Here is a 115343-nt window from a genome sequence, read left to right on the forward strand (position 1 = left end):
ATGGATAATGAAGCTTTAATAGATTCTTTTTCAGATTTTAAATATGAAAAAAATATAGATAGAGTAAGTCTTATGGCTATTTTAGAAGAATCTATCCGATGCGTTTTAAGAAAAAAATATGATTCATCTAAAAATTACGATATTATTGTAAATCCAGATCAAGGAGATTTAGAGATATGGAGAAACCGCATAGTAGTGCGAGATGGAGAAGTCAAAGATATAAATAAAGAAATAGAATTATCTACAGCTCGTAAAATAGAACCTGATTTTGAAATAGGAGAAGAAGTAACAGAAAAAGTAGAATTACAATCTTTGGGACGAAGAGCTGTTTTATCTTTAAGACAAAATTTGTTTTCAAAAATCAACGAATACGATAATACAAATACTTACAAGAAATTTAAAAACAAAATAGGAGAAATCATTAATGTTGAAGTATATCATATTTTATCTAAGCAAATAATCATGAGAGATGAAGAACAAAACGAAATGGTTTTACCTAAACAAGAACAAATTCCAAGTGATTTTTTTAGAAAAGGAGATCCAGTTAGAGCATTGGTTAAACGAGTCGATTGGAAAGACAATAGGCCTTTTGCTATTCTTACTAGAAAAGATGATGCTTTTTTGGAAGAACTTTTTAAGCTAGAAATACCAGAAGTGTCTGATGGTTTAATTACAGTAAAGAAAGTAGCACGTATACCAGGGGAAAAAGCTAAAGTTTCTGTAGAATCCTATGATGATCGGATAGATCCAGTTGGGGCTTGTGTAGGAATGAAAGGATCTAGAATTCATCCTATTGTAAGAGAACTGAAAAATGAAAATATAGATGTTATAAATTATACTTCTAATACACAATTGTATATTACAAGAGCCCTAAGTCCTGCTAAAGTTTCTATGATGGAAGTGAATGAAGAACACAAGTATGTTAACGTCTATGTAAAACTTGAAGAAATATCAAAAGCAATTGGAAAAGGAGGGCAGAACATAAGATTAGCTAGTCAATTAACTGGATACAAAATCCATATATTTAGAGATTTTCCTTATGAAGATGATGTCGAATTAACAGAATTTTCTGATGAAATAGAACCAGAAGTCTTAGAAAAATTTCATAAAGTAGGTTTAAACACGGCTAAATCTGTTTTAAATTACAGAAAAAATGACCTCAGCAAACGGACCAATCTTGAAGAAAAAATAATAACCAAAGTGGTTTCTATATTAAAAAAAGAATTTGAGGAAGAATTTAATATAAATACATAAGTTTTTTAGAGTTAATTTTTATTTTTGTTCTTATATATATTTATATGACTGATAAAATCAGATTAAAAACAGTATTAACCCAATTCAATATTTCTTTACAAAGAGTAGTTAGTTTTTTACAAAAAAAGGGAATTGAAATAGAACATAATCCTAATGCAAAAATAGAAGAAAAAGTCTACAAATTTCTTGTTCGAGAATTTCAAACTTATAAAGAAATACGAGATGAGTCTGAGAAAGTTTTTTTGCAAAAAAGGATGGAAAAAGAAAAAATAAAAGAAGAATTGTTAAAATCAAAGCATATTCATGATCCTCAAATTATACGTGCTAAGTCAGAAAATTTAATTGGATTTAAGAAAATAGGAAAAATCAATATTGATACATTAGACAAAAAATATGACACTAAATCTAAAGAAGAAAAAAAAAATCAATTGCATAAAAAAGTAGAAAATAAATTTAAGGAGAATAAACCTGAACACATCGATACTATCTATCAGAAATTAGATGGGGTTATGTTAACAGGAGATAGAATTGATTTATCTCAATTTGAAAAAAAAAGAACGAAACAAGAAAATCACATTAAAAAAAAACGAAAAAGAATTAAAAAAGAAATTTTTATTGATGAAATGAAAAATATTCCTGTCAAAAAAAAACAGGATAAAGAAAAAGAAAGAAAACCTTATTTTAAAAATTTTTCTGAAAAGAAAATAGATAAGTCTAAGAATAAAAAAAATTCCCAAAAATCAGGAGTTACTGATGAACAAATAGAGAAGCAAATCAAAGAAACTTTAGAAAAGTTATCATCTAAAGGAATAAAATCAAAAGCTTCAAAAATTAGAAAAGAAAAACGTCTGTACAAAAAAGAAAAAAGACTATTGCAAAATGAGATAGAAAATGAAAAAAAAGAAAAAATACTAAAAGTAGCAGAGTTTACAACAGTTAATGAGTTAGCATCCATGATGAAAGTGAATGCAACTGATGTCATTGTTTCTTGTATGTCCTTAGGAATAATGGTTACTATGAATCAAAGATTGGATGCAGAGATATTAACTTTAGTAGCAGATGAATTTGGATATAATGTAGAATTTGTTGGGTTAGATTTAGAAGAAGCCGTTCAAGATGATAAGGATTTAGAGGAAAATTTAAAACGAAGACCTCCTATTATCACTGTCATGGGACATGTAGATCATGGAAAAACATCTTTATTAGATTATATTAGAAATACTAACGTTATTGCTGGAGAAGCTGGAGGAATTACTCAACATATAGCTGCTTACAGTGTAAAATGTTCTTATAATCAGAGTGTTACTTTTTTAGACACTCCAGGACATGAAGCGTTTACTGCTATGCGTGCAAGAGGAGCTCAAATAACAGATATTGCAATTATAGTTATTGCATCAGATGATCAAGTAATGCCACAAACTAAAGAAGCTATAAGTCATGCTCAAGCAGCTAACGTCCCCATTATTTTTGTATTTAATAAAATAGATAAACCCAATGCAAATACTGATAAAATTAGAGAGCAATTAGCGAATTTAAATTTTTTAGTAGAAGAATGGGGTGGAAAATATCCTTCTCAAGAAATATCAGCAAAATTGGGGACTGGAGTGGATAAATTGTTAGAAAAAGTTCTTTTAGTAGCTGAATTATTAGATTTAAAAGCTAACCCAAATAAACCAGCAATAGGAACAGTAATAGAAGCTTCTTTAGATAAAGGAAGAGGATATATCACGACTTTACTTTTACAAGGAGGAACATTAAAGGTTGGTGATTATGTATTAGCCGGAAGTCATCATGGAAAAGTCAAAAGTATTTTAGATGAGCGTGGAAAATCCATTCTTTCTGCGGATCCATCAAAACCTATTACTATATTAGGATTGAATGGAGCTCCTACTGCAGGAGATAAATTTAAAGTTTTTCAAGATGAAAAAGAAGCAAAACAACTTGCATCTAGAAGAGAACAATTACAAAGAGAACAGAATATACGAGCTCAAAAACATCTTACATTAGATGAGATAGGAAGACGTATTGCACTAGGAGATTTCAAAGAATTAAAAATAATTCTTAAAGGAGATGTAGATGGTTCAGTAGAAGCTATTGCTGATGCTCTTCAAAAATTATCTACGGATACTATCATGGTAAGTATTATTTACAAAGGGGTTGGTCAAATAACAGAATCTGATGTCTTATTAGCAAGCGCTTCAGACGCAATCATAATAGGATTTAATGTTCGTCCTAATATTGGAGCTAAGAATATAGCAAAAAAAGAAAATATAGAAATAAGAACTTACTCAATTATATATGATGTGACTAATGATATTCAAGAAGCTATGGATGGAATGCTTTCTCCTGAAATAAGAGAAAAAATATTAGGAAATGCTGAAATAAGAGAAATTTTTAAAATACCAAAGATAGGAACTATAGCTGGATGTATGGTAGTAGAAGGAAAACTATATCGTCAAGCAAAAGTAAGATTGATTCGAGAAGGAATTGTTATACATAATGGAGTTTTTACTTCTTTAAAACGTTTTAAAGAAGATGTTAAAGAAGTTTCTAAGGGATATGAGTGTGGTTTGGGAATAAAGAATTATAATAATATAAGACCTGGAGATATTGTAGAGGTTTATGAAGAATTATCTACAGAAAAAAAAGTTAAATAAATGTATAGAACACATAATTGTGGTGAATTGTGCGAAAAAGATATTGGGAAAGAAGTAATCTTATCCGGATGGATTCAAAAAAAAAGAAATTTTGGATCTCTATGTTTTATAGACATTAGAGATTATTTTGGGATCACACAACTTATTTTTTCTAGAAAATTAGTAGATAAAAAATTTTTTTTAGGAAAAGAATTTTTAATTAAAATTAAAGGAAAAGTAGTTGAAAGATCATCCAAAAATAACAAGATTCCTACAGGAAAAATAGAAATTTTAGTATCTCAGATAGAAATCTTGAATTCTTCTCTTCCTCCCCCTTTTTCTATTGAAAATAAGACTGATGGAAACGAAAAAATTAGAATGACATACAGATATCTTGATATAAGAAGAAATCCTATAAAAAATAATTTGATTATTCGTCATAATCTTGCTTTAGAAATACGAAATTTTCTTTCTAAAAATGGTTTTTTAGAAATAGAAACTCCTATATTGATAAATTATACACCAGAAGGTGCTAGAAGTTTTGTAGTTCCATCTAGAACACATGTTGGAAAATTTTATACGTTAGCTCAATCTCCTCAACTATTTAAACAATTATTAATGATAGGTGGAGTAGATAAATATTTTCAAATTGTGAAATGTTTTAGGGATGAAGATGCCCGTTCTGATAGACAAATTGAATTTACACAAATAGATTGTGAAATGTCTTTTGTAGGGGTAACCGACGTATTAACTTTTTTTGAATATTTTATTAAACATTTATTTAAAAAAATGAAAAATATTCAATTAGAACCTTTTCCTTGCATTTCTTATTCTGATGCAATGAAAATGTATGGAACGGATAGTCCTGATATTCGTTTTGGCATGTCTTTTATGGAATTAAATAATTTAATTAAAAGAAAAAATATTTCTTTCTTAAAAGAACAAGAATTAGTAATAGGAATCAAAGTAACAAAATGTCATAATGATCATGATCAGATTAATTTTTTTCTAAAAAAAATAGAAAATAAAAATATTTTTTGGATACAATATTTACCGGATAAAACGTTTCTTTCTTCTAATTCAGATTTTATGAATGAAGAAATTATGAGAATTTTTATTAATCATTTTCAAGTAACCCCTGGTGATTTTTTATTCATTTCTTACGGGAAAAAAAGAAAAGCCAGAGAAACACTCGGAAAAATTCGTTTAGAAATAGCGAATCTTTTTAATTTAAAAAAAACCAAAATTTTTAAGCCTTTATGGATTACAGACTTACCTCTTTTTGAATGGAATGAAAAATATAAAAGATATAAATCTGTACATCATCCATTTACAAGTCCAAAAGAAGAAGATATTCATTTGTTAGAAAAACATCCAGAAAGTATTCGTTCTAAATCTTACGATTTGATTATAAATGGAATAGAAATTGGAAGTGGATCTATACGTATTCACAATCAAAATATACAAAATTTGATTTTTAAACATTTAGGATTTTCTGTAAAAGAAATAGAATCTAAATTCGGATTTTTTATCAAAGCTTTTGAATATGGAACTCCTCCTCATGGAGGAATAGCTTTTGGGTTAGATAGGCTAATTAATCTTTTAGAAGAAGATGATGACATAAAGAATTTTATTGCTTTTCCAAAAAACAATTATGGAAAAGATATAATGATCAAAGCTCCATCTTTTTTGAAAAAGGAAAAATTGAAAGAATTACATTTTCGTTAAATGATTTTTATATCGTAAACAAGATTGTTCATATACAAAAATAGCTTTATCTTGATTTTTCCAATTTCCTATTTTCACTTTTTTGTTTTCTAGATCTTTATATACTAAAAAAAAATGTTCTATCTCTTTTTTAGTATGTAAGGAAATTTCATCAATACTATTTATTGTATTATAATTTGGATCTGCAATAGGTACACAAATAATCTTTTCATCTTCTCCTTTTTCATCTGTCATAAAAAAAATTCCAATAGGTTTTACTTGTATTAAACAACCCGGAATTGTAGGTTCTGTCAAAAAAACTAATGCATCTAATGGATCTCCATCCATAGAAAGTGTTTTTGGAATAAACCCATAATCTGTTGGATAACTCATAGGAGAGTATAAAACTCTATCTAATCGAATTAGATTATTTTTTTTATCAAATTCATACTTATTTCTACTTCCTTTTGGAATTTCAATAAGTACATCAAAATTGACTTTCATATTTTTATATTTTAGTATAACAATTAAATTTTTCCAAATATAAAGCAACTTTTTTAGCAAAACCTCCACCTAAAACTCCATCTATTACACGATGATCATAAGAATGTGACAAATAAATTTTGTGTCTAATTCCTATAAAATCACCTTCTGGAGTTTCTATAATAGATAATTTCTTTTGTATTAAACCTATAGCCATAATAGCAACCTGAGGTTGATGTATAATTGGAGTTCCAAAAAGATTTCCAAAACTCCCAATATTGCTAATTGTATAGGTTCCACCTTGAGTTTCTTCAGGTTTTAATTGATTAGATTTGGCTCTTTTAATTAAGTCATTAATAATTTTGATTAATCCTCCTAAATTATAAGAATCTGCGTGCTTTATAACAGGAACAATCAAATTACCATTAGGTAATGCTGTAGCTAATCCTATATGAATATTTCTTTTTTTTATTATGTTTGTTCCATTAACAGAAATATTGATCATAGGAAGATCCTTAATAGCTTTGACTACACATTCCACAAAAACAGACATCAAGGTAAGTTTTTCTCCTGTATTCTTTTGAAAAGAGTCTTTCATTTTCTCTCTCCATTTCACAATATTTGTTACATCTGCTTCAACAAAAGAAGTAACGTGTGCAGATATGTTTTTGCTATTTATCATATGTTCTGCAGTGATTTTACGAATTCTATCCATTTCTACAGTTTCTTCACTCTCTACCATATTGTTTTTATGATTATTACACGATAAAAATATATCACTGTATTTAGACCTAATCATTTTATTTTTTTGAATATATTTTAATATGTCTTTTTTAGTGACTCGACCTTTTTCTCCAGTTCCTTCTATTGTTTCTAATTCGTAAAAACTAACTCTTTCTTTATGGGCAATAGTACGTACAAGAGGAGAATAAAAACGTTTTTTATTTTCTTCCATTGTTTCATCTTTTTCATCTTCTACAGGGATTTTCTTTAATTTTTCTTCCGTTTCTAAAATTGCTATCGTATTTCCTACCTTAGCCACTTCATTAGGAGAAAATAATTTCTTTTTCAATATCCCATTGACTGGAGAAGAAATTTCAGAATCTACTTTATCTGTAGCTATTTCTACCAAAAGGTCATCTTTTTTTATAGAATCTCCTTCTTTTTTTAACCAACGAATGATAGTAGCCTCAGCTATACTTTCACCCATGGCTGGAAGGGGCAAATTATACTCGGCCATCTAGATTAATCGTTTTATATTTGCAGATACTAATCAGATTTTACAATCTAATACTAATGAAAATAGAAAACTTACAAGACCAAAAATAATAAATTCATTTTAAAAAATGAAAATTCTTTCTTTAAATCAAATCAGAAGTGCTGATCAATACTGTATTGATTACGAATCTATTTCTTCTCTTGAATTAATGAATAGAGCAGCTAAAAGCTGTTTTAATTGGATTCTAAAAAATAGACGCTTTCAAGTTAGAAAAGTTCCATTTATAGTTTTATCAGGAAACGGAAATAATGGAGGAGATGGACTTTCTTTGGCTAAAATGTTATATTTTTACGGAGCTAAAATTTCCGTATACATTGTGAATATTTCTAACCAATTTTCAAATGAATTTCTAATCAATAAGGAAAAAATATTAAGATATGGAATTCCTTTACAAGTTATTTGTGAAGGAGATAAATTTCCTTTATTGGATAAGGAAAGTTATTTAATTGATGCTATTTTTGGAATAGGATTTAATCGATTGATCAACAAATATTGGAAGTCTTTTTTTCATTACATCAATGAAAAAAAGTTTCAGTCCGTTCTATCTATAGACATCCCTTCTGGTCTTTTTATGGAAAAAAATCACGATGATTTTACAGGAATAATTAAGGCTACTCATACTTTAACTTTTCAAGTTCCAAAATTACCTTTTTTCTTTCCAAGTTATGAAAATTATGTTGGAAAGTGGGAAATATTGAACATTGGATGGAAAAGTGATTTCCTTCAAAAAATGCAAACAAAAAACTTTTATATAGATGATCAATGCATTTATGCTATAAAAAAAACAAGAAAAAAATTTTCCCATAAAGGAGATTATGGACATGGAATTATTATAGGAGGAAATCATGGTATGATGGGATCTGTTATCCTTTCTGCAAAAGCAAGTTTACGAACTGGAATAGGAAAATTAAGCGTATATGTCCCTTATTGTGGATATGAAATTATACAGAATGCTCTTCCGGAGGTTATTGTAAAAACAGATATGAAAAAACATTGGATAAGTGATATTGTTATCCCCGCTGATATAAATGCAATAGGAATAGGAGTAGGAATGGGGAAACATCCTAAAACTGAATATGCTTTTGCATCTTTTCTATTAAAAGTGAAATACAAAAATATATCTATGATAGTTGATGCAGACGCCTTAAATATATTATCAAATCAATTGGAATTATTAAATCTTCTTCCAAAGAATACTATTCTTACTCCACATCCAAAAGAATTTTATAGATTGGTTGGCCCATGGAAAAATGATTATCAAAAATTAGATCTTTTAAAGAAAATGTCTATGACATATAAAACATTTGTTGTATTAAAAGGGGCTCATACCATTATTTCTACTCCCTGTGGAGATCTGTATTTTAATAGTACTGGAAATCCAGGAATGTCAAAAGCTGGAAGTGGAGATGTTCTGACTGGAATGATAATGAGTTTATTATCTCAAGGTTATTCTCCAAAAAAATCATGTATAATGGGTGTTTATTTACATGGATTAGCAGGAGATATTGCTTCAAAAAAATTAAGCGAAGAATCAATCATTTCTAGTGATATTATTAATCACATAGGATCTGCTTTTCAGAAAATTACAATTTAAGCATATATCTATTATAGATAGCAGCGCATGACAAATATAATAAAATTATTATCATTGTTGCTAAAGCAATTTTAAAAATAAAATCTCCATATTTTATATAAAACGTTTTCTGATCATTGAGGTATATTTTATCATACAAAACTCCTTCTTTTCCATAAGGAATATGTGATTTTATCTCTCCTTTTTCGTTAATGAAACAAGAAATTCCTGTATTAGCAGATCTAGCTATCCATTTTCTATTTTCAATAGCTCTGAGACGTGCGTAATACATATGTTGTTTGTGTCCTTGAGAAGGACCCCACCAACCATCATTAGTAATGATAACCATCAATTCTGCATTTTTTTTAAAAAAATTAGAAACATATTCTCCAAATACAGACTCATAACAAATAATAGGAGCTATTTTTACTCCTAAATGAGGATGCTTAAAAATTGAAGGATCATTTTCTTTTCCAAGTTCCATTACAGTTCCTCCAAAATTGAGTAATAAATTTCCTAATATAGGATAAAAAATTTTTTTATAAGGAAAAGTTTCTACTGCTGGTACTAGTTTAGATTTATGATGATACTCTATATTTTCATTAATTCCTATCTGAATAACTGAATTAAAAACATCTAACCATTGTATATTTTTTTTTGAATTTTCTAAGAAAATCGGAAAAGAAGTTGAACTTATTTTTTCTTGATATAAAGAAAATAATTCTACTCCTGTTATAAATACTGTGTTTGGAGATTTTTTTTTCAAATAATCTCTAAACACAGAGATTATTTGATTGTTGTTTATCTTATTTATTGGAATTTTATTTCCATTTCCAGGAAATGTAGTTTCAGGAGCCAATATAATCATGGTATTTTTAGATATTTTGTGATCCATTAATTTCTTGAATTTTAAAATCAGTTTTTTTTTTGAAATATGATATTTTTGACTGTATGGATCAATATTAGGTTGTAAAATCAACGTATCTACAGATCTTCTATATTTTTTTTCTTCATATCTTGTATATATAAGATGTGATATAAAAATCATTAAAAATATTTTTCCTATATTGAAAAAGATTCTTTTATATAAAAAAAGTATATTTTTATTTTTTTCATACTTTAGAATCGATTCTGTCAATCCAATATTTACTGTCCATATCCATACAGACCCTCCTAAAGTTCCAGTATATTCGTACCATTGAATCCAATCTATCTGATTAGAGAAGCCATTCCCCAAATTTAACCATGGCCAAGATAATTCCCATTCTAAATGCATCTTTTCAAATGAAATCCATAAGCAAACTAAAAACACATTTCCTATTTTTTTACTTACTGCATGTTTTTTAATCCATGAAGACAAAGTAAAAACAATTGACATAAAAAAAGAATTCAATAATACAGGAATTAAATAAGCTTCTACAGAAAAAGTTCCATTAATTCTTTTTGAATAAGATAACCACCATGTAGAAATAGCATTCCATATTAAAAAAGTAACAAAAGAAAGAAAAAAAATATAAGAATTTTTCAAGTAGTTTTCTACATATAACAAAGGAATGAAAGCGATGAATAAATACATAGGATTTCCATTAGTAGGCCATCCTAAACTCAATAAAATTCCTGAAAAAATACTGTATAAAAAAAATTTAATCTTTCTTATCTCATATGAAATTTGATATAAAATAAATGGAGCTGGCGGGATTTGAACCCGCGTCCAAACAAGTAGCATAAAAGTTTTCTACATACTTATCCAAAAAATATTTTTTCGTATTTATTCAAGTTTTGGATCCAAAATAAAAACTAAGATTCAAAATTTTTTTTCGGAAAACTTAAGAATCATCTGTCTTCCTATCCTTAATATTTTTTTGTACCTCTATATCAGAAATCATAAGGAAACAATCTCTGAGAGATATTTTGCTTCTGTATTTTTTATTCAGATTAAGCTACAATGAATTAATTTCCATTAAGCAGCAAAAGCGTATTGTTTTTCGCCGTTTATTGTTATTTGTAACGGTTTATTTACGTGTAATACCTTACGTAACACGGTATGCTTTCTTTTATCACTAATCTTGCTGTCAAATCCAAAATCAGCCCCTATACTATATACACATACTACTAGATAAATCTATTCTGATCTGAAACGTCCATCCTTACAAAGATAAACAATAAAATAGTAAAAGACCAAAGAGATGATCCACCATAACTGAAAAAAGGTAAAACAATTCCTATTGTAGGAAAAAGCCCCATAACCATTCCTAAATTGATGACAAAATGAGTCAAAATGATATTTCCAACTGAATATCCAAAAATTCTTCCAAAAACATCTTTTTGTCTTTCAGATAAAAAATAAATACGACTAATAAAAAATAAATAAAATATAATTAAAATAACACTTCCTATAAAACCCCATTCTTCTCCTACAGTACAAAAAATATAATCAGTATGTTGTTCAGGAACAAATTTTCCTTTTGTAACAGTTCCTTTTTGATATCCTTTTCCAAAAAATTTTCCAGAACCAATAGCTGTTTTTGAATATAATAAATTGTATCCTACATTATCTCTATATTTTCTATCAAATTCATTTTTGAATAGAATATTAATTCTATCTCTATGATGTTGTTTCAAAAATTTTTGAGAAAAAAATGGAGAAAAAATGGAAATAGCAGAAAAGCTTACAAATAAAAATATATAAAAAAAGAAATTAATAAATGATATATTTTTTTTTACAATGAAGATAAAAATAAAAATTATAAACAAAAATGAAACTACTATCCAAGGTAATATATTTAATGAAATCAAAAATAATAAAATAGAAAATAAAAAATAAAGTATAAAAGAAATAGATAATCCTTCTCTATATAAAGTTAGAAGAAAAGAAGAAAAAACAATAGAAGAACCTGGATCAGGTTGTAAAAATATTAAAAAAGCAGGCAATATCAAGATAATACATGTATAGAAAAATACTTTTTTATTTTTAATATTATCTTGACTCACCAAATGTGCTAACATTAAAGATGTAGATATTTTAGCTAATTCAGAAGGTTGAAAACTAATAGGGCCAAAAAAGTACCAAGATTTTGATCCATTCACGTTTTTTCCAAAAAAAAATACTCCAACCAAAAGAAATAACGTAAATAAAAAGAAAAAAGGTGTAAAATATTTATAGTGAATGGGTTTAAACAAAAAAACAAAAAATATGAAAACAAAACTTAACAAAATCCATATTAATTGTTTTTCTGCTTTTTCAGGAGAAACAGAATACAAATTCATACATCCAAAAAAAATCATAAAAATATAAATTGTTACAATTCCCCAGTCTATATTTTTTAGTAATATTTTATTTCTTTTTATCAAAAGAACTTTTTGTATAAAAATTATTGAATCTTTTCATTTTTGCTATAGTATCGTATACTTTCTGCAATCCTGAAGTCAGGATTTTTTTTTCAAGATTTTTTCTATGCACATTATTATTTATGTATTTTTCCGCAATAAGACTAGCAATAGGACCAGCCCAACGAGATCCAAATCCTCCATTTTCTATTATAACAGAAATAGCTATTTTAGGATCCTCTACAGGAGCAAATAATATGAAAATAGAATGATCAGGTAAAGAAACTATTTTCTGTTTATTGATTTTAAGAAAATTCTGAGCAGTTCCTGTTTTTCCAGCCATTCTAATATCAGATGATTTAAAACTCTTTCCTGTTCCAATTATAAAAACTTTTTCCATTCCATTAATAATTAAATCAAAATATTTCCTTTTTACTTTAGTATGTTTAGCTATAGTATAATTCGGATTAGATATAGGTTGATGATTTATGCGTTTCACAATATGGGGAGTATAGAAAAATCCTTTATTCGCTATAGCACAAACCATATTAGCCAATTGAATAGCTGTTACATTGATCTCTCCTTGTCCTATACTATTGGAAATAATAGTAATAGCATTCCATTTTGTAGTTCCATATTTTTTATTGTAATAATCTCCTGAAGGAATGACTCCTTTTTCTCCTGTGGCTAAATCATTATACAAATAATTTCCAAACCCAAAACTTTTAATAATATTACTCCATTCATTAACTCCTTTTGTTAAATTTTTAGGATATTTTTCAATCACACGTTTATAAACTTGTGCAAAATAATTATTACAAGAAACAGCAACAGCTGTTTCTACTCCTATAGGTAATCCATGAATTCCAGAATGGCAATGAATTCTTTTTTTTCCATATTTAAATCCTTTATAACATATGAATGTAGTATTGGAATCCACTACTCCCATTTGAAGACCAACTAATTCTGTAAGTAATTTAAATGGAGAAGCTGGAGGATAACGAGCTTGTGTTGTTCTATCAAATAAAGGATTATCTATAGTATCTTTCATTAATTTTTTAAATTCTTTAGAACGATTTATTCCTACAAATAAATTAGGATTATTAATAGGACTAGACACCATTGATAAAATTTCCCCATTTTTAGGATTAATAGCGACTATTCCTCCTTTTTTTTGATACATAAGTTCTTCTGCGTATTTTTGTAAATTCCAATCAATAGTTAAAGAAATATCATTTCCACTAACTGCTTTAATATCATTTTTTTTGTTGTTATAATTCCCTATGGTACACCCTTTTCTATCTCTAATCCAATATTTTATACCCTTTTTTCCTCTTAGTATTTTTTCATAAGATTTTTCCACTCCAGCCCAACCAATAAAATCTCCTATTTGATAATAATTAGATTCTTTTTTAATATCTTTTTGAGTTACTTCTCCTATATATCCCAAAATATTAGCTGAACTTTCTACTTTGTAATCTCTAAGAGAACGTTTTGTCCAATCAAATCCTTTGTATTTATAAAGTTTTTCTTGTATAGTCGCAAATTTTTCTTTTGATATAAAAGGAAGGAAAACAGATGGTAAATATTTAGAATAATCCTTTGCTTTTTCTAAATTTTTAGAAAAAGTTTTTTTTTCAATTCCTACAAGATTACAAAATTCTATAATATTAAAATGTTCATCTATAAGAATCGGAATAACTATTAATTCATAAATAGATTTATTAAAAACTAATAAATTTTCATTTCTATCAAAAATGGATCCTCTTTCAGGAATAATTATTTCTTGTTTTATAGAAGTATTAAAAGCATTCAAAATATACTTCTCCGTATATATTTGTATAAAAAATAATCTAATTATGAAAATAAAGCCTATAGAACTTAATAAAATGTAAAAATTATATAATTTTTTCAATGTTTAATTTTTCTGAAAAAAAAATATATAATACATAAAATAGTTGTAAAACTACTGCTGAATATTGCTCTAAATAAAAGAACTTTACTCAAAGTTGTTCCCTTTAGTATTTCTAATATTAACAAAGAAAAATGATGTGTAATAACTAATGAAAATATATAAAGAATTTTTCTAATAAAAGATAATTCATAAATAGAAAAATCATTTCTGTTTATGAAATTTTTTCCATCAAAAAACTGTAGATAATTTAATCTTAAAAAAGCAGATAAAGTAGAAGAAAAAGCATGAATTCCTCCAGAATTCATACAATGATCTATAATCCATCCAATTAAAAAAGATAAAAATAAGAATAAAAATTTATTTCTATTGTATGGATAGACCAATATAAAAAGTATATATGAATAGAATCCTAAAAATAATGTATTTAATATTGATATTTGAATTAAACAAAGAATAAAAATGAAGAAAACGGAAACAATAAAACTTCTAATGAAACTCATTATTTTATTTATTTTCAACTTTATAAAGTTGAACATCATTCCACTCTTTTTTAAATAAATTTTTTACAACATAAGCGTTTTCTATAGTAGAAAAATTCGCCATCAATTTTACTTTTATAATATAATTAGCATGTTCTTCATCAAATTTATAGGAGGAGACTTTCCCAAGTTCTATTCCTTCAGGAAAAGTAGATGATTTTCCATCTGTTTCCACTATATCTCCTTTATGTATTGTAGAGTGTCTAGGAATATCATACAATACTACATATTCATGATCCAGGCCATCCCAACTTAGAGTTCCAAAATATTTATTTTTTTTCAGTCTAGCATTTACTTTAATTTTTGGATTTAAAAGAGAAATAGCGATACTAAAATGTGGAGATGTTTTTATAATAATTCCAGCAATCCCGTCAGATAATATAATTCCCATATCAGGTTTTATTCCATCTATACTTCCTTTATTTATAGTTATGTAATTTTCCTGCTCATGAATACTGTTATTTATAATTTTTACAGGAGTAAAAGTATATTGTTGTAAATAGTTAAGATCTTCTTCTTTGAAATCTTTAGATATTTTTATTATTTTGGAAAATATGTGTGCATTGCGTAATTTTTTGTTTTCATTTAACAATTTTTTATTTTCAATTTCTAATAAAAAATAACTGCGTAATTTGTAAATAGTTTCATAAATCTTTCCAATCATGAAATTAGAAGAGCCAGCATAAATATATTGATGAAGTTTAGAATTTGAAAAAGAAAGAAAAATAGCCGCACATTCTAGTAGAAAAAATAAAATAAAAAAACGCCATTTAAAAAGAAAATTAAAAAATTCACGCATAAGATTTATCTATCCTATTTCATTAAGAATGTAAATTTATCAATATTTTTCAATGCAACACCTGTTCCTTTAACTACAGCTCTTAAAGGATCATCTACTAAAGAGACAGAAAGGCCCGTTTTTTTAGATATTCTTTTATCCAATCCTCTCAAAAGAGATCCTCCTCCAGCCATATAGATTCCTGTTTTATAAACATCTGCGGCAAGTTCTGGTGGCGTTTTTGAAAGAGTTTCCATCACAGCATCTTCTATTCGTAAAATTGATTTATCAAGAGCTGGAATAGTTTCTTTATAAGAAAGGTTCATTTCTTTTGGTTTTCCTGTAGAAAGATCTCTGCCTTGTATATGAATATCATCAGGAGGATTTTCAATTGATTCCATTGCAGCCCCTATATCTATTTTTATTTTTTCGGCAGTCCTTTCTCCAATATACAAGTTGTATTTGGTACGAAGAAAATAAGATATATCATTGGTAAAAACATCTCCAGCTGTTTTTATGGATTTTTGACAAACAATTCCTCCTAGAGCTATGACTCCACATTCTGTAGTTCCTCCTCCTATATCAATAATCATATTTCCTTCTGCTTTGGTGACTGAAATTCCAGAACCTATAGCAGCGGCCATAGGTTCTTCAATAAGATAAACTTCTTTGGCATTTAGGTGTTGAGCAGAATCTTTGACTGCTCTTTTTTCTACTTCTGTAATACCGGATGGAATGCAAATAACCATTGTTAATGATGGAGTAAAAAATTTATTATTTATACCTGGGACTTTCTTAATAAATTCTCTTATCATAAGTTCAGCTACTTGATAATCCGCAATAACTCCATCTTTTAATGGTTTATATATTTTAATGTTTTCATGTGTTTTTCCTTGCATTTGTTTTGCTTCTTCACCTACAGCTAACACTTTTTTTGTTCTTACATCTATAGCTATAATTGAAGGTAAATCCACTATAACTTTATTATTGTGCATAATAAGCGTATTTGCTGTTCCTAAATCTATGGCTATCTCTTGATTAAAGAGGTTTTTCATAAAATCTATTATTAATCCCATTAATATTTATTCATGAAAATATTCACCTAATTTAAATAAAAAATACAGTTTTTCAGTATATTAAACTTTTTATATAAATTTTTTCTTTTGAAGGAACATCATGTCTTTTTGTTACAAGGCAGTAATAAAAAAAATCGGAAAGAATATTTGGATCAATCTTTAATTTTGATATCTCAAAAAATTGGAAAAATTCTTAAAAAATCTTCATATTTTGAAAGCGAAGCATGGAATATGAAAAACTCCCCCCCTTTTTATAATAGAGCTTTATATGTAAAGACGAGTCATTCTCCCATTAGTCTTTTAGAAAATATTTTGAATATAGAATTCCTGATAGGAAGAATAGGAATAAAAAAAAATCATAATCATTATACAGAAGAATATGAAGATAGAGAAATAGATATAGATATTTTATTTTATGATCATATCATTATACATAGTTCTATTTTAACTGTCCCACATCCTCTATTGCATATGAGAAGATTTGTTTTAGAACCTATGTGTGAAATTATCCCAAATAAAATTCATCCTATATTTAATTTGACCCTTTTAGATATATTAGGAGTATGCACAGATAAGTTAAATGTAAAAAAATTACTGAACTAAGTTATTTCACCATATTAAACAAAAATAATTTGTTTCATAAAAGAACTCCGTTTTCTATTTTCATTATGATGTTATTCGTTTCTATTTTTGTTTATGCAAACGAAAAAAAAGAAAATAACGATTATCAAATAAATAATTTTTTTAAAGATTTTGAAAACGTTATAAAATACAAATCAAATATACAAGAACATAATATAAAAGAAGGAAAATCCTTTCTAAAAGGAAAGGCTTCTATAGAATATGATGATATAAAAATTCAAGCAGATTGTATTGAATTTAATTGGAACAATGGAGATTTGCACGCAATTCAAAAAGAAAAATTTATTCTTTTTCAACAAGGAAATCATCAATACACTTTTAGTGATTTTCACATTAATTTGAAGAGTAAAAAAATAGAAGCAAAAGATTTTCATATAAAAAGTAAAAATCACATGATTATAGCAAGTAGTATTGAAAAAAAAGATCAGAATACAAGTTTGATGAAAAAAATTACATATATATCAGATCCTTTTTTTCTAAAAAAGAAAGACAATGATCCTGATTTTTATTTGAAAACAAGTTTCTTGAAATATTTTCATTTTAAGAAATATATTTTTTCTGGTCCCGTTTTTTTTTATTGGTATCAAGTTCCAATGCCTATATTTTTTCCTTTTTTATATATCCCTGTAAAAGAATTAAATAAAAATTTTTATGAAATGATATATCCAAAAATTGGAATTCAAAATAAAAGGATTTATGTAGAGGATATGGGGTTATTTTTACCAATTTCCAATTTATTGAATTTTAAAATATTAAGTTCAATATATAACACAGATAAATGGAATTTGAAAACAAGAATGGAATATAAATTGAAATATTCCTATAATGGGTTTTTTGATTTCAATTATCAATCTATATCAAATAAACAACATGATTATCAATTTCAGTGGAAACATAATCAAGATTATAAGTCAGATTCTGATACAAAATTTAATGCAAACATTAATTATAATAAAAATATACTATCAGACAACAATGACAACGAATCTCTTTCATATTTAAGTATGAAAAAAAAATTTTCTAATTATTTATTGTTTCTGGATGCTTATATGGTAAAAAAAAACAACAATAATAAAGGAAAAATAAAATTTATAATTCCAGAATTAATTTTTCATATGAAAAATATGTTTTTCAATAATCAAAAAAACTTTTTTTTACATCATACAAGCATAGAAAATAAAATATTGATTCATAATTCTGTGGAATCTTGTGAAAAAAAAGTATCCTTTTATACTGGATTCAATCACAAAATGAATATTTCTACTTATTTTTCTTTTTTCGATTCTTATTTGAAAATTTCACCTAAATTTTTTTATGAGGAATTTTATATATGGAAATTTCCTTACACCTGCATTTCAAATTTGCAAAAAATAGATTTTTTAACAGACCTGATATCTATCCCATTCAATAGGACTTTAGAAATCAAAAAAAATGTTTTTTTATTGAAACATCAAATAGAACCTGTGTTATCTTTCTATGTAAGATACTTTCCTCCTGTTTTTCATCATGAAAAAAATTATTTTGAAAAAAAAATAAACTTTATATTAAATAATGATTTGGATGTTCAAATAAAAAACAAATTTAATGAATATCAAAAAATAAAAATGCTTAAGAATTTGAGTTCTTCATTTCTTGTTGATCAAAATACTATAAAATTGGACAATTTACATATTGTAGGTCATGCTGATTTTACAAAAAATTTAGGTTTAAAATATAAAGGTGGAATAAATTTTGTTGGAAAAAAGAAGAAAATGAACAAAGTAATGTATTTTGATTTTTCTTTTTTTTGTAATTATGATACCAATTTTTTTTCTGATAAAAATGAATATAGAAAAAAAGGAAAAAATCGTTATGATTATTTTCTTTTTGATAAAGAAAATTATGCAAAATATTCAATTCCATTCTCTTTCAAAATTGATTTTCATTATAATTATGAAAACTATATCAATCAAAAGAAACTTTTTAATGCTTTTTTAGGTATAAATGGATCTGTAAATATTACAAAATATTGGAAAATTGATATTCATACGGATTATGATCTATTTAAAAAAAAGATAATCTTTACTAATATTATTTTTTATAGAGATTTAAGAAGTTTTAAGATGAGTTTTAATTGGATTCCTATGAAAAATCCTTCTTGGCATTTTTTTATTGGAATTAAAGATCCAAATTTGAGTAACATCATACAGTATAATGAAAAAAACTAAAATAAATTAAATATGATCCACAAAAAATTTTCAATAGAAAAAATTCCATCTTATGGAGCATATAGCACATGTGTTCTTGTGGGGAATTTGTTATTTGTTTCTGGACAAATAGGTGTAGATCCAAAAACTGGAAAATTAATTTCTGATTCTATAGAAATGGAAACAAAGAAAATAATGGAAAATCTGAAAATTATTCTTTCAGAAAATGGAATAGGGTTTCAAAATGTTATCAAGACTTCTATTTTTATAAGAAATATGAGTCATTTTTCTAAAATAAATGATGTATACTCTAAATTTTTTCATGAAGGGAATTATCCAGCTAGAGAAACTATTCAAGTTTCTGGATTGCCGAAAAATGCTAGTATAGAAATATCTTTGATTGCATGTAAAAATTAGATCTTTAGATATATTGTCAAATCAATTGTGAAATATTGCTTTTTATTCTTTTTTTTATTACTGAATCAAGCATATTCTGAAAATGTCCAGATTTTTCATGCTGACTTAATACAAAAAAATGATCATAATAATTCTATTTCTTTAATAGGAAATGTTCATTTTAAATATAAAAAATACCATCTTTTTTGTGATGAAGCTATTTATCATAAAAAAAACAATAGATTGTATGGTCACGGAAATGTACAATTAGAATCAGAAAAAAATAAAATAATTTCTAAAAAAATATATATAGAAGATAATTTTTCTCATTTCAAACTATCAGGTGGAGTGGTTTTATCTGTAGGAAAGATAAAACTAATAGCAGATACAATCAACTATGATTTAAGAAAAAAATTACTTAAAGCTGTTAATAATGTAGTTGTTTTTTTTAAAAAATTGAAGTTAACCACAAATATGTTAGAATATGATTTCAATCGAAAAAAAATTTTTTATAAGATGAATAGTATCATTTATTATGATGATTATGTAGTACATAGTAAAGAAGGTTTTTTTTCACCTGATGAAGAAAAGGCAGAATTAAAAAATGGAATAAAATTGATCAGTAAGAATTATACTGTATACGCCGACATTTTGGAATATTTTTTTAAGAAAAACAAAATAAATTTCAATGATTCTGCTCTTATCACACAAAATGATAATTCAGATAACTTTATCTATGTTAAAAAAGCGTTGTTTTTTATTCAAAAAAAAATATTTCTATTAGAAAAGTATATTAGTATTCATTATAATGAAAAAATTATAAAAGGAAAATATCTGTTTTTTGATGAGAAAAAAAAATATGGATTTATTAGAAATTTTTTATTAGAAGATTTAAAAAAAAAATATTTTTTGATGGGTGGATATGGAAAGTTTGATTTTAATAATAATTCTTTGATTTTAAAAAAAAATCCAAAAATAGTAAGAATTTCGAAGAAAAATTCTTTTCTTATTTATTCAGATATTTTAAAGATGAATTTTAAAAAAAATTCTTCATATTTAATTCAAGCTTTTTCTGTTGAAAGTTTTTTTTTGAATGAATCTATTCAAGGAAAATCTAGTGTTTTAAATTATGAATCTTCAAATGATTACATTCAATTTGATGGAAATCCTATTTTTTGGTTTCAGAACCAACAAATAACTGGTAAATCCATCTATATTTCTTTTCAAGAAAAAGATGAATATTTTTTGAAAACCATAAAAATTATAAAAAATGCTTTTTATATAGAAAAAATAAATTCAAAAGAATTTAATCAAGTAGAAGGAGATCTCATGATTGGTTTTTTTAATGAAAAAAATATTTTGGAAAAAATTTCCATTCAAGGAAATATTAATAGCATTATTTTTCTTTCTTCTAAAGAAAATAAGTTAATGAATAAATCTTCTTGTGGAATGCTCTCATTATATTTAGATATAGAAAAAAAAATAAGAAATATTTCTTGTGCAGAACAGGCCTATTCAGAATTAATTCCTATATCTGAAAAAACTCCCAATGAATTTCTTTTTCTTTCCAAATTCTATTGGAAAGAAAAAGAAAAGCCCAATGCATATAAAAATTTTCTTGTGGACAAAGAAATAGAGAAATACAGAAAAGAAAATCATTTAGAACAAGAAGAAATCGAAAAAATAAAACAAAATAAAACTAAATTCTTATGAAAGAATTAGAAAAGGATTTTTTTCAATATCAAACTCAAATCACTCCTTCTCCCATGAAAATTATGGTAGATTATGCTGATGGAAACTATATTTATGGAAATAATGGAAAAAAATATTTAGATTTTGTGGCAGGTGTTTCCGTAAATATTTTAGGACACGGAAATAAAATAATAAAAGAAGCTATAAAAAAACAAGTAGATAAATATTTACATACTATGGTTTATGGAGAATTTATACAAAACCCTTGTGTAAAACTTTGCAAAGAAATAGCAAAAAATACTCCAAATCCACTTACTACTACTTATTTAGTTAATTCTGGAACAGAAGCAGTAGAAGGTGCTTTAAAATTAGCTAAATGTTATACTGGAAGAGAAGAGATTATTTCTTGCAAATGGGCTTACCATGGTAGTACTCATGGATCTATGAGTATTATGGGAAATGAAGAAAATAAAAGACCTTTTAGACCATTGCTTCCTTTAGTTAAATTTATAACATTTAATCATATAGAAGAACTGGTTTCTTCTATATCAGAAAAAACAGCTTGTATCATTTTAGAAACAATTCAGTGTTCCAATGGAATTGTATTGCCTGATGATTCTTTTTTAAAAAAAGTAAGAGAAGAGTGTAATAAAAAAAAGACTTTAATGATTCTTGATGAAGTCCAAACTGGATTTGGAAGAACAGGAAAACTTTTCGCTTTTGAACATTATGGAATAGTTCCTGATATTTTAATAATGGGAAAAGGAATGGGAGGAGGGATGCCTATTAGTGGGTTTATTTCATCTGATAAAATTATGAAGACTTTTTGTGACACTTATCCCTTAGGACATTTAACTACTTTTGGAGGAAATGCTGTTTCTGCTTCAGCTTCTTTAGCTACTTTAGATCAATTAATAAATTCTAATATAATGGAACAAGTGTCTATGAAAGAAAAGTGGTTTAGAAAATATTTAGTTCATGATGAAATAGAAAGTATTAATGGAAAAGGGCTTATTTTGTCTTTTGAATTAAGAGATAAAAATTCAGTGGAAAAATTATTACAAAATTGTATCAATAAAGGATTAATTTTATTTCGTTTTTTATTTCACAGTCATTCATTACGTATATCTCCTCCATTGACTGTCACAAAAAAAGAAATTGAAAAAGGATGTTCTATTATTATTGAAAGTTTAAATCAACTTAAAAAAAAATAATGTAATTGAGATTTTTCATTGAATTAGCTTATAATGGTAAATATTTTTATGGATGGCAAATCCAAAAAAAAGGAAGTACAGTAGAGGGAAATTTAGAATATTGTTTATCTAAATTGTTAAAAAAGTCTATCAATGTCATAGGTGCTGGAAGAACAGATAAAGGAGTACATGCTAAGCAAATGTTTGCGCATTTTGATTATGAAGGAAAAATTACTAATAACTTAATAGAAAAATTAAATATTTTTCTACCAAAATCTATTAAAGTATTAAATATTTTTCCAGTAAAAGAAAATATTCATGCAAGATTTAATGCTATAAAACGAACGTATAAATATTATTTAACACGTAAAAAAAACCCATTTTTTCAAGATTTTTCTTGGTATTGTTTTTATCCATTAAATATTCATCGAATGAATATAGCTTCTAAGGAATTAATGCGATATAAAGATTTTAGTTCTTTTTGCAAAAAAAAAACTTCTGAAACGGGAAATAATATATGTAAAATCAGTCATGCCTGTTGGTCTATTGATAATGATCTCTTCTGTTTTACTATTGAATCTAATAGATTTTTAAGATCTATGGTTAGATGCATTATTGGTACACTTATTGATGTTGGAAGAAACAAAATTAGCATTAGTGAATTTGTCAAAATCATAGAATCTAAAAATTCTAATTATTGTAGATCAATAGTTCCTGCATGCGGACTATTTCTTACCAGAATTATTTATCCAGAAGATATTTTTTTATGAAAGAAAATTTAAAAATGAAAGGATCTTACTTGAAACAGCTTATCAAAATTAGTTTAGATTATAAATTAATATTGATAGCAACAATTATTACTTCTGTATTAATATCTTTTATTTCTGCTTATCGTCCCAAGTTAATCCAAAAAGCTATAGATATTCATATCCTTTATAAGGATTTCTTTGGACTGAAAAATATATTGATGTTGATTCTTCTCCTTCTTTTCTTAGAAAGCATATTTCATTTTATTTTATTATATCTCTCGAATGTATTAGCTCAAAATGTTATTGAAAAAATAAGAATTCTTTTATTTGAAAAACTGTTGCATTTTAAAAATTCTTTCTTTAATAAAACTCCAATAGGAAAACTAGTATCTTATTCCATATCAGATATAGAAACTATAACTGTCATATTTAATGATGGAATTTTACTTGTTTCTGGAGACGTTTTAAGAATTGTTATGATTATAATAATAATGTTTACAGTACATAAAAAATTATCTTTCATTGTTTTTTTTACTATTCCTTTTATGTATATCCTCACTCGATTTTTTCAAAAAACACTAAAAAAAACTTTTCATGAAGAACGAGTACAAACTTCACGTTTGAATAGTTTTTTGCAAGAAAACATTATAGGAATGTCTGTTATTCAACTTTTTCATAAAGAAAAAGAAGAATACTTAAAATTTAAGTCTATCAATTGTGAATTGATGAATGCTCATTTTAAGACTATTTTTTACTTTTCTATTTTTTTTCCTATCGTAGAACTTGTTTCTGCAGTGACAATAAGTATTGTTATATTTTATGGAGGATTTCATGCAATTGAAAAAGGAAATGTAAAACCAGGGCAAATTATTGCTTTTATTTTTTTTATCTATCTTCTTTTTCGTCCTATGCGACAAATAGCAGATCGATTTAATATTATACAAAGAGGAATTGCCGGGATAGAAAGAATATTTTCTATATTAAATTCTGATGAAATCATCATTAATAAGGGGAACTTGCGTTTAAGAAACCTAAAAGGACATATTGTATTTAATAATGTTCATTTTTCATATATTGAAAACGAAATGGTTTTAAATGGAATTTCTTTTGAAATTCAACCTGGAGAAAAGGTCTCTATAGTAGGAGCTACAGGATCCGGAAAATCTACGATTACTCATTTAATTTCTAGATTATATGAAATTAATAAAGGGAATATTTGGATTGATGGACATTCTATTCAAGATATAGAATTAGAAAATTTAAGATCTCATATAAAGGTAGTTACACAAGATACATTTTTATTTAATGATTCTATTATAAATAATATTACACTAGGTGATCCTTCAATTAGTATTGATAAAATAGAAAATATGGCAAAAAAGATAGGAATTCATAATTTTATTACATCATTTCCTGATGGTTATCAATATATCGTAAAAGAAAGAGGAGGTTTTTTATCACTTGGAGAAAAACAATTAATTTCTTTTTTAAGAGTTCAAATGCATCCTTATTCTATTCTTATATTAGATGAAGCTACAGCTTCTTTAAATAAGGAGTTAGAAAAAAAAATTTATCATGCTACAGATTTTCTAACCAAACATAAAACTTCGATCATTATTACGCACCGTCTTTCTACATTAGAAAATTCTGATAAAATATTAGCCCTAGATAAGGGATGTATCGTAGAAAAAGGAACTCATCAAGAGTTGATTCAACTTAATGGATATTATGCAGAATTATATAAAGAATCTTTTCAAAAAGAAAATTAAGGACACTTAATATAAGTTTTTTTTAATGTTTTTTTTGCCCAATTTTTTATTATATCTTTTTTTTTCATGTCTTTTACAAGGGTTTTTAACCTTGTATAATCTGTTTCAAAAGAAATAGGATGAGAAGGAATGCTATCTAATAATTTGACTATAAAAAATGCTTCTTTTCCGTTTACAATTTCTTGATAAGGATTAGAAATTTTTCCTTTTTTTAAAATATCTAATGTTTTTTTCATGTTTTTTGATAGTTGATTTTCTTCAACCCAAATATTATTCCATATTGAATAATTCACAATTTGATTGTCTTTTTCTTTGTTCATCAAATTTTCAAAATTTAGATTTTCAATTCTTTTTTTAATCGAATCTACAAATGATTTTGTTTCTCTCAATTCATCTTTCGTATATTTAGGTTTAATTAAAATATGTCTTATATCAACTTCATCATTTCTTTTTTTATTCAATTTAATTAAATGAAACCCTAAGTCAGTTTCAAAAGGTTCAGATATTTCCTCTTCTGATAAAGAGAGAACTACACGTTTAAATTCTTTTGAAAGACGATTTATTTTAATTCCTTGAATTAACCCTCCATTCCATGCTGAATAATTCTCTTCAGAGAACAAAATAGCTTGAATAGAAAAATCCATATCAGAATGGATTTCTTTTTTAATTTTTTTTAAAGAGTCGGTAATTTTTTTTCTATTAATTTGACTTAATTTTGGATAAAAAACTATATAAGAAATATACATTTTTTTGGGAACGAAAGGAATTTTATTCTTGTTTTTAGTAAAAAAATATTTCACTTCTTGAGGAGATATCTCTATATTATCCGTTATTTTTTGATAAAATTTTTCTATATATTGATGATTTTTGACTGTTTCTGTTAATTTTTGAATAAAGTTTTTTTTCCTAAATTGTATTAAAAATTCTTCTTGATCTGCATATTTATTACTCATTTCTGAAAATAATTCTTGGGTTTTCAATTCTAATTCTTGATCTATGATTTGTATACTTGAATCTTTTTTTGCATGGTAAAGCATTAGTTTTTCAATCAAAAGATCATCTAAACAGTTTTTTTGGTTCTTAGTTTTTATTTCTGAATCTAAAATAATCTCATCTCCTATTATGGCATAAATTCCTCCTAATTTTTCAAAAGAATAAGAAAAATGATTCCTATATATTATGAATATGAAGAAAAAGAAGAAAAATAAAGAATATTTTTTGAGACTTTTTTTCATCAGATTAATTTTTTATTCCAATAACTAATAATACAAAAAAATTATAATATTATGACTTTAATGGCTAAAAATCTATATAAAAAATATAAAAAAAAATATGTAGTTAAAAATGTTTCTTTTAAATTAAATAAAGGGGAAATAGTAGGATTAATTGGGCCCAATGGAGCCGGAAAAACAACTTCTTTTTATATGATAGTAGGACTTATAAAGCCGGATCAAGGAAAAATTTTTCTTTGTGAAGAAAATATTACAGAAAAACCAATGTATCAACGTTCTAAAAAAGGAATTGGATATTTGTCGCAAGAACCTTCTATATTTAGAAAGTTATCTGTAGAAGACAATATTTTGTGCATATTAGAAATGCAAAAAAAATTTTATAAAGAAAGAAGAAAAATAACAGAAAAACTAATTGAAGAACTGGGGTTACAACATATAAAAACTCATCGAGGGGATCTTCTTTCTGGAGGGGAAAGAAGACGTACCGAAATAGCCAGATGTCTGTCTACAAATCCTCAGTTTATTCTTTTAGATGAACCTTTTTCTGGAATAGATCCAATAGCTATAGAAGAGTTGCAAAGAATTATTATTTCTCTGAAGAAAAAAAATATAGGAATATTAATTACAGATCATAACGTGCAAGAAATTTTTACGATAACAGATAGAATTTATTTAATGTTTGAAGGTGAGATTTTAAAACATGGATTAACTATGGAAATAATGCAAGATTCTTTGGTAAAAAAAGTTTATTTAGGAAATCGTAAATCGTTTTATAAAAATGAATCATCGTTTTAAAAATCCAGAAGTAGGACTATTTCTGAATGGAGAGCCTCCTCCTTTTTTATGGAAAAATTTTTCTTTTTATAAAAAAATATTTGCTGTTGATGGGGCTTTTTATTACTTAAATAAATCAGGAATTTCAGTGGATTACATCATCGGAGATTTTGACTCTCTTTTAAAAAAAAATATTCCTTTAGGGAACAATTTTTTGACTGCTTATGATCAAAAATACACTGATTTTGAAAAAGCTCTAAATATAATTTATCAGAAAGGATTTTTGAATATCAATGTTTGGGGCGCTAGTGGAAGAGAGCAAGATCATTTTTTGGGAAATTTATCTACGGCTTTAAAATATAAAAAAAAATTGTCTATTATATTTCATGACAAATATCATTCTTATTTTTTTTCTGATAAAAAAACTTTTTTTTATCAGAAAAAAAATAAGAAGGTCTCTTTGTTTCCATTTCCTGAAGTAGAAGGGTTACAAACTCATGGTCTTAAGTATCCTATCAAAAAAGGTTTTTTAAAAATAGGGAAAAATATAGGTATCAGAAACGAATCTGATGGAGAAAGAATAGAAATAAATTACAGAAAAGGAGAATTGCTAGTATTTATAGAAAAATAAAAATTTTTTCTAATTTCTACATTTTTTGAAAATCTAAAAATATTTCAATCTATCTATCATTTTTTTTACATGATTAGCAGACTGAGTTAAAAGATTTTTTTCTTTTTCATTTAATTGCAATTCTATAATTTTTTCTATTCCAGATTTTCCTAAAATAACTGGAACTCCCAAATATATATTTTTTAAATTATACTCTCCTTTCAAAAAAGCTGAGCATGAAAAAATACGTTTAGAATCTTTTAAAATAGCTTCTACCATTTGTACAACAGAGGCCCCAGGAGCCATCCAAGCAGATGTGCCTAATAAATTGACTACTTCCTCTCCTCCTTTTTTTGTTTTTTCAACAATAACGTTATTTTCTTCTTCTGATATAAATTCTTGTATGGGGATTCCAGATATAGAAGTGTATCTATATAAAGGGACCATTGTATCTCCATGTCCTCCTAATAATAAGGATTGTATATCGTGAGATGATAATTTTAATTTCTTCGATAAAAAATAACGATATCTTGTAGAGTCTAATATTCCAGCCATTCCAATTACACGAGATGAATCAATTTTAGCAGTAATATAACTAACGTATGCCATGACATCTAATGGATTTGATACAATGATAAATTTAGCTTTTGGAGAAAAAAAAATAGATTTTTTCGTAACAGTACGAATAATTTCTGCATTAGTCTGAACAAGATTGTCTCTACTCATTCCAGGTTTTCTAGGAAGACCACAAGTGATAACAACTATTTCAGAATTTTCTGATTTTGAATAATCATTAGTAATTCCAATTACTTGAGTATTTGATCTTACAAGAGTAAGCATTTGAGAAATGTCCAAACTTTTTCCTTCAGTAAATTTTTCTCTAATATCTAATAAAACAATTTTTTTAACTATATCTTTTTGAGCTAATAGACTAGCACAAGAGGCTCCTACGTTTCCTGCTCCAATAATAGTAACTTTCATGTTCTTTTTTTTACTTTGTATGTTATTAATTTTAGGTTAGCTTAAATATTTACCTAAATTTGTAATCTTTAAAGATAAACACAATTTCTATTTTTATGAAAGAGGATTACGTCAGAAAAAAAAAATTCTATCACAGACATATAGGACCGTCTTGTTATGAAATTAACGAGATGTTGAAAGAATTGCAATGTTCCTCTATTAAGGATTTTATCAAAAAAACTATACCTAAAGAAATACGTTTAAAAAAGAAATTAAATCTACCAAATTCTATTTCTGAATATCAATATTTAAAACACATTGATAAAATCAGTAAAAAAAATAAAATTTACCGTTCCTATATAGGATTAGGATACCGGAATACTATTACTCCAAGCGTTATTCAAAGAAATATTTTAGAAAATCCAAGTTGGTATACTCCTTATACTCCTTATCAATCAGAAATATCTCAAGGACGTTTAGAAGCTTTGATCAATTTTCAAACTATGATTTCTGATCTTACTGGAATGAAAATAAGTAATGCATCCATGTTAGATGAATCTACAGCTGCTGCAGATGCAATGTTTATGATTTTTCAAGAAAAAATAAAAAGGAAACAGATCAATAATAACTATTCATTTTTTGTTTCAGACGAAATTCTTCCACAAACTTTTGCAGTTTTAAAAACAAGATGTTTTGGTTTAGGAATACACATTATAAGAGATAGTCATAAGAATTTTCTGAAAAATAAATATAAAGTGGAAAATATATTTGGATTGATTATTTCTTATCCTTCTTGTTTAGGTGAAATATATGATTATGGTGAAACAATTGAATATGCAAAAAAAAACAATATATCAGTAATTGTTTCTGCAGATATTTTATCTTTATCCTTATTGAAACCTCCTGGAGAATGGGGGGCTGATGTTGTTGTAGGATCTAGCCAATCTTTTGGGGTTCCTATGGGATATGGTGGACCTCACGCTGCTTTTTTTTCTACTCATGAAAAATATAAACGTTTTATTCCTGGTAGAATAATTGGAATGTCTATAGATAGGCAAAACAGAAAAGCATTTCGCATGGCTTTACAAACTAGAGAACAACATATAAAAAGAGAAAAAGCAACTTCAAATATTTGTACATCACAAGTTTTGCCTGCTATAATGGCTTCTATGTATGCTTTATATCATGGAAAAGAAGGATTAATAGAAATAGCTAAAAGCATTCATGAATATGCTAAAAAATTAGAATTTTTATTGGTTAATAATATAAATAATCTTTATCAAGTAAACAAATTTTATTTTGATACTATTAGAATAAAAACTGATTTTATAGAGAAACTAAAAAAAGTTTCAGATCGGAAAAAAACCAATTTTAGGTATGTAGATAGAAATCATATAACCATTACTTTAGATGAAACCACATGTAAAGAAGATATAGATCATATTTTATCCATATTTCATGAAGTTTCTATTTATAAAAAAAGAAAAAAATATGATGATATAAAAAAAATTCATGAAAAACATAAAATTCCTAGTTCTTTAAAAAGAACTTCTGATTTTTTGAAACATGAAATTTTTCATAAATTTTATTCAGAAAATGAATTGATGCGTTATATAAAACGACTAGAAAGAAAAGATCTTTCTTTAAATCATTCTATGATTCCGCTTGGTTCATGCACTATGAAACTGAATGCTTCTACGGAATTATTTTCTTTAAGCCAACATGAATGGAGGAATGTTCATCCTTTTGTTCCTGATCAACAAGCAATGGGATATCACTTTGTCATTCATAATTTAAAAAAATATTTAAAAGAAATAACTGGATTTTCTGGAGTCTCTTTACAACCTAATTCAGGTGCTCAGGGAGAATATGCTGGACTTATGGTTATAAAATCTTATCATCATTCATTACAAGAGTCAAAAAGGAATATAGCATTAATTCCTTCTTCTTCTCATGGAACGAATCCGGCTTCAGCAAACATGGCAGGAATGAAAGTTATTTTAATTTCTACAAAAAATGATGGGTCTATTGATAGAAATGATTTATTCAAAAAAGTGAAAGAATATAAAAATTTTTTATCTGTTTTAATGATCACTTATCCTTCTACTCACGGTGTATATGAAATAAATATTCAGGAAATCATAGATATCATTCATGAAAATGGAGGGCAAGTATACATGGATGGAGCAAATATGAATGCTCAAGTTGGTTTAATAAAACCAGCACATTTGGGAGTGGATGTTTGTCATCTAAATCTTCATAAAACTTTTGCTATTCCTCATGGTGGAGGAGGCCCTGGAATGGGTCCTATTTGTGTCTCTTCACATTTGAAGCCTTTTCTTCCTGATCATCCTTTTTTTGAAAAAGGAGAAAAAGATAAATTGACGATATCCTCTTCTCCATATGGATCCTCTTTGATTCTTACAATTTCCTATGCTTATATTCGTTTATTAGGTCCAGATGGACTTAGAAAGTGTACAGAAATATCTATACTGAATGCAAATTATATAAAAGAAAAATTAAAAAGATTTTATAACATATTATATGTAGGAAAAAACAATGCAGTGGCACACGAATTAATTATAGATTGTAGGATGTTCAAATCTCTAGGAATAGAGATTGTAGATATAGCAAAAAGAATGATGGATTACGGATATCATGCTCCTACTATATCTTTTCCTGTAGAAGGATGTATGATGATAGAACCTACGGAAAGTGAATCTAAAGAAGAATTAGATCGTTTTATTGAAACACTTATCAATATACGAAAAGAAATTCAAGAAATCGAAGATGGTAAATTTTCTAAAAAAGAAAATGTATTCAAAAACGCTCCGCACAGTATAGAATTGCTAACTAATAATGATTGGAAATATTCTTATAGTAGAGAAAAAGCTGCATATCCATTATTTTGGGTTAGAAAAAGGAAATTTTGGCCATCAGTTTGTCGTGTTGATGATGGATACGGAGATAGAAATTTGATATGTACATGTACTTAGTACATGTATATATTTTTAAAATGTTTTAAATTTAGAATATGGAGAAACATGAATCGAATCAAATAAATTTTTTTCATATTTTAATAGTCCTGTAATAGCTATCATCGCTCCATTGTCCGTGGTATATTTTTTCTTTGGAATAAAGATTTCACATTTTTTGTTTTCTTTTGCAAAAGATATAAACATTCGTCTAATTTCACAATTTGCGGAGACCCCACCTGCTAAAACTATTCTATAAATTCCAGTTTTTAAAGTTGCTTTTTGAACTTTTTCTAAAAGAATTTCTGCTATTATTCTCTGGATAGAAGCACAAATATCAGATATATTTTGTTTTATAAACAATGGATTTTTTTTTAATTTTTTTTTGAAAAATTGTAAAACATTACTTTGGAATCCACTAAAACTGAAATTTAACCCATTTACTGATGGTTTTGAAAAAACAAATTTATTACAATTTCCATTTTTAGAAAAAAGTTCTATCATAGGGCCTCCAGGATAATGAAAACCCAATATTCTAGCTACTTTATCCAAAGTATTCCCTATAGAATCATCTAAAGTAGATCCTAATATTTCCATTTGAAAAAAATCATTCACTTTCACAAGTTGAGTATGTCCTCCACTTATGACTAAACCTAAAAATGGAAATTTAGGATAAGAATTGTTCATATTAGCATTTTTTATGAAATGAGCAAGTATATGGGCTTGTACATGATTTACAGTTAATAAAGGAATCTCTAACCCCATTGAAAAAGACTTTGCAAAAGAAGCCCCTACTAATAAAGATCCTATCAATCCTGGTCCTAAAGTAAAGGAAACAGCATCAATTTGATTTTTTTTAATTCTTGCTGAATCTATTGACTGATTTACAGCTGTAATAATATTTTTTTCATGTAGTCTTGAAGCTAATTCTGGAACTACACCTCCATATTTTTTATGGATATCTTGATGAATGATAATATTAGATAAGACATCTCTATTTTTAATAATAGAAACAGCCGTTTCATCACATGATGATTCTATCCCGATAATAATAGGTTTTTTTTTCATAATAAAATAACAATATCTTTGAAAATGAACAATGCTTTTTTGTATAAATTTTTTACCAGAAAAAAAATAATAATTTTTTTGATTTTTTCATTGGCATTATTGATTATAAATATTTATGATCAAAAAAAAGTACAAGAAAAAGTATCAACGTTTTTTTTGAAAAAAGTAAGAGAAAAATTAGGAAATGAAATTTCAATAAAACACATTTCATTTAATTTTTTTGAAAAAGAACTTATTTTTTATGATGTCAAAATTAGAGATCATCATCATTTTTCTTTTATTCATTTATCTCAATGTAAAATATCCATTAATAATTTATTTCGTTTTATTTTTATCAATTCTAGATATTTAAATATAAAAAATTTAATTATTGACAATTCTTCTTTTTTTATCAGAAAATATTTCAAAGAAAAAGAAAATAATATCCTTTTTTTTATCAGAAATATTTTTCTGAATCAAGAATCAAATAAAATGAATATCAAAATAATTACTTGTTCTAAGCTAAGGATAAATAAATCTCATTTGATCTATATAGATTCCAAAAAAAAATTCAATCATTTCTTTTCTAGTTATATAAAAAATATTCAAATCAAAAATCGAAAAATAAAAGCTTCTATTTTTTCTTTTCAATCTCAAGAATTTATAAATAAAAAAAAATTTTGCATAAAAAACTTGTTTTGCAATTTAACATATGATTATCCTGCAAAATTAGAAATTCGTGACTTTTTTATAAAAACATCCAATAGTTTTCTAAAAGGATCCTTTTCTATTTTCAATGACGATAAATATGAATATGAAAAAAATAAAGAATTTTTTTCCAAAAAAAGCATACGATGTGAAATTTTTAAAGGATCAAAATTAGGACCTGATTTAGGAATATTTTTTTCCAAAAAATGGTCTTCTAATTTTAGATTATTTATTCAAGGAAATATAAACGGAAAATTTAATGGTCTGAATAAAAGACTTTTTCTTTCTAATATTTTTATAAAGGATTTACAAGAAAATAGATTGTTTGCAAAGAGTATTTATATTTCTTTAAATCAAGAATGGAAAGAGATTAAATTTTTTAAATCTTTTATTCAATTTTATCCTCATCAAATAAGTCAAATAATTCCATACAACTTCCATTCAAAATTAAATTTTATAAAAGAAGTTAATTTGAATTTAAAAAAATGGATATACAAAGGGAATTTAATTTTTAGAGAAAAAATTGGAGAAGGGAAAAAAAGTTTAAAAATAGAAGGAATTATTCAAAATCATTTTTTGGCAGCTAAAGTATCAACTTATATTAATTTTATGAGTCATAATCATGATGTTAAATATGTAAGTAAAATTACAATCGAAAAAAAATATCTTCTTTTTTTATTCAAAGTTTTATTCAAAGACAAGAAAAAAAGTTTTTTTTTAATTCCATCAGGTATTCCTCTTTTTATAAATAAATATTTATTATCTGATTTTTGGATTTTTATTAATTTAAAAGGAAATCTATCAAAATTTTTTTTAAATCTGTTTCTCTCTCATTCAGGATATCAAATTAATTTAAAAGGAAAAATTCATTCACACTTCAATAAAATCTATTTAAGAATAGATGACTATAAAAATCGAGTTCACAAAGGAATTAAAGTAATGTTAATCAATAATCAAAAATTTAAAAAAATTAGTATCAATATATATGATATGATAATTGGTCAGATTTATGGACATTTTAAATGGGAACATTTATTAACTATTATCCCAAAAGATATTTTTGAATTAAAAAATTCCTGCAAAAAAGAGATAGAATACGTGAATTTTAATTTTCTGATAAAAAAATCCTTTTTCAATTTCATAAAACAGAAAAAAGATAGAAATACTTTTTCTGATATTCGAATTTCAGGAAAAAAAGAGAAGAACGTATTTAAAACAATTTTTTTTACAGAATCAGTCCAATGGAATGGAATTTATTTTGAAAAACTATTTATAATAGTTAATTCTTCTTCTTTTAGAAAATGGATAAAAATTGATACAGAAAAAATTACTTACAAAGATTTTTTTTCAAAGAAAATAAATGTATCTATTTTGAGTCTAGAAAATTTTTGGATGATTAATTCTAAATTTTTATTAAAGTTAAAAAAACAAAAATACAAAGAACAAATATTGAATTTCATTTGTAAGAATAAAAAAAATTTATTCATTTTTTTCCCTTTACTTTCTAAATTAAGCATCAATGGATATGATTGGAAGATTAATAATAATTTGGGAATAATAAAAATAGACCTCATTAAAAGAAGATATACCATAAAAAATATTATTTTATCTTCAGAAAAACAAGAAATTATTGTGAACGCGGATTTTATTGAAAAAAAAGAAAAAACATTTCAATTTTATTTCAAAGACGTGCAGTTAAAAAAAATAATATTTAAAAATAATATAGATGGTTTCTTAAACGGTTTTTTTTCCTATAAAAGAAAATATAATCAAATTGAACCTAATTTACATGTAAAAATTTCCGATTTTTCAATTGGAAAAAAAATTTTAGGAAACTTTTATGTTCATTCCTTTCATAAGGATAAAAATTATAAGATTAATGGAGTTCTTAAAAAAAATACTCATGACATATTGAAAATAAATGGAAATATTAACAACGAATCAAAAAATCAATCCATACTCGATTTAAATATCAATGTTAAAAACTTAAAAATGGATAATTTTTCCTTTTTTTGGAAAAAAATGAATAGTGAAGCAAGAGGTTTTTTGACAGGAAAAATAAAAATATTTGGAAATATAGACAATCCTCATTATTTTGGAAGATTAGAACTTAAAAAGTTTGGAATCAAAATAAATTCTATAAATACAGATTATGAAATCACAAGTAAATCTTATGTAAATATCGTTTCTGAATCCTGTATTTCATTATCTTCTTCTTATTTTAAGGATACTAAATATAATACTCAAGGATATATAAATGGATGTTTTTTACACAAAAATTTTATCAAATGGAATTTTGAATTATCTATAAACACAAAAAATTTACTTGTTTTAGATACATATGGAGAACGAGATCGTTTTTTATTTGGAAAAATATTGACTCATGGAAAAATTCAAATAACGAAAAAAGAAAATAAAGTTCACGTTTCTATGAAAAATGGAAAAATTTTAAGTTCTTCTCATTTATACATTAATCCAAAAGGTCAAAAATTTCAAAATCAAAAAAATCAAAACCGAAATCACAAGGGAGATAATGATTTTTTATTAATAGACATTAAAACAAATGTAAAAAGAAACACAAAAGTATCAATATTTTTAGACGAAAATTTAGAAAATTTTATTGAATTAAAAGGAGAAGGTTCTCTTTCTTTAAGAAAAACATATAAAAAAAATGTTGAAACCAGTGGAAAATATTTTGTAATAGATGGATTATATCATTTTTCTATCCGAGAAAAAATACCAATTCTAAAATTGGAAAAAGAATTTAAAATAAAACCAGGAGGTTTTATTACTTGGAAAAATAATTTTGATCAATCCAATATCAATTTAATTGCTTATGAGACCAAGTCTGTCTCAAAAATTTCTGAGTATATAAATTTTACAGAATCTGAAAAACCTCATAAGGGAATGATATTTGCAGAATTAAGAATCAATATTTATGGAAAAATACAAAAACCTAATATTAATATGGAAATTTTATTTCCTAAAAGTAATGAAGAAACTCAAAAAAAATTATTTAGTAAACTGAACTCTTTTGAAGAAAAAACAATACAATTTTTATCCATTCTAATATTAGGAAAATTTTTTCTAAAAAATGAGACCATAAAAAATTTTTTATACTTTTCTGTTCTCGAATTTTTTTTAAAAAAACTAAAGAAAATATTATTAGATTCATATATCAATCAATCTTTAAATTTTAATTTCTTTCAAAAAAAAGAAACGTTCAATTATTTTTTTTCTTTATATCATAAGAACAAAAATCTATCGAATGATAAAAATATAAGATTACTTATTGAAAAACAAGAACCTATTTCTTCAAAAGAAAGTTTTGTATCTTGGTATTTTTAATACCTTTATTCAAAAAAAATAAAAAAATGATTCTAAGATATAATACAGATGAAATAGACAATACCATTGTCAGAAAATTAAATATAAATGCTAGAACCCCATATACAGAAATCAGTAAACAGATTAGTAAAGAAATCAAGCCACTATCCGTTGGAACTGTTCATGTCAGAGTAAAAAAATTAGAAGATGCAGGTATTATAAAGGGAAGTACTTTGATTATTGGATATGAATCTTTGGGTTTTCATTTAATAGCTTTTGTTGGAATTTTATCAGATTCACGAGAATCTAAATTAGTAAAAGAAGAATTAAAAAAAATTCCTAATGTAGTCCAATTATATATCACATCAGGAAAATACAATCTTTTTTGCAGAATTATTGCTAGAGATCCTTCAGATGCTAGAGATGTTATTTCTAAAATTGGAGAGATAAAAGGGGTTCTTAGAACGGAATCTACTATTTGTTTGGAAGAAAGTATTAATGATGAAAACAGATTATTATCCAATATTTTACAAAAAAATCAATCATCTTATAAAAAAAAACATAATGATATTATCATAACATAATTGATAATTATTATAATTGTTTGATACTTCTTCTTAAAATCAGAATTTCATCCTTCCGAAAAAATTGCATAGTTTCAATTTTTTAGGCAATGGCTAGCTTCTTAAAGTTTTATACATATAAAAATATTGCAGATAAGATTTTAATCCCAATTATTGTAGTCTTATCATTGACATTTTTTTTCCCAAAAAAAGATATTTTTCAATATGAATTTTCAAAGGGAAAAAATTGGACTTATAGAGATTTATTTTCTCCATTTGGCTTTGTTGTTCAAAAAAATAGTCAAGATTTAGACTTAGAAATAAAAAAATTGAGAGAAGATCAGAAACTATTTTTTGTTCAAAACAAAAAAATAGTTAAAAACATAAAAAAAAAGCTAAAAAAAATTAAATTTCTAAAAAAAAGTAAATATTATTCCAGAATTGTTTATAAAACAGTAAATACTGTGTATAAATATGGATATATAGATTTTATTCCGGAACAGAATAAGATTTCTATAATTTTTTTTCAAAAAAACAAAAAATGGATTCCAATTTTATGCAAAAAAATTTATACTTACAAAAAGGTAAATAATATTATTGAGAAAAATTTATTGAATAATAATAGTTATCGTGCAAAAATTATAAAAAGAATTTTAAAAAAAATTATTGTTCCAAATTTTTTTTATAACCAAAATTATACTGAATTTTTTTATCATGAAAAAATTAAATCTATCAGTAAAATAAAATATTCTTTTGCAAAAGGAGATAAAATTATCAGAAATAATGAAATAATAGATGAAAATCAATTTCAAGTTCTATCTTCTTTCAAAAAAGAATATGAAAATAAAGTATGGAATAAAAAAAAAGATTATTGTCTTCTTATAGGATATTTTTTCATAATTAGTATGATCTTCACTCTATTTATATTATATATTTTTTATTTTCAAAATAAGATATTTCATAATAATAGAGAGATGAATTTTTTAATTATTAATATATTTCTTATCTCATTGATTACTATTATAATTTTAAAATATAATTCCAAAATATTATATTTAATCCCTTTTTGTGTACTTCCTATAAGCATTCGCGCTTTTTTCAATTTTCACTTAAGCATTATTATTCACTTAACAAGTATTTTATTGTTGTCCTTAATTACACCAAATAGTTTTGAATTTACTTTCCTTCAAGTCACTACAGGTTTTTTAGTCTTGTTAACAAAAAAAAACATTTATAAAATGGCGAACCTTTTTATTGCTGTGGGAAAAATAACTATTACTTATATAATTACTTTTAGTTCACTTACTTTAATTAGTGAAGGGTCTTTAGAAAAAATTTCTTTGCATACTTTTTCATTATTCTTTTTTAATGGAGTTTTAACTTTATTTGTTCATCCATTAATATTCCTTTTCGAAAAATTATTAAATCTTACTTCTGATATTTCATTATTAGAATTATCGGACACGAACACTCCTATATTAAGATTATTATCTCAAAAAGCACCAGGAACTTTACAACATGTTTTAACAGTAGCAAATCTTGCAGAAGAAGCAGCTGTTTCTATTGGAGCACATTCATTATTGGTAAGAATAGGATCTATTTATCATGATATAGGAAAAATAAAAAAATCAAAATTTTTTATTGAAAATCAACATGATATAATTAACCCACATGAAAGATTAAGTCCAAAAGAAAGTGCAAAAATTATTTTAGAACATGTTCCAATTGGAATTGATCTAGCAAAAAAATATTATTTGCCTGATTCTGTAACTGATTTTATACGTACACATCATGGAAATAGTATTATTCATTATTTTTACGAAAAACAAAAAGAAAAATTTCCAAATATAAAAGTGGATAAAAAACAATTCCAATATTCTGGTCCTAAGCCTTTTTCCAAAGAAACGGCTATTGTTATGATAGCAGACTCTGTAGAAGCAGCTTCGAAAAGTATTAAAAATCCATCTTCTAAAGATTTGGAAAACTTGGTAGAAAATGTTATTAATAAACAAAAAAAAGAAAATCAGTTTTCTAACGCGGACATCACTTTAAAAGAAATAGAAAAAATAAAAAAAGTTCTTAAAAAAAAACTAATAAATATTTACCATACTAGAATAGAATATCCTAACCCCTAATTATTTGTTTATTTAATAGATCTACTTTAGATTTGTATTTTTTAGGGAGAGTTGCCGGAGTGGTTAACGGAACAGTTTGCTAAACTGTCGGTATATAAAATACCGCGTGGGTTCGAATCCCACATTCTCCGCAAAAACGGGGTATAGCGTAGTTTGGTTATCGCGCCTGGTTTGGGACCAGGAGATCGTAGGTTCAAATCCTGCTACCCCGATCTGCAATTAGATCACGTGGCTCAAATGGATAGAGCAACTGCCTTCTAAGCAGTAGGTTACAGGTTCGAGTCCTGTCGTGATCATTTCTTTCCTTCTAGAACTTCATCTATCATTCCGTATTCTTTAGCTTCTTTAGAAGTCATCCAATAATCTCTATCTGAGTCTCTTTCTATTTTCTCAATAGAGACTTCCGAATGTTTCGATAGAATTTCGTAAAGTTCTTTTTTCAACTTTAAAATTTCACGAACTGTAATTTCAATATCTGAAGCTTGTCCTTGTGTTCCTCCTATAGGTTGATGGATCATGATTCTTGAATGTTTTAATGCAGATCTTTTATTTTTTACTCCTGCGCAAAGTAAAACAGCAGCCATAGATGCAGCCATCCCAGTACAAATGGTAGCTACATCGGGTTCTACAATTTGCATTGTATCATATATGCCTAATCCTGCATAAACATCTCCTCCTGGAGAATTAATATAAATTTGGATGTCTTTCACAGAATCTACAGACTGTAAAAACAATAACTGAGCTTGTACTATATTAGCTACTTGGTCTTCTATAGGAGTTCCTAAAAAAATAACTCGATCCATCATTAAACGAGAAAAAACATCCATTTGTGCTACATTGAGCTTCCTTTCTTCAACAATATAAGGTGTAATTGATTGAATAATATATTCATCTATCGTTAAACTATTAATTTTTTTATGCTTAGTTGCATACAGCATAAATTCTTTTGAATTTTTTCGATAATCCATTTTCTTATGTTGAAAACTTTGATCAAAGTTACTCATAATTAATCTCTATTTCTATGCAAAATTTTGCAAAAAAAATTTATACATACATAAAAAATACAGAAATTAGGAACTTTTAATTTTAAAAGAAGCATTGAATTTGTACAAAAAACTAGCAAAACAAACAATTATCTATTCTATAGGATCAATTTTACCAAAAATTATTAATTATGCTTTTTTAAAATTTTTTACTGTTTCTTTAAAAAGAGAAGAATTTTCTCTTTATACAGATATGTATGCTTTATCTTTTCTAGTTATAGGGTTTCTTTCTTTTGGATTAGAAAATACTTATTTTAGATTTTTATATAAAAAAAATTATAACCAAGAAACTATTTTTTCAACGGGTGTTATAATACAATTATTAATTACTTCTTTTTTTTTAATTATTTCTGTTAATTCAATCAAATATTTAATTTATATCGCTGGATATCAAAATCATCCAGAATATTTTTTTATGTTTTTCTTAATCATATTTTTTGATACGATTTGTATTCTTCCTATGGCTTGGCTTCGTGCGAATGAAAAACCATTCAAACATACCATTATAAATATAATAAATATACTCATCCAATCGCTTTTAATAATATATATGTTTTTTTGTTCTAACAATTTTTACATCAAAGGGTCTTGTTTCTCTTTTATTTTTGAATGGATAAATTCGTTCACAGATAGAACTGGTTATATATTTTTTGCAAATATGATATCATCCTTAACTAATTTATTTTTAGTCCTTCCTATTCTTTTCAAAAAAGTAATTATAAAAAAATTTAACAAAATTATTGCCAAAGAAATGTTAAATTATGGAATTCCTATTATGTTAGGAACTATTGCTTTTTCCATTAATGAAAATCTTGATAAAATTTTGATCAAAAGATGGGTTTCAGATGAAATTAACGGATCTTATTCTGCCTGTTATAAAATAGCATCTTTTATGAGTTTGTATATCAGAGTTTTTCGATTGGGAATCGAACCTTTTTTTTTTAAAAAATCCGGAGATTCTGATGCAAAATATTATTATGAAGAAATTAATTATATGTTTATTCTTTTCGGATTAATTTTTTATGTATTAATATGTGGAAATATCCCCATGTTTGTGGGATTTTTTATTGATCAAAAATATCACTTTGCAATGTCCATTATTCCTATAATAATGATGGGAAATTTATTTTTAGGAGTTTATACGAATCTATCCATATTTTATAAGATAATAGATAAACCTATTGTAGGGACCTATATCTCCTTAATAGGAGTATTAATCACTTTTTTATTTAACATGATTTTTATTTTAATTCCTAATAATAATTTTATGATTCCCGCTTGGGGGACTTTAGCATCGTATGGATGCATGTTAATCATGTTGTACATTTGGGGGAAAAAAAATTTTTTTAAATTTTGTAAAAAAATAAGAAATATCATAATTCATTTTTTATTTGCAATTTTTTTAGTTCTTGTGATCAATAAAAAGAAAGAAATGATGTTTAGATTTTTTTTTCAATTCCTGTATTTGATAATTATTTTATTTTTTGAAAAAAAAAGATTGATTAATTTAATCAAATATTAAAAGTAGATCTCCGTGTGATAAAAAATGGATACCAATTAACTTTAATTGCCAATATAGAAAAATCTATTTCTATTAATTTTCTAGAAAGAAAATTGATATCAACAGGCATTTTTATTCAATTTCCTAAAACAATTAAGTATCATTTTTTTTTGAAAAAAAAATTTATTGAAGCAATTTGCGTCATTCATATTACAAAAAATAAAAAAAAAACGGTTTTATGTCAAGAAATTAAAATGATTATAACAAACGTTTTTTTTGAAACTATGAAAATTAGATCCAATGAAAAACTAGCTGTATTAAACATATTTCAAGGGCCCCAAATAAAATGGAAAAAATGTTCTATTTTAAATACAAGTATGAGAGGATGCAATAGTTTTGGAAGTACTGGTATATGAAAAAATAATAAAAAATGATGTGATATGAAAATTATAATTCCTATGGCTGGAAAAGGATTGCGTTTGCATCCGCACACTTTAAGTACTCCGAAACCATTAATTCATATAGCAGGAAAAACAGTTTTGAGAAGATTATTGGAAAGTTTATCCGAAGTTATAAAAATCTTTTCTGTGAAAGAAATTGTTTTCATTATAGGAAATTACGGAGAAAATATTGAAAAAAAATTAATCAAATTAGCTAATGAAATAGGAGTTCGTCCTATAATCTATTATCAAATCACTCCACTGGGGACGGCAGACGCCTTGTTAAGGGCTAAAAATTCATTGAATGGAGGTCCGATAATCATTGTTTTTTCCGATACTTTATTTTATAACACTTCTTTAGAAAAGGAAATTACTAACAAAGTCGATAACATTATATGGACAAAAAAAGTTAAAAATCCTCATTTATTTGGAGTGGTAAAATGTGATTCTTCGGAAATTATTACTCATTTTATAGAAAAGCCCAATAATTATGTTTCTAATCTAGCAATCATCGGTCTTTATTATTTTAGAGATAGTCTTTTTTTAAGAAAAGAACTACAATTTTTAGATAAAAAAATCAGAAATGAACAAGAATACCAATTAACATCTGTTTTAGAAAACATGAGAAAAAAGGGAGAAAAATTTATTAGCAAACAAGTTCAAGAATGGATGGATTTTGGAAATAAAAAAAGGACTATTTCTTCTAATTCAAAAATTTTGTCTATAGAACATAAACATTCACAATTGATTCATGAAAAAGCAATCATAAGAGATAGTTTAATTATAAAACCTTGTTCAATCGGAAAAAATACAAGCATTGAGAATAGCATCATAGGCCCTTATGTTTCAATCGGAAAAAATACAAAAATAAAAAATAGTAATATAAGAAGATCTTTGATTCAAGACGATACAAAAATACAATATGCAAATTTGCATAATTCCATGATAGGAAATCACATCTATTATATCGGAAAAGCAAAAGAAGTAAGTTTAGGAGATTATTCTGTTTTCAATTAATAAGATCAAAATTCATAATTTTTTTTATATTTGATAAAAAATCCCGTTGAATGGATTTCATTTCTATTTTTTTAATACTACTTGGAACTTTTGGAACCACAGAAATCGTGGTGATTGTCATTCTTGCACTTTTACTTTTCGGTGGTAAAAAAATACCGGAACTAATGAAAGGATTAGGGACAGGATTGAAAGAATTCAAAAAGGCTTCTGAAGGAAAAGATTCAGAATCTGAAGAAGAATAAAAAAATTTATTTCACTTTACGTTTGTTCATTCGTACTTTTTTTCTACAATTTGAGATAATGGCAACGATAACGATAAGAAATATTATGTTTTTTATGCTCATATTAAAAAGTTTGATTGTTCAATCTACATTAAAGCCCTTTTGGGGACAAAAAAATGTAGTAAACTTTCATAAAGATTTTTTTGATAAAAAATTAGATTTAAATAACATTTATACAGAAAAATTGTGGAAAAAAATGCTTGCAGGAAAAAAAAAATCTTTATCTGGTAAAAAACTATCTCATAAAAAAAATATTGTTATTACTAATATAGATTCTGAAGAACTTCAATTAAGATTAAATTTTTTGAATCAAAGATCTAAAACTAAGATGTTTAAATACAACAGCATAGTGCATGCTTCTGTAGAAAGTTATCTTCGTATGGATAAATATATAGGAAAAATTATTTCATTGTCAGATTTTTATTTTCCTATGTTTGAAGAAAAACTAGAAAACTATCGTCTTCCAAAAGAATTAAAATATTTAGCTATTATAGAATCAAATTTAAATCCTGTTATCACCTCCAAAGCAGGAGCTCAAGGAATTTGGCAATTTATGCCTGAAACTGGAAGAATATATAATCTCAACATTAATAATATTTATGATGAAAGAAATGATCCTGTTAAATCAACAGAAGCAGCTTGCCGTTATTTAAAATTTCTGTATAAAAAAATAGGAAATTGGGAATTAGTCTTAGCAGCTTATAATGCTGGGCCAGGAACTGTAGATAAAATATTGCAACATCATCATAACAGAAAAGATTTTTGGGAGTTATGGGAATTTTTTCCAAAAGAAACTCAAAATTATGTTCCTAAATTTATTGCCATTAATTATGTCATGAATTACTATAAGGAACACAATATCTACAAATATAGATTCTCTCCCTACAAATATAAATATAAAGAAACACTCCTAATTCCTATTAAAGAAACAATTTCTTTGAAATTTTTTGCCTATAGTTTAAATATGTCTCATAAAGATTTAATTCTTCTAAATCCACAATATCTTGTGGATCTTATTCCTCCTGGAAATAAATTTTTTTTGAGATTACCAAAAAACAAAGTTTACTTTTTAAAAAAAAATAGAAAAACATAATATATGTTATAACTAAAGTTCCCTTAACTTTTTCAAAATTATGAACGAAAAAATTGAACAAAAAAGAAAATCCTTAGAACTTGTTCTAGAAAAAATGGATAAAATATATGGGAAAGGAACTGTTATGCGAATGGGAGATTCTCATATAGGAAATTTAGAAATTGTTTCTTCTGGATCGTTAAGCTTAGATATAGCTTTGGGAATAAAAGGATTCCCAAAAGGTCGTATTATTGAAATATTTGGACCGGAATCTTCAGGAAAAACAACTTTAGCATTACATGCAATAAATCAATCTCAAAAATTAGGAGGTTTTGCTAGCTTTATTGATGCTGAACATGCTTTTGATTGTCTTTATGCTCAAAAAATAGGAGTTAACATCAAAGAGTTAATAATATCTCAACCAGATAATGGAGAACAAGCGCTTGAAATAGTAGATAATTTAATTAGATCTGGTGTTATTGATATGATTGTGGTTGATTCTGTGGCCGCTTTAACTCCTAGAAGTGAAATAGAAGGAGAAATGGGAGATTCTAAAATAGGATTACAAGCTAGATTAATGTCTCAAGCTTTGAGAAAGCTAACCTCTAGTATAGGTAAATCAAAAAGCATACTGATATTTATTAATCAATTAAGAGAGAGAATCGGGGTTTATGGAAATCCGGAAGTTACAACAGGCGGAAATGCCTTGAAATTTTATTCATCAATTCGATTAGACATACGAAAAGGAAATCAAATTAAGAATGGAGAAAAAATATTAGGAAATAGAACAAAAGTAAAAGTAGTGAAAAATAAACTTTCTCCTCCTTTTAAAACTGCTGAATTTGATATAATGTATGGTGAAGGAATTTCAAAAATAGGTGAAATCCTGGATTTAGGAGTTGATTTAGGAGTTATTAAAAAAAATGCATCTTGGTTTAGTTATGGAGACATGAAATTAGGTCAAGGAAGAGATTCTGTAAAAGAATTTTTAAAAGAAAAAAAAAACATTATAAATGAAATACAAAAAAATATAATAAATCAATATATTCAAAAATAGAATATGAAAATTACTTTTTTAGGAACTGGAACCTCTCAAGGTGTTCCTATTATTGGATCCAAACATCCAGTATGTTTTTCTAAAAATCCAAAAGATAAGAGACTTAGAAGTTCGGTTTTAATTGAGAAAAATAAAAAATGTTTTTTAATCGATTGTGGTCCAGATTTTCGTTATCAAATGTTGCGAAACGATCATGAAAGATTGGATGCTATTTTTATTACACATGAACATCATGATCATATAGGGGGGTTAGATGATATAAGACCTTTTTATTTTAATATGAACAAACCCATCCCTGTTTATGGATTACGTAGAGTTTTAGAGGATTTAAAAAAAAGATTTTTTTATTTCTTTTCAGAAAATCAGAAATCGAATATATCAAAAATATCCATGCATGAGTTAGATACTTATAAAGATTTCTTTATTGTAGAAGATTTTAAAGTTTTTCCTTTATCCATATGGCATGGAGATCTTTCTATTTTAGGTTTTCGTATAGAAAATTTTGCATACATTACAGACGCAAGCAGTATTCCTCTTCAAACAATTCAACAATTAAAAGAATTAGACATTCTAGTTTTAAATGTTTTAAGAAAAACCCCAAAAGATCCTTCTCACTTTACGCTATCCAAATCTTTGGATGTCATTCAAAAAATTCGTCCAAAAAAAACTTATCTAACACACATTAGTCATATGATTGGGTTTCATGAAAAAATCGAAACACAATTACCAAAAAACGTCTACCTGGCTTATGATGGATTAATCATATATGAAACATAAAATATTATTTCATATAATTTATTTAAATACAATTTATTTACTGTTAATTTATTTCGAATAAATCGTTTTTATATTTATTAAATACAATTAAAATAATATGCAAACGTTAAAAAAAATTTTTTTTTCCACAAAAATAACTTCTTTTTTATTTTTATTATTGGCTATATCTATGGCTATAGCTACTTTTTTGGAAAAGAAATATTCTACTGATGTAGCCAAAATATTTATTTATGAATCTACTTGGTTTGAAATAACAATGTTATTAATTACAATCAATCTGATAGGAAATATATGTAAATATAAATTATGGAATTATGACAAATTTCCTCTTTTTATTTTTCATTTATCATTTTTATTTCTCTTTATAGGAGCAATTTTTTCTAGATATTATAGTTTTGAAGGAATTATGTCTATAAGAGAAGGAGAAATTAATAGAAAAATCATTTCTAGAAAAAATTACATAAAATTAAAAATTAATCAAGGAAACTATACTAGATTTTATCATGATCCTTATATTCTTTCTTCTTATCATAAAAAATATAAAAGAAAATTTCTTTTTAAGGATAATCCTTTAAAAATAAAAATTATAGATTATATTCCATGCGCTAAAGTTATTTTAGAGAAAAAAAAACCAGAAGAAAAAATTATAAAGATTATTTCAAACAATCAAAAAGGAAGAACGGAAAATTTTCTTAAAAATGGGAATATAACGAAAATAAATGGGGTTATATTTTCTTTAAATAAAAAAATTCCTTTAGGAATACAAATTGTTGAAAAACATAATAAATTGTTTATAAAATCTTCTTTTTCAGGAGAATGTATAAACATGATTCATAAAAAAACTTCTTTTTTACTCAAAAATACTTTTGATTTTTTAAAAATCAAACATTTATATAGAATCAAAACAGATCATGGGATAATGCAATGGGTTATTCCTGAAAGGATTATGAAAGGAAAATTAGAGTATATCAAATCATGTGAAAAAGAAGAAAATAATGATTTATTAAGTGCTATTACGGCAGTAATATCTTTTCGAGATCAATCAAAATTAATTACTTTTTTAGGAGGAAAAAATACAACAAAAATGAGTGATTCTTTATCATTTAAGGATTGTCAAATATCCATTGGATATGGGTCTATATTTTGGAATCTTCCTTTTTTATTGCGATTAAACAATTTTAAAATAGAAAATTATCCAGGGTCTGAATTTCCTTCATCTTTTATGAGTAATATCACACTTATAGATAAAAAAAAGAAAATAAATCATTTGATTTACATGAACAATGTTCTCAACTATAAGGGATATAGATTTTTTCAATCTGGATATGATCCTGATGGAAAAGGGACACATTTTTCTGTCAATAATGATTATTTAGGAACCTATTTTTCCTATGTAGGTTACATTTTTATGAGTATAGGAATGTTTTTTACTTTATTTTGGAAAGGAACTAGATTTAATTATTTGAAAAATAAATTGAAAAATTTATATTCTAAAAATCATTCAATACTATTTTTCATATTATTTCTATTATTAGGAAATAATTATGTTTCTTTTACTCAAACATACAATCAAATACATGAATTTAAAAAAATTCCTTTAGAAAATGTTTCTGACGCTATTCATATTCCTAAAAAACATAGTGAAAATTTTGGACGTTTATTAGTACAAGATCATAAAGGAAGAATAAAACCTGTCAATACTATAGCTATTGAACTTATTAGAAAAATACATAAAAGAAATTCTATAGAAAATATAGATGCTAATCAATGGTTTATTTCTATACATCAAGACAATATTTTTTGGACAAAAGTCCCTTTTATTCAAGTAGATAAAAGAGGAGGTTCTAAATTTTTAAATAAAGTAAAAGCAAATCAAGAATACTATGTTTCTCTGATTGATCTTTATATTTTAGATCAAAAAACATCAAGATTAAAATTTGTCCTTAAAGAAGACTATGAAAAAGCTTTTTCTAAAAATCCTATGCAAAGAGACGAATATGATAAAGCGGTACTCAGTCTTAGTGAACGTGTAGGAATTATTCATGAGATTTTTCAAGGAAAATATATTCGCATTTTTCCTATTCCCAATGATATGAATCATACTTGGTCTAGTTGGATTCTATCAGAATCAAACAGATTAAATCCTTCAGGTTTTTCTATGTTTAATAATTACCTAAAATCTTTATTTGATGCTCAAAATGAAAAAAATTGGAGAATTGCAGATAATGAAATCGAAAAAATACGACGGTATCAAATAAAACATGCTAAATCAATTTTGCCTTCGGAAAAAAAAATATCCATAGAAATTATTTATAATAAACTCAATATATTTTATTTTTTATCTTTTTTATATGCGATTTTGGGAATAATTATTATTATTAATTCTTTTTTGAGAATTTTTTTTCAAAAAAAATATATGGTTTTTTTTTCAAAAGTGTTTTCATTCATTTTATCTGTTTTATTTCTTTCAAATTTTTTAGGTTTAATTTTTAGATGGTATATTTCTGAACATGCTCCATGGACTAATGGATACGAATCTGCTATTTTTATTAGTTTTTGCTTAGTTGGAATAGGTTTTTTATTTTATAAAAATCAATTTGTTTCAGGGATGACAACCTTAATAGCATCTATTTTATTAATGATAGCACATGGAAATGCAATGGATCCAGAAATAACAAATTTAGTACCAGTTTTAAAATCTCATTGGTTGATTATACATGTGGCAACAATAACAACCAGTTATGGTTTTTTTTTCACAGGATCCTGTTTAGGATTTTTTGTGTTGCTCTTATATATATTAAAAGCATATTTTCATTATTATAGTAAAATAATTCGAATTCATATTGAAAAATTAACTATTATTAATGAAATGTGTCTTACCATAGGACTTTTTTTATTAACAATAGGAACTTTTTTAGGTTCTGTTTGGGCAAATAATAGTTGGGGACGTTATTGGAGTTGGGATCCAAAAGAAACTTGGGCTCTAATTAGTATTATGATTTATGCTTTTGTATTACATATACGATTGATTCCATGTATGAAAAGTATATTCGCTTTTAATTTTTACAGCATATTGTCAATAAGTTCTATCATTATGACTTATTTTGGAGTCAATTATTATTTGTCTGGATTACATTCTTATGCTAAAGGAGATCCTGTTTCTGTTCCTTTTTGGATATATTATAGTTTATTAATTTTGTTTATTATCACAAGTTGGGCTTATTATTCTGCGAAATTTCCGAAATTTCATAACATTACAAAAATAGATAAAAATAAACAGTGAATTTTCATTCATCTTTTTTTAAGAAAACAAAAAAGAAACATTTGAAAAAAAAAGAAAGCACTCTATTCAGAGATGCATTTGGAAATTTACATTTTATAAAACGTTTTTTAATTTTCACTTTTGGTTGCATTTCTTATAATCGATATAATGGATTCAATCAATTACAATTAAAAGGAACGGAATATCTTAGAGATCTTCCTGAAAAAAGAGTTTTATTTGTTTCAAATCATCAAACTTATTTTGCAGATGTTTTTGCTATGTTTCATGTATTTTGTAGTGTAAAAAATGGATTTATAAATAGCATTAAGAATCCTATTTATCTTTTGAATCCAAAAGTGAATCTGTACTATGTCGCTGCTCAAGAAACCATGGATCAAGGTTTTTTAACAAAATTATTTGCTTATTCTGGAGGAATTACTGTGAAAAGAACATGGAAAGAAGGAGATAAAATAGTAAATCGTTCTGTAAATCATTCTGATATAACTCGCATGGGAATAGCTCTGAATGATGGATGGTTAATTACTTTTCCACAAGGAACAACCCAAGCGTTTGCACCTGGACGAAGAGGAATTGTTCATGTGATCAGAAAATATAATCCCATTGTTGTTCCTATTGTCATTGATGGGTTTCAAAAAGCTTATGATAAAAAAGGTATTCGAATTAAGAAAAAGGGAGTATTACAGAAAATGAAATTTAAAGAACCTATTCAATTAGATTTAAAAAAAGAAACCACTGAAAATATTATGGAAAAAATCATGGATGCTATAGAACAGTCTCCAAAATATTATAAAAAAAAGAATAATGATGTATTATGAAATACAAATTGGTAAGAGATACTTTTCTTGATTTTTTTCAAAATAAGAAACATAAAGTTCTTTCTTCTTTTCCTATTTATTCAAAAAATGACCCTACACTTTTTTTTATCAATGCGGGGATGAATCCTTTTAAAGATTATTTTTTAGGACATGTCAAACCGGATTATTCAAGAATAGTTAATATTCAAAAATGTCTTCGAGTAACTGGAAAACACAATGATTTGGAAAATGTGGGATATGATAATTATCATCACACTATGTTTGAGATGTTAGGGAATTGGTCTTTTGGAGATTATTCCAGAAAAGAAACAATAGAATGGGCTTGGGAGTTATTGATTGAAGTATATAATATACCAAAAAAAAATATTTACATATCTGTTTTTATTGGAGATGAAGAAGAAGGATTATCCATGGATCATGAAACTTTAAAATATTGGAAAACTTTAATAAACAAAGATAATATTCTTTTTTTTGGAAAAAAAGAAAATTTTTGGGAAATGGGATTGACAGGACCTTGTGGTCCTTCTTCAGAGATTCATATAGACTTACGCAATGAAAAAGAAAAAAAAATACTACCTGGAAAATATCTTATTAACAAAAAACATCCAAAGGTTATAGAAATTTGGAATCTTGTTTTTATAGAATTCTTACGTAAATCAGATGGAACATTAGAAAAACTTCCTATAAAACATGTTGACACTGGAATGGGGTTGGAAAGATTATGTATGGTCTTGCAAGGAAAATTTTCTAACTATGAAACTGATATTTTTTTTCCAATTATTCAGAATATAAAAGAATCTTTGGGGAATATTTATAAAAAAGATTTTCATCAGAAAGTATCCATACATATAATAGCAGATCATTTGAGGGCCATTGTTTTCTCTATTTCAGATGGTCAATTGCCATCAAATAATGGAGCTGGTTATGTTATAAGACGAATTTTAAGAAGAGCCGTAATTTATGTGATCCGTTTTTTATATAAAAAGGAACCTTTTATTTATCAATTTGTAGATTCTTTAGTGAGAGAAATGAAAAGTTCTTTTCCAGAATTGGAAAAAAAAATAAAATACATAAAAAATGTGATTTATGAAGAAGAATTATCTTTTTTAAGGGTTATTGAAAAAGGAAGTCATAAAATTCAATATATCATGGAACAAACTAAAGAAAAAAAAGAAAAGATTATTGATGGAGAAACCATTTTTCAATTATATGATACTTATGGTTTTCCTATACAGTTATCTAAAATGTTAGTTGAAAAAAATAATTTATCAATTGATGAAGATTTGTTTCATAAAAAATTGTTAGAACAAAAAAATAGATCCAAAAAAGAAAATAATACAATCGAAAAAAAAGATTGGATAAAAGTACATAATCATCAATTTATTCATGAAAACGCAAATTTTGTAGGATATGATATGATAGAATGTGATGTCTCAATTTTAAAATACAGAAAAATAGAAAATAAATTAGAGAAAACTTATTATTATGAGTTAGTTTTTTCAAAAACTCCTTTTTATCCTGAAGGAGGGGGTCAGTTGGGAGATACTGGATTAATAAAAAGTAAAACTGATGAAATTATTATTTTCAATACTAAAAAAGAAAATTCCATTATCATACATTATGCTCAAAAATTGCCTTCAGATATTTATTCTTCTTTTAAAGCCATAGTTGATAAAAATAGAAGATCAGAAATTGAAAAAAATCATACTTCTACTCATTTGTTACATTTTTCTTTAAAACAAGTATTAGGAAATCATATTCAACAAAAAGGGTCTTATGTGGGAGATGATTATTTACGATTTGACTTTTCTCATTATCAAAAAATAACTATTGAAGAATTGCATAAAATAGAGAATATAGTTCAAGAATTTATTTTCTCTGATCTTATTCTAAAAGAAGAAAAGTTTACTTCCCTGCAAGAAGCCAAAATAAAAACTTCTTTTTATAAGAGTGAAAGATTTGAAAATAAATATAAACAAGAAGTGCGGGTGATCACTTTTGGGAATTCTTCTGAATTATGTATTGGAACACATGTCAAACATACTGGATTAATTCAAATTTTTAAAATCATATCGGAATCTTCTGTATCATATGGAATTCGAAGAATTAAGGCTATAACTTCAAAAAAAGCAATACAATACTTGAAATCTATTCATGATCAATATCAATCTTTAAAAAAGATGATGAAAAACTCGGAATCTCCTTTAAAAAATTTTATCATTTTACAAAATGTAAATAAAAAATTAAAAAAAGAAATATCAGGAATACGTTTTCAGCAAATTAAAGCACTCAAAAAAGAATATTCTTTAAAAGCTATTCAACTTTCTTCAATTAACTATATATGTGATATTGATCCAATTCAAGAAAAAGAATTGAATATGAATCTTATTAAGAAAATTGTTTTGGATTTAAGACATGAAATATCTAATTTATTTATGATTGTAGGATTTCTAAAAGATAAAAAACCAGTTATTTTTATATCTATTTCCGATTCTGTCATTCGAAGCAAAAATATTCATGCTCATAAAATAATATGTAAAATGGCATCTTATATACATGGAAAATATTGGGGAAAGTCTTTTTTTGCTACAGCTATAGGAACTGAAATAAGTGGATTGAAATTGATTTTAAAAGACATAATAACTATAAAAAATCATTTCAAATAAACTTTGATAGATGTTTAAAATGTTTAAATTTGAAGTAAAAATAGTATATGAGTGATAGATATTCTTTTTTAAATACCATTCATTTTAAAGATTTAGAATTTCTATATAACAAGTATAAAAAAGATCCTAATTCAATAGAGCCAAGTTGGAGTGCTTTTTTTCATGGATTTGATTTTGGAGAAAAAAATTATAAAGCCGTTAGTCAATCAATCAATACAAAAAATCATAAAAAATTTTTTAATATTGAGAATAAGAATGAAAACGGCATTATCCAAAAGGAATTTTTAGTATCTAATTTGATTCATGCTTATAGAAAAAGAGGTCATTTTTTTACTCACACAAATCCTATACGAGAAAGAAGAAAATATTTTCCTTCTTTGGATTTAAAAAATTTCGGATTATCGGAAAAAGAACTTGACGTATTTTTTGAATCTGGTCAATTAATAGGTCTTGGAAAGACTTCATTAAGAAATATAATCAATTATCTCAAAAATATTTATTGTGGATCTATAGGAATAGAATACATGTATATTTCTGATCTCAAAAAAATTCAATGGATTGAAGAATGGTTTCAAAAAGAAAAATTGCGATTTTCTGCAGAAGAGAAAAAGTTTTTTTTGAAGAAATTAAATGAAGCAGTTGCATTTGAAAATTTTATTCACAAGAAATTTGTAGGACAAAAAAGGTTTTCTATAGAAGGAAATGAATCAGTATTACCTGCATTAGAAGAAATTATAGAATATACATCCAGAAAATATTTAACAGAAGATTTTATAATTGGAATGTCACATAGGGGACGTTTAAATCTTCTTTCTAATTTTTTTCAAAAAAATTATTCCCAAATATTTAGTGAATTTCAAGGAAAAGAGTATAAAGAAAAGTCTTTTTCTGGAGATGTAAAATATCACCTAGGGTTTTCTAAAATTAGAAAAACTCGTCAAGGACGATGCATTAAAATGAATTTGATTCCTAATCCTTCACATTTAGAATCTGTAGATGCCATTGTAGAAGGATTTGCACGTGCAAAAATAGATATTATTTATAATAAAAATAGTAATTCAGAAAAAATTATTCCTATTTTAATTCATGGAGATGCAGCGTTATCAGGTCAGGGAATTGTATATGAAGTCATACAATTATCTAAATTAAAAGGATACAAAACTGGAGGAACAATTCATATTGTACTTAATAACCAAATAGGTTTTACCACAAATTATACTGAAGGACGTTCTAGTATCTATTGCACTGATGTAGCAAAAGTAGTACTTTCTCCAGTATTACATGTTAACGCAGATGATGTAGAATCTGTTATACGAGCAATTCATTTTGCTGTAGATTTTAGAATGCAATATCATGAAGATGTTTTTATAGATTTACTTGGATATAGAAAATATGGACACAATGAGGGGGATGAACCCAGATTCACTCAACCATCCTTGTACAAAGCTATTTCTAAACATCCAAATTCTTATAACCTGTATAAAAAAAGATTAGAAAAAAAAGGAATCATTAATAAAAATGATATAATCAATATGGAAAAAGAATATGAACAGATTCTGAATAGAGGATATCATGAAGCAAGAAATATCAAATGGAATGTGTTAAATTCTTTTTTAGAAGAAGAGTGGAAAAATTTTCCTATAGTATCTAATGATGAAGATCTTTTTAAAAAAGTAGATACAAAAATTTCAACGAAAAAAATTATAAACATATCCAATAAAATTTTTTCTCTTCCCAATAATAAAAAATTTTTTAAAAAAACTGAATCCATTTTTCAACAAAGATTAGAAATGATCTCAAAAAAATTAGTGGATTGGAGCATGTCAGAATTATTGGCTTATGGAACACTTTTGGATGAAGGAGTTCATATTCGTTTATCAGGTGAGGATGTGGCAAGAGGAACATTTTCTCAGCGTCATGCTATTGTAAAAACAGAAGAAGAAGAAGAAATTATTCTTCTAAATCATATACGTATGAAACAAGGAAAAATTCAGGTATATAATTCTCCTCTTTCAGAATATGGAGTATTGGGTTTTGATTATGGATATGCTATGTATTCTCCTCATGTTTTAACTTTATGGGAAGCTCAATTTGGTGATTTCGGAAATGGTGGTCAAATTATAATAGATCAATATATTTCCTCCGGAGAAAATAAATGGAAAATTAGTAATGGTATTGTATTGTTACTTCCCCATGGATATGAAGGACAAGGTCCGGAACATTCCTCCGCACGGGTAGAACGTTATTTGCAACTTTGTGCTAATAACAATTTGTTTGTGGTTAATTGCACTACACCTGCTAATTTTTATCATCTTTTAAGAAGACAAATGAAATTAAAATATCGAAAACCTCTTATAGTTTTCACTCCCAAAAGTTTACTTAGAAATGCAAAATGCTTGTCTACAATAGAAGATCTTTCTGAAGGAAATTTTCAGGAAATTTTGGATGATACTTCTGTAATAGATATTAATCAAATCACTAGATTAATTTTTTGTTCTGGAAAAATATATTATGAGTTGCTTAATAAAAAAGAAGCACTGAAAGATAGAAAAACAGCATTAATTCGTATAGAACAAATTTATCCATTAAGAACGGAAAAAATAAAAAAAATACTTTCTAAATACAAGAATAAAAGAGAAGTTATTTGGGTCCAGGAAGAACCAGAAAATATGGGATTATGGAGTTTCGTTTTAAGAAAATTGGGAAATTTAATTTCATTTAATTTAATTGCTCCATCTGAAAGTTCTAGTCCATCTACAGGATCTTACCTAGATTTCTTGAAAATTCAAGATGAAATATTAAAAAAATCTTTTTTTTGATTTTGTAATATTTAAAAATTAAAATTATGATAAAAAAAGTAAAAGTCCCTTCTCCAGGAGAATCGATTACGGAAGTAGAAATTTCTACATGGTTCGTTAAAAATGGAGATTATGTTTCTAAAGGACAAACGATAGCAGAAATAGATTCAGATAAGGCTACTTTAGAAATTTCTGCAGAAGAGAATGGGGTGATAAGCTTAATGATAAAAAAAGGAGAAAAAATACGAGTTGGAGATGTTTTGTGCATTATCGATACTTCTAAAAAAAGAATAAAAGAATTTCATAATAAACAAGAAAATAAAACTAAAGAAAAAAAAGAGTTCCATTCCGGAAATGCGAAAATTCTTTCTCCAGCTTCAAAGAAAATTTTAAAAGAAAAGAATATTCCTATAGAATCTGTTAAGGGAACAGGTAAAAATGGAAGAATTACAAAAGCAGATTGTGTCTTTCTTGAAAAGAAAACTTATTTTCCGTCTGATGGAAGACATATTACTATGTATAGATCAAAAACAACAACCCCTCTTTCTTCTCTAAGAAAAAAACTTTCTGAAAGATTAGTTTCCATAAAAAATGAAACTGCCACACTAACTACATTCAATGAAGTTGATATGCAAGAAATTTTTCTTATAAGAAGAAAATATAAAGAAATTTTTAAAGAAAAACATGGAGTTCATTTAGGATTTATGTCTTTTTTTACTCTCTCTTGTGTTAGAGCATTGAAGATCTATCCAGACGTTAATGCTATGATTAGTGGAGAAGAAAAAATTAATTTTGAATATTGTGACATTAGTATCGCTATATCTGGACCGAAAGGGTTAATGGTTCCTGTTATACGAAATGCGGAACATTTATCATTTCGTGGAATAGAACAGGAAATCAATAAATTTTCAACGAAAATTCAGAATGGAACAATATCCATAGATGAAATGACTGGAGGAACTTTTACCATTACTAATGGCGGAGTTTTTGGATCCATGTTATCTACTCCAATTATAAATCCACCACAAAGTGCCATATTGGGAATGCACAAAATTATGGAAAGACCTGTAGTCATTAATGGATCTATTGAAATCCGTCCTATTATGTATTTAGCTTTATCTTACGATCATAGAATAATCGATGGAAGGGAATCTGTTGGTTTTTTAAAAACAGTCAAGGAATCTATAGAAAATCCAATAAAATTCTTAATGAAAGAAAGTGAAAAAAATATTCCTAAAATATTAGAATTATAAAAAAAAGAAGATTGAATGATATGAGAAATATTATTTTTGTTTTTTTTTCTTTTGTTGTTCTGTTTTTCTCAGAAGAAATCAACGATATTGATCCGTTTTATAATCATTTTATCACAAAAAAGAAAGAAAAAGAAGAGAAAATATATAACTCTACAATTCATACAGATTCCATTAATCTAATTTTTATGTTGCCTTTGTTTTTAAATTCCGTCAAAGACGAAAAAATAAATCAAGAAAGTAAAAAATTGAGTGAAAATGCTTCATATTTTTATCTTGGAGCTCAAAGCGCTATTGATTTTCTTCTATTTAAAAATAAAAAAATAAATGTTCAAGTTTTTGATACAAAAAATGAAAAAAGAAGGATAACAAATTTTATTATTTCATATAATTTATCTAATACTCATGCTGTTATCGGTCCTTTTTTTCGTTCTTCTTTAGAAGAAGTTGCTAAAAATAACAAAAATACGCCTATTATTTCTCCATTGATAGCTTCTGATTCTTTAAATTCTTATCCAAATGTTATTCAATCTGAAACAAAAGATATTTATTTAGTAGAACCTATTTTAGAAGAAATAAAATCTATTTATCAAAAAAATAAAATAAAAACTTTGTATTTGCTAGGTGAGGATCCATCTAAAAAAATGATAAATTTTCTAAAAAAAAGGTTATTGAAATGGAATATTCATTTTCAAATTTATTATATGAGAAATAATTTTGTGAATCTTAATCAAAAGATTCCTTTTTTTGCTATTTTTTTAGGAGGGAATTCTGTTCTAGGAAAAGAGTTTATTGATTTTATTAAAAAAAATGAAAAAATAATCCCTTTTGGAGTAGGTTCTCATAATATTTATTACAAAAATATTCCTTTACTCAGAAAATATAAATTTATTTTTACAAAAAAATATCATTTTAATCAAAATGATGAAAATAAAATGAAAATTTTTCATTTTATGAAAAAAAAATTTGGAAATCAGTTAAATAAATACCAATTATTGGGATTCGATTTAACTTATGACATATTAGAAAAACTTTTTGAAAACAAAAATTTATTTAAGACAATCGACAAAGGATATTTTTCAGGATTAGTCAGAAAATATAAATATCGGAAAGTATCTGATAAAGGAGGATATATAAATAAGGGATTGTGGGTTATACGTTTGTGATTTTTAATTTCTTCTAATATAAGGGTTTTGTCTATTTCCAATATTCATTTTTTTCATTTTCATTTTTATGATTTGAATTTGATCATGTAAAAAACCAGAAATATCCATTTTTTTTGCTTCCAACAATAAAAGTTCAGCTCTTTTTTTATCTCCTTTTGATAAAGATGCTATTGCAAGGTTCAATTTTGCAATGGCTATGTTTTGTTTAAATCGGAGTCCAAAATCCAATGCCTTTTGCATATAATTTTCTGATTGAAGTATATTTTTTTCCGAATACAAAATTCCATTTAAAAAATAATAATAAGAAATTTGATTTTTAGTAAGTTGTAATTTAGGATTTTTGATATATCCTAAATACTTTTTTAATCCTTTCATATCTTTTTTTCGTATTTTTAAAAAAGCCAATAATAAAAATTCATTTCTAAAAAGAAAAAAAATAGGAACCAAACTTAATAAAAATAGAAGACTTCCACAGAAATAATTTTTCTGAAAAAATAGAAAAATAGATACTAAAAAAATTAGGAAAAATAATATTACTTTTGAATATTTACTCATGATTGAATTTTTTATTCAAATATGTTTTTCTTTAATCCAATTAATAAGATCTTTATAATTTAGACTATTTAAAGTATGTCCAGATTCATATTCTTTGTAATGTAAAGAAAGTATTTTCTTTTTCTTAAGAAACTTTAATCCTCTTTTTGTCCAACTCAAAGGAATTACTGTATCATATTTTCCATGAGATATAAAAAATTCTAAATGAGTATAAATATTTGGATTCATTTCTTCTGTCAAAAGACTATTTTCTAAATATCCACTTAAAGCGATTACTTTTTTTATTTTATTAGGTTTTTTTAAGGCTATGGCATAGCTTAAAATAGCGCCTTGACTAAACCCACATAACCAAACTTTATTTTCTTTTAATTGATACTCTTGAATAGCTTCATCTATAAAAAAAGATATTTTTTCAATAGTTTTTTGTGCTTGTAAAATATTAATAAATTTTTTTTCATTAGAAAAATCAATATCATACCAAGAATATTTATCTATTCCAATGGAATAAATTCCTTGAATGCTAATTATGAAAAAGTTTTCAGGAAGATCTTTTTCGAAAGAAAAAAGATCTCTTTCATTGCTTCCATACCCGTGAATCATCAAAAAAAGAGCAGTTTCATTTTCATTATTCGGTTTTTTTATAATATGTTTAATAGAAAGTTGATTTTTTAAAAGCATAAAATATTTTATTTTTTATTCATTTTATATACTGTTCCATTTTCTATTTTTAGTTTCTCATCAGCCATGTCTGCTAATTGCATATTGTGAGTAACAATTAAAAAAGTTTGTTTTAGTTTCTTTCTCAAGAAAAAAAAATTATGTAATTTATCTGCATTTTTTTTATCTAAATTTCCAGAAGGTTCATCTGCGAAAATAATTTTAGGATTATTAATTAAAGCTCTTGCTACAGATAATCTTTGTTTTTGTCCTCCAGATAGTTCTTCTGGTTTTGAATCTTCATATTTAGAAAGATTTAATTGATTTAATAAATTTTTAGCTTTTCTTTTTACATCATTTTTATTTCTTCTGTTTATAAATCCAGGTAAACAAATGTTTTCTAATGCAGTAAATTCAGGAAGAAGTTGAGGGGTTTGAAAAACAAAACCTATTGTTTGATTTCTTAAAATAGAAAGATCTTTGTCTGAAAGAGACAAGACTTCTTTTCCATTTATTTTTAGAACAGTTTTTATTTTTTTCTTTAGAGTAGGTTTTTCCAATGTTCCTAATATATGTAACAATGTACTTTTTCCTGATCCAGATTCACCCAAAATACACACCATATTTCCTTCTTTCACAAAAAGATTCACTCCTTTGATTACTTCTTCTTTTCCAAAAGATTTATAAATATTTTCAGCATGAATCATTTTTTCGTAAATTTAAAACTCTGTTAAAGATTCTTAAAAAATCCTTCATTAAACCAAATCAACAAGTTAAATAAACATTTCAAAAATAAGCGAATTTTAGTTTAAATTTACTTGTAAATAAAATTATTTTCAATGAATTTACATGAATACCAAGGTAGAGAAATATTGAATTCTTTTTCAATTCAGGTTCCATATGGAATACTCGCTTCTTCTCCAGAAAAAGCTGTGGAAGCAGCAAAAATTATTTTTAAAAGAACTGAAAAAAAATCTTTGGTGATTAAAGCCCAAATACATGCGGGGGGACGTGGAAAAGCTGGTGGTATTCAAATAGCGAAAACTCTAGATGAAGTTTATGAAAAATCGAAAAATCTCTTAGGAAAATTCTTAGTCACGCCACAAACTTCTAAAAAAGGAAAATTAGTTAGAAAAATTTTGTTATCTGAAGATATCTATTCTTACGAGTTAAAACCTCCTAGAGAATATTATCTGTCTATATTACTTAATCGTGACATAGAAAAAAATATGATAATCTATTCCAAAGAAGGAGGTGTCGATATAGAGGATCTTTCAAAAAAAAAACCAGATAAAATCTATAAAGAAAAAATAGATCCAATATTGGGATTGCAATTATTTCAAACTAGAAAAATTGCTTTTAATCTGGGAATGAATAACGATTCATTAAAAAATTTTAGTTTTTTTTTAATTTCTCTTTATAAAGTTTATAAAAATTGCGATGCATTACTTTTAGAAATTAATCCTTTAATAAAAACATTTAATAAAAAAATTATTCCTGTAGATATAAAAATTGTATTAGATGATAACGCTTTGTTTCGTCATAAAAAATATGCCATGATGAATGATCAAGAAAATATTGATATACTTGAAAAAGAGGCAACTAAATCTAAGTTAAATTTTTTGAAATTGGAAGGAAATGTAGGATGTATGGTTAATGGAGCGGGGTTAGCTATGGCAACTATGGATATGATTAAATTTTGTGGTGGAGAACCAGCTAACTTTTTAGATATAGGAGGATCTGCAGATAAAGAACGTGTAGAAAAAGCTTTTCATCTTATATTAAAGGACAAATCTGTTAAAACAATATTGATCAATATATTTGGTGGGATAGTCCGTTGTGATACAGTAGCGAAAGGAATAATTAGTTCATATTCTAAAATTGATCATGATATTAAAATTCCGGTGGTTGTTCGTTTACAAGGAACAAATGAGAAAATAGCAAAAAAAATGCTTAAAAATAGTTTATTGCCTATTTATTCGACAGATACATTGAAAGATGCTGCTGATAAAATTCAGGAAATTTTGCAGAGAGATGCTTATGAATAAAGTTTTTTATGATAAAATTGTATTAGCTGATAAATACAAACCATTAAGATGGAATGATTTGGTAGGACAAGAGAAGATTTCTTTTAGTTTAAAAAAAGCAATGCAAGAAAAACGTTTATCTAAAATTTTATTTTTTTTTGGACCAAAAGGAGTAGGAAAAAATACATGTGCACATATTTTAGCTAATGAATTGAATTCTTTTTCCTCATTAGAAGAGATTTCTTTAAATAGGTTTGAGATTAATGGTTTTTTTCATTCCTCCTTAGAAGATATTTATAAAATTATTCATAAATCTCGCTCTTTCCCTAAAAAGGGAAATTACAACATATTTATTATAAATGATATAGATAGATTTTCTAGAGATTTTTTTGATTTTTTTTTGAGATTTATAGAAGAAAAAAATCCGCATATATTATTTATTTTTTGCGGAACAAAAGAAAAAATAGTTCCAGAATTTATTCTATCACGTTGTCAAATTTTTGAATTTGAAATAATTTCTGTAAAAGACATTTTTTTTCATTTAAAAATGATAGCTGAAAAAGAAAACATAGAAATAGAAAATGAATCTTTATTGATTATTTCTAAGCATGTAAAAGGATCTCTTAGCAAAGCTATTCATTTATTTGATAGATTCATATCATATAATGGAAAAAAAATACAAAAATGTTTTATCATGAATAAATTGGGAATAATTGATATCAAGTACTATTTTAAAATAGTAGATAATCTTTTGGATAAAAATGTTTATAAAACATTGAAACTGTTCAATAAAATTTTTCAAAAAAAAATTGAATCTTATAATCTGGTAGTAGGTTTAACTAAACATTTCAGAAATTTACTTTTTTCTAAAAATTATGAAACAATTTCTATTTTAAAATTTAAAAAGGAAATTATACAATCTTATATTGAACAATCAGAAAAAATATCTTTCTTTTTTTTAATTCATGCTTTGAGTGTTTTCCATCGTTTGGAAAAAGAATACAAATTAAACAATCAAAATTTCAGATTGACAGTAGAAATACAATTAATTCAATTGGCACATTTCTTTTCTATTCACAAAAAAAAACATGAAAATTCTCTAATAGAAAAAGAGAATAAAGAATTTTTCTCTTATAAAGAGAATGAAAAAATTCATTTTTTACAAAAAAATTGGATTGAATTTGTACAAAAATTTTCAGAAAAGATAGATCCTATTTATTTGGATTTTTTGAAAGATGAAACACAATTTCAAGTCATAAAAAATAAAATATTTTTTATAATTCCTTGTAAACTGGAAAATAGAGATTTTTTATTAATTCAAACCAATTTTGAAAAATTTTTCAAAAGAAAGTTAAATAATCCACATTTGGAATTTAAAATCATAAAAAAAGATTCAAAAGAATATCCAATTCCAATAGAACAGTACAATTTTTTATCTCAAAAAAATAAATTGGTAGAAACATTAATAAAACGATTGAATTTAAAAATATCTTCTTCAACAATACAAGAAGAAAAAAAACTTTTATAATTAAAAAGCTTTATGTTAAAATTTTTTTGAAAAATTTCTATTCATTTTCTAAAAAATCAGAAAATTGATAAGATGTTTTATATTTTTTATGAACACTAAACACTTTTAATCATTTTAATTTATGATTCATTATTACTCGTCAAACAGTAGAAAAAAAATTTTTTTCTCTTCTGCTTATTCAGATGAAGATATTGAAAATGATAGTTCTACTTCTTCTTACGGTTCTGGAGGAAGTGGAAGTGGAACAGGTTCCGGTTATTATGGAGGAAGTTCAATCAGAAGCAAAACTCCTGTTTTGGATAATTTTGGTAGAGATTTGAATGCTATGGCGATGAAAGGAAAACTAGATCCTGTAGTAGGGAGAAATAAAGAAGTAGAACGGGTATCTCAAATATTAAGTAGAAGGAAAAAAAATAATCCTTTACTTATAGGAGAACCTGGAGTAGGTAAATCCGCCATAGCTGAAGGGTTAGCGCTACGTATTGTGCAAAAAAAAGTTTCTAGAGTATTATACAATAAAAGAGTAGTCGTTTTGGATTTAGCCAGTTTAGTTGCTGGAACTAAATATAGAGGACAATTTGAAGAAAGAATGAAGGCTATTATAAATGAATCAGAAAAAAATTCAGATTTAATTCTTTTTATAGATGAAATTCACACCATGATTGGCGCAGGTGGGACCACTGGATCATTAGATGCGTCTAATATATTTAAACCTGCTTTAGCAAGAGGAGACATTCAATGTATTGGTGCTACCACGTTAAACGAATATAGACAATATATAGAAAAAGATGGAGCTTTAGAACGAAGATTTCAGAAAATTATAGTACAACCTTCTTCTGAAGAAGAGACTATAGAAATTTTAAGAAAAATAAAAGGAAAATATGAAAGTCATCACAATGTTCTTTACACCGAAGAAGCAATAAAAGCTTGCGTTTCCCTTACTGTACGATATATTGTAGATCGTTATTTGCCAGATAAAGCAATTGATGCTTTAGATGAATCAGGATCTCGCGTTCATATCAAAAATATAAAAGTTCCACAAGAAATAGTTCTTTTAGAAAAAGAATTGGAAAATATTCGTGAAGAAAAATCCAAAGTAGTAAAAAGTCAAAAATACGAAGAAGCTGCACGATTACGTGATACGGAAAAACGTATAGAAAAACAATTAATCAAAGCCCAAAAAGAGTGGGAAGAATCTTCTAAGGAAAATAAAGAAATCGTCTCCGAAGAAAATGTTGAAGAAGTGGTCTCTATGATGAGTGGGGTCCCAGCAAACAAAATAGCTCAAGCTGAAATGAAGAAGTTAAATAAAATGATAAATATATTAAAAGAAAAAATAGTAGGACAAAATGAAGCTGTAGAAAAAATAGTGAGAGCGGTTCAAAGAAACCGAACTGGATTAAAAGATCCTAATTCACCTATAGGTTCTTTCATATTTTTAGGACAAACAGGTGTTGGAAAAACTTATTTAGCAAAAATTTTTGCAAAAGAACTATTTGATTCAGAAGAATCATTAATCCGTTTAGATATGAGTGAATATATGGAAAAGTTCTCTGTTTCTAGGTTAATAGGAGCTCCACCAGGTTATGTTGGCTATGAAGAGGGAGGACAATTAACAGAAATTATACGTCGTAGACCTTATTCTGTCATATTATTAGATGAAATAGAAAAAGCACATCATGAAGTCTTTAATATTTTGTTGCAAATTTTAGATTACGGATGTGTAACAGATAGTATTGGGAGAAAAATAAATTTTAAAAATACCGTAATTATTTTTACCTCAAATACAGGAACACAGCAATTAAAAGAATTTGGTCAAGGAATTGGATTTCATACTCAAGCAAGAAAATCAAATAACTATATTAAAAATGTGTTAGAACAAGCTTTAAAAAAAACTTTTTCTCCAGAATTTTTAAATAGAATAGATGATTTTATCATCTTTAATACTCTAACACAAGAAGATTTATATAAAATTACTCATATAGAATTAGAAAAAATAATACTTCATGTTTCCAATCTTGGGTATCAATTAATATTACTTCCTGAAGTAAAAGACTTTATTAAAAATAAAGGATTTGATCATGAATACGGAGCTCGTCCTTTAAAAAGAGTAATAGAAAAATTTATTAAAAATCCTATATCAGAATGTATAATTAGTGAAAAATTAAAAAAAGGAAATCAAATATTATTAAGAATGAATGAAAAAAACAACGATGTGAAAGTTACTATTCAATAAATATGAATACTAATAAAAAAACAAAAGTAATTGAAAAAATATTAGATTCTTTATATCCAAATCCAATTAGTACTTTATATTATATCAATGAATATACTTTACTCATTGCTGTTGTTCTTACTGCAAAAAGTAAAGAAAAGAAAGTAAACGAAATAACAAAACATTTATTTAAAAAGATTCAAACTCCTAAAGATGTAATTCATCTTTCTATTGAAGAAATAAAAAATTTTATAAAAAATATAGGACTTCATAATAAAAAATCTAAAAACATTTATGATTTATCTACTATTTTAATAAATAAATACAATAGTATTATTCCTAAAAATATTTCCGAATTAAAATTTTTACCTGGAGTAGGACATAAAACAGCATCTGTTTTTTTATCTTATGTATCAAACATTCCTGTATTTCCTGTAGACACTCATGTCCATAGGATGATGTATCGTTGGAAATTAAGTGATGGAAAAAGTGTTCAAAAAACGGAAAAAGATGCTAAACGTATCTTCAATAAAGTAAAATGGAGAAAATTACATCTTCAAATTATTTTTTATGCCAAAGAATACTCCCCTTCTCAAAGTTGGGATGTCAATAAGGATATTATTTATCAAGAATTATTAAGAAAAAATTTGTTCTAATTTTGATTAGAAAGGTAAATCATCAAAATCATCAGAAGATAAAGATGGAGATATAGCAGAAGTCTTTTTTGAAGAATCTGAAGAATAATCTTCTATTTTCCATCCTTGGATAGAATTAAAATACTTAATAATTCCTTCAGGATTCGTCCATTCTCTTCCACGAAGATTGACAAAAACTTTTATTTTATCTTTTGGTCTTATATTTTCTAATAAGTCAGCTTTATCTTGAACAAATTCAATTAATATATTTTGAGGATATGGTTCTTCAGTAGTGATAACTATTTCTCTTTTTCGAAATCCACTTTCAAATTTCTGAACTTCAAATAGTTTTTTAACTTTTCCTATAATTTCCATGAAGTTTTATAATTTATTTTTTTTGCTATTGTTTTTCTTTTTAAGTGTTTCTCCAATTTGATTAGAAATATTAAATGATGTGATCATATTATTCAACATTTCACTAGCTGATCCTGGTGAATTAGGCAATAAAATTAAATTTGTGTTACTCCCTTCTCCCATGGCTTGAAGAGTATCATAATGTTGAGTAACCACAATTAAAGCAGAAGCTTCTTGTGAATTTATTCCTACATTATTCAATACTTCAACAGATTCGAGTATTCCTCTAGCTATTTCTCTACGTTGATCTGCCGTTCCTATTCCTTGTAATTTTTTACTTTCAGCTTCTGCCTTAGCTTTAGCAACAATTTTAATTCTTTCAGCTTCTGCTTTATACTCAGCTGCCACTTTTTCTCTTTCAGCTGTGTTGATCCGATTCATAGCTTGTTTCACTTGTTCGTCTGGATCAAGATCTGTAACTAACGCTTTAATAATGGAATATCCATAATCTAACATAGATCCTTCTAATTCCCCTTTTACTGCAAGAGCAATGTTATCTTTCCTCTCAAAAACATCATCCAGGCGCATTTTTGGGACTTCAGCTCTAACAACATCAAATATATAAGAAGTAATTTGAGCATGAGAATTATCTAATTTATAAAAGGCTTCGTATACTTTCTCTTTAATCACTTTAAATTGAACTGATATTTTTACTTTTACAAAAACATTATCTTTAGTTTTAGTGTCTACTAAAATATCTAATTGTTGAATTTTCAAAGTGAGTTTTCCTACTATATGATCTAAAATAGGAATTTTAAAATTTAATCCAGCATAACGGATACTATGAAATTTTCCCATTCTTTCAATAATAGATGCAGTTTCTTGATTAACTATAAAAATGAAACTAGAAAAAAGAGATAAAATTAAAAGAGTTAATATTCCATAAAATAATAAACTAAAAATACTCATACTTAAAAAATTTATAATAAACCTAATTCTAAACGAGCTTCTTCACTCATAAACTCTCTACTCCAAGGAGGATCAAATGTTAAAACTACATCTACATTTTTTATTTCTTTTAAAGATTCAATTTTGTTTTTGACTTCCATAGGCAAACTCTCTACCACTGGACAATTTGGAGTAGTTAAAGTCATTACTATTTTAACCTCTTTTTCACGAGAAACTTGAATATCATAAATAAGACCTAATTCATAAATATCTACCGGAATTTCCGGATCATATATACTTTTCAACACGGAAACAATACGATTCTCTAAGAAATGATCTTGACTCATTTTTCATTTTTTTTTAAAACAAATCCAAATTGATCAAAATAACGAATAGGATAACCTAGCTTCTTTATATTGGGCAATATATCATCAGCTTTTCCTACAATTATAATTCGTCCATTCTTAATAGAAAAAAATTTATTACTTGATTTAAGTATTTGATCTTCAGTAACTGATTGTACTTTTTTTAAGTAATTTCTATAAAATCCATTCGGAAGATTATTTTTTAATTCACAAATAAAAAGATCACTAATTCTGTTTGGATCTTCTAAATCAAGAATGAATTGTCCACTTATTTCTTTTTTCTTAATATTCAATTCTTCATAAGAAACTTTATCCTTTTTTATTCTTACAATTTCTTTTAAAATATCTTTTATAGCTTTTTCTGTTACTTCATTTCTAACCTGAGTATAAACTGAAAAATAACCGATATTTTTATCGGATTTTAAAATAGAATAAGCTCCATATGTATAAGCCTTTTTTTCTCTAAGATCTAAAAATAAACGACTTTGAGGTCCTCCACCTAGAATTCCGTTTGCTAATATAGAAGAAAAATATGAAGAATCACTTTTTTTTAAACAAATAGGACCACCGAAACAAATAGTGGATTGTGTAAGAGATGGAAGATCTACTATATCTATTTCTGTTTCAGAAGGAATAACATATTCTTCTTTAAGAAATTCATCCGAATATGACTTTCTCTCCCATTTAGAAAAATAAAGATCACAGAATTTTTTCGCTTCTTTTTTAGAAATATCTCCTACAAAAGAAAGATAAGATATATTTGGAATATAATATTTTTCGTATAATTTTTTTAAATCATCAAGAGTTATATTTTTAATAGTATCATAAGTTTCATACTCTCCATAAGGATGATCTTTTCCAAAGTATAAAACATTTCGAACACGTTGTAAAATAGAATTAGGATCTTTTTCTGAAATATGAAGATCTGTAATTCTTTGTTTTATTATTTTTTCTAATTCCTTAGAGTTATCAAATCTACTATTCATTAAAATGTCACTCACAATGTAAACGGATTTATTCAAATGTTTTTTTAAAGTAGAAATAGATATTTCAAAAAAAGAAGTATATAAATTAGATCCTATATAATCAATCATTTCATCTAATTCTTCCTTGGAATGATTCTTTGTTCCAGAACGAAGCATTTGACCAAACACTTTTTTTATTCCAGCTTTATCTTTTTCTAAAAAAGGTTGACAATCAAATTCTAAACCAACTCTAACTAAAGGAAGTTTATGATTCTCTACAATCATAACTTTCAATCCATTTTTCATTTGAAAAAATTCAGGTTTTTCAATATTGATACTAATTTTTCTTTTTAAAGACTTAGGGGGAATGTTACGATTAACAGTATTAGCAAACATAATTGTTGTATAAAAAAAAATTGTTGCAATAAGAATAATTTTTTTTAAAATTTTATTTGTTTTCTGGAACATTGTATAAACGAACTCTATTGTTTTTATTTAAATACTTGTTAGCTACTCTTTTGATATCTTTTACAGTTATTTCACGATATTTATCGATGTCTGTATTAATTAAATTTGCATTTTTGTAATATAAATAATAATGAGATAAATTTTCAGCGATTCCACTCATGGAAGAATTATCAAATAGAAATCTTTTTTCAAAAAAGTTCCTCTGTTTTTCTAATTCATATTCTGTTATTCCTTTTTCCTTAAGGAGATCTATCTCTTCATCTATAATTTTAGTTAGTTTATCTAAAGTAATTCCAGGATTAATAAGTCCGTATATAATAAACATTCCATAGTCTTCCATTGTGTCAAAAAAAGAACCTGCATAAGAAGCCATTTGTTTTGAATTAACAATATTTTTCATGATTCGAGAGCTTTCTCCAGAAGATAATACGTGATCTATTATTTTCAATACATAAGAATCCTTATTTGTCATTTTTGGAACTCTATAGGACAAAAATACTCCAGGGACCTTAGTGTTTTTATCCACATATGTAGAAAATATTTCTTCTTTAATAGGTTCTTCTTCTATTCTTTTCATTCTAAAATCCATTTTCCCTTTTGGAATAGTAGAAAAATATTCCCTGATTAATTTTCTTGCTTCATTCATGTCGAAGTCCCCCGACACAACTAAAACTGCATTATTTGGAACATAATATGTTTTATAAAATTCCTTATAATCATTTTCTGTAGCTGTATCTAAATCTTTTTCGAATCCAATAACGGGATATCTATATGGGTGTTTTTTGAATAATAAAGAAGGAATCACTTCCGAAAAGGCTTTCACATATGGCTGATTTTCTACACGCATCTTTTTTTCTTCTTTTACCACTTCTCTTTGAACATTAATGCTTTCTTCATCCACTTTAGCATGAAGCATCCTTTCCGACTCTAACCATAAAGCCAATGGAAGTCTATCAGATGGCAATACTTCATAGTAACAAGTTTCATCATGGTTTGTATAAGCGTTGTTCTTTCCCCCATTAGATGCTATGTACTTAAAAAATTCTCCTTTTTTAATATTTTTAGACCCTTCGAACATAAGATGTTCAAAAAAATGAGCGAACCCAGATTTTCCGGGAGTTTCATTTTTGCTTCCTACATGATATAAAACAGAAACAGAAACTAAGGGATTTGTATTATCTTGATGCAAAAGAACATGCAATCCATTTGACAATTTTTCTTCTAAAAAATTGATTTTATACAAATCCTTATACTCTTTGGAGTTTAAGTTTAAATGATTAAACATCGTAGCTAACATTAAGAATAAAAAATAAATCCTGTACATGAAACAAAGTTAAAGATTAACAAAAGAAATTTACAAATTTTTTTTTCCAAAAAATGGAATTTTTTTCTTTTATTCTATTTTTGTTAAATAATACAATCGTATGAATTTGTTTATTTGTATGAAAAAAACTTTATTTTCTATTTTCATTTTGTCTTTTTCTTTATTAAGAGCAGAAGAGATCCAAGGAAATGCTGAAAAAGGAGCAGAACTTTTTAAAAAAAACTGCACAGCATGTCATTCTATGGATTTAGAAAAAAAAATGATAGGTCCAGCTTTATCTAACGTAACCAAAAAAAGAAGTCGTGAATGGTTACATAAATGGATTATAAATAATAGATCTTTGAGAGAAAGTGGAGACAAAGAAGCTCTAGCTATTTACAAAGAATATGGAAATTTGGAAATGAATTTGTTTCCTCAACTTTCTAATGAACAAGTAGATGATATTTTATTTTTTATTCAAAATCCAGATTCAATAAAAAAAAAAGAAAAAATAGAAAGTCATGATAAAAGCCGTGAAAGTGAAATAGAAGAAAAACAATTTTTAATCAAATTGATTGCTTTTTGTTTTAGCATTCTATCTTTAATCTTGCTTTGGATTTTATACAGAATATACCTTTTAACCAATTTATTGAGTGAAACAAAAGATCCCGTTTTCTACAAGAAAGATTTTATTATAAAAATTTTATACAAGAAAATTTTAGGGAAAAAAAAGATAAGATGGAGATTACTATCTTGTTTTGTAGGTTTTTTATTTATTCTAGGAATATATGGAACTTGGAATTTTTTAATGAAAATAGATGTAAATAAAGGGTATACCCCTGAACAACCGATCTATTTTTCTCATAAAATTCACTCTGGAATTAATGGAATTGATTGTCAATATTGTCATTCTTCTGCAAAATATGGGAAAGTATCCGGAATCCCTTCAGCAAATATCTGCATGAATTGTCATATCACTATTGATGAATATAAAGGGGAATATTTAGAAAAAGGAAAAAATAGAGATGAATACAATCAGGAAATACAAAAAATATATCACTCTATAGGATGGAATCCGGAAACTAGGGAATATTCTAAAAAAACGAATCCTATTCAATGGATTCGCATACATAATATGCCAGATTTCGTTTATTTTGATCATTCTCAGCATGTTATAAATGGAGAAAAAATGATAAAAAAACTTAAAAAAGTCAATTTAGTTTGTAATGCTTGTCATGGAGAAGTTCAAAAAATGGATCAAGTAGAAATGTCTAATGATTTTACTATGGAATGGTGCATTTCTTGTCATAGAAATATAGAAATAGATATAAACAATCAATATTATAAAAATTATTTTTCTAATGATATAAAAAAAGGAAAAAAAATAACTGTAGACATGGTTGGTGGAACAGAATGTGCTAAATGTCATTATTGAAAAATAAATGAAAGCAATTAATAATTATGTTATCATGAATTTAAAAAATAAAAAAATAGTTTCAAATTATAACCCAATTAAAGATCTTTTTAAAGAAAAAACTTCTAGACGTGATTTTCTAAAATGGATAGGTTTTAGCACAGCTTCAGTAACTTTAGCTGCTTGCAAAGGTCCAGTCATTCAATCTATACCTTATGTTGTTAAACCAGATGCTATAACTCCTGGAATTCCTAATTATTATGCATCTACTATGATTGATTCTTTTGATATAGGAAGTGTTTTAGTGAAAACAAGAGAAGGCCGTCCTATAAAAATAGAACCTAATTCAACTTCAAAATACTTCAACAAAACTTCAGCTAGAATACAATCTTCTTTATTGTCTCTTTATGATGAAGAAAGATTAAAATATCCTTTTTTAAAAGGAAAAAAAAGTTCTTGGTTCAAAATAGATAATTATGTTATTCAACATTTGGAAAATATATCTAAAACAAAAAAAGATATAGTCTTTCTTTCTTCTTCTTATCCAAGTTTTTCCACAAAAAAGTTAATTCAAGATTTTAAAAAAATCTATCCTAATACTAAGTGGATCATTTATGATGCTATTTCGTATTCCAAAGTATTAGATGCATCAGAAAAAATATTTGGAGTTCGTGCTTTTCCATTTTTTGATTTAGAAAAATCGAAATTAATAGTTTCTTTTGATGCTGATTTATTAGGAGATTGGAGTCCAGAAAATATGGGAAGATCTTATGTATCAAATAGAAATCCTAAAAAATCAATGATGCAGCATATTCAAATAGAAAGCAATATGACTATTTCTGGAGCAAATGCAGATATTAGAATAGCAAAAAAACCTTCTGACATTAAAAATATGTTGTTTGAAATTTATCAAAAAGTTTTTTTTAAAAAAGAGCCTAAAAATCAACATGCAAAGGAAATAGCAATTTTAATTGAAAAAGAAGGTCCCAGGAGTGTTGTTCTTGCAGATGGAGACCAGGAATCTTATGAACTTTCTTTTTTAATTAATAAAAAAATTAAGAGTAATGCATTGAAAAACAATCAATATCTTTTATCAAAAGAAAGTAATGATCAAGAATTAGAGAAGTTTTTAAAAAATTTAGAAAAAGGAAATATTGGATGTTTATTTATTCACAATACTAATCCTATTTACAGTTTTCCATTATCTATTTCCAAAAAAATAAAAAAATTCATAAAAGAAATTCCCTTAACTACATCCTTTTCTATGAATCAAGATGATACTAATGAAATTATAGATGTATTAGCTCCTACTCCTCATTGGCTTGAATGTTGGGATGATATGAATCCTATGACTAATATCTTCACACTGATTCAGCCTACTATTCAACATATTTTTGATACAAGACAATTACAAGATTCCTTAATTATTTGGGGAAAAATGAAATATAAAAATTATTATGATTTCTTGAAAAAAAACTGGAAAGAAAATATTATTCCTAAATCTAATCTTTCTTCTTTTAATGAAGCATTGTTTCATGGAGTTCTGCAAACAAATAATCAAAAATCTATTAAAAATTTTGTAATCAATGAAAAAAAAATACAAGAGTATGGAAAAAAATTAATTTTTTATGAAAAAGGAATAAAAGAACATTTTGAGCTAAGATTATATACAAAAATAAGCATGGGAGACGGACATCAATATAATAACCCTTGGTTACAAGAACTACCGGATCCCATCACACGTACTACTTGGGATAACTATTTAACCATGTCATATTTTGATGCAAACAGAATGAAATTAAAGAATTGGAATATAGGAGATGGATCTTTAAATGGAAATTGTGTAGACTTAATTAGAAATAATGAAATATTAATCCGAGATGTTCCTGTTTTTATTCAACCTGGACAAGCTATAGGATCTATAGGGTTAGCTTTCGGTTATGGTCAAAAAAATGGAAAGTTATCCAAATTATGTAATGGGAAAAATGCTTACAGAGTTTATGAAAATTTTTCTGTTATACAAAAGAATATACAAATCAAAAAAGCAGAAAAAATACATAAATTTGCTTGTATTCAATTGCAAAACACAACAGTAGGTAGAGATTTAGTAAAAGAAACAGATTTAGATACATTTTTAAAAAATCCTAAAGAAATTTGGAATAAAGAAGAAAAAATATCTACTCATAAAGGGAGACTTTCTCCACAAGAAATTTCTATTTGGAATCAAAATAAAAATAGAGAAGAAAATAAAAAAAGTGGACATCATTTTAATTTATCTATAGATTTAAATGCTTGTATTGGATGCGGAGCTTGCGTTATCGCATGTCATTCAGAAAACAATGTTCCTGTTGTTGGTAAAGAAGAAATAAGAAAATCTAGAGATATGCATTGGGTACGTGTGGATAGATACTATTCCAATAAAAATCATGATCAGGGATCATTAAATATTCATAATAATCCAAAAGTTTCTTTTCAACCTATCATGTGTCAACATTGTGATTATGCTCCTTGTGAAACGGTATGTCCTGTAGGAGCAACTGTTCACGGAAAACAAGGACAAAATATGATGGCTTATAATCGTTGTGTAGGAACCCGTTATTGTGCAAATAACTGTCCTTATAAAGTTAGGCGTTTTAATTGGTTTGATTACGTTAATAATCAAAGATTTGATTTTAATATGAATAACACTTTAGGAAAAATGGTTTTAAATCCGGATGTGGTCGTTAGAACTAGAGGCGTTATGGAAAAGTGTTCTTTATGTATACAAAGAACACAATATGTTATAGGAATAGCAAAAAAAGAAAAAAGAAAAATAAGAGATGAAGAATTTGAAACAGCTTGCAGTATTTCTTGTCCTACAAAAGCCATTACTTTTGGAGATGTTAATGATCAAAATAGTCTTATCTCCAAAAAGATAAAAAATTCAAGATTTTATAAACTTCTCGATTTTATAGGAATAAGACCTAATGTTTCTTATCAAGTGAAAATAAGAAATGAAAAAAAAACAGTAAAAATGAAATAGAAAAATTATGTCAAATCACTATGAATCTCCTATTAGAAAAACGTTAATTTTAGGAAAAAAAACATTCAAAAATATTACTGATGATATATTAAAACCTATAGAAAACAAAGCTGGAAGTCTATGGTGGATTGCCTTATTTATTTCTATTTTAGCTTTTTTATGGGGATTAGCATGTATTTTTTACACAATAGGAACAGGTATTGGAGTATGGGGTTTAAATAGAACAATAAATTGGGCTTGGGATATTACCAATTTTGTATGGTGGGTTGGAATTGGTCATGCGGGAACTTTAATTTCTGCTGTTTTATTATTATTTCGTCAAAAATGGCGTTTATCTATCAATCGTTCAGCTGAAGCAATGACCATTTTTGCAGTTATTCAAGCTGGTTTGTTTCCTATTATTCACATGGGGAGACCATGGAATGCTCATTGGGTATTGCCTATTCCTAATCAATTTGGAACTTTGTGGCCTAATTTTAATTCTCCTTTGTTGTGGGATGTATTTGCGATTAGTACTTATTTTTCTGTTTCTAGTGTTTTTTGGTTCATGGGATTAATACCTGATTTTGCTATGATACGAGATAGGGTTTCAGATCCTTTTCAAAAAAGAATTTATAGCATTCTTAGTTTTGGATGGGGAGGAACATCAAAAGATTGGCAAAGATTTGAAGAAATTTCCTTGATTTTAGCTGGGTTATGTACTCCATTAGTTTTTTCTGTTCATACTATAGTTTCATTTGATTTTTCAACTTCTGTTATAAAAGGGTGGCATAGTACCATATTCCCTCCCTATTTTGTAGCAGGAGCTATATTTTCTGGTTTTGCTATGGTACAAACTTTACTAGGTGTAGCAAGGAAAGTTCTTTCTTTAGAAAGTTATATCACGAGAAATCATATCGAGTATATGAATATGATTATTTTGTTAACAGGAGGGATCGTTTTATTGGCTTATATTTCAGAATTTATCCTTGCGTGGTATTCAGGAAATCCTTTTGAGAAGTTTATTTATTTTTCTCAAGAGGCAGCTAAAGGGCCATTTTGGTGGGCTTTTTGGGCCTTGATTATTTGTAATGTGATCATTCCTCAATTTTTATGGATAAAATCTATACGCAGAAGTTTTTTTTGGTCTTATGTCATAGCAATAATTATAAATATTGGAATGTGGTTTGAAAGATTTGACATTATTGTCTTAAATCTAAGTCATGATTATCTTCCTTCTTCTTGGACCGGTTTTATTCCATCATTTGTAGATGTTGGAATATTTATAGGAACTATTGGCTTATTTTTTTTTCTTTATTTATTATACATACGTTCGTTCCCGGTAATCTCACAGTCAGAATTAAAAACAATATTAAAACCTGACAATCAAAAAAATAAAATACAAGAAAATGAATAAATATGTACATGCATTATATGATAATGATTACACATTAATAAATAGTATTAAAATTGTTCAAAATCACGGATTTAGTATACATGAAGTTTATTCTCCTTTTCCAATTCACAATTTGGACAAGATACTAAAATTAAAAAAAACTAATTTATCTTTTTTATCTTTTATATATGGATTATCCGGGTTTTTTTTAGCAAGTATATTAACTTGGTATGCTATGATTTTCGATTGGCCTCAAAATATTGGTGGGAAACCATCTTTTTCTTGGATAAGAAACCTTCCTTCTTTTATTCCTGTAATATTCGAATTGTCTATTTTCTTTTCTGCACATTTTATGTGTATTACTTATCTGATTCAATGTAGATTATTTCCAGGGGCTGTTCCTAAAAATCCAGATTCAAGAACCACTGATTACATGTTTTTAATGGAGATTAATACAAAAGAAAATACTAAAAAATTAGTGAATTTATTGAGAGAAAATGGAGCAATGGAAGTCGTGATAAAAGAGAAAATAAACTAACTTAAAGTAATTGATTTGATTTATGAACAAATATTTTTATGGAATTATTATCATTTTATTGGTTATGTTGTTATTAGAATCTTGTTGGTTAGATAAAAAAAAGCAAAATACAGTGTATATGCCGGATATGTATTATTCAGATGCATATGAACCTTATTCAGATCCTCATTTCAATTATAATAAAAAAATTAAGAAAATTCAAATTCCTATATTTTTAAATGGAAAAACTTCTTCTCTTTTTCCAGTGAAAGGGACTGTTCAAAGAACTGATTTTTATAACTCTGTTTCTGATGAAATAAAAAATAAAGGATTTGATTATTCTAAGAAAATAATTACATATTCTTTTCCTAAAAATGCAGGAACAAAGGAATATATTCTGAAAAAAGGAGAAAAATTATATCAAATTAATTGTTCTATATGTCACGGAAATAATGGCGATGGACAAGGTTTATTAGTAAAAAATGAAAAAATTTTAGGAATTCCTAGTTATAAAGATAGGGATATCACTATTGGAAGTGTTTATTATGTTATTACATATGGTAAAAACAATATGAATTCTTATTCTTCTCAATTAAGTGAAATAGACAGATGGAAAATAGCGGAATATGTCATGTATATAAAAAACAAATAAACATGTATCAATTTTCTAAAAAAAAGAAAAAAATTATTATTCTTATAATGATTATAGGTTTTCTTTTAATCTTTTTGGATAAAATTCCTTTAGGAAAAAATCAAAATTTTTTGAATTTCAATAAGGAAAAAAATATAAAAGAAATAAAATATGAAAAAGAAAAGAATAAACCTTGGACAGGTTTATATATTTCTATTTTTTATTTTACTTCTATATCTTTAGGATCTCTATTTTTTTTAGGAATACAAAATGTTTCAAAATCAGGATGGTCTGTTATTCTTCATCCTATTATGGAGAAAATAGCTTCTTTCATTCCATATGGATGTTTTATGATTTTTATTATTTTATTATTAAATGCAATGGATTTTATTCATATGTTTCATTGGATGGATTCTGATTTATACGACCCTACTTCCGAAAAGTATGATCAACTTATTGCAAGTAAAAAATTTTTTTTAAATATTCCTTTCTTTTTAATAAGAAGCGTTATTTATATATTAGGATGCAGTTTTTTTTATTTAAAGATCAAAAAAATATCTTATACGTTAGATTTAACACATTCTTTAAATGATTACAAAAAATTAGATCTTATATCTCTTTTTTTTATTATATTTTTTTCTATTATTTCCATATTCATGGCATGGGATTGGATTATGTCTTTGAATCCACATTGGTTTAGCACTTTATTTGGATGGTATGTTCTGAGTAGTTATATAGTAACAGGTATAGGAACCATTACAATAATAGCTGTTTATCTTAACAAAAAAGGATGTTTTCCCTTATTTAAAAAAAGTCACTTACATGACTTAAGCAAATATTTATTTTCCAGTAGTTTATTGTGGACTTACCTTTGGTTTTCACAATTTTTACTTTATTGGTACGGAAATATTCCAGAAGAAATTTACTATTTTTTAAAAAGAGAAGAAATGTATGATTCAATTCATTTTTGGATGCTTATCCCCAATTTTCTAATTCCTTTTTTTGGATTAATAAGCAGTCAAAATAAAACTAATCCTAAAATAGTGTTCACTGTGTCTTTAATTTTACTAATTGGACATTACATAGATATATACAATTTAATTGCTCCAGATATCAATAAAGAAGGAATGACTTTTGGGATATCTGAAATAGGTTCTTTATTATTAATAGGTGGTTTTTTCAGTTATATTTTATTTTCAAATTTAAAAAAACTGAATTCTTCTACAGGAAATCCTTTTTTTCATGAAAGCAAAAACTACAAATATCCTTACATGTGACCATTATAAAAATTTTTTACCAGAAAAAAAACTTCTTTTAAAGAAGGTTTTTTAGGAATCCATATTTTTTTATCTAAAAAATTTGAAATGAATTTAGCCGTGGTTTTTCCTATAGCAAAAATTTCTGTTTTTGTATTATGTTGTATTTTATTTTTTGAGAAAAAAGATTGTACACCAGAAGGACTAAAAAAGATAATTCCATGATAATCGGATAAATTTTTGATTTTACGAGGAGTTAAAAATGTTTGATAAACTTCATATCGATTGATGTTTTTTTTTTTGAAAAAATTGATGTCTAAAATATTTTTATTTCCACAAAACCAATCGTAATATTGATTAGATCTTATTTTCATAATTTCTTCTATTATATCTTGCAAATAATTTTTCTTCAAAAGAAAACAATAAGGAAAGTGTTTTTTGAGAAAAAAGAATGTTTTTTCTCCTACTACATATATCTTTTTTTGAAAAGAAGAATATTCAAAATTGTATAAAAAACCTTTGACTCCGTTATAACTAGTAAATATTAACTGATTATTTAAAATAGGTTTTTTATACAATTTTGAATATTTTATTGATAAAAAATCATGAGATTTAATAAAAAAATATTCTTTTGAAAAAATAGAAAAGTCCACAGATTTAGTCATAAGAATATTAATCATAGCTTAACTATTTTTTATCTTTCACAAAATTCATTATAGACTTGTTAGAACCAAAAAGAGTTAATATATCCCCTTTTTGCAAAACAGTATCTCCTGTAACTAATCCAATAACTTTTCTTGTGGAGTTTATTTTGGAAGACATAGGATTTTTTATGTCTCGTATTACGGTAATTAAAGAAACAGAATATTTTTGTGTTATTTTTAAACTTTTAACAGATTGTCCATTAAAAGAAGATGGAGAAAAAACTTCTGCTATAGAGTGTTTATTATCCACTTTAAAATAATCTAAAGCATAATTAAAAGATATTTGTTTAGTCAATCTAAAAGCGGCATCCTGTTCTGGATGCACAACATCACTAATCCCCATAGCTTCTAATATGGTGTCATGTATTTTTGATAAAGATCTACTAACTATTCTAAGATTTTTATACTTTTTAAGTATAGCGGTAGTTACTATTGATGCACCTTCGTTTTCTCCGATAGCTACAATTCCTAAATTTGCTTGTTGAATAGGTAATACTTTATAAGCGGCTTCATTATTAGCATCCATACATACCACATTTGCTATATGATCCTTTAACAAATCTACTTTTTCCATCTTATGATCTATACCAAAGACTTCATGTCCATTATCTGTTAAATTGAGTGCTAAAGATCTTCCAAAATTTCCTAATCCAACAATTATAATCTTCATGTTTTTTTCATTAATCAATTAATAAGAATATCCCCTTTGGGATACTTGTAATAATAATGATAACTAATTTTATTTATTTTGAATAATCCAATCATAACATTGAAGACCCCTATTCTTCCTAATAACATTAAACATATTAAAACCAATTTACTTCCATTTGACAAACTAGAAGTAATTCCTAAAGATAAACCTGCTGTAGAAAAAGCAGAAAAAACTTCAAAAGAAATAGATAAAAGATCTTCTTTAGGATCCAAAAAAATGAGAATTAAAATACTCACGTATATTACAATTAATGATAACATAATAATTAAAAAAGCTAAACGAATAGATTCTGAAGAGATTTCTTTTCTTTGTATTTCTAATCTATTTTTTCCTCTAGACAAAGAAATAATATTCATTAAAGCTAAAGCAAAAGTGCTTGTCTTAATTCCACCACCAGTAGAAGCTGGAGACGCTCCTACCCACATTAAGAAAATAGTGAATAAAATAGTTACTGGCGCTAAACTATTCATGTTTATAACATGAAAACCCGCTGTTCTAGATGTTGCAGAAGAAAAAAACGAAGCAATCCATTTTCCAGAAAAAGAAGAATGTTCTGAAAGAGAAAAATGATATTCACTGATGTAATAAAAAATAGTTCCAAAAGAAAGGAAAAAAAAAGTTGTTATTACAACAATTTTTGTATTTAAAGTGACTACATGTGCAGGAGAATGAAAATGTTCATCTTTAAAAATTCTGTAAAAACATTTTTTTATAGTTAACCATACATATGTAAAAAAATTAAATAAAATATTGAAACCTATTCCTCCCAATATCAATAAAAAAGCTATTGTTAATTGTAATAAATAATTAAATCTTACAGATTTTGAATATAAACCTTGGCTCATAGTCGAGAATCCACTATTACAAAAAGCAGATATAGAATGAAAAATAGAGAAAAATAGAGGATTATCAGATGTATTTTTATCTTTAATGGAAAAATAAATTAATAAAGCACCTATAGATTCTACTGTTATGGTAAACATTACTACTTTTACCGCTAAACTAAGAACGTTGCTTGTAGTTTTTATATTTAAAAAATTACTAACAAAAATAGCTTCTTTAAAAGAAAAACCATCTCTAAAAAAATAACTGAAAAAAGAAGTTATAGTTAAAATTCCTAATCCTCCCAGTTCAACTAAAATAAGTATGATCACTTTTCCTAAATAAGTAAAATCTTTAGCTGTATCTAAGACAACCAATCCTGTAACACATACTGCACTAGTAGAAGTAAATAAAGCATCTATAAATGATATTTTTTTGACTGTAGATGCTGGAAGCATTAATAAAAAAGATCCTAATAAAGATAAAAAGACAAAACTTATAATAAATATAAAAGCGGGATTATGTATTTTTACGTATACTATTCGAACAAAATAAGTAACACGAATAAGTATATATAAAATCAAACTAATCAATAAAAATATTTTTATATCATCTGTAACTCTTCCTTTATTGTATAGGAATATTTTTCCGAAAGAAAAAATAAGAAAGATTATTAATATAAAAAAAGATAGAAATACCATGGATTTATAATCTTTTTTTGAATTTTTATCAAAAAAAATCAAAATTTGTAAAATACTTATAGTTAATACTATCCCTATAATAATTTCTGTATTAAAAAGTAGAAAATTTTTCCAACCTAAAGAAAAAACTATATAAGTAAATATAATTGGAGTTGCAATTTCTAAAAAATTCCGGAATCTAATTTGAATCATGATTTTTTATGAAATATTTTTTTTTATTTTTTCTAATATTTCTCTTCCTCCTTCTTTTAAAATTTCTTCAGCGCACTGAAATCCAATAAGATCATGATTAGTCCCTATCTTAGTTTTTTTGATTTTATGTATTCCATCTAAGCTGAGCAATATTCCAGTAAAATGAATAATTTTATTTTTTATAATGGCATGTGCTCCTATAGGACTTATGCATCCTCCTCCTAAAGTTTTTAAAAATTGACGTTCTATATTTGCAGATAATCTAGTTTCTTGATCATCTAATTTTTTTATTAAACAATTAATATTGTCATTTTTTTCAAGAGTAGATACAACAATAACTCCTTGCCCTGGAGAAGGGATCATCCAATCTAAAATTTTACAATTAAAACATTGAAAATTATTTAATATCCCTAGACGGTCTAAACCTATTTTAGCAAAAATAGCACCTTTCCAAGGATTTTTTTGTAATTTATTCAGTCTAGTATTTATATTCCCTCTTAAATCAATCAATATATGATGTGGATAGCGACTTTTCCAAAACGCTCCTCTTCTAATACTTCCAGTAGCTATCACTGCATGAACTTTTGGATCATATAAAAAATCATTTTCTCCTTTATAAACTAGGGAATCAAAAAAATTTTCTCTTTTTAAATAAGCAGATAATATAATACCTTTTGGCAAATTGATAGGAACATCTTTTAAAGAGTGAACAGCCATATCTATTTCTCCTGAAAGCATAATATTAGTCAGTTTTTTTGTAAAAACTCCTATATTTTTTAATGTATGAATAGGAACATTTTGAATTAAATCACCTTCAGATTTTATTTGAAATAAGTGAGAAAGATAACCTTCTTTATAAAGTAATTTTTGGACTTTTTTTGCTTGAAAAACAGCTAAAGGACTGTTTCGTGTCCCAATTTTAATGATCTTTTTCAAAAAAAATTATGGATTTTTAATCATTATTATATTATATAAAATTTAATAACTTCATAAATAGAAAGGGATAAATTTTTCAATATCATTGAATTCTCTATCACAAAATTTAACGTAAGAAATGAAAGACATGTTCATTGCAGATGGATAAACTTTAATAAAAAAACTGTTATTAGAAAATAATTTTTGATCTATTAAATCAGTATCTCCTATGAAATATACTTTTTCATTTTTCGTTAAACATGTGAAAAAAATATCAGAAATTTTTTTTCTAAAAATAGAACTCAATCTCTTTTTTGATTTATTAAATAATGAAGTATAAAATAAGTCAGATTTAGCATGTATCATTGGAATCAAAAATCCACTTTTTATATTTATTTTATGACTCATAATAGTTAAAGTATCCACAGATAATAAAGGAATTCCTAGTGAAAAACATAAACCTTTAGCTGCTGATAAACCGATTCTTAAAGAGGTATACGATCCTGGACCTTTGCTTACACAAACAGATTTTAAATCTTTAAGACGGATTTTAGAAATTTCTGTAGCATATTGTATGAATGTATGTAATTTTTCTGAATGAAAATGTTGTTCAGAACACTCTTCTACAGAAATCAGACATATTCCATTTTTAGCAATACTTACCGAACAATTTTTAGTAGAAGTTTCTAAATTTAAAATTAAAGACATATAAATTTTATTTTCTAAAAATTATGAAAACAAAAAAGATAATCAAATATATTGTATCCTGGTTAAAAGAATATATTCGTAAATCTCAGGCAAATGGTTTTATAATTGGAATATCTGGAGGAATAGATTCTTCTGTCTCTTCTTTTTTAGCTTCCATGACAAAATTTCCTACAATGATACTGGAAATGCCTATTTTAGAAAAGAAAAAAAATTTTTTATCAGAAAAACATGCAAAATTTTTGACTGAAAAATTCTCAAACGTTTATTATTTAAAAAAAGATTTATCGATTTTATTCACTTCTTTTTGTCATGTTATTAATGATAAAAATAAAAAATATTCTTTGGAATTAGCTAATGTTCAATCTCGTCTTCGAATGTTGACTTTATATTATTATGCCAATATGAAAAATTATCTTGTTGTTGGAACTGGAAATAAGGTAGAAGATTTTGGGGTAGGTTTTTTTACGAAATATGGAGATGGAGGGGTAGATTTACATCCTATAGCAGATTTGAAAAAAAGCGAAGTTAGTTTGATTGCCAGTGAATTAAACATTTTAAATGAAATTCAAAAAGCGAAACCAACAGATGGCCTTTGGGAAGATCAACGATCGGATGAAGATCAATTAGGAGTTACATATAAAGAGTTGGAATGGGCTATGGAAATAACGAAAAATAAAGATTATAATTTTTTAAAAAAAAAAGAATACGAAATTTTTAAAAAATATAAAATTTTAAATCAAAAAAATAAGCATAAAATGAGACTCATTCCTGTTTGCAAAATTCCTTCCTATCTAAAATAAAAATCATATCAATAAAAATATGATAGAACAACCATACAGAATCCTTTTCGTAACTTTGTCACTCTATATGGATTAAGTTCATTTTATGATGGAAGAAAACAAGAAAAAAATTTTAAAAAAAAAAACACTAACAAAAACTATATTTTGAATTATTCAATCAATCATGAAAGTTATTCACAAAAACAGGCTTTTTTGATGAATGATGAAGAAAAAATTGAAGAAATAGAAAAACATTTTTTTCAGATTATGAAAATACTAGGGTTAGATATGAGTGACGACAGTTTACGAAGAACCCCAAAACGTGTAGCAAAAATGTTTATTCAAGAAATATTTAGCGGTCTTAATCCAAAAAACACTCCTAAGCCTTCTATTTTTGAAAATAAATATAAGTATAATCAAATGTTGATCGAAAAAAATATAACAGTTTATTCCACTTGTGAACATCATTTTCTTCCTATTGTAGGAAAAGCTCATGTTGGTTATATTTCTAGTGGAAAGGTGGTCGGTCTTTCTAAAATTAATAGAATCGTTAATTTTTATGCAAAAAGACCACAAGTTCAAGAACGTCTAACCATGCAAATTGTTGAATCTTTACAAAAAATGTTAAAGACACAAGATGTAGCATGTGTGATAGATGCAAAACACTTATGTGTAAATTCTCGTGGAATTAGAGATATAGATAGTAGCACTGTGACAACTGAACTAGTAGGAGCCTTTAAAAATAACTCAGAAATTCGAAGAGAATTTCTACATCACATTGGAATTTCTTAAATAAACGGATGATGGAAGAAATAAATTATATAAAAAATAATTTAAAAATATATAACACCTTAACAGGAAAAAAAGAATTATTTAAAACTATTCATAAAAAACATGTAGGAATTTATGTTTGTGGTCCTACAGTTTACAATCACTTGCATTTAGGGAATTGTCGTACGTTCGTATCATTTGATATTGTTTTTCGATACTTAAAACATTTAGGTTATAAAGTTCGTTATGTTAGAAATATTACTGATGTTGGCCATTTAGAAAATGATTTAGAAGATAAAATTTCTAAAAAATCTCGCATAGAAGGACTTGAACCTATGGAAATAGTTCAAAAATATACTCTTTCTTTTCATAATTTATTAAGTATTTTAAATGTTCTTCCTCCAAGCATAGAACCTACAGCAACGGGTCATCTCATAGAACAAATAGATATGATTAAAGAATTAATTAAAAGAAATTTAGCATATGAAATAAATGGTTCTGTTTATTTTAATTTAAAAGAATATAAAAAGTTATATCCTTACGGAATTCTGAGCAAGAACAAAATCGATAAACTTTTTAATAAAAAATTAAATTTTTCAGAAGAAAAACGTAATCTACAAGATTTTTCTCTTTGGAAAAGAGCTCATCCTAGTCATATTATGAGTTGGAATTCTCCATGGGGAAAAGGATTTCCTGGTTGGCATATAGAATGTACTGCTATGAGCACGAAATATTTGGGAGAAATTTTTGATATCCATGGAGGAGGGATAGATTTAAAATTTCCTCATCATGAATGTGAATTAGCACAAGCTATAGGTGTTTATAACAAAAATTATCTTGCACATTATTGGATGCATACTAATATGTTAACTTTAAATGGAAAAAAAATGAGTAAGTCCACAGGAAATTTTCTGGAACTAAAAGATCTCATTCACAATAAATTTTGCAAAAAAACTTTTTTTCCTAGCATTATCAGATTTTTTATTTTGCAATCCCACTACAGAAGCGTTATGGATTTTTCAAATCAAGGACTTATGAATGCCGAAAAAGGATATTATAGAATCATGAAAGCTGTAAAAATATTAAAAAATTTACATCCCAAAACATTAACAATGAATCATCACGTTTTTGATGTGTTTTATTGGATTAAATCTTGTTATAAAGCGATCAATGACGATTTTAATATTCCACTATTAATTTCTCATTTATTTGAAGCTACTCATGTTGTTAATTCTTTTTCTATAAATGATATAGGAAAATCTCATGTCAATTTATTGAAAAAATATATGATTTATTTTGTTTTTGATATTCTTGGTCTTCAAGAACAAAAAAAAGAAATAAATCCTTCTGAAGAGAAATTTCAAATACTTATCGAAAGATTAATTAAATTTCGTACAGAAGCAAGAAAACAAAAAAACTGGATCCTATCGGATAGAATTCGAGAAGAATTATCCTATATAGGAATTCCATTTCATGATGATAAATTATTTTAAGGCTTGGTCTAGATCTTCTATAAGATCTTCTCCGTTTTCTATTCCAAGAGATAAACGAATAAGAGAATCCTGTATTCCAGCATTTATTCTAACATCTAAAGGAGTAGATTTATGAGTCATAGTGGCTGGATGGCAGATTAAACTTTTTGTTCCTCCTAAACTTTCTGCTAGCTTAAATAGATTAGTCGATGTTACAATTTTTTTTGCTGATTCTATTGTATCGTTTTTAAGACTAAAAGAAACTATCCCTCCAAAATATCTTTGTTGTTTAACTGCTATCAGATGATTTTTATGATCTTGTAATCCAGGATAATAAACCTTATCAATACAGTTTTCTTTTTTCTTTTCTAAAAAAGAAGCAATTTGAAACGCATTTTTAGATTGTTTTTGAATACGTAAATACAAAGTTTGGCACCCTCTTATTGTTAACCAACAATCAATCGGAGATAAAACTCCTCCAGTTGCATTCTGAATGTATTTCAATTTTTCATATAAATCAGGATCTTTTACTGTAATTAATCCAGCTAACACATCTGAATGTCCTGCTAAATATTTTGTAGCGCTATGGATGATTATATCTGCACCTAACTTTAAAGGATTTTGAATGGCAGGAGAAGCAAAAGTATTGTCTACTACAATTAATACTTTTGGATTTATCTTTTTGGATTCTTCACTAATGTATTCTATATCAGAAATTTTTAAAGTAGGATTTGTAGGGCTTTCCAACCAAACCAATTTTGTATTATTAGAAATAACTGATATAGCTTTTTTTGCGCTAGTTGTATCTACATACTTAGTACTAAGTCCTAATTTTTTATACAAATTTAATAAACGAAAAGTCCCTCCATAAATATCATTTACAGCTATTATTTCATCTCCACATTTTAATAATTTCAAAACAGCATCTACAGATGCTAATCCTGAAGAAAACGCTAAACTGTCATAGCCGTATTCTAAATCAGTGATTAAACGTTCCAGAATTTTTCTTGTAGGATTATTTGTTCTTGTGTAATCAAATCCTTTATGAACTCCAGGTGATTCCTGAACATAAGTTGATGTTTGATAGATTGGCGTAGATATAGCCCCTGTAAGAGGATCTGATAATATGTTTTGAATGAGCTTTGTTTCTTCCTTCATTGTAAATTTCATAAAAATATTGAATGCAAATGTACTCAAAAAATGAAAATATAATTTTTTGAAAAAAATTATTTTGAAAGAAAACAATACTATTTTTTGGAAAATATATAAATTTGTTTGCTATTTTTTTGATTCTTAATAAATGATTTCAAAAAATTTGTTCTTATTTTTTTTATCTTTTATTTTTACCTTGTCTTCTGATGCTGAAATACAAAAAAACAAAAATCAGGACAGTCAAAATAAAATAGATATATCTGATACGATTTTTGAGCATGTCAGTGATTCTCATGAATGGCACATTGCAGGGTCTCACAATAATGGAATTGTTTTATACTTGCCTGTTATATTGTGGAACAATGGATTAGAAATTTTTTCTTCATCTAAATTATTATGCGAGAAAGTAGTTAAAGGAAAGCATGGGTATTATAAAATGTATCAGGGGAAAATATATAGTACCAATTCAATTGGAAGATTTCATTTAAATAAAAAAGGAATTCCAATTAATAATAAACCTTGGGATTTTTCTATTACAAAAAATGTGGTTGCTCTTTTGATTTCTTTCTTTTTCTTATGTTTTCTCTTTATTCGAATGAGAAAAAGTTACAGAAATCATCAAATGAAATGGAGTTTAGGCATTTTTTTAGAATTTTTGATTTTGTTTATACGTGATAAAATAGTAATTCCTAATATTGGAGAAAGAAAATACAAAACTTATCTACCTTTTTTATTAACATCCTTTTTCTTTATATTATTTAATAATTTGATGGGACTTATTCCAGGATTTCCAAACGTTACTGGAAACATAAACATTACATTTGTTTTGGCTATAGCTACATTTATCATCACCAATATAAATTCAAGTAAAAGTTATTGGAAACATACTTTTTGGATGCCAGGAGTCCCAATAGGGATTAGATTTTTATTAGCTCCTATAGAGTTTATTGGAATTTTTATTAGACCATTAACTTTGTGTATTCGCTTATTTGCTAATATAACAGCTGGACACATAATTATTTTAAGTTTTATTTGTCTTATTTTTATATTTAAGAATTTTTTCATAGCCGGTTTTTCCATAATTTTCGGTTTTTTCATTTCTATGTTAGAAATTATGGTAGCCTTTTTGCAAGCCTTTATTTTTACTACTTTATCTTCTTTGCTTATAGGAATGGCTGTCAAAAATTATGAAAGTGAAACACATTAAAAATATTAATCATATGGATATAGATTTAACTTACTCTGGATTAGCAGCTTTAGGATCTGGTCTTGCAGTAGTAGGAGCGGGACTCGGAATTGGAAAAATAGGAAGTTCTGCAATGGATGCTATTGCTAGACAACCTGAAGCTTCAGAAAGAATACAGAATGCAATGATTATTGCAGCTGCACTGATTGAAGGAGCAGCACTTTTTGGAATAGTGACCACATTGTTAGCTGTATTTAAATAATTTTTTAAAAATGGATCTAGTTACACCTTCTGTTGGATTGATTGTTTGGCATACTATAATATTTCTAATACTCATATTATTTCTTTCAAAATTTGCTTGGAAGCCAATCATGAATTTTATTGATCAAAGAGAAGAAAAAATTAGAATCTCTATTGAAAAGGCGAATCAAATGAAAAATGAATTGAAAAATGTAGAAAATCAAAAAAACAAAATATTAAAAGAAACTCGTGTGAAGAGAGATATAATTTTGAAAGAAGCTATTCAAATTAAAGAAAAAATCAAACTAAAAGCAAAAGAGGAAAGTTTGAGAGAAAAGAAAAAAATTCTAGAAGAAACAAAAAAAAATATTCAAATAGAAAGAGAGGCTGCTATTTATAAATTAAAAAATCAAATAGGAGGAATTTCTATAAAAATAGCTGAAAATATATTAAAAAGAGAGTTGAATCAACCTAACCAACAAGATAAGTTTATCAAAGAGTTGGTTGATAAATTATATTGATTGATATTTGATGTTAAAATGTTTTCAAATAAAAAAATAATTAAACATTACGCTAGAGTTTTTTTTGAATATTCTATAATGAATGACAATGATTTATTTTATCATAAGGTTAAAAAAGTATTTTCTTTATTGTATCAAAATGTAGATTTAAGTAAAATTCTTTATACTCCATTGTTAAGTTCAAATAAAAAGATAATAATTTTCAAAAAAATTCTTTATCATTTTGACGCATCACTCTTTCAATTTGTAAAACTTTTAATCATACGAAAAAGAGAATCTCTTTTAAAAGAGATATTTTTAGAATATCTAGAAATATATAAAGAAGAAAAAAAAGGACTCATAAAATGCCTTGTTGTTTCCGCGTTTCCTTTAAATACAGATATGCAAAAAATAATTACACATAAAATTAAAATGTTTCCTAATTATCATAAAAATAAAATTCACATAATTAACAAAATAGATCCATCTATCATTGGAGGGGTCTTGTTTCGTATAGGATACAAAGAATGGAATTTTAGTGTTCAAGAACAATTATTTTGCATTAAAAAATTTTTAAAAAATTTTTAAAAAAAGATTTTATTTTCATGTCAGATTTAAAATATTCTGAAATATCATCGATTCTTAAAGAACAATTATCGAATTTTCAATTCGAGTCAAAACTATTCGAATATGGGATTATCATTCAAATAGGAGATGGTGTTGCTAGGTCTTTTGGTCTAAATTCCGCTTTTTATGGAGAATTAGTGGAATTTCAGAACGGAGATAAAGGCATAGTATTGAATCTTGAAGAGGATCATGTGAGTATTGTTCTTCTCAGTCCATCAAAAAATATCAAAGAAGGAGATACAGTTAAAAGAACAAAAAAAATTTTTTCTATAAAAGTTGGAGAAGGCATGTTAGGTCGTGTTGTTGATATATTAGGAAATCCTATTGACGGAAAAGGACCTATAGAAGGAAAATTATTTGATATGCCATTGGAAAGAAAAGCTCCAGGCGTCATTTACAGAGAACCGGTCCAAGAGCCTCTTCAAACTGGTATTAAATTCATAGATTCTATGATCCCTATAGGAAGAGGACAAAGAGAATTGATTATTGGAGATAGACAAACGGGAAAAACAACTATAGCTATTGATACAATTATCAATCAAAAAAAATTTTTTGATAAAAATAAGAGAGTTTATTGTATTTACGTAGCTGTTAGTCAAAAAGGATCTACAATAGCTAGAGTAACCAAGACTCTACAAGAAAATGGGGCCATGCCTTATACAGTAATAGTTGCAGCTAAATCTTCTGATCCAGCTTCAATGCAGGTATTTGCTCCTTTTTCAGGAACTGCTATCGGAGAATATTTTCGTGATACTGGTCGTTCTTCTTTGGTAATATATGATGATCTGTCAAAGCAAGCTGTCTCTTATAGAGAAATTTCTTTATTATTACGACGTCCTCCAGGGAGAGAAGCATATCCAGGAGATGTTTTTTATTTACACTCTCGTCTTTTAGAACGTTCCGCTAAAATTATCACAGATCAAAAAATGGCTGAAAAAATGAATGATATTCCAGAGTCTATTCGAAAAGAGATCAAAGGTGGAGGTTCTTTAACGGCTTTACCTATTATTGAAACTCAATCTGGAGATATATCTTCTTATATTCCGACCAATGTAATTTCCATAACAGATGGACAAATTTTTTTAGAAAAAGATTTATTTCATTCTGGAGTTCGTCCCGCTATTAATGAAAGTATATCTGTATCTCGTGTAGGAGGATCTGCTCAAATTCAATCTATGAGAAAAATATCTGGAACTCTAAAACTAGATCAAGCTCAATTTAGAGAATTGGAATCTTTTTCAAAATTTGGATCTGAATTAGATCCATCAACTATGGAAATTCTGAAAAAAGGAAAAATTAACATAGAAATACTAAAACAACCTCCTCATTCTCCATATGATATAGCAGATCAAATAGCTATTATTTATGTTGGAACAAAAAATCTTTTAAAAAAGATTCCTATTCATAAAATTTCAGATTTCGAAAAAGAATATCTTTTTTATTTGAAAGAAAAACATGAAGATTTATTAAATTCATTAAGAAATGGAATTCTTGATGATCAAATATCTGAAATTTTGGAAAAAATTGCTTTGGAATTAAGTAATAAATACGTATACTAAATTTTTTTTTTATGTCTAATCCAAAAGAGATCAAAAGAAGAATATTATCTATAGAATCAGTTAGTAAAACTACGGAGGCTATGAAAATGATCTCTATTATAAAACTACGAAAAACCAAAAATTTACTGAGGAATATCCAAACTTATTTTGATCATATAGAATTACTTTTTTCAGATTTTTTTTTAACGGAGAAAAATAAATATTTTTTAGAAAAAGGAAAAAATAAATTATTTATTTTATTTACTTCTAATCGTGGATTATGCGGTTCTTTTAACTCCTTAATTTTTGAAAAAATCAATTATCTTTTTCAAAAAAAAAAGTACTCACATAATAAATGCATGTTTTTTTCGATTGGGAAAAAAGGATTCGATTTTTTAGAAAAAAGATATAACATATATGATAAGGATAACAATTGGATAGATTGGGGAGACAATTTTACTAAAACAAATGAAAAAATTCAAATCTTAACAAAAAAATTAATTTCAAACTTCATTCAAAAAAAATTTTCTTCTATTCATTTAATATATAACAATCTTCTGAAAAAATCATTATTTCAAGAAATTGTTGTGGAAAAATTTCTTCCATTATCTATGGATTTTAGAAAAAAAAAAACAATAATTTATCCTATTTTAGAACCTTCCCAAAAAGGAATATTTAATTATATAATTCCAAAATATTTACATGCAAAACTATTAAAAACTTTTTTAAAGTCTTCTGAATCAGAACATACAGCGCGTATGATCTCTATGCATAAAGCCACAGAAAACGCATATGACATTAAAAATGATCTAGTATTGAACTACAATAAAGAAAGACAAACTACAATTACAAAAGAAATACTTGAAATTATCAGTGGATTAGAATCTTTAAATGAAAAAAAATAATCAAATTTCCAATTGAAAAGTAAATAAATAATTCATTAAAATTAGTTTATTTGATTTAATTATACATTTGTTTACAAAAACAATTATGGAAAAAATATTAACAGGAATTAGAAGTACAGGGACTCCTCATTTAGGAAATATTTTAGGTGTTATAATTCCATCTGTAGACATTGTTAATAGAAATGAAAAAAATTCTTCATTTGTATTTATAGCAGATTTACATTCTATGATTCAAATAAATAATATAAAAACAATAAGAAATAATACTTATCAAATTGCGGCAGCTTGGTTAGCTTTTGGATTGAATACGGAGAATTGTCTTTTTTATAGACAATCAGATGTTTCAGAAGTTACGGAATTAGCTTGGTATTTCAGTTGTTTTTTTCCTTATCAAAGACTTACATTGGCACATTCATTTAAAAATGAAATCACGAAAATAGATAAAAGAAAAATTAGTATGGGTTTGTTTTCTTATCCTATTTTAATGGCTGCTGATATTTTGCTTTATAACGCTCAAATTGTCCCCGTAGGAAAAGATCAATTACAACATATAGAAATAGCTAGACGTATAGCCAGTTCTTTTAATAAAAAAATAGGGAAAAAATTATTTTTATTGCCTCATGCTTTTTTTCAAAAAAAAACTATGTCAGTTCCTGGAACAGATGGAAAAAAAATGAGTAAATCGAAAAAAAATTGGATTAACATTTTTTCTTCAGATGAAATTTTGAAAAGACAAATTATGAGCATTCGTACGGATAGTAAATCTTTGGAAGAAAAGAAAAATCCTGAAACAGATTATGTGATGTATTTATATAAATTGATAGCTTCTTTAGAAGAAATAGATAAAATGAAAGAAAAATATCTAAAAGGAGGATATGGATATTCTGAGGCTAAAATAGCTTTATACGAGCTTATAATTCATAAATTTTCAACAGAAAGAAAAAAATTTTTTTCTTTCATGAAAAATAAATCTTTATTAGATCATATTCTTTCCTTAGGCGCTAAAAAAGCAAAAAAGATAGCGAGTGAAAGGTTGAATGATATTAGAAAATGTTTAGAATTCAAACCGATCAAGTTGATTTAATTAAAAAATGTCATAATGACATAATTAAATTTTTGGCAAATCTTTTGCTTTTAGTCCATAGAATTGTGTTGAAAATATTTTTATATTATGGATATTAATCAAAAAAAGAATGAAAAACAGTCAGATCCATCTAACAAAGACTGTAATATAGGATCTTGTCAAGAAGAAAAAAAGGATCCGTTAAAGAAAGAAATAGAGCTTATTCAAGGAAAATTAGAAAAAGAAAAAAACAAGTTCTTACGTCTCTTTGCAGAATTTGAAAATTATAAGAAACGTATTCAAAAAGAAAGATTTGATATTTTTAGAGCTGTTCATGAACAAATTTTTATAGATTTAATTCCTATTTTAGATGATTTTGAAAGAGGACTTAAAGAGTTAAAAAAGTCTAAAGATGAACTTCTCGTTAAAGGAGTTTCTTTAATACAAGAAAAACTTATTAAAATTTTAAAAGAAAAAGGATTAAATAAAATAAAAATAAAAAAAGGAGATGATTTTAATACAGATTTACACGAAGCTATTTCACAAATTCCAGCTGTTACAGAAAATTTAAAAGGAAAAATCATAGAAATTATAGAAGCTGGATATATTCTTAAGGAAAAAGTCATACGACATGCTAAAGTCATAACCGGAAAATAAATTTTTATCTTCATGGTGAAAAAAGATTATTACGAAGTATTAGGAGTTTCTAGAAATGCCTCTTCAAAAGAAATTAAAAAAGCTTATCGAAAATTAGCAATAAAATATCATCCAGATAAGAATTTGGATGATAAAAAAAAAGCAGAAGAAAAATTTAAAGAAGCAGCTGAAGCTTACGAAATTTTAAGTAACCCAGAAAAAAGACAACGTTATGATAAATTTGGACATTCTGGGGTAAAAGAAAGCGGGTCTAGTTCAGGAATGAATATGGAAGATATTTTTACAAATTTTGGAGATATTTTCGCTGATGCATTTGGAGAAGGTTTTTCTAGTTTTGGATTTGGAAGATCGAATCGACATAAAACTGTTAAAGGAAGTGATTTAAGAATAAGAGTAAAACTTTCATTAGAAGAAATAGCTAATGGGGTAGAAAAAAAAGTTAAAGTAAAAAGACTTAAAGTAGCTAAAGGAATCAAATTTAAAAATTGTTCATCTTGCAATGGAACAGGTCAAATTATACGTGTGACCAATACTATTTTAGGAAGAATGCAAACAACTTCTCAATGTCATACATGTTTAGGTACTGGAAAAAATGTTGAAAATATACCTTATGGAGCAAATAAACATGGATTAATTAAAGAAGAAGAATTAGTGAATATTAAAATACCCGCAGGGCTTACAGAAGGAGTTCAACTTAAAGTTTCTGAAAAAGGAAATGAAGCTCCATTTGGAGGAATCCCTGGAGATTTGATTGTGTTAATTGAAGAAATTCCTCATCCTCAATTGAAAAGAGAAGGGGACAATCTCCATTATGATTTATATATCTCTTTTCCAGATGCAATATTGGGAGCTTCAAAAGAAGTTCCTACTATTAATGGAAAAGCAAGAATTAAAATAGATCCAGGTACACAATCAGGAAAAACTCTTAGATTAAAAAATAAAGGATTACCTAATATTGAGGGACATGGACATGGAAGTTTTTTGATTCATGTTAATGTTTGGACTCCAAAGAAAGTTAATGAAGAACAAAGAAAATTTTTCGAAAAAATGAGAAAAAATGAAAATTTTCTTCCTCATCCCGGTAATTCAGAAAAGTCATTTTTTGATCGTGTAAGAGAAATGTTTTCTTAAAAAGAATTTAATGTCAAATTAAAGATTATCGTCATAAAATAGAATTTTTCCAAAAAAATTTTTATAAATTCGGTAAATCAATAACAACACATAATGAGACATAATGAAAAAGGTTAAAATAGTAGTTGGACTTTCAGGAGGGGTTGATTCAAGTGTTGCTGCATTAATTCTTAAAAAGAAAGGTTATGAAGTTATTGGTTTATTTATGCATAATTGGGAAGAAGAAGATTCCGTTTTCAATAAATGTACTACTTGGAAAGAAGATAAAATTGATGCAATGCTAGTGTCTAAACAATTAAATATTCCTTTTCAAGTTATTGAAATGAAAAAGGAATACAAAAAATATGTTATTAATTACATGTTTAATAACTATAAATCAGGGAAAACTCCTAATCCTGATATCTTGTGCAACAAAGAAATTAAGTTCAATATTTTCTTAAAAAAAGCCATTGATTTAGGAGCAGATTTTATTGCTACAGGCCATTATGTGAATAAAGAAAAAATTATAAAAAACAAAAAAACAATTTATCGTCTTTTAATAGGAAAAGATCTTAATAAAGATCAATCGTATTTTTTGTGTCAATTAACACAATATCAATTGGAAAAATCCTTATTCCCATTAGGTTTGTTAACGAAAAATCAAGTTCGAAAAATAGCAGAAAAAAATGGATTACGAAATGCTTATAAAAAAGAATCACAAGGTATTTGTTTTGTAGGAAAAATTAAATTGCCAAATTTTCTAAAAAAAAAAATTATTCCAAAAAAAGGAGAAGTGGTTAATATCAATTCTGATGCTTCAGTATATAAAGAAAAAAAAAATTTTTTTTCTAAAGAAGAAGAGTTATTTTTTTTATCAAGAAAAAAAAAGTATAAAAAATCAGATGGAAAAATAATTGGATATCATCAAGGAGCTCATTCTTTTACTAAGGGACAACGTAAAGGAATAGCAGTAGGAGGTTACAAAGAGGCCCTTTTTGTTCTTGAAACTGATGTGAAAGAAAATATTGTTTATACTGGAATGGGGAAAAAACATCCCGGTTTGTATAAAAAATCTTTATTTATTCAGGAAGAAAACATTCATTGGATCAGGAAAGATCTTAGTCTTAACGAAGGAGAAAAAATGGATGTTTTTTGTAGAATTCGTTATAGACAACCATTACAAAAATCAAAATTATATAAAATAAAAAAAGGAATGTTCATAGAATTTGAAATAATGCAATGTGCTATAACAGAAGGACAGTTTGCGGCTTGGTATCTTGGAAAAGAATTAGTAGGATCAGGAGTTATCTCTTAAATAAGATTATTTCATATTTACTTTGTAAAACATTGAATATTTTTTACAAATGTAAAAATTTTGTTTTTTTCAAAAAAAACCATTTTTTTTTTATTATTAATAATAATACGTTTCAGAGAGAATTTTTGATTATAAACTTTACAATATATTCATAAATTAATCAAAAAATTATGTTATTACAAAAATAAATACATAAAAATTGCTTTTATATAATCTATTTTTTTCATAATTTTGCAAATTATACAATTCATTTTTTGGATAGTTTGTATAAAAAATCTATTCAAATTGGGTGTTATTTTTTATCCCTACTAACCGGTAGGGCTTTTTGATTTATAAAACATCTCATGAAAAAAAGAATTAACAATTTTAGCAAAATTATAACAAAAGAGCCTAATTTACCAGCAGCACATGCTATGTTGTATGCTACAGGAATGAAAGAATCCGATTTTTGTAAAGCTCAAATAGGAATAGTCAGCAATTGGTACGAGGGGAATCCTTGTAACATGCATTTGGATAAATTGGCAAAAAAAATAAAATCATCGGTTATAACCAAAAATTTAGTAGGATTTCAATTTACTACTATTGGAGTCAGTGATGGAATCACTATGGGAACTTCAGGGATGAGGTATTCTTTGCCTTCTAGAGAATTAATAGCGGATAGTATAGAAACAGTAGTTGATTCACATCATTATGATGGAATAATTGCTATTCCCGGATGCGACAAAAATATGCCAGGAGTTATGATTGCTTTACTTAGATTGAATCGTCCATCTATCATAGTATATGGAGGAAGTATTTCTTCAGGTTCTTATAATGGTCAAAAATTAGATATAGTTTCTTCTTTTGAAGCTCTTGGAAAAAAAAACACTTGCAAAATTACCGAAACAGAGTACAAAAATATCGTCAAAAATTCTTGTCCAGGTCCAGGAGCTTGTGGAGGAATGTATACTGCAAATACTATGGCTTCCGCTTTAGAAGGGATGGGGATGATGCTCCCTTATTCTTCTTCATCTCCTTCAACAAGTAAGAATAAACAAATAGAATGTGAAGTAGTTTCTACATACATTAAAAAACTTTTGGAAATAGGAATCAAACCGAAAGATATAGTCACAAAATCTTCTATAGAAAATGGAGTGAAATTGGCTATGAGTTTAGGGGGGTCGACCAATTTGGTGTTACACTTTTTAGCTATTGCTAAATCTGCAAATATTAATTTTTCTTTAAAAGATTTTCAAAGGATAAGTAATCAAGTTCCTCTCATTGGAAATTTAAAACCAAGTGGAATTTTTTTAATGGAGGATATTCATATGTGTATAGGAGGAATGCCTATTATTATAAAATATTTATTAAATGAAGGAGTATTATCAGGAGATTGTCTAACAGTTACTGGAAAAACATTATATGAAAATATGAAAAATGTTCCTAATATAACTTTTGATCAAAAAATTATTCATTCTTTAGATAATCCTATCAAAAAAAACGGACATATCAGAATTTTATATGGAAATCTTTCTCCGGAAGGATCTGTAGCTAAAATAACTGGAAAAGAAGGAACTATTTTTCGTGGAAAAGCTAATGTTTTTAATTCAGAAAAAGAAGCCAATCAAGCAATTTTAAATAATCAAATTTTGCCTGGAGTTGTAATCGTCATCAGATATGTAGGGCCAAAAGGCGGTCCTGGAATGCCAGAAATGTTAAAACCAACGTCTTATATTATGGGATCAGGACTAGGAAAAAAAGTAGCCCTTATTACAGATGGAAGATTTTCAGGAGGGTCACACGGTTTTGTAGTAGGGCATATTACTCCAGAAGCACAATCTGGTGGGTTGATAGCTTTGGTTCAAAATGGAGATTTTATTAAAATAGATGCGGAAAATAATATCATTACTCTTGAAGTGGAAAATGACGAGATCCAAAGAAGAAAAGAATCATGGACCCCTCCTTCATTGAAAGTAAAAAAAGGATATTTATACAAGTATACAAAAATAGTGGCTCCAGCTTCTGAAGGGTGCATTACAGATCAATTTTAATTATATATGGAAAAAAAGTTATTTTCCGGTTCAGAAATAGTAATAAAAGCACTCTTACATGAAGAGGTAGAATACATATTTGGTTATCCAGGTGGAGCTATTATGCCTATCTATGATTCTTTACACGACTATTTAAATTTAGTTTCGCATATTTTAATGCGTCACGAACAAGGATCTATTCATGCAGCACAAGGATATGCTAGAGCAACTGGAAAAATAGGTGTATGTTTTACAACTTCAGGTCCAGGAGCTACTAATTTAATTACTGGATTAGCAGATGCCTTGATAGATAGCACTCCTCTTGTTTGTATTACTGGACAAGTATCTTCTCATTTATTGGGAACCGATGCGTTTCAAGAAACAAATATTATAGATATTTCTATTCCTGTAACTAAATGGAATACTCAAGTATTAAAAGCTAAAGATATTTGTGAGTCAATTCAAAAAGGATTTTTTATAGCTAAAAAAGGAAGGCCAGGACCTGTATTGATAGACATTACTAAAGACGCTCAATTTCAAGAAGCTGAATTTCATTATCAACGTTGTAAATACGTTAAAAATTTTCATCCATATCCTTGTATAGAAGAAAAAAGAATAATAGAAGCGTCGAATTTAATCAACACAGCCAAAAAGCCTTTGATTCTTGTAGGTCAAGGAGTTATTTTAGCTGGAGCAGAAGAAGAATTTAAAAAATTTGTTGAAAAAACAGGAATTCCAGTAGCCAGTACTTTATTAGGATTAGGGGCTTTGAACTCTAATCACTATCTGTATGTAGGAATGTTAGGAATGCATGGAAATTATGCTCCTAATATTTTAACCAATCAATGTGATATTCTTATTGCAATAGGTATGCGTTTTGATGATCGTGTTACAGGGGATGTGAAAAAATATGCAAAACAAGCTAAAATCATTCATTTAGAAATTGATTCTTCAGAAGTTAATAAAAATATATTATGTCATATCCCTATTTTGGGAGACTGCAAATATTCTTTAAGAAAATTAATGAACTATGTTAATGAATCAAATCATGAAGAATGGATAGAAAAGTTCTTTTTTCTGAAAGAAAAAGAAAAAACTGCAGTAATAAAAGGTGATCTTTACCCAAAGAAAAAAGGAATGACTATGGGTGAAGTCATTAAATGGATTAATCAATATAAACAAAAAAACGCTATTCTTGTAACTGATGTAGGACAACATCAAATGATAGCTTCAAGATATTTCAATTTTACCTATAAAAAAAGTCAAATAACTTCTGGAGGATTGGGAACAATGGGTTTTGCTTTACCTGCTTCAATAGGAGCTAAATTAGGAGAAAAAAACAGACAAGTTATTTGTATTGTAGGAGACGGTGGGATTCAAATGACAATACAAGAGATGGGAACCATCTTACAGAATGATATTTCTGTGAAAATTATATTACTGAATAATAATTTTTTGGGAATGGTACGTCAGTGGCAACAGCTTTTTTTTGATAAACGTTATTCGTGCACAAAATTAATTAATCCAGATTTCATAAAGTTAGCTAATGCTTATAACATAAAAGCAAAAAAAGTAAGCAGAAGAGAAGAATTAGAAGAATCTGTAAAAAAAGCATTGAATAATGAAAAAACTTTTTTATTAGAAGTTGTAATAGAAAGAGAAGACAATGTTTTTCCTATGATTCCTGCAGGAGGTTCTGTAGATGAAATTCGTTTAACATAATTAATTAAAAAAATATTTATATACTATGAAGCATAAATTCAGAGTAATAATTTTAGGAGAAAGAGAAACAAGATTATTGAGTAGAATCCTTATTATATTGAATAGAAGAAATTTGAAAACTAATCATATCAATGTCAACGTATCTAGTAATGAAAATGAAACTATTGGAAATGTTCAATATGTTTTAGATTTAGAATGTAAAGAAGAACAATTGATTAAAGTTAAAAAATTAATTGAAAAATCAATTGGAATTATTCATGTTTATTATTCTAGAATAGAAGAAAAAAATTCTAGAAAAAATTCATGGAAAAAAATAGATTTACCGCTAGCAACATCTTAAATTAAATAAAAATCATGAAAATTAAATTTGGATCTGTAGAAGAAACTATTATAACAAGAGAAGAATTTCCATTATCAAAAGCTAGAGAAATCTTAAAAAAAGAAACTATTTCTGTACTAGGATATGGAGTTCAAGGTCCTGGACAATCTCTAAATTTGAAAAATAATGGATTTCAAGTTATTGTAGGACAAAGAAAAAATTCTATTTCTTGGGAAAAAGCACTAAAAGATGGATGGATAGAAGGAAAAGATCTTTTTTCTTTAGAAGAAGCCTCTGAAAAAGGGACTATACTCATGTATTTATTATCAGATGCAGGTCAAATCTCTTTTTGGCCAATTCTTTCTAGATATCTTACTAAAGGAAAATCTTTATATTTTTCGCATGGTTTTGGATTAACTTTTTGTGAAAAAACAAAAATATATCCATCTAAAGATATAGACATTTTTTTAGTAGCGCCCAAAGGATCAGGGACTAGTTTAAGAAGACTTTTTTTACAAGGAAAAGGAATTAATTCCAGTTATGCTATTTATCAAGATTATAGTGGAAAATGTTTAGAAAAAGCTTTATCTATTGGAATAGGAATAGGGTCTGGATATTTATTTGAAACTAGTTTTAAAAGTGAAGTATACTCTGATTTAGTAGGAGAAAGAGGGACTTTAATGGGAGCTATACAAGGAATTTTTTCTGCACAATATCAAATATTAAGAGAAAAAGGTCATTCTCCTTCAGAATCTTTTAACGAAACTGTAGAAGAACTAACCCAAAGTCTAATGCCATTAGTAGCGGAAAAAGGAATGGATTGGATGTATGATAATTGTTCTACAACAGCACAAAGAGGAGCTTTAGATTGGTGGAAAAAATTTAGAGATGTTACGTATCCGATATTTAAAGAATTATATCATGAAGTTTCTTCTGGAGATGAGGCTGAAAGAATTATAAAAGCTAATAGTGATATAGATTACAGAATAAAGTTAAAAAAAGAGTTACAAGATCTTAAAGAAAGTGAATTATGGAAAGTGGGATCAATTATTCGTGATCTTAGACCAGAAAATAAAGATAAAAAATAGTTGATTTTTAAAATTAACTAATTAACAATTACACTTTTTATTATTTTTAAAGGATTTTTAAAAGATTGAAAAATAGATTTAAAGGTTACTTTCCTTCTTATAAAGAAGTAATCAAAGCCAAAAATGTATTAAAAGATATAATTTATGAAACTCCGTTACAGAGAAATTCTATTTTGTCAGAAAAATATAAAGCTAATGTTTTTTTGAAAAGGGAAGATTTACAAATTATACGTTCATATAAAATTAGAGGAGCCTATAACAAAATGAAAAGCCTATCTCACACAGAGTTAAAAAAAGGAATTGTGTGTGCTAGCGCAGGAAATCATGCACAAGGAGTCGCTTATTCCTGTCATATGTTAAAGATCCCAGGAAAAATTTATATGCCGAATACCACTCCGAAACAAAAAATAGAAAGAGTAAAAATGTTTGGAAAAGAATATATTGATATTATTCTGATTGGAGATACTTTTGATGCGGTTAGTTATGAGGCCATGAAGTATTGCAAAAAAAATGCAAAAATTTTTATTCATCCTTTTGATGATATTAAAATTATTGAAGGACAAGCTACTGTTGGATTAGAAATTTTAAAACAATCTATTTCAAACATAGATTATGTCTTTATCCCTATTGGAGGAGGGGGGTTAGCTTCTGGTGTAGGAAGTCATATTAAAGAATTTAGTCCAAAAACTAAAATTATAGGAGTAGAACCTCAAGGAGCTCCATCTATGAGTTTTTCTTTAAAAAAAGGAAAAGTTGTAGAATTAAAAAAAATAGATAGATTTATTGATGGAGCTTCAGTAAAAAAAGTAGGAGAGTTAAATTTTAATATATGCAATCAAATATTATATGATATCAAAACAGTTCCAGAAGGAAAAGTTTGCACAACTATTCTAGATTTATATAATTTAGAAGCCATTGTGGCAGAACCTGCTGGAGCACTTTCAATAGCTGCTTTAGATTTTTATTCTGAAAAGATTAAAGGAAAAACTATTGTTTGTATTCTAAGTGGAGGAAATAATGATATTACCAGAACAGAAGAAATTAGAGAAAGATCTCTTTTGTATGAAGAGAAAAAGCATTATTTTGTAGTTAAATTTCCACAAAGAGCTGGGGCTTTGAAAGAATTTGTTAATAATATTTTAGGGCCAAAAGATGACATTGCCTATTTTGAATATTCAAAAAAAACTTCCAAAGAAGAAGGCCCTGCTGTAATAGGAATAGAATTGGCTGATAAAAATGAGTTTTCCGCATTATTAGGAAGGATGAAAAAGAATAGAGTTCATTTTCAATATTTGAATCAAAATCCAGATTTATTTCGTGTTCTTATATGAATTGTACCCACGACTGGATTTGAACCAGCACATCCTAATTTAATCGGATACCACTCCCTCAAAGTGGCGTGTCTCCCATTTCCACCACGTGGGCTGAAAATAAAAAATTTAGGGGGAACTTTGATTCAAGTTATTTTATATTATTCAAATATATAATAATTTACTGAAATTTTATCAAAAAAAAATATGATCTATCTTTGAATGAATTTTGAAAAAATAGATAATTCTATGAATATAGCAATAATAGGGTATGGGAAAATGGGAAAAGCCATAGAAAAAATAGCGAAAATCAGAAATCATAAAATTTCATTGTGTTGTGATGAAACTCCTTCTCCATTTTTATTGAAAAATTCAGATGTAGCAATAGAGTTTAGTCAGCCGGATTCGGCTTTCAATAATGTAAAAAATTGCATAGAAAATAATGTACCAATAGTGTGTGGAACCACAGGTTGGGGGAAAAAATTTGAACTTATTAAAAAAATATGTACAGAAAAAAATGGATCGTTCTTGTATTCTTCTAATTTTAGTATTGGAATGAATATTTTTTTTGAAATTAATAAAAAATTATCAAAACTGTTATCTAATTATTCTGAAAGTTATGAAGTCGAAATTGAGGAAATTCATCACAAAGAAAAAATAGATAGGCCTAGCGGAACTGCTATATCTTTGGCAGAAGATATCATTAATAAAAAAATGAAAAAAACATGGATTTTAGATGCAAAAGAAACAAAAGATCAAATTTTAATTCTTTCAAAAAGATTCGAAAACGTAGCAGGAACACATGTTGTGAAATATAAATCTCAAATAGAAGAAATCAAAATACAACATGAAGCTCACAATAGAGAAGGTTTTGCTATTGGTGCTGTGATTGCTGCAGAATGGATTCAAAACAAGAAAGGTTTTTTTTCTATGAAAGAAGTATTAGGAATATAAAAATATCTTTATTTTATGCACCAATATTTTATTTTTAGTGGTGTTTTTTTTCTTTTTGAATATATTATTCATATTTTAGGAACATGGAGATTTTATCAAAAATCTGGAATTAATTCATGGAAAATTTTTATTCCCATATATAATATTTTTATTCTTTTAAAAACTTACAATCGATCTATATGGTATATGTTTCTCTTATTAACTCCACTAACAAGTATTATTTTGCTTTTCATTTTATGGATAGATTTAATTCATGCTTTTGGAAGAGGAAGAAGGAAAGATATTTTTTTTCTATTTTTTTCTGCAGGTTTATATATTTTTTACATAAATTTTTTTGAAAAAATTCAAAAAATAGAAAAAATAAAAAAAAAAGAAGATAACACAGGAATATTATTATCTATCATTTTTTCTTTTATCACACATACTTATATAGTTCAACCTTTTGTTATTCCTACTTCTTCTATGGAAGGGTCTTTGTTAGTAGGAGATTTTATACTAGTTAGCAAAATTCATTATGGGTTGCGAATGCCTATGTCTCCTATTTCTATTCCTTTTACACATAATAACATTGTTTTAAATGTAAGATCTTACATATCTATTTTACGTTGGCCTTATTTTCGTTTTCCTCCCATACAATCTATACAAAGAAATGATATAGTTGTATTTAATTTTCCTAAAGATTCTAATCATAAAATTATAGATAGAAAAGATCATTATATTAAACGTTGTGTAGGACTTCCTGGAGATTTAATTTCTATTAAAAAAGGGGTTTTATTTGTTAATCATAGAAAAGAAAATTTTTTATCAGAAAAACAACAGGCTTATTTGATTAAAACGGAAAACGTTCCTTTAAACACAGAATATCTTAAAGATAAAATGGATGTTGAAGATGTTGAATTGATTGAAGAAAAAAATGATGAATATTTTTATCAAATTATGTTAACCAAAAAAAAAGCAGTTCAAATAAATAATTTGTTTGACAATGTAGTTTTTATAAAAAAAAATATTTTTCCAATTCAATTTCAAGAAGATTATATATTTCCAAATTATTCTGGTTGGAATAGAGATTTTTTTGGGCCATTACATATTCCTAAAAAAGGAGAATTAATTAAATTAAATTCAAAAAATATTCATATTTATAATGAAATAATTACTTATGAAAAAGGAAAAATAGTCAATAATTCTTCAAAAGGGTACTACAAAATAAAAAATAATTACTATTTTATGATGGGAGACAATAGACACAATTCATATGATTCTCGTTATTGGGGGTTTGTTCCAGAAGATCATGTAGTAGGAAAACCCATATTAATATGGATGAGTATTGATTGGGATAGAAAAAATCCTTTAAATTTTTTCAGTTGGAAATTACGATGGAATCGTATTATGAAAAAAATGAACTGACTCTAAAAATCAAAATTTTTTTTATTTAAAAAAAAACTTCCTATAAAATAACCAGACAAAATTCCTCCAATGTGAGCAAAATGAGCAACTCCAGGAGCTAAATTGAAAACTGCAGAGGTCAAACTTCCGAAAATAAAAATTATAAGAGCTTTTCTAACAGCAATTGGAAAAGGAAAAGGAAGAATAAAAATTTTATGTTCTGGAAAAAATTTAGCGAAAGCCCCCACTATTCCACTTACCGCTCCAGAGGATCCCATCATAGGAGAGTACATGGAACTATAAAGATTAATTTTTTGTTCTTCATTTAGATAATCCAATGTCTTTCTAGCTTGAGAAAAGTCTAAGGTTTGAACAAAATAATACATCACGCCAGTATTGAAAATTATTTGAAACAATGCAGCAGAAATTCCTGATAAAAAATATATTATTAGAAATTTTCTGATTCCTAACAAAGTTTCTATTTGCCCTCCAAACATGAACAAAGCTAACATATTGAAAATAATATGTAAAAATAGACGTTTGGAATGTACAAACATATGAGTTAAAATCTGATATAATTCAAAATTATCATCTAAAGGATGATACAAAGAAAAGATATCTTCTATTTTATATTGTGAAAAAACAAAAGCAGCTGTATATACAAGTATATTAATACTAATTAAATGTTTTACAGCATCTGAGTTAAGATTCGTATAAAAATTCACTTTTTAAAAAAATTTTTTCTTAAAACAAAAAATATAGGATCTCCTGAATCAGTATAATTTGGATTATGACAAAAAAATAAATCTCTAATTAAACATTCCATTTTATAAGGGGATAACTCTGTTCCGTATTTTATAGATGCGGATTTAGATATTGATTGAATAAGTATTTTTTTGTTTTTTTTTTCTCCTTTAATGAAATTATATTTTAAAATGTTTTGAAAAATTTCAATCAAAATATTTTGATGTATATTTTCAGGAATAGAATACAGATAAGCTGATTCATTACAGAAATATAAGTGAAAACCAAAATTGATTAAATCATCTTTTATATTTTTTAAAGAAATGAATTCCTTTTTCAAAAGTTTCACTTTTATAGGAAAAAGAAACTGTTGACTTATTAAATTTTCTTTTCTTAAAAAGAATTCAAATAATATGTTCTGATGCGCTCTATGTTGATCTACTAATATGATATATTCATTATTCAATGTAAAAATTATGTATTTTCTATTAATCTGAAAAGTTTTTATTCTTTTTTCATTAGAAATATAACGAGATAATTGATTTGTTAAATGAACATTTTTTTTTAAAATAGAAGAATCATTTAATCGTAACCAATTTTCTAATTGAATTACTTTTTCTTTATAAGAAAGTTCTTCAAAACATAAATCATTCAAAAAAGAGTCTTTCAAATTACAGTATAATAGAACATCTGAATTTTTCAATTCTTTGTTTTTCACTTCATATTGATAAAACAAAACATTTTTTATCTCCTGTTGAATCATACAACCAATAACCTCTTCTTCTTCTAATTTAACTTCTTTTTTCGCAGGGTGTATATTCCAATTTACTAAACTTGAGTCTATATGAATAAAAATAAAATAAGAAGCTGTTTTAAAATCTTTCAAAAAACCATCATAAGCATGAATAATTTTTCTGTGCAAAAGTAAATGATTAACACAACGTTGATTAACTAATATAAATTGGTCTCCTTTTTTTATATAAGGATCTGGAACGCTCACAAATCCTTCAACAAGAATTCTTTTTTTATTTATTAAAATAGGCGTTAATATTTTATTTTTATTTTTAAAAATTTCTTTAATCCTTTCTATTAAAGAAGCTTCTTGAAAAGAAAAAACAATTTTATCATTGTGATAAAAACGATATAGAATATTTCTATGAGCTAAAACTATTTTATAAAATTCATGAACGATATGTTGAAATTCTATTCGTGAAGATTTTAAAAATTGCCTTCTAGCAGGAAGTTTATAGAAAATATTTTTGACAGAAATTCTTGTTCCTTTAAGGATGTTTATAGGGATTTCTTCTCTTATTTTACCTTCTTCTACAAAAAGGTGAATTCCTACTAAATCCTCTTTATTTTTAGTTTGTATTTCTAGTTGAGAAATAAGAGCAATGGAAGCTAAAGCTTCTCCTCTAAATCCTTTTGTTCTAATTTGAAAAATATCATCAGATTTTTTTATTTTTGAAGTAGCATATCTCTGAATGCTCATTTTTGCATCATTTATACTCATTCCGTCTCCATCATCTATTAACTGAATTAACGTTTTTCCTGAATCTTTTATAAAAATATCGATCATTTTTGCGTTTGCATCTATTGCATTTTCTAAAAGTTCTCTGAGAACAGAAGAAGGGCGTTGTATAACTTCTCCTGCAGCTATTTGACTAATCACATTTACAGGCAAAAATTGAATAATATTTTTCATTTGATAGACCTTCTAAATAAAGACATATATATAGCTGTTTTAGCACATTCAACCCCCCTATTTCCATTTTTTCCACCTGATCGTTCAAAAGATTGTTGTCGATTTCTATCAGTAAGAACACAAAATATAATAGGAACATCATATTTTATATTAATATCTTTGATCCCTTGCGAAATAGCTCTACATAGATATTCGAAATGATGAGTTTCTCCTTGTATAAGAGAACCAATTGTAATAATTGAATCAAAATTATAGCAATGTGCTATTTTTTTAGCAGAATAAATTAATTCATAACTTCCAGGAACTTCCCAAGTTTGTATTTTTTCTTTCAAAATTCCAGATTGAATGAAAGTTTCATAAGCTCCTTTATATAATCTTTTAGTAATTTCTTTATTCCATAGAGAAACAATAATTGCAAATTTCAAATTTGCATTTTGTATTTTTTTTTTATCTAATGAATAAACAGGACATGTTTTCATAAATATAATTTATAATTTATTTTCAATAAACATGAGATATTTTTCTACATTTTTTCTATACAAAAAAAAAGGATATTTATTTTCTATTTTTTGAAAAAAATATTTAGAATTTTTATATTGATTCATAGAAAAACTTAATAATGCCGCTTTGTAATAATAAAGAGGAGTAGTTATTTCATTCTCTCTGATATTTGCCGCAATAATATAATTTTTTAAAGCTTCTTTTTTATTTTTCATTTGTGTAAAAGCATCGCCTATCATTCCATATTTTATAGCAGGTAACATTTCATCTTTTGCAGAAAAATTTTTCATCATTTTGATAGATTCTTTATAATAACCTAATTTATAATAGCAAATTCCTGCATAAAATTTAGAAATATTTCCTGCTTTTGTAAATGGGTATTTGGAAGCTATCCCATAGAATCCTAAATAATTAATTTTGTCCTTTTTTCTATTTAAAGCTTTATCTATAAAACCTTGATAAAGATATTGTTGAGCGTAATTCAATTCTTTCATAGCTTTTTTTTCTGAAGGGGACAAAAATAATTTTTTGAAAAAAAAACATATAACAATTATTATTATTGATAGAAATATGAAAAAAAAAATTGTATTATTTTTTGTTAAACGTTTCTTTATTTCATTCATTATACATAAATAATAGTAGAACTATAGATCTATAAATTTAATTAATTATAATTAGTTTTTTTTCTTATTACTTCTATGGTTTTTATTCTTTTATTATCCATACTTCTTATAATAAAGGAATAATTTAGAAAATTTATCTTTTGTTTTTTTTTTGGAAATTCTTTATTTATTTCCATGATAAAACCACCTAGAGTGTCAGCGTCTCCTTTTTTTTTCTCAAAATAAACTTCTTCTTTAATTTCCATAATACGATAGAAATTAATTAAGGAAGTTTTCCCATCAAATAAATAATTATTTTGATTTAATTTAGAGTAAGACATATCTTCTTCATCAAATTCATCAATAATATCTCCCACTATCTCTTCGATCACATCTTCAAGAGTAACTAATCCACAAGTCCCTCCATATTCATCTACTACAATGGCTAAATGAATCTTTCTTTTTTTAAAATCATTTAAAAGATCATCTATCTTTTTTTTTTCTGGAACAAAAAAAGGAGGATGAATTAATTGAGTCCATTCAAAATTTCTATCATAAATAAATGGAAGAAGATCTTTAGCAAAAAGTACCCCTTCTATATCATCAATACTATCTTTATAAATAGGGATACGAGAATATCCTTGATAACGAACTAATTCTAAAACATCAGAAAAAATTTTGTTATTATTTAGAGCAAACATATCTATTCTTGGAGTCATAATTTGATGTGTTTCTGTATTTCCAAAATCAACAATTCTTTGCAAGAATTGACATTCTTTAACATTTTTTTGATTTGAAGAAGTGATTTTCAATGCTTTTGAAAGTTGATCTACAGAAATTAAATTCTTTTTTTTAATCACTTTTTTTTCTATAAACTTTGAAATAAAAATTATTATCCTGCTAATAGGATCCAGTATTTTACTAAGAAAAATCAATGGTTTTGACATAAAAACTGCAAAACGAAAATTATTTTTACTAGCATATATTTTAGGGATAATCTCTCCGAATAAAAGCAAAATAAAAGTAAGAAGCCCCACTTCTAAAAGAAAATTAATAGGAACATGAAACTGATTATAAACAATCAAACATTCATTTTCTAAAAATTCTGTTATTAAATAGGAACTTAATATCACGATTCCAATATTCGAAAAATTGTTGGAAATTAATATTGTAGCCAAGAGTTTTTTTCTATCTCTAAGAATTTTTAATACGAGATTTCCTTTATGAGAGTTTTTTTTTCTCTCTCTGTCAATAGTTTTTTTTTCTATACAAAAAAAAGCAGTTTCTGATCCAGATATTAGTGCAGAAAACAATAGAAGTATTATTATTAATGCAAAATATAAAATTAAATATAAAGTACTTTCTAAAAAAATATTCGTAGAAGATTCTTTTTCCAATAGATTAAATTTTGATGATAATTTTTAGAAAAAAAAATTGCGAAAATAAAATTGTATAATCCATTCCATATATAAGTTCATCACTAAATCATTTTTTCATGTTTTAAAAATAATACAATGGGACTAGGAAAAGGATATTTTCCTATTTCATCATGTGGGACAAAAAAAAATTATCAAAAAATATCTTTTTTTTAAAATATCTTAAAATTTCACAATTTAAAAATTGAATAAATAAAATTTGATGAGTAATTTTATGTTTGGTTTGATAAATAATCATGATATTAGAAGAAACAATCCTAAATTTTTTCCAAATTTTATCTTTAATTTCATGATTAGTAAGATTTTTTTTTGATTCTATCAAAGGGAAATCATAAAGCCCTTTCCATATATCTTTGGAAGATCTTTTATTGAGACAAATATTTTTATTATGATCACACATGAAAATATAGTAAAAATATCTATGTTTTAGAACAGATTTTTTTATTTTTTTTACAGGAAGTTTGTATACAGTATCATTTTTAATGGAAAAACAAGAATTTTTAACTGGACATAATAAACATTTTGTATTTTTTGGAGTGCATAAAATAGAACCAATATCCATAATTGCTTGATTAAAAATCCCCGGATATTCAAAATCCATCATTTTTAAAATTGTAACTCTAAAAAGTTTTTTTGTAGCAGTAGATGTTATATCATCGTAAATTCCCAAATATCTGGAAAACACTCTATAAGCATTTACATCAACAGCAGGAATTACTTCATTAAAACATATAGAAGCCACAGCAGCTCCTGTATATGAACCTATTCCCTTATATTTTATTAATTCTTTATATTTTTTTGGAAAAAAATTGTCTTTTTTTAATTTTTTAGCAAAAGAATGTAAATTTTTTGCTCTGGAATAATAACCTAATCCTTCCCATTCTTTTAATACGTTTCTTTCGTCCGCTTGAGCTAACTTTTCTAAGTTTGGAAATTTTTTTATAAAGTTTGAATAATATTTTATAGTTTTTGAAACTCTTGTTTGTTGTAACATAAATTCTGAAACTAATATATAATATGGATTTTTAGTCTCTCTCCAAGGAAGTTTTCTATGATTTTTTTCGTACCAATTTATTATTTTTTTAGAAAAATCCATATATGTTTAATTTTAGAGCAATTTTATAAAAAATTGGTATATTTAGGAAACCGAATTTTGTTATTCGATATAATGATTTAACATGACAAAAGCAGATATAATAACAGAAATCATATCAGAAACTGGATCTGAGAGAATTGATACGCAAAAGGTGATAGAAACATTTATGAAAAAAATAAAACAAAGTCTTACTTCTGGAGAAAATGTTTATTTAAGAGGATTTGGATCATTTATTATTAAATATCGAGCGAAAAAACTTGGACGTCATATTTCAAAAGATGAATCTATTGTAATTCCTGCGCATAACATTCCAGCATTTAAGCCGGCAAAATCTTTTACCGAATTAGTAAAGAAAAATGTTCCTATAAAAAAATAATTACACAGTAGGGATATTGAATCAACAACGACCTAAAATTATGCCAAACGGAAAAAAAAGAAAAAGACGTAAGATCGCTACCCATAAAAGAAAAAAAAGAAATAGAAAAAATAGGCATAAAAAAAAATAAAACTTAATTAATCTATTGTAGTTTCTAAAACTTTTTTCCTTGTTTTTATGTATGTATGAATAAAGATAAAGAGTTAATTATAAATGCAGAAGAACAAGAAGTAAAAATAGCTCTTTTAGAAGAAGGTAAATTACTAGAGCTTCATAGAGAGGTTTTCAATCAAGAATTCTCTGTAGGAGATATCTATTTAGGAATAGTAAAAAAAATTTTGTATGGATTAAATGCTGCTATCATCGATATAGGACATTCAAAATGTGCTTTTTTACATTATAACGATCTTGGATTTCAAATAGATAAAATGTTAGAGATAGTTTCTATGAATACAAAAACAAAATTTGTATCTAACAATTTGGAAAAATTTGAAAAAACAGAAAACAGAAATTCTATAGATAATATATTACATCCTGGACAAAAAATTTTAGTTCAAATTTCTAAAGAACCTATTTCTAATAAAGGCCCAAAATTAACTGCAAAAGTATGCATACCAGGAAGATATTTAATCCTCATTCCTTTATCAGAAAAGATTTCTATTTCTAAAAAAATAAAAAATGTAAAGGAAAAAAGTAGATTGATTTCTTACATAAGAAAGACAAAACCTAATGAATTTGGTATTATTATTCGTACAGCCTCCTATAATAAAACAGAAGAAGTTTTGAATGTAGAACTGATTTTTTTAATCAAAAAATGGAAAAGAACATTGAAAAATCTGATTAAATTACCTCCAATTAGAGTTTTGAGCGAAATTAGCAAAACTTATTGTTTATTAAGAGATACATTAAATGATGATTTTAAATCTATTTATTGTAATAATAGTCTTCTTTGTCAAGAAATTCATTCATATTTATCTTTAATTGCTCCGGAAAAAACTAACATAATTAAATATTATAAAGAAAATATTCCCATATTTGAAAAATATGGAATAGAAAAACAAATACAAATTTTTTTAGGGAGAAATGTTCCTCTTGAAAATGGTGCTTATCTTATTATAGAACATACTGAAGCTTTACATGTTATAGATGTTAATAGTGGAATGAATAATCACATGAAGAAAAATTGTACAGAATTGGAAAGAATTGATAATATATTAAAAATTAATATATTAGCGGCTACAGAAATAGCTAGACAACTTAGATTAAGAGATATGGGAGGGATAATTGTAGTCGATTTTATAGACATGTCTGAATCTATTCATAGGAAACAGTTATATGAACATTTAAAGGAAAAAATGAAAAATGACAGGGCAAAACACAAAATATTGCCTCCAAATAAATTTGGGTTAGTTCAATTTACTCGTCATAGAGTAAGACCTGAGTTGAAAATGAATATTGATAATAATGAAAAATCTAAAAATTCTCCTATGAATTATATTCATCGTTTAGAATTTGTTCTAGAATCTATTATAAAAAATAAAAATCATCAGGGAATACAATTACATATACATTCTTTTGTTTCATCTTATTTGAAAAAAGGATTTCCTTCTATTCAACAAAAATGGTTGTTAAAATATAAAAAATGGATTAAAATAATTCCAAGAGACACGTTTGGATATACAGAATACCAAGTATTCAATAAAAATCACAAAATGATATCTTCTTCTTTTCATTGATTTACAATGAAAAATGATTATTAGTGGGCGTGGTGAAATTGGTAGACACGTCAGACTTAGGATCTGATGCCTATTAAGCGTAAGGGTTCGAATCCCTTCGCCCGCATTTTATGATTTTATTTTTATATAATATTCCTTTTTTTGTATCCTATATAAATTTGTCTAGGTCTTCCTATGGGATCTCTATTAAATTTTATTTCTTTCCAATGTGCCATCCACCCTGGTAATCTTCCTAAAGCAAACATAACAGTGAACATGTCTTTTGGAATACCTATAGCTTGATAAATAATTCCTGAATAAAAATCAATATTAGGATAAAGTTTTTTTTCCACAAAATAAGAATCTTGAAGAGCTTTTTGTTCAAGAGTTTTTGCTAATTCTAAAATTGGATCAAAAATTTCTAATTTTTTGATGAGATTTTCAGCTACTTCTTTCGCTATTTCCGCTCTAGGATCAAAATTTTTATAAATTCTATGTCCAAATCCCATCAATCGAAATGGATCTTTCTTATTTTTTGCTTTTTCTACCCATTTTTTTATATTTCCTCCACTATTTAAAATAGTTTCTAACATTTCAATTACAGCTTGATTGGCTCCTCCATGTAATCTTCCCCAAAGAGCACTAATTCCTGCAGATATAGATGAAAATAGTCCTGAATGAGCAGAACCCAATAAACGGACAGTGGTTGTTGAGCAATTTTGCTCATGATCAGCATGTAATATTAATAGTTTATCCAAAGCATCCGTAATAATAGGATTTTGTTGGTAAGATTTATTGGGAATAGAAAAAAACATCTTTAATAAATTGGAAGTATAATCAAGATTATGATCTGCATAAGAAGGAGGAAGCCCTACTTTTTTTCTGTAAGTTAAAGCAGCTAATATAGGGAGTTTAGCTAAAAGATGAAGATACATATCTTCTTCTTGTTGACAATTTGTAAACGCAGTTAAAATATAGGTTAAAGAAGATAATATTCCCATTGGATGATAATTATCAGGTATTTTATCAAGTATTTGATAAATTTCCTGATTAATATGATTGAATTTTTTTATTTTTTCAGAGAAAGATTTCAATTGTGCAGTATTGGGAAGTTCTCCATTTAAAATTAGATAACTCGTTTCCATAAACGAACACTTATTAATAATTTGTTCAATAGGATACCCTCTATATAAAAGCTCTCCTTTTTCTCCATCTATGAAACTGATAGAACTTTTGGCTATTCCTGTATTTTTTAATCCTGGATCAAATGTGATCAACCCTGTATTTTCTCTTAATTTAGAAATATTAATGGCTTTTTCGTAAAAAGTTCCATAAACTACAGGAAGCTTATAATGACATCCATTAATATCGAAATGAACAATACTGCA

The 115343-nt window shown here is 26.1% G+C and carries 95 protein-coding genes, 5 tRNA genes and 1 other RNA gene (1 of these 101 running past the window's edge); 66 read left to right on the forward strand and 35 right to left on the reverse strand.

What is annotated here, in order from left to right; all coding sequences use genetic code 11:
- Genes nusA through aspS form a run of 3 tightly spaced genes read left to right on the forward strand, consistent with a single transcriptional unit; the run spans window position 1 to window position 5618 of the window.
- Entirely contained in the window at window positions 1-1254 is a 1254-nt protein-coding gene (gene nusA / locus H0H47_RS00005; protein WP_185866017.1) for a transcription termination factor NusA, read from the forward strand.
- A 44-nt stretch (window positions 1255-1298) separates the two neighbouring features.
- Window positions 1299-3911 carry a translation initiation factor IF-2 gene (infB, locus tag H0H47_RS00010; RefSeq protein WP_185866018.1) on the forward strand — a complete coding sequence of 871 codons (2613 nt, stop codon included), beginning with the start codon at window positions 1299-1301 and terminating at the stop codon, window positions 3909-3911.
- On the forward strand, window positions 3912-5618 hold the full coding sequence (aspS, locus tag H0H47_RS00015) for an aspartate--tRNA ligase (protein ID WP_185866019.1): 1707 nt from the start codon (window positions 3912-3914) through the stop codon (window positions 5616-5618).
- On the opposite strand, the gene H0H47_RS00020 is transcribed toward aspS, so the two are convergent.
- Window positions 5604-6101: an inorganic diphosphatase gene (locus H0H47_RS00020; RefSeq protein WP_185866020.1), complete on the reverse strand. Its 498-nt coding sequence runs from the start codon at window positions 6099-6101 to the stop codon at window positions 5604-5606. The two genes, aspS and H0H47_RS00020, sit on opposite strands and share 15 nt — an antisense overlap.
- 4 nt (window positions 6102-6105) lie before the next feature.
- Window positions 6106-7320: a dihydrolipoamide acetyltransferase family protein gene (locus H0H47_RS00025; protein WP_185866021.1), complete on the reverse strand. Its 1215-nt coding sequence runs from the start codon at window positions 7318-7320 to the stop codon at window positions 6106-6108.
- 106 nt (window positions 7321-7426) lie between these two features.
- Between H0H47_RS00025 and H0H47_RS00030 the strand changes: the two genes are divergently transcribed.
- Window positions 7427-8953: an NAD(P)H-hydrate dehydratase gene (locus tag H0H47_RS00030; protein WP_185866022.1), complete on the forward strand. Its 1527-nt coding sequence runs from the start codon at window positions 7427-7429 to the stop codon at window positions 8951-8953.
- On the opposite strand, the gene lnt is transcribed toward H0H47_RS00030, so the two are convergent.
- From lnt to H0H47_RS00065, 7 genes are all read right to left on the reverse strand, one after another.
- Entirely contained in the window at window positions 8943-10658 is a 1716-nt protein-coding gene (gene lnt / locus H0H47_RS00035) for an apolipoprotein N-acyltransferase (RefSeq protein WP_185866023.1), read from the reverse strand. The genes H0H47_RS00030 and lnt overlap by 11 nt on opposite strands.
- Window positions 10614-11024, reverse strand: a transfer-messenger RNA (tmRNA) gene (gene ssrA, locus H0H47_RS00040). Before ssrA ends, lnt begins: the two co-directional genes overlap by 45 nt.
- A gap of 20 nt (window positions 11025-11044) precedes the next feature.
- On the reverse strand, window positions 11045-12283 hold the full coding sequence (gene rodA / locus H0H47_RS00045; protein ID WP_185866024.1) for a rod shape-determining protein RodA: 1239 nt from the start codon (window positions 12281-12283) through the stop codon (window positions 11045-11047).
- Window positions 12267-14174 carry a penicillin-binding protein 2 gene (mrdA, locus tag H0H47_RS00050; RefSeq protein ID WP_185866025.1) on the reverse strand — a complete coding sequence of 636 codons (1908 nt, stop codon included), beginning with the start codon at window positions 14172-14174 and terminating at the stop codon, window positions 12267-12269. Before mrdA ends, rodA begins: the two co-directional genes overlap by 17 nt.
- Window positions 14171-14674: a hypothetical protein gene (locus H0H47_RS00055; protein WP_185866026.1), complete on the reverse strand. Its 504-nt coding sequence runs from the start codon at window positions 14672-14674 to the stop codon at window positions 14171-14173. Before H0H47_RS00055 ends, mrdA begins: the two co-directional genes overlap by 4 nt.
- Window positions 14675-14678: 4 nt before the next feature.
- A complete protein-coding gene (gene mreC / locus H0H47_RS00060) occupies window positions 14679-15512 on the reverse strand; it encodes a rod shape-determining protein MreC (protein WP_185866027.1) in 834 nt (277 codons plus the stop codon).
- Between the two features lie 14 nt (window positions 15513-15526).
- Window positions 15527-16567, reverse strand: a complete 1041-nt coding sequence (locus H0H47_RS00065) for a rod shape-determining protein (RefSeq protein WP_185866028.1) — start codon at window positions 16565-16567, stop codon at window positions 15527-15529.
- An 87-nt stretch (window positions 16568-16654) separates the two neighbouring features.
- On the opposite strand from H0H47_RS00065, the gene folK reads away from it, so the two are divergent.
- The 7 genes from folK (at window position 16655) to H0H47_RS00100 (ending at window position 25194) form a co-directional block, all read left to right on the forward strand.
- Window positions 16655-17170, forward strand: coding sequence for a 2-amino-4-hydroxy-6-hydroxymethyldihydropteridine diphosphokinase (folK, locus tag H0H47_RS00070; protein ID WP_185866029.1), 516 nt, complete (start codon window positions 16655-16657; stop codon window positions 17168-17170).
- Window positions 17171-17235: 65 nt separating this feature from the next.
- On the forward strand, window positions 17236-19416 hold the full coding sequence (locus tag H0H47_RS00075; RefSeq protein WP_238785087.1) for a putative LPS assembly protein LptD: 2181 nt from the start codon (window positions 17236-17238) through the stop codon (window positions 19414-19416).
- Window positions 19417-19428: 12 nt separating this feature from the next.
- Window positions 19429-19812 (forward strand): Rid family detoxifying hydrolase, encoded by a 384-nt coding sequence (locus tag H0H47_RS00080; RefSeq protein ID WP_185866030.1) that lies wholly within the window; start codon window positions 19429-19431, stop codon window positions 19810-19812.
- Window positions 19813-19839: 27 nt separating this feature from the next.
- Window positions 19840-21504 carry an OstA-like protein gene (locus H0H47_RS00085; RefSeq protein WP_185866031.1) on the forward strand — a complete coding sequence of 555 codons (1665 nt, stop codon included), beginning with the start codon at window positions 19840-19842 and terminating at the stop codon, window positions 21502-21504.
- The gene (locus H0H47_RS00090; protein WP_185866032.1) at window positions 21501-22697 is read left to right on the forward strand and encodes an aspartate aminotransferase family protein; all 1197 of its coding nucleotides are present in this window, start codon (window positions 21501-21503) and stop codon (window positions 22695-22697) included. Before H0H47_RS00085 ends, H0H47_RS00090 begins: the two co-directional genes overlap by 4 nt.
- A 5-nt stretch (window positions 22698-22702) precedes the next feature.
- On the forward strand, window positions 22703-23446 hold the full coding sequence (gene truA / locus H0H47_RS00095; protein ID WP_185866033.1) for a tRNA pseudouridine(38-40) synthase TruA: 744 nt from the start codon (window positions 22703-22705) through the stop codon (window positions 23444-23446).
- On the forward strand, window positions 23443-25194 hold the full coding sequence (locus tag H0H47_RS00100) for an ABC transporter ATP-binding protein (RefSeq protein ID WP_185866034.1): 1752 nt from the start codon (window positions 23443-23445) through the stop codon (window positions 25192-25194). Before truA ends, H0H47_RS00100 begins: the two co-directional genes overlap by 4 nt.
- On the opposite strand, the gene H0H47_RS00105 is transcribed toward H0H47_RS00100, so the two are convergent.
- The gene (locus H0H47_RS00105) at window positions 25191-26429 is read right to left on the reverse strand and encodes a peptidylprolyl isomerase (protein ID WP_185866035.1); all 1239 of its coding nucleotides are present in this window, start codon (window positions 26427-26429) and stop codon (window positions 25191-25193) included. The genes H0H47_RS00100 and H0H47_RS00105 overlap by 4 nt on opposite strands.
- Before the next feature lie 51 nt (window positions 26430-26480).
- Between H0H47_RS00105 and lptB the strand changes: the two genes are divergently transcribed.
- Window positions 26481-27221, forward strand: coding sequence for an LPS export ABC transporter ATP-binding protein (lptB, locus tag H0H47_RS00110; protein WP_185866036.1), 741 nt, complete (start codon window positions 26481-26483; stop codon window positions 27219-27221).
- Window positions 27205-27831: a thiamine diphosphokinase gene (locus tag H0H47_RS00115; protein ID WP_185866037.1), complete on the forward strand. Its 627-nt coding sequence runs from the start codon at window positions 27205-27207 to the stop codon at window positions 27829-27831. The genes lptB and H0H47_RS00115 overlap by 17 nt, the downstream gene beginning before the upstream one ends.
- Before the next feature lie 33 nt (window positions 27832-27864).
- Here the strand turns inward: H0H47_RS00115 and mdh are convergent, their stop codons facing one another.
- Window positions 27865-28791 (reverse strand): malate dehydrogenase, encoded by a 927-nt coding sequence (gene mdh / locus H0H47_RS00120; protein ID WP_185866038.1) that lies wholly within the window; start codon window positions 28789-28791, stop codon window positions 27865-27867.
- Between the two features lie 95 nt (window positions 28792-28886).
- Between mdh and gcvP the strand changes: the two genes are divergently transcribed.
- Window positions 28887-31766, forward strand: coding sequence for an aminomethyl-transferring glycine dehydrogenase (gene gcvP / locus H0H47_RS00125; RefSeq protein WP_185866039.1), 2880 nt, complete (start codon window positions 28887-28889; stop codon window positions 31764-31766).
- Between the two features lie 15 nt (window positions 31767-31781).
- Here gcvP and tsaD read toward each other — a convergent pair whose 3' ends face one another.
- Window positions 31782-32813 (reverse strand): tRNA (adenosine(37)-N6)-threonylcarbamoyltransferase complex transferase subunit TsaD, encoded by a 1032-nt coding sequence (gene tsaD / locus H0H47_RS00130; RefSeq protein ID WP_185866040.1) that lies wholly within the window; start codon window positions 32811-32813, stop codon window positions 31782-31784.
- Window positions 32814-32837: 24 nt separating this feature from the next.
- Here tsaD and H0H47_RS00135 point away from each other — a divergent pair, with 24 nt between their 5' ends.
- From H0H47_RS00135 to H0H47_RS00160, 6 genes are all read left to right on the forward strand, one after another.
- Window positions 32838-36848, forward strand: a complete 4011-nt coding sequence (locus H0H47_RS00135; RefSeq protein WP_185866278.1) for a translocation/assembly module TamB domain-containing protein — start codon at window positions 32838-32840, stop codon at window positions 36846-36848.
- Window positions 36849-36874: 26 nt separating this feature from the next.
- Window positions 36875-37411 carry an Lrp/AsnC family transcriptional regulator gene (locus H0H47_RS00140; protein WP_185866041.1) on the forward strand — a complete coding sequence of 179 codons (537 nt, stop codon included), beginning with the start codon at window positions 36875-36877 and terminating at the stop codon, window positions 37409-37411.
- Window positions 37412-37500: 89 nt separating this feature from the next.
- The gene (locus H0H47_RS00145; RefSeq protein ID WP_185866042.1) at window positions 37501-39525 is read left to right on the forward strand and encodes an HD family phosphohydrolase; all 2025 of its coding nucleotides are present in this window, start codon (window positions 37501-37503) and stop codon (window positions 39523-39525) included.
- Window positions 39526-39570: 45 nt separating this feature from the next.
- Window positions 39571-39656: transfer RNA gene (locus H0H47_RS00150), tRNA-Ser, on the forward strand.
- A gap of 6 nt (window positions 39657-39662) precedes the next feature.
- Window positions 39663-39737, forward strand: a tRNA-Pro gene (locus H0H47_RS00155).
- Between the two features lie 10 nt (window positions 39738-39747).
- Window positions 39748-39821 (forward strand) — tRNA-Arg (locus H0H47_RS00160).
- Here H0H47_RS00160 and clpP read toward each other — a convergent pair.
- Window positions 39819-40493, reverse strand: coding sequence for an ATP-dependent Clp endopeptidase proteolytic subunit ClpP (gene clpP, locus H0H47_RS00165; protein ID WP_185866043.1), 675 nt, complete (start codon window positions 40491-40493; stop codon window positions 39819-39821). The two genes, H0H47_RS00160 and clpP, sit on opposite strands and share 3 nt — an antisense overlap.
- A gap of 136 nt (window positions 40494-40629) precedes the next feature.
- Here clpP and H0H47_RS00170 point away from each other — a divergent pair, with 136 nt between their 5' ends.
- The 13 genes from H0H47_RS00170 (at window position 40630) to H0H47_RS00230 (ending at window position 58691) form a co-directional block, all read left to right on the forward strand.
- A complete protein-coding gene (locus tag H0H47_RS00170; protein WP_185866279.1) occupies window positions 40630-42090 on the forward strand; it encodes a lipopolysaccharide biosynthesis protein in 1461 nt (486 codons plus the stop codon).
- A 14-nt stretch (window positions 42091-42104) separates the two neighbouring features.
- The gene (locus tag H0H47_RS00175) at window positions 42105-42485 is read left to right on the forward strand and encodes a dCTP deaminase/dUTPase family protein (RefSeq protein ID WP_185866044.1); all 381 of its coding nucleotides are present in this window, start codon (window positions 42105-42107) and stop codon (window positions 42483-42485) included.
- A 24-nt stretch (window positions 42486-42509) separates the two neighbouring features.
- Window positions 42510-43526, forward strand: coding sequence for a sugar nucleotidyltransferase (locus H0H47_RS00180; RefSeq protein WP_185866045.1), 1017 nt, complete (start codon window positions 42510-42512; stop codon window positions 43524-43526).
- A 50-nt stretch (window positions 43527-43576) separates the two neighbouring features.
- Window positions 43577-43768, forward strand: a complete 192-nt coding sequence (locus tag H0H47_RS00185) for a Sec-independent protein translocase subunit TatA/TatB (protein WP_185866046.1) — start codon at window positions 43577-43579, stop codon at window positions 43766-43768.
- 94 nt (window positions 43769-43862) lie between these two features.
- A complete protein-coding gene (locus H0H47_RS00190) occupies window positions 43863-44900 on the forward strand; it encodes a lytic transglycosylase domain-containing protein (RefSeq protein ID WP_238785088.1) in 1038 nt (345 codons plus the stop codon).
- A gap of 40 nt (window positions 44901-44940) precedes the next feature.
- Window positions 44941-45936 carry a recombinase RecA gene (gene recA / locus H0H47_RS00195; protein WP_185866048.1) on the forward strand — a complete coding sequence of 332 codons (996 nt, stop codon included), beginning with the start codon at window positions 44941-44943 and terminating at the stop codon, window positions 45934-45936.
- A 3-nt stretch (window positions 45937-45939) separates the two neighbouring features.
- Window positions 45940-46713, forward strand: coding sequence for an MBL fold metallo-hydrolase (locus H0H47_RS00200; protein WP_185866049.1), 774 nt, complete (start codon window positions 45940-45942; stop codon window positions 46711-46713).
- 97 nt (window positions 46714-46810) lie between these two features.
- Window positions 46811-49996, forward strand: coding sequence for a cytochrome c biogenesis protein CcsA (gene ccsA, locus H0H47_RS00205; RefSeq protein WP_185866050.1), 3186 nt, complete (start codon window positions 46811-46813; stop codon window positions 49994-49996).
- Window positions 49997-50037: 41 nt separating this feature from the next.
- Window positions 50038-50811, forward strand: coding sequence for a lysophospholipid acyltransferase family protein (locus tag H0H47_RS00210; protein ID WP_185866280.1), 774 nt, complete (start codon window positions 50038-50040; stop codon window positions 50809-50811).
- Entirely contained in the window at window positions 50808-53477 is a 2670-nt protein-coding gene (alaS, locus tag H0H47_RS00215; protein ID WP_185866051.1) for an alanine--tRNA ligase, read from the forward strand. The genes H0H47_RS00210 and alaS overlap by 4 nt, the downstream gene beginning before the upstream one ends.
- 47 nt (window positions 53478-53524) lie before the next feature.
- On the forward strand, window positions 53525-56296 hold the full coding sequence (locus H0H47_RS00220; RefSeq protein ID WP_185866052.1) for a 2-oxoglutarate dehydrogenase E1 component: 2772 nt from the start codon (window positions 53525-53527) through the stop codon (window positions 56294-56296).
- A 26-nt stretch (window positions 56297-56322) separates the two neighbouring features.
- A complete protein-coding gene (odhB, locus tag H0H47_RS00225; protein WP_185866053.1) occupies window positions 56323-57528 on the forward strand; it encodes a 2-oxoglutarate dehydrogenase complex dihydrolipoyllysine-residue succinyltransferase in 1206 nt (401 codons plus the stop codon).
- A gap of 20 nt (window positions 57529-57548) precedes the next feature.
- Window positions 57549-58691 (forward strand): type 1 periplasmic-binding domain-containing protein, encoded by a 1143-nt coding sequence (locus H0H47_RS00230; protein ID WP_185866054.1) that lies wholly within the window; start codon window positions 57549-57551, stop codon window positions 58689-58691.
- 3 nt (window positions 58692-58694) lie between these two features.
- On the opposite strand, the gene H0H47_RS00235 is transcribed toward H0H47_RS00230, so the two are convergent.
- From H0H47_RS00235 to H0H47_RS00245, 3 genes are read right to left on the reverse strand one after another with little or no spacing between them, the layout of a single operon-like run.
- Window positions 58695-59246 (reverse strand): hypothetical protein, encoded by a 552-nt coding sequence (locus tag H0H47_RS00235; protein ID WP_185866055.1) that lies wholly within the window; start codon window positions 59244-59246, stop codon window positions 58695-58697.
- A 15-nt stretch (window positions 59247-59261) separates the two neighbouring features.
- Window positions 59262-59924, reverse strand: coding sequence for an alpha/beta hydrolase (locus H0H47_RS00240; protein WP_185866056.1), 663 nt, complete (start codon window positions 59922-59924; stop codon window positions 59262-59264).
- An 8-nt stretch (window positions 59925-59932) separates the two neighbouring features.
- The gene (locus H0H47_RS00245) at window positions 59933-60610 is read right to left on the reverse strand and encodes an ABC transporter ATP-binding protein (protein ID WP_185866057.1); all 678 of its coding nucleotides are present in this window, start codon (window positions 60608-60610) and stop codon (window positions 59933-59935) included.
- 132 nt (window positions 60611-60742) lie between these two features.
- On the opposite strand from H0H47_RS00245, the gene sucC reads away from it, so the two are divergent.
- From sucC to H0H47_RS00265, 4 genes are all read left to right on the forward strand, one after another.
- Complete coding sequence (gene sucC, locus H0H47_RS00250; protein WP_185866058.1) at window positions 60743-61951, forward strand: ADP-forming succinate--CoA ligase subunit beta; 1209 nt, start codon at window positions 60743-60745, stop codon at window positions 61949-61951.
- The gene (locus tag H0H47_RS00255) at window positions 61944-63458 is read left to right on the forward strand and encodes an AAA family ATPase (protein ID WP_185866059.1); all 1515 of its coding nucleotides are present in this window, start codon (window positions 61944-61946) and stop codon (window positions 63456-63458) included. The genes sucC and H0H47_RS00255 overlap by 8 nt, the downstream gene beginning before the upstream one ends.
- Before the next feature lie 121 nt (window positions 63459-63579).
- Window positions 63580-65694 carry an ATP-dependent Clp protease ATP-binding subunit gene (locus H0H47_RS00260; RefSeq protein WP_185866060.1) on the forward strand — a complete coding sequence of 705 codons (2115 nt, stop codon included), beginning with the start codon at window positions 63580-63582 and terminating at the stop codon, window positions 65692-65694.
- Window positions 65695-65696: 2 nt separating this feature from the next.
- Complete coding sequence (locus tag H0H47_RS00265; protein WP_185866061.1) at window positions 65697-66329, forward strand: endonuclease III domain-containing protein; 633 nt, start codon at window positions 65697-65699, stop codon at window positions 66327-66329.
- Window positions 66330-66335: 6 nt separating this feature from the next.
- On the opposite strand, the gene H0H47_RS00270 is transcribed toward H0H47_RS00265, so the two are convergent.
- Genes H0H47_RS00270 through H0H47_RS00290 form a run of 5 tightly spaced genes read right to left on the reverse strand, consistent with a single transcriptional unit; the run spans window position 66336 to window position 70705 of the window.
- A complete protein-coding gene (locus H0H47_RS00270; protein WP_185866062.1) occupies window positions 66336-66683 on the reverse strand; it encodes a DUF3127 domain-containing protein in 348 nt (115 codons plus the stop codon).
- 6 nt (window positions 66684-66689) lie between these two features.
- Window positions 66690-67631: an SPFH domain-containing protein gene (locus tag H0H47_RS00275; protein ID WP_185866063.1), complete on the reverse strand. Its 942-nt coding sequence runs from the start codon at window positions 67629-67631 to the stop codon at window positions 66690-66692.
- A gap of 11 nt (window positions 67632-67642) precedes the next feature.
- Window positions 67643-67957, reverse strand: coding sequence for an iron-sulfur cluster assembly protein (locus H0H47_RS00280; protein ID WP_185866064.1), 315 nt, complete (start codon window positions 67955-67957; stop codon window positions 67643-67645).
- Window positions 67954-69408, reverse strand: coding sequence for a M16 family metallopeptidase (locus tag H0H47_RS00285; RefSeq protein ID WP_185866065.1), 1455 nt, complete (start codon window positions 69406-69408; stop codon window positions 67954-67956). Before H0H47_RS00285 ends, H0H47_RS00280 begins: the two co-directional genes overlap by 4 nt.
- Window positions 69389-70705 carry a M16 family metallopeptidase gene (locus tag H0H47_RS00290; RefSeq protein ID WP_238785090.1) on the reverse strand — a complete coding sequence of 439 codons (1317 nt, stop codon included), beginning with the start codon at window positions 70703-70705 and terminating at the stop codon, window positions 69389-69391. The genes H0H47_RS00285 and H0H47_RS00290 overlap by 20 nt, the downstream gene beginning before the upstream one ends.
- 145 nt (window positions 70706-70850) lie before the next feature.
- On the opposite strand from H0H47_RS00290, the gene H0H47_RS00295 reads away from it, so the two are divergent.
- Genes H0H47_RS00295 through H0H47_RS00320 form a run of 6 tightly spaced genes read left to right on the forward strand, consistent with a single transcriptional unit; the run spans window position 70851 to window position 78947 of the window.
- Window positions 70851-72146: a c-type cytochrome gene (locus tag H0H47_RS00295; RefSeq protein WP_185866067.1), complete on the forward strand. Its 1296-nt coding sequence runs from the start codon at window positions 70851-70853 to the stop codon at window positions 72144-72146.
- Between the two features lie 34 nt (window positions 72147-72180).
- A complete protein-coding gene (locus H0H47_RS00300; RefSeq protein WP_185866281.1) occupies window positions 72181-75147 on the forward strand; it encodes a 4Fe-4S dicluster domain-containing protein in 2967 nt (988 codons plus the stop codon).
- A gap of 7 nt (window positions 75148-75154) precedes the next feature.
- A complete protein-coding gene (nrfD, locus tag H0H47_RS00305) occupies window positions 75155-76543 on the forward strand; it encodes an NrfD/PsrC family molybdoenzyme membrane anchor subunit (protein ID WP_185866068.1) in 1389 nt (462 codons plus the stop codon).
- Complete coding sequence (locus H0H47_RS00310) at window positions 76536-77060, forward strand: DUF3341 domain-containing protein (protein WP_185866069.1); 525 nt, start codon at window positions 76536-76538, stop codon at window positions 77058-77060. The genes nrfD and H0H47_RS00310 overlap by 8 nt, the downstream gene beginning before the upstream one ends.
- Window positions 77061-77082: 22 nt before the next feature.
- Window positions 77083-77691 carry a c-type cytochrome gene (locus H0H47_RS00315; protein WP_185866070.1) on the forward strand — a complete coding sequence of 203 codons (609 nt, stop codon included), beginning with the start codon at window positions 77083-77085 and terminating at the stop codon, window positions 77689-77691.
- Window positions 77649-78947: a hypothetical protein gene (locus H0H47_RS00320; RefSeq protein ID WP_317168676.1), complete on the forward strand. Its 1299-nt coding sequence runs from the start codon at window positions 77649-77651 to the stop codon at window positions 78945-78947. Before H0H47_RS00315 ends, H0H47_RS00320 begins: the two co-directional genes overlap by 43 nt.
- Here H0H47_RS00320 and H0H47_RS00325 read toward each other — a convergent pair.
- The 5 genes from H0H47_RS00325 to tsaB are packed head-to-tail and all read right to left on the reverse strand — an operon-like array spanning window position 78938 to window position 83680.
- Entirely contained in the window at window positions 78938-79591 is a 654-nt protein-coding gene (locus H0H47_RS00325) for a uroporphyrinogen-III synthase (RefSeq protein WP_238785091.1), read from the reverse strand. The genes H0H47_RS00320 and H0H47_RS00325 overlap by 10 nt on opposite strands.
- 22 nt (window positions 79592-79613) lie before the next feature.
- The gene (locus tag H0H47_RS00330) at window positions 79614-80300 is read right to left on the reverse strand and encodes a potassium channel family protein (protein WP_185866073.1); all 687 of its coding nucleotides are present in this window, start codon (window positions 80298-80300) and stop codon (window positions 79614-79616) included.
- Window positions 80301-80314: 14 nt separating this feature from the next.
- Window positions 80315-82057 carry a TrkH family potassium uptake protein gene (locus H0H47_RS00335; RefSeq protein WP_185866074.1) on the reverse strand — a complete coding sequence of 581 codons (1743 nt, stop codon included), beginning with the start codon at window positions 82055-82057 and terminating at the stop codon, window positions 80315-80317.
- A gap of 6 nt (window positions 82058-82063) precedes the next feature.
- Entirely contained in the window at window positions 82064-82993 is a 930-nt protein-coding gene (gene hemC, locus H0H47_RS00340) for a hydroxymethylbilane synthase (protein ID WP_185866075.1), read from the reverse strand.
- 51 nt (window positions 82994-83044) lie between these two features.
- Complete coding sequence (tsaB, locus tag H0H47_RS00345) at window positions 83045-83680, reverse strand: tRNA (adenosine(37)-N6)-threonylcarbamoyltransferase complex dimerization subunit type 1 TsaB (protein ID WP_185866076.1); 636 nt, start codon at window positions 83678-83680, stop codon at window positions 83045-83047.
- A gap of 23 nt (window positions 83681-83703) precedes the next feature.
- Here tsaB and nadE point away from each other — a divergent pair, with 23 nt between their 5' ends.
- The 3 genes from nadE to cysS all read left to right on the forward strand — a co-directional run bounded on the left by nadE (window position 83704) and on the right by cysS (window position 86723).
- Window positions 83704-84480 carry an NAD(+) synthase gene (gene nadE / locus H0H47_RS00350; RefSeq protein WP_185866077.1) on the forward strand — a complete coding sequence of 259 codons (777 nt, stop codon included), beginning with the start codon at window positions 83704-83706 and terminating at the stop codon, window positions 84478-84480.
- A gap of 195 nt (window positions 84481-84675) precedes the next feature.
- Window positions 84676-85251 (forward strand): GTP cyclohydrolase I FolE, encoded by a 576-nt coding sequence (gene folE / locus H0H47_RS00355; RefSeq protein ID WP_185866282.1) that lies wholly within the window; start codon window positions 84676-84678, stop codon window positions 85249-85251.
- An 11-nt stretch (window positions 85252-85262) separates the two neighbouring features.
- The gene (cysS, locus tag H0H47_RS00360; protein WP_185866283.1) at window positions 85263-86723 is read left to right on the forward strand and encodes a cysteine--tRNA ligase; all 1461 of its coding nucleotides are present in this window, start codon (window positions 85263-85265) and stop codon (window positions 86721-86723) included.
- Here the strand turns inward: cysS and H0H47_RS00365 are convergent.
- Complete coding sequence (locus tag H0H47_RS00365) at window positions 86715-87860, reverse strand: trans-sulfuration enzyme family protein (RefSeq protein WP_185866078.1); 1146 nt, start codon at window positions 87858-87860, stop codon at window positions 86715-86717. The two genes, cysS and H0H47_RS00365, sit on opposite strands and share 9 nt — an antisense overlap.
- A 142-nt stretch (window positions 87861-88002) precedes the next feature.
- Here H0H47_RS00365 and atpB point away from each other — a divergent pair, with 142 nt between their 5' ends.
- The 15 genes from atpB to ilvA all read left to right on the forward strand — a co-directional run bounded on the left by atpB (window position 88003) and on the right by ilvA (window position 103464).
- Window positions 88003-89061: a F0F1 ATP synthase subunit A gene (atpB, locus tag H0H47_RS00370; RefSeq protein WP_185866079.1), complete on the forward strand. Its 1059-nt coding sequence runs from the start codon at window positions 88003-88005 to the stop codon at window positions 89059-89061.
- A gap of 13 nt (window positions 89062-89074) precedes the next feature.
- Window positions 89075-89302 (forward strand): ATP synthase F0 subunit C, encoded by a 228-nt coding sequence (gene atpE, locus H0H47_RS00375; protein ID WP_185866284.1) that lies wholly within the window; start codon window positions 89075-89077, stop codon window positions 89300-89302.
- A gap of 10 nt (window positions 89303-89312) precedes the next feature.
- Window positions 89313-89801, forward strand: coding sequence for a F0F1 ATP synthase subunit B (gene atpF, locus H0H47_RS00380; protein ID WP_185866080.1), 489 nt, complete (start codon window positions 89313-89315; stop codon window positions 89799-89801).
- 18 nt (window positions 89802-89819) lie between these two features.
- Window positions 89820-90368, forward strand: coding sequence for an ATP synthase F1 subunit delta (atpH, locus tag H0H47_RS00385; protein WP_185866081.1), 549 nt, complete (start codon window positions 89820-89822; stop codon window positions 90366-90368).
- Window positions 90369-90385: 17 nt separating this feature from the next.
- The gene (gene atpA, locus H0H47_RS00390; RefSeq protein WP_185866082.1) at window positions 90386-91966 is read left to right on the forward strand and encodes a F0F1 ATP synthase subunit alpha; all 1581 of its coding nucleotides are present in this window, start codon (window positions 90386-90388) and stop codon (window positions 91964-91966) included.
- A gap of 11 nt (window positions 91967-91977) precedes the next feature.
- Window positions 91978-92850, forward strand: a complete 873-nt coding sequence (gene atpG, locus H0H47_RS00395; RefSeq protein ID WP_185866083.1) for an ATP synthase F1 subunit gamma — start codon at window positions 91978-91980, stop codon at window positions 92848-92850.
- 85 nt (window positions 92851-92935) lie between these two features.
- A complete protein-coding gene (trpS, locus tag H0H47_RS00400) occupies window positions 92936-93934 on the forward strand; it encodes a tryptophan--tRNA ligase (protein WP_185866084.1) in 999 nt (332 codons plus the stop codon).
- An 87-nt stretch (window positions 93935-94021) separates the two neighbouring features.
- Entirely contained in the window at window positions 94022-94570 is a 549-nt protein-coding gene (locus H0H47_RS00405) for a nucleotide exchange factor GrpE (RefSeq protein ID WP_185866085.1), read from the forward strand.
- A gap of 12 nt (window positions 94571-94582) precedes the next feature.
- Window positions 94583-95701, forward strand: coding sequence for a molecular chaperone DnaJ (gene dnaJ, locus H0H47_RS00410; RefSeq protein WP_185866086.1), 1119 nt, complete (start codon window positions 94583-94585; stop codon window positions 95699-95701).
- A gap of 103 nt (window positions 95702-95804) precedes the next feature.
- A complete protein-coding gene (gene mnmA / locus H0H47_RS00415) occupies window positions 95805-96995 on the forward strand; it encodes a tRNA 2-thiouridine(34) synthase MnmA (protein ID WP_185866087.1) in 1191 nt (396 codons plus the stop codon).
- 344 nt (window positions 96996-97339) lie between these two features.
- A complete protein-coding gene (ilvD, locus tag H0H47_RS00420) occupies window positions 97340-99025 on the forward strand; it encodes a dihydroxy-acid dehydratase (RefSeq protein ID WP_185866088.1) in 1686 nt (561 codons plus the stop codon).
- A gap of 6 nt (window positions 99026-99031) precedes the next feature.
- On the forward strand, window positions 99032-100726 hold the full coding sequence (gene ilvB, locus H0H47_RS00425) for a biosynthetic-type acetolactate synthase large subunit (RefSeq protein ID WP_185866089.1): 1695 nt from the start codon (window positions 99032-99034) through the stop codon (window positions 100724-100726).
- A gap of 25 nt (window positions 100727-100751) precedes the next feature.
- The gene (locus tag H0H47_RS00430; protein ID WP_185866090.1) at window positions 100752-101066 is read left to right on the forward strand and encodes an acetolactate synthase; all 315 of its coding nucleotides are present in this window, start codon (window positions 100752-100754) and stop codon (window positions 101064-101066) included.
- A gap of 14 nt (window positions 101067-101080) precedes the next feature.
- The gene (gene ilvC / locus H0H47_RS00435) at window positions 101081-102133 is read left to right on the forward strand and encodes a ketol-acid reductoisomerase (protein ID WP_185866091.1); all 1053 of its coding nucleotides are present in this window, start codon (window positions 101081-101083) and stop codon (window positions 102131-102133) included.
- Between the two features lie 65 nt (window positions 102134-102198).
- Window positions 102199-103464, forward strand: a complete 1266-nt coding sequence (gene ilvA / locus H0H47_RS00440) for a threonine ammonia-lyase (RefSeq protein WP_185866092.1) — start codon at window positions 102199-102201, stop codon at window positions 103462-103464.
- Between the two features lie 4 nt (window positions 103465-103468).
- On the opposite strand, the gene H0H47_RS00445 is transcribed toward ilvA, so the two are convergent.
- Window positions 103469-103558 (reverse strand) — tRNA-Leu (locus H0H47_RS00445).
- Window positions 103559-103692: 134 nt separating this feature from the next.
- Between H0H47_RS00445 and dapB the strand changes: the two genes are divergently transcribed.
- Together dapB and lepB are read left to right on the forward strand one after the other, a co-directional pair.
- The gene (gene dapB / locus H0H47_RS00450) at window positions 103693-104397 is read left to right on the forward strand and encodes a 4-hydroxy-tetrahydrodipicolinate reductase (RefSeq protein WP_185866285.1); all 705 of its coding nucleotides are present in this window, start codon (window positions 103693-103695) and stop codon (window positions 104395-104397) included.
- A 15-nt stretch (window positions 104398-104412) separates the two neighbouring features.
- Window positions 104413-105801: a signal peptidase I gene (gene lepB / locus H0H47_RS00455; protein ID WP_185866093.1), complete on the forward strand. Its 1389-nt coding sequence runs from the start codon at window positions 104413-104415 to the stop codon at window positions 105799-105801.
- A 2-nt stretch (window positions 105802-105803) separates the two neighbouring features.
- Here lepB and H0H47_RS00460 read toward each other — a convergent pair whose 3' ends face one another.
- The 6 genes from H0H47_RS00460 to mutY form a co-directional block, all read right to left on the reverse strand.
- Window positions 105804-106505 (reverse strand): rhomboid family intramembrane serine protease, encoded by a 702-nt coding sequence (locus H0H47_RS00460; protein WP_185866094.1) that lies wholly within the window; start codon window positions 106503-106505, stop codon window positions 105804-105806.
- Window positions 106502-108229 carry a DNA mismatch repair endonuclease MutL gene (mutL, locus tag H0H47_RS00465; protein WP_185866095.1) on the reverse strand — a complete coding sequence of 576 codons (1728 nt, stop codon included), beginning with the start codon at window positions 108227-108229 and terminating at the stop codon, window positions 106502-106504. The genes H0H47_RS00460 and mutL overlap by 4 nt, the downstream gene beginning before the upstream one ends.
- Complete coding sequence (gene ribH, locus H0H47_RS00470) at window positions 108226-108708, reverse strand: 6,7-dimethyl-8-ribityllumazine synthase (protein ID WP_185866096.1); 483 nt, start codon at window positions 108706-108708, stop codon at window positions 108226-108228. The genes mutL and ribH overlap by 4 nt, the downstream gene beginning before the upstream one ends.
- Before the next feature lie 9 nt (window positions 108709-108717).
- Window positions 108718-109353, reverse strand: coding sequence for a tetratricopeptide repeat protein (locus H0H47_RS00475; RefSeq protein WP_185866097.1), 636 nt, complete (start codon window positions 109351-109353; stop codon window positions 108718-108720).
- A 41-nt stretch (window positions 109354-109394) separates the two neighbouring features.
- Window positions 109395-110729: a gliding motility-associated protein GldE gene (gene gldE / locus H0H47_RS00480; protein WP_185866098.1), complete on the reverse strand. Its 1335-nt coding sequence runs from the start codon at window positions 110727-110729 to the stop codon at window positions 109395-109397.
- A gap of 142 nt (window positions 110730-110871) precedes the next feature.
- Complete coding sequence (gene mutY / locus H0H47_RS00485; RefSeq protein ID WP_238785092.1) at window positions 110872-111864, reverse strand: A/G-specific adenine glycosylase; 993 nt, start codon at window positions 111862-111864, stop codon at window positions 110872-110874.
- 82 nt (window positions 111865-111946) lie between these two features.
- Between mutY and H0H47_RS00490 the strand changes: the two genes are divergently transcribed.
- The 3 genes from H0H47_RS00490 (at window position 111947) to H0H47_RS00500 (ending at window position 114082) form a co-directional block, all read left to right on the forward strand.
- On the forward strand, window positions 111947-112240 hold the full coding sequence (locus H0H47_RS00490; RefSeq protein WP_185866099.1) for an HU family DNA-binding protein: 294 nt from the start codon (window positions 111947-111949) through the stop codon (window positions 112238-112240).
- A 185-nt stretch (window positions 112241-112425) separates the two neighbouring features.
- A complete protein-coding gene (locus tag H0H47_RS00495; protein WP_185866100.1) occupies window positions 112426-113976 on the forward strand; it encodes an Rne/Rng family ribonuclease in 1551 nt (516 codons plus the stop codon).
- A gap of 23 nt (window positions 113977-113999) precedes the next feature.
- Window positions 114000-114082: transfer RNA gene (locus H0H47_RS00500), tRNA-Leu, on the forward strand.
- A gap of 16 nt (window positions 114083-114098) precedes the next feature.
- On the opposite strand, the gene H0H47_RS00505 is transcribed toward H0H47_RS00500, so the two are convergent.
- Window positions 114099-115343 carry the 3' portion of a citrate synthase gene (locus tag H0H47_RS00505; RefSeq protein WP_185866101.1) on the reverse strand. The gene runs 3 nt beyond the window's last position, so the window shows 1245 of its 1248 coding nt (coding positions 4-1248); its start codon lies off the right edge, out of view; the stop codon is at window positions 114099-114101.

The sequence above is a fragment of the Blattabacterium cuenoti genome (assembly GCF_014252075.1).
Classification (GTDB): domain Bacteria; phylum Bacteroidota; class Bacteroidia; order Flavobacteriales; family Blattabacteriaceae; genus Blattabacterium; species Blattabacterium cuenoti_AC.

What these genes read in the sequence shown, in the direction of transcription:
- H0H47_RS00140 (WP_185866041.1), top strand. Translation starts at nt 36,875, where the DNA reads ATGATTCTAAGATATAATACAGATGAAATAGACAATACCATTGTCAGA.
- ilvB (WP_185866089.1), top strand. Translation starts at nt 99,032, where the DNA reads ATGGAAAAAAAGTTATTTTCCGGTTCAGAAATAGTAATAAAAGCACTC.
- H0H47_RS00055 (WP_185866026.1), bottom strand. Translation starts at nt 14,674, where the DNA reads ATGAGTTTCATTAGAAGTTTTATTGTTTCCGTTTTCTTCATTTTTATT.
- H0H47_RS00335 (WP_185866074.1), bottom strand. Translation starts at nt 82,057, where the DNA reads ATGATTCAAATTAGATTCCGGAATTTTTTAGAAATTGCAACTCCAATT.
- H0H47_RS00030 (WP_185866022.1), top strand. Translation starts at nt 7,427, where the DNA reads ATGAAAATTCTTTCTTTAAATCAAATCAGAAGTGCTGATCAATACTGT.
- H0H47_RS00255 (WP_185866059.1), top strand. Translation starts at nt 61,944, where the DNA reads ATGAATAAAGTTTTTTATGATAAAATTGTATTAGCTGATAAATACAAA.
- dapB (WP_185866285.1), top strand. Translation starts at nt 103,693, where the DNA reads ATGAATATAGCAATAATAGGGTATGGGAAAATGGGAAAAGCCATAGAA.
- tsaD (WP_185866040.1), bottom strand. Translation starts at nt 32,813, where the DNA reads ATGAAAAAAAAACCTATTATTATCGGGATAGAATCATCATGTGATGAA.
- mreC (WP_185866027.1), bottom strand. Translation starts at nt 15,512, where the DNA reads ATGCGTGAATTTTTTAATTTTCTTTTTAAATGGCGTTTTTTTATTTTA.
- H0H47_RS00090 (WP_185866032.1), top strand. Translation starts at nt 21,501, where the DNA reads ATGAAAGAATTAGAAAAGGATTTTTTTCAATATCAAACTCAAATCACT.
- recA (WP_185866048.1), top strand. Translation starts at nt 44,941, where the DNA reads ATGAACGAAAAAATTGAACAAAAAAGAAAATCCTTAGAACTTGTTCTA.
- H0H47_RS00220 (WP_185866052.1), top strand. Translation starts at nt 53,525, where the DNA reads ATGAGTGATAGATATTCTTTTTTAAATACCATTCATTTTAAAGATTTA.
- H0H47_RS00145 (WP_185866042.1), top strand. Translation starts at nt 37,501, where the DNA reads ATGGCTAGCTTCTTAAAGTTTTATACATATAAAAATATTGCAGATAAG.
- H0H47_RS00315 (WP_185866070.1), top strand. Translation starts at nt 77,083, where the DNA reads ATGAACAAATATTTTTATGGAATTATTATCATTTTATTGGTTATGTTG.
- H0H47_RS00430 (WP_185866090.1), top strand. Translation starts at nt 100,752, where the DNA reads ATGAAGCATAAATTCAGAGTAATAATTTTAGGAGAAAGAGAAACAAGA.
- H0H47_RS00265 (WP_185866061.1), top strand. Translation starts at nt 65,697, where the DNA reads ATGAATACTAATAAAAAAACAAAAGTAATTGAAAAAATATTAGATTCT.
- lepB (WP_185866093.1), top strand. Translation starts at nt 104,413, where the DNA reads ATGCACCAATATTTTATTTTTAGTGGTGTTTTTTTTCTTTTTGAATAT.
- H0H47_RS00245 (WP_185866057.1), bottom strand. Translation starts at nt 60,610, where the DNA reads ATGATTCATGCTGAAAATATTTATAAATCTTTTGGAAAAGAAGAAGTA.
- H0H47_RS00320 (WP_317168676.1), top strand. Translation starts at nt 77,649, where the DNA reads ATGGAAAATAGCGGAATATGTCATGTATATAAAAAACAAATAAACATG.
- H0H47_RS00230 (WP_185866054.1), top strand. Translation starts at nt 57,549, where the DNA reads ATGAGAAATATTATTTTTGTTTTTTTTTCTTTTGTTGTTCTGTTTTTC.
- H0H47_RS00080 (WP_185866030.1), top strand. Translation starts at nt 19,429, where the DNA reads ATGATCCACAAAAAATTTTCAATAGAAAAAATTCCATCTTATGGAGCA.
- clpP (WP_185866043.1), bottom strand. Translation starts at nt 40,493, where the DNA reads ATGGATTATCGAAAAAATTCAAAAGAATTTATGCTGTATGCAACTAAG.
- mdh (WP_185866038.1), bottom strand. Translation starts at nt 28,791, where the DNA reads ATGAAAGTTACTATTATTGGAGCAGGAAACGTAGGAGCCTCTTGTGCT.
- sucC (WP_185866058.1), top strand. Translation starts at nt 60,743, where the DNA reads ATGAATTTACATGAATACCAAGGTAGAGAAATATTGAATTCTTTTTCA.
- H0H47_RS00065 (WP_185866028.1), bottom strand. Translation starts at nt 16,567, where the DNA reads ATGGGATTAATAATAGATTTTATGAAAAACCTCTTTAATCAAGAGATA.
- H0H47_RS00185 (WP_185866046.1), top strand. Translation starts at nt 43,577, where the DNA reads ATGGATTTCATTTCTATTTTTTTAATACTACTTGGAACTTTTGGAACC.
- H0H47_RS00240 (WP_185866056.1), bottom strand. Translation starts at nt 59,924, where the DNA reads ATGCTTTTAAAAAATCAACTTTCTATTAAACATATTATAAAAAAACCG.
- H0H47_RS00270 (WP_185866062.1), bottom strand. Translation starts at nt 66,683, where the DNA reads ATGGAAATTATAGGAAAAGTTAAAAAACTATTTGAAGTTCAGAAATTT.
- H0H47_RS00365 (WP_185866078.1), bottom strand. Translation starts at nt 87,860, where the DNA reads ATGAAGGAAGAAACAAAGCTCATTCAAAACATATTATCAGATCCTCTT.
- H0H47_RS00405 (WP_185866085.1), top strand. Translation starts at nt 94,022, where the DNA reads ATGGATATTAATCAAAAAAAGAATGAAAAACAGTCAGATCCATCTAAC.
- infB (WP_185866018.1), top strand. Translation starts at nt 1,299, where the DNA reads ATGACTGATAAAATCAGATTAAAAACAGTATTAACCCAATTCAATATT.
- H0H47_RS00180 (WP_185866045.1), top strand. Translation starts at nt 42,510, where the DNA reads ATGAAAATTATAATTCCTATGGCTGGAAAAGGATTGCGTTTGCATCCG.
- H0H47_RS00135 (WP_185866278.1), top strand. Translation starts at nt 32,838, where the DNA reads ATGAACAATGCTTTTTTGTATAAATTTTTTACCAGAAAAAAAATAATA.
- H0H47_RS00190 (WP_238785088.1), top strand. Translation starts at nt 43,863, where the DNA reads ATGCTCATATTAAAAAGTTTGATTGTTCAATCTACATTAAAGCCCTTT.
- folE (WP_185866282.1), top strand. Translation starts at nt 84,676, where the DNA reads ATGAATGATGAAGAAAAAATTGAAGAAATAGAAAAACATTTTTTTCAG.
- H0H47_RS00495 (WP_185866100.1), top strand. Translation starts at nt 112,426, where the DNA reads ATGAATAAAGATAAAGAGTTAATTATAAATGCAGAAGAACAAGAAGTA.
- atpH (WP_185866081.1), top strand. Translation starts at nt 89,820, where the DNA reads ATGTTTTCAAATAAAAAAATAATTAAACATTACGCTAGAGTTTTTTTT.
- nrfD (WP_185866068.1), top strand. Translation starts at nt 75,155, where the DNA reads ATGTCAAATCACTATGAATCTCCTATTAGAAAAACGTTAATTTTAGGA.
- H0H47_RS00275 (WP_185866063.1), bottom strand. Translation starts at nt 67,631, where the DNA reads ATGAGTATTTTTAGTTTATTATTTTATGGAATATTAACTCTTTTAATT.
- H0H47_RS00025 (WP_185866021.1), bottom strand. Translation starts at nt 7,320, where the DNA reads ATGGCCGAGTATAATTTGCCCCTTCCAGCCATGGGTGAAAGTATAGCT.
- nadE (WP_185866077.1), top strand. Translation starts at nt 83,704, where the DNA reads ATGAAAACAAAAAAGATAATCAAATATATTGTATCCTGGTTAAAAGAA.
- ilvD (WP_185866088.1), top strand. Translation starts at nt 97,340, where the DNA reads ATGAAAAAAAGAATTAACAATTTTAGCAAAATTATAACAAAAGAGCCT.
- mnmA (WP_185866087.1), top strand. Translation starts at nt 95,805, where the DNA reads ATGAAAAAGGTTAAAATAGTAGTTGGACTTTCAGGAGGGGTTGATTCA.
- H0H47_RS00075 (WP_238785087.1), top strand. Translation starts at nt 17,236, where the DNA reads ATGATGTTATTCGTTTCTATTTTTGTTTATGCAAACGAAAAAAAAGAA.
- atpF (WP_185866080.1), top strand. Translation starts at nt 89,313, where the DNA reads ATGGATCTAGTTACACCTTCTGTTGGATTGATTGTTTGGCATACTATA.
- H0H47_RS00290 (WP_238785090.1), bottom strand. Translation starts at nt 70,705, where the DNA reads ATGTTAGCTACGATGTTTAATCATTTAAACTTAAACTCCAAAGAGTAT.
- H0H47_RS00260 (WP_185866060.1), top strand. Translation starts at nt 63,580, where the DNA reads ATGATTCATTATTACTCGTCAAACAGTAGAAAAAAAATTTTTTTCTCT.
- dnaJ (WP_185866086.1), top strand. Translation starts at nt 94,583, where the DNA reads ATGGTGAAAAAAGATTATTACGAAGTATTAGGAGTTTCTAGAAATGCC.
- atpG (WP_185866083.1), top strand. Translation starts at nt 91,978, where the DNA reads ATGTCTAATCCAAAAGAGATCAAAAGAAGAATATTATCTATAGAATCA.
- H0H47_RS00490 (WP_185866099.1), top strand. Translation starts at nt 111,947, where the DNA reads ATGACAAAAGCAGATATAATAACAGAAATCATATCAGAAACTGGATCT.
- H0H47_RS00330 (WP_185866073.1), bottom strand. Translation starts at nt 80,300, where the DNA reads ATGAAGATTATAATTGTTGGATTAGGAAATTTTGGAAGATCTTTAGCA.
- aspS (WP_185866019.1), top strand. Translation starts at nt 3,912, where the DNA reads ATGTATAGAACACATAATTGTGGTGAATTGTGCGAAAAAGATATTGGG.
- tsaB (WP_185866076.1), bottom strand. Translation starts at nt 83,680, where the DNA reads ATGTCTTTAATTTTAAATTTAGAAACTTCTACTAAAAATTGTTCGGTA.
- H0H47_RS00020 (WP_185866020.1), bottom strand. Translation starts at nt 6,101, where the DNA reads ATGAAAGTCAATTTTGATGTACTTATTGAAATTCCAAAAGGAAGTAGA.
- H0H47_RS00285 (WP_185866065.1), bottom strand. Translation starts at nt 69,408, where the DNA reads ATGTTCCAGAAAACAAATAAAATTTTAAAAAAAATTATTCTTATTGCA.
- alaS (WP_185866051.1), top strand. Translation starts at nt 50,808, where the DNA reads ATGAAATACAAATTGGTAAGAGATACTTTTCTTGATTTTTTTCAAAAT.
- atpB (WP_185866079.1), top strand. Translation starts at nt 88,003, where the DNA reads ATGATTTCAAAAAATTTGTTCTTATTTTTTTTATCTTTTATTTTTACC.
- lptB (WP_185866036.1), top strand. Translation starts at nt 26,481, where the DNA reads ATGACTTTAATGGCTAAAAATCTATATAAAAAATATAAAAAAAAATAT.
- H0H47_RS00300 (WP_185866281.1), top strand. Translation starts at nt 72,181, where the DNA reads ATGAATTTAAAAAATAAAAAAATAGTTTCAAATTATAACCCAATTAAA.
- H0H47_RS00235 (WP_185866055.1), bottom strand. Translation starts at nt 59,246, where the DNA reads ATGAGTAAATATTCAAAAGTAATATTATTTTTCCTAATTTTTTTAGTA.
- odhB (WP_185866053.1), top strand. Translation starts at nt 56,323, where the DNA reads ATGATAAAAAAAGTAAAAGTCCCTTCTCCAGGAGAATCGATTACGGAA.
- cysS (WP_185866283.1), top strand. Translation starts at nt 85,263, where the DNA reads ATGGAAGAAATAAATTATATAAAAAATAATTTAAAAATATATAACACC.
- H0H47_RS00100 (WP_185866034.1), top strand. Translation starts at nt 23,443, where the DNA reads ATGAAAGAAAATTTAAAAATGAAAGGATCTTACTTGAAACAGCTTATC.
- atpA (WP_185866082.1), top strand. Translation starts at nt 90,386, where the DNA reads ATGTCAGATTTAAAATATTCTGAAATATCATCGATTCTTAAAGAACAA.
- mutY (WP_238785092.1), bottom strand. Translation starts at nt 111,864, where the DNA reads ATGGATTTTTCTAAAAAAATAATAAATTGGTACGAAAAAAATCATAGA.
- H0H47_RS00325 (WP_238785091.1), bottom strand. Translation starts at nt 79,591, where the DNA reads ATGACTAAATCTGTGGACTTTTCTATTTTTTCAAAAGAATATTTTTTT.
- ccsA (WP_185866050.1), top strand. Translation starts at nt 46,811, where the DNA reads ATGCAAACGTTAAAAAAAATTTTTTTTTCCACAAAAATAACTTCTTTT.
- H0H47_RS00310 (WP_185866069.1), top strand. Translation starts at nt 76,536, where the DNA reads ATGAATAAATATGTACATGCATTATATGATAATGATTACACATTAATA.
- trpS (WP_185866084.1), top strand. Translation starts at nt 92,936, where the DNA reads ATGGAAAAAATATTAACAGGAATTAGAAGTACAGGGACTCCTCATTTA.
- H0H47_RS00280 (WP_185866064.1), bottom strand. Translation starts at nt 67,957, where the DNA reads ATGAGTCAAGATCATTTCTTAGAGAATCGTATTGTTTCCGTGTTGAAA.
- atpE (WP_185866284.1), top strand. Translation starts at nt 89,075, where the DNA reads ATGGATATAGATTTAACTTACTCTGGATTAGCAGCTTTAGGATCTGGT.
- H0H47_RS00295 (WP_185866067.1), top strand. Translation starts at nt 70,851, where the DNA reads ATGAAAAAAACTTTATTTTCTATTTTCATTTTGTCTTTTTCTTTATTA.
- H0H47_RS00115 (WP_185866037.1), top strand. Translation starts at nt 27,205, where the DNA reads ATGAATCATCGTTTTAAAAATCCAGAAGTAGGACTATTTCTGAATGGA.
- H0H47_RS00105 (WP_185866035.1), bottom strand. Translation starts at nt 26,429, where the DNA reads ATGAAAAAAAGTCTCAAAAAATATTCTTTATTTTTCTTCTTTTTCTTC.
- nusA (WP_185866017.1), top strand. Translation starts at nt 1, where the DNA reads ATGGATAATGAAGCTTTAATAGATTCTTTTTCAGATTTTAAATATGAA.
- H0H47_RS00475 (WP_185866097.1), bottom strand. Translation starts at nt 109,353, where the DNA reads ATGAATGAAATAAAGAAACGTTTAACAAAAAATAATACAATTTTTTTT.
- lnt (WP_185866023.1), bottom strand. Translation starts at nt 10,658, where the DNA reads ATGCTACTTGTTTGGACGCGGGTTCAAATCCCGCCAGCTCCATTTATT.
- mutL (WP_185866095.1), bottom strand. Translation starts at nt 108,229, where the DNA reads ATGAAAAATATTATTCAATTTTTGCCTGTAAATGTGATTAGTCAAATA.
- ribH (WP_185866096.1), bottom strand. Translation starts at nt 108,708, where the DNA reads ATGAAAACATGTCCTGTTTATTCATTAGATAAAAAAAAAATACAAAAT.
- H0H47_RS00200 (WP_185866049.1), top strand. Translation starts at nt 45,940, where the DNA reads ATGAAAATTACTTTTTTAGGAACTGGAACCTCTCAAGGTGTTCCTATT.
- gcvP (WP_185866039.1), top strand. Translation starts at nt 28,887, where the DNA reads ATGAAAGAGGATTACGTCAGAAAAAAAAAATTCTATCACAGACATATA.
- ilvC (WP_185866091.1), top strand. Translation starts at nt 101,081, where the DNA reads ATGAAAATTAAATTTGGATCTGTAGAAGAAACTATTATAACAAGAGAA.